A 115,343-nucleotide genomic window follows, 5' to 3' on the forward strand; every position below is an offset into this window, starting at 1 on the left:
TAAACAAGCGCATCCGCGAAGCAAAACCAGCCGCTTAACCTCAAAAAAAAGGACTTCCCCAACATTGGCCTCATGCTTGGCTCCATGACCAAATTAATTATGAAATTGACTTTTTTTGCAGCAATTGTTCCTCAAAAGGGAGACATGAGTGGAAAAGGATGTATTTTTGCAGTTATTGCGGTGCCAGGGAGAGTCGGGTGCGATGCGGAGAGGTTCTGCGATTCTCGAAAAGGAAACAACCGTCAGGGTGAAGTGTGCCTGGCGGTTGTTCGTATGTATTGCGCGCTAAAACAAACAAACGTACTGGGTCGCTCGCTCGATCAAACTTGCCCGCGCATTCGCGCGATTGGATTGTTCCATGTCGCTCAGTTGCCGCAGCGCTGTGCGCGCCAGATGAGCGTAGACGCTGTTTTCGTCGCATCGTCGCTCTAACTCGTACGCGTCGCAAAAATCTTTGGCATTCAGCCACCTGCGAAAGCCGTACGACCAGGTCACCCAATCGGAAGGCGTATCGCACGCTTCTAGCAACCATTCGCTCGTAAGCGGTCCTGCGTTCGTGGATAAAAGTAAATGAATTTGACAGCAAGGACGATCCCTATCGAAGAGGGGTACGATGAAAAATTCCAGCCTTCCGATCCGGACGACTGGCGATGAGCTTGCCGGAGCGGCCGGCGGTTCGATGGCTTGCACGTGCATGTAACGGTATCTCTCCCTTCGAGCCGCGACGGCTTGCCATTTATGATAGGCCGATCCTCGCAATCTGTAAAATGCGGCGAAAGCGGATAGGCTCATCTTAAAGGCAAATTTTTCAGCCGCAGTAAATCAGGGCTCGTAAAAGCAATCATTTTGCGATAAATCTCGTCGTTTCTTGCATTTGCGTTTGTTCGACCAGTCCGGCGTGTCAGTCCCGCGAACGAAACCGATATCCGACGCCCGGCTCCGTCAATATAAACTGCGGCTGCGTCGAATCCGCCTCCAGCTTTTTGCGCAGATGGCCGATGTATACCCGCAGATAGTGGCTGTCGGACTCGCCGTGCTGATCGCCCCATACCTGCTGCAGCAGCTGCCGCTGCGTGACGACTTTGCCGGCGCTCGCGGCCAGCAGCTTCAGCAGGTCGTATTCGGTCGGCGTCAGCTTGACCCGCTCTCCGTTCAATTCGACGACGCGGTGAACCAGATCGATGGTCAGCGCGCCGAACGTCAGGAGCGGCTCGTTAACCGAACGGGCCGCCGCATGCCGCAGCGCCACCCGGATGCGGGCGACGAGCTCGCCCATGCTGAACGGCTTGGTCACATAATCGTCGGCGCCGCCGTCCAGCGCCACGATCTTGTCTTCCTCCCGATCCCTGGCCGTCAGCACGATGATCGGCGCCAGCGACCATTCCCGGATGCGGCTCAGCACCTCAAGGCCGGACAGATCCGGCAGCCCGAGGTCGAGCAGGATTAAATCCGGCCGCACGAGTGCCGCCTGCTGCAGACCCTCCCCGCCAGTCGAAGCTTCGTCGATGATAAACCGATATGCCTGCAGCGTCACGCGCAGCAGCTTGCGGATTTGCGGCTCGTCGTCCACGATCAAGATTCGTGCGCCTTGCTCATTCATCGCCATCGTTCTCCGTTCCCTGTTCCTTTAATCGATCATGTCGATCTTGCCGATCCAGTCGATCTTGCCGATCCAGTCGATCTTGTCGATCTTGCCGATCCGCCCGTTCATCCGGCTTGTTCAGCGGCAGCGCAATCGTCATGACCGTCCCTTGCGGCTCGTTGCGTCTGCCCGAGATCTTACCGCCGTGCAGCTCCGCGATTCCTTTGCAGATGGCGAGCCCCAATCCCGTGCCCGTCACCTGCCGGGTGGCGTCGGCGCGATAAAATTTATCGAAAATCCGGGCGTATTCCTCATCCGTAAGTCCGATTCCCTGATCGGCCACGGCGATGACCAGCGTATCCGAATCCGACGACACCGAGATGTCGATCTCGCTGTAGTCCGGGCTGTACTTGATCGCATTGCCGACGACATTTGCCAGCAATTGCTCCAGCAGCACTTCATCGCCCGACACCAAGGGGACTTGTTCGGGCAGCCGCACCCGCAGCTTGCGATGCTCCTTGTAGTCTTGAACCTGCGACAGCGTCACCCCGATCAGATCCTCCACGTCGCACCAGTTTTTCCGCAGACGAAGCATGCCGCTCTCCAGTTGAACCATGCTGAGCAGATTTTTTACCAACCGGTTCATCCGCAGCGCGCCGTCGCGAATGTTGATCAAGAGCTCCTTCCGGTCCTCGGACGTAAAAAGATCGTCGTCCGCCGCCAGAACGGTGGCTGAGCCGATAATCGCCGCAAGCGGCGTCCGCAGCTCATGGGAGACGGAGTCCAGGATCGCCGTGCGCAGACGCTCGGATTCCGCCGTCAGATGGGCGATCTTGGCCTCCTCGGCCAGCTTGGCGCGGGCGATGGCGCTGGCGGCCAGTCCGCCCAGCGCCTCGAGCATTTGCCGCTGCCCGGCGGTGAAGTGGCTTTTCCGCTCCTTCAAATTAAGCGCGAGCACGCCGTATACGCGGTCCTCGGTTCGCAGCGGCAAGTAATAGCCGGGCGCATCCCGCAGCGTGTTGGAACCGTAGCCGATCGCTTCGCCGTGATCGAAGGCCAGCTTGGCGGTCGCTTTTTCCGCTTCGCCGCGTCCCCAGTCGCTATCCGCGGCGGAGCGGTTGGTGAGCTTCAGATTGCCCGTCGTGTCCGGCATATAAATGGCGATCTCGCTGCCCATCGATTGCGCCGCTTGAGACGAGACGTTATCGAGCAGCACATGCACGTCGGTAATCGCGTTCATCTGCCTGCTCAGCGTGTATAGCGCTGCCGTCTGCGCTTCCCTCTGCTCGGAGTAAAGCAGCTGCTGCTTAAGCCTCGAAGCGAGGCTGGCGGTGAGCGCGGCGACGGCCACATATACGACGAACGAAATCACGTAACGCAAGTCCGCGACCGAGAAGCTGAGCGTCGGCGGAACAAAAAAGAAATCCAACGCGACAATCGCGAGCACGGCCGCGTAGACCGCGGGGCGAAGGCCCCACCAGACCGCGCTGACGAGGATCGGAAACAAATAGATCAGCGCAATATTGACCAGATCGAACGCAAGGCCGAGCAGATGCATCACGATCGTCATAAGCGCGACCAGCAGGGTGATGCTTGCATAAGGCCGCCAGAGCGCCCATAGAGCTTGCAGGTTACGCACGAATTTACACTTCCCGCCCGTACGAATTTCCGGACTCGTTTTCCTTAAGGTTACTGTAAAAAGCGGAGAAAATAAACCGTAAAGAGGTGTAAAAATACTATAAAAATCACTCATAATCTTAATAATATTCAGTATTCGAGAGGAAACGGGAGTACGGTACTTTTTTTATTTCCATTTTGAATGAATTTTATTGAATATCGACTTAAATCCAATTTGGGCTCCTTTACAGCAATGGAGGCCGGGCGTAAGATACGTGCAGAACGATGCCTTGCAAGCACGGAGGCAGCGGATAGACAGTTCGATGAGGGAAGGGATCCGGAGACTGTTTTAACTCGTAAGACGCTGAATCCTGGAACGAGCAGGAACGGGGGAACCAATCGGGGCCATAGAAGGCTCCATGGGGTGAATCGCCTGGCACATGACTGTGTCCGGCGTAGGGCGACTCTCTCGCCCGAATCCGACAGCTAACCTCGCAAGCGTATCGGAGAGGCAACACTTGTCGCGCGCGATCCAAGACGACGGTCTTGATCAGGAAGCCGCGGTAAAGGTTCCTCCTTTGCCGGGCTTCTTTTTTGTTGCCTTCTTCTTGTATTCGGAGGGGGAGCTTATGGAACAACGTCGTCTTTTGGTGGCTGCGCCCAACGCGGCGGGAAGAGCGTTCATTCGTCAGGCGCTGTACGAGAAGCTGCCGGTAGCCGCGCTCACGAACAACGGCAGGGAAGAAAAGGCGCTAAGAAAGATCGGAGTAAGCGAAGTTGTGCATGTAAATACTTCCTGTATAAAAGAGAACGCTGCCTCTTCCGTATTTCCGATTGGACGGGTGTTCATTTTTGAAAACAGTCTGCCGCTGACTTGCCGGTATTTGCAATGGGCGGCAGAGCGTTCGTGTCTTGCGATTACTGTCGTTACGCACGCCTGGCATCCGGAAGTCATTTACAAAAAGCTGGGCGCAGCATACGTGGTGCGCACACAAACCGGGGAAGTCGGATTTCTGCTCGACCGCCTGCTCGATTGATTTCAAAAAGGAGTGTATGAGCTTGCTGGATATTTGGATGACGTTGACGTTACTGGCCGCGTTTGCGCTTGTCGCCGGATTTGTAATCTGGTGCGACAGATCGATCGACGATGCGGGAGGCGAGCGCGCATGACGATCGTGCTGATTTTCACCGGACTGCTGCTGATCTACCTGGTGTACGCCTTGCTGCATCCGGAGAAATTTTAACGATACGCTGATCTGAGTCGCTTTAGCCCAAGGAGGAAAGGCCATGGATTTCTTGCAAATCGTCATCGTCATCGGCATTCTCGTGCTGATCGCCAAGCCGCTCGGAAATTACGTTTTCCACGTCTTCTCGAATGAGCCCAATCGCACCGATAGGCTGTTCGGCTGGGCCGAGAAGCCGATCTTCGCGGTCATCGGATTAAAAACGCGCATCGGAATGAGCTGGAAACGATATGCGATCAGCTTCGTCGCGACCAACTTCGTGCTCGTGGCAGTCAGCTACATTCTGCTGCGGGTGCAGAGCGGCTTGCCGTTTAATCCGAACGGCATCGGCAATATGGAGCCGACACTCGTCCTGAATACGGTCATCAGCTTCATTACGAATACGAACCTGCAGCACTACAGCGGCGAGACGGGCTTAAGCTACTTTTCGCAGATGGCGGTCATCATGATGATGATGTTCACGTCCGCGGCGACCGGGTTCTCGGTGGCGGTGGCGTTCGTCAGAGGCATTACGAGCAAAGGCAGGACGCTGGGCAACTTCTTCGAGGACTTCGTCAAGGCGCATACGCGGATTTTTTTCCCGCTGGCGATTCTGGTCACGCTGGCGCTGGTGGCGCTGCAGGTGCCGCAGACGCTGGACCCGACGCTGTCGGTGACGACGCTTCAGGGCGCCGCGCAGCAGATCGCGATCGGACCTGTTGCCTCGCTGGAAGCGATCAAGCATCTGGGCACGAACGGCGGCGGCTTTTTCGGCGCGAACTCGGCGCATCCGTTCGAGAATCCAAGCGCGCTGACCAACGTAATCGAGATTTTGTCGATGTGGGCGCTGCCTGCCTCGCTGCCTTTTATGTACGGCAGGTTTGCCAAGAGCCGCAAGCACGGCTGGGTCATTTTCTCGGCCATGATGGCTTTGTTCCTCGTGTTTCTAACGGTCGCCTACACGGCGGAGAAGAGCGGCAATCCCGCGCTTGAAGCGCTCGGCATCGACGCTTCGCAGGGCAGCATGGAAGGCAAGGAAGTACGCTTCGGCATCGCCCAGTCCGCGCTGTTCACCACGGTGACCACTGCGGCGACGACGGGCACGGTCAACAATATGCACGATACGCTCACGCCGCTAGGCGGCCTGGTGCCGCTCTCCGAGATGATGCTGAACGTCGTATTCGGCGGCAAAGGCGTCGGTCTCGTCAACATGCTGATGTACGCGATGCTCGCCGTGTTCATCTGCGGTCTCATGGTCGGCCGGACGCCGGAATTCCTCGGACGCAAGATCGAGCCGCGCGAGATGAAGCTGATTGCGGTCGCGATCCTGGCGCATCCGTTCATTATATTGGCGCCGACGGCGATCGCTTTTCTAACCGACCTGGGCAAAGGATCGATATCGAATCCCGGGTTTCACGGGATCTCGCAGGTCCTGTACGAATATACGTCGTCGGCAGCCAACAACGGCTCAGGCTTCGAGGGGTTGGCGGACAATACGCCGTTCTGGAATATTACGACCGGTCTCGTCATGTTTTTCGGACGCTACGTTTCGATGATCGCGCTGCTGGCCGTCGCCGGATCGATGACGCGCAAGCAATGGGTGCCCGAGACGATCGGTACGTTCCGCACGGATAACGCGCTGTTCACCTTCCTGCTGATCGGGACGGTCATTCTGATCGGCGCGCTGACCTTCCTGCCCGCGATCGTACTCGGACCTGTCGCAGAACATCTGACGATTCGCTAATTATGAGATGGAGTGAAGCTGCCGTGAACGATAAACGCAAAAAAAGCATGTTTTCCGGACCGCTGGTCGCAGACGCCCTGAAGGCGAGCGCGATCAAGCTGAATCCGGCGGTCATGATGAAAAATCCGGTCATGTTCGTCGTCGAGGTCGGCACGGTGATCGTGCTGCTCATGACGCTGTTTCCCGGTTATTTCGATGCGAAGGACCGCATCGGCTTCAATCTGGCGGTATTCCTGATCCTGCTCTTCACGGTGCTGTTCGCCAACTTTGCCGAAGCGCTGGCGGAGGGCAGAGGCAAGGCGCAGGCCGATACGCTGAAGCGGACGAAAAAAGAAATTACGGCCAATAAGGTCGTAAACGGCGGCGGCGTGAAAACCGTGCCTTCGACCGAGCTTCGCAAGGGGGACGTCGTCGTCGTCTCGCAGGGCGAGATGATTCCCGGGGACGGCGAAGTGATCGAGGGGCTTGCCTCCGTCGACGAGTCTGCGATCACCGGCGAGTCCGCTCCGGTCATCAAGGAGGCGGGCGGCGACTTCAACTCCGTCACGGGCGGCACGCGCGTCATCAGCGACCGGATCAAGGTGAGAATCACGAGCGATCCGGGGGAGACATTTATCGACCGTATGATCGCGCTGGTCGAAGGCGCCAAGCGGCAGAAGACCCCCAATGAGATTGCGCTGAATACGCTGCTCATCAGCCTGACGATCATCTTCCTGATCGTCGTCGTCACGCTCGGCCCGATCGCGTCCTATGTGGACGTCAAGCTGGAGGTGCCTGTGCTGATCGCGCTGCTCGTCTGTCTCATTCCGACGACGATCGGCGGGCTGCTGTCTGCGATCGGCATCGCCGGCATGGACCGGGTGACGCAGTTCAACGTGCTCGCGATGTCGGGCAAGGCGGTCGAGGCCGCGGGCGATATCAACACGATGATTCTCGACAAGACCGGCACGATCACCTTCGGCAACCGGATGGCCAGCGATATCGTGCCGGTCGGCGAAGCCCGCATCGAGGAGACGGCCGCCTGGGCGGCGATCGCTTCCATCCAGGACGAGACGCCGGAAGGCCGCTCCGTGCTGGAATGGATGAAGAAAAACGGAAATGCCTACGACGCGCAGTTAGGCGTAGGCGGCAGTTTCGTGGAATTCAAGGCCGAAACGCGGATGAGCGGCATCGATCTGCCGGACGGCCGCCAAGTCCGCAAGGGCGCCGTCGATGCGATCCGCAAATGGGTCGCGGCGCAGGGCGGCGCCGTTCCCGAGGATCTAAGCAAGCAGGCGGACCGGATTGCCTCGGAGGGCGGTACGCCGCTGGCCGTGGCGGTCGACAAGCGGATATTCGGCGTCATCTACCTCAAGGATACGGTGAAGCCGGGGATGAAGGAGCGGTTCGACCAGCTGCGCGCGATGGGCATCAAGACGATCATGTGCACGGGCGACAACCCGCTGACCGCGGCGACGATCGCCAGGGAAGCGGGCGTGGACGACTTTATCGCGGAGAGCAAGCCGGAGGACAAGATCGCGGTGATCCGGCGCGAGCAGGCTGACGGCAAGCTGGTCGCCATGACCGGCGACGGGACGAACGACGCGCCGGCGCTCGCGCAAGCGGACGTGGGGCTGGCGATGAACAGCGGTACGACGGCTGCCAAGGAAGCGGCCAACATGGTCGATCTCGACTCGGATCCGTCCAAGATCATCGAGGTGGTCGCGATCGGCAAGCAGCTGCTCATGACCCGCGGCGCCTTGACGACCTTCAGCATCGCCAACGATATCGCCAAATACTTTGCGATCATCCCGGCCATGTTCATGCTGGCGATTCCGCAGATGGACACGCTGAACGTCATGCAGCTCGGCTCTCCGCTGTCGGCCATCCTGTCGGCGCTCGTGTTCAACGCCATCATCATTCCGCTGCTCATCCCGCTGGCGATGAAGGGCGTCGCGTATCGGCCGATGAGCGCCTCGCGCCTGCTCAGCCGCAATCTGCTCGTCTACGGCTTGGGCGGGATCGCGGCCCCCTTCGTCGGCATCAAGCTGATCGATCTGCTCGTCCATGTCTGGATCTGATCGCGCGACAGCGACCGAGCTTGATTCCAATGAACTTCATTCATGTTCGTAAGCTTATTTATCAGGAACCTATCTGAAAAGAAAGAAGGAACCGGCCATGAGTACGTTTGTGCAGGACCGGCAGGAAGACGAGGGGACGCGCTCCGGAGGCTCGACGCTCTGGATCGCCTTGCGCATCAGTCTGCTATTCATCATATTGTGCGGTATCGTCTATCCGCTCGTCAGTACGGGGCTTGCGCAGCTGCTTTTCCCCCATCAGGCGAACGGCAGCTTGCTCAAGGATAAGGCCGGCAACGTCGTCGGCTCCGAGCTGATCGGGCAGACGTTCACGGATTCGAGCTACTTCCAGGGTCGTGTATCGAGCATCGACAATAAGGCGGAGGCATCGGGCTCCAACAACTACGCGCCCTCCAGCGCGGACCTGCTTGCCCGCGTCAAGGAATCGATGGCGCAGTGGCAGAAGGAAAACCCGGATGTGCCGGTCGACCGATTGCCGATCGCGCTGATCACCAACTCAGGCTCGGGGCTCGATCCGCATATTACGCCGCAGTCGGCGCAAGTGCAAATTCCGAGAATCGCCAAGCTGACCGGCTTGTCCGCGGCCGAGCTGACGTCGCTGGTGGACGCTAATACCGAAGACCGCGATCTTGGCGTCTTCGGCGACAAGCGTGTGAACGTACTGAAGCTCAACCTGGCTTTGAAAGAAAAGCTGGGCAAATAAGCAAGCGAGAAAGCCCTGTCCGAGCGTTTTTGTCGGCCGGGGCGGTTGCCTATATACGATTGGCGCCCTAATCCATTGCAAATAAAAGAGGTGCATTCTTTTGCCTGTCGCCAAGCTCAACGGAACGTCGCTTTACTACGAGACGCAAGGAAGCGGAACCGCCCTGATGTTTATTCACGGGCACGGCTGGACGCATCGCATGTTCAAGCCCCAGCTCGATTATTTTTCCAAGCGATACCGGGTCATCGCCTGCGATCTGCGCGGCAACGGCCGCTCCGGCGAATTGCGGCAGTCGCCGGACGACATTATCGATACGCAGTGCCTCGATCTGATTATGCTGCTGAACGCGCTCCATATCCGCGAGGCGGTGTTCGTCGGCATAGCCTATGGCGGACTGATCGTGCAGCAGATCGCGAAGCAGTACCCGGGGCGGGTCAAGGCGATCGTCATCGCCGACAGCTTCTGCCGCAGCGAGGCTTCGACGCTCATGGGCAAGCTTCAACTGGCGGCGGCGTATCTTAGCTGGGTGGATTACTATGCGCCCGGCGAGCTGTTGCTTCCCTCGCTGCGCCTTGCGTACAGGCGTTGGGGACTCGCTTACAGCGAGCTCAGACGCAATGTGCTGGATCGTAGGCCGCGCGAGCTGTACCGGCAGCGGCTGGCTACCAGGCGCATCGATTATTCGACGCATTTGTCGGACTTTAATCGGCCCGTTTTAGGCGTCGTCGGCGATTACACGGCGTTTGGCGTCGAGCGCATGAAGGAAGTCGTCGCAGGACTGCCGCAAGCGAAGCTGGCGATTATTCCCGATGCGAACGAACCGAGCAGCCTGTGCCAGCCGGAGTCGTTTAACGCCGTTATCGAGCAATTTTTGGAACGGCAGGCACTGCCGCCCCGTCGGGAGGAGGGGAGTGGATGACGGAGTTCAGGCGGAAAACGCCGGAAGAAATATTATATTCGATATCGAAATTGCATCGGGGACGCTTAAAGGTCATCATCGGCGCGGTCAGCGGGTCGGGCAAAACGTATCATATGCTGCGCGAAGGCAATCTCTTGAAGCAGCAGGGAATTGACGTGGTCATCTGCGCGGTATCGACAATGCGGCGTGCGGAAACGGTGCAGCAGACGCTCGAGCTCGAGCGCGTGCCGAGCATTCATTGGCAGAAGGAAGGCATTGAGCAGAAGGATCTGCCGCTCGATGCGCTGCTCGCCCGCAACCCGGAGGTGGTACTCGTCGACGGCCTGGCCCACCGCAACCGCGAGGGAGCGCAGTTTAAGACGCGGCTTGAAGACATTCGCTATCTGATGGATCACGGCATCAGCGTCATTACAACGATCAACGTGTACGAGCTGGAAGGGGAAGACGAGGTCGTCTACAAGCTTACCGGCATACGAGCAGAGGAGACGGTGCCTTCCGACACGCTGGAGCTGGCGGACGAGGTGCGTCTGATCGACGTGTCGCCGGAGACAATCCTGAAGCGGATCGACGAAGGCATCCTGGGCGGCCAGCGGCATCCGGCGATGTGCCGCCGCGGCAACCTCGGCGTGCTGCGGGAAATCTCGCTCCGGCTGATGGCGGAGGGCGTGAACGACTCGCTGGAAAAGCACCGGGAGGCACTGGGGCTCGTCGGCCCGTCCGGCGCCGCGGAACGGATCCTCGTCTCGGCGCAGTACCATTGGAACGGATCGCTTCACGTGCGCAGGGGACAACAGATCGCCAGGCGGCTCAACGGCGATCTGATCGTCGTTACGTTCGTGCGTCCCAAGCGGGCGCTGACCAAGAACCAGCAGGCGTTCAAACGTTCCATTCAGAAGCTGGCCCAGAAGGTGGATGCCAAGTTCGAGGAGCTGCCGCTTCCCCATAGACGCAAGCTTCCGGCGCTGCTCGTGCGCTACGCGACCGAGAACAACGTCACGCGCATCGTCATGGGGCATTCCGATAAAAACCGCTGGCAAGAGAAGTGGCAGGGCTCCATCGCCAACCGGGTGCTGCGGAAAACGAGGAATATCGACGTATTCATTATGGCGGACCGCGCGGAGCAGACGGGCGAGCGCATTCTGCCGGTCAAGCCGAAGCCCAGGGCGGCCGCGGAGCGTTATCGCCGGCTCAGCTCGGGAGAAATCGAGGAAAAAATCGAAACGATCCGACGAGGCACCTTTAAGGTTTATATCGGAGCGGCTCCCGGCGTCGGCAAGACCTTCAAGATGCTGCAGGAGGGCAATGGCTTGCTCGGCAAAGGAATCGATGTCGTCATCGGCCTTCTGGAGACGCACGGGAGAAAGGAAACGGCGGAGCAGGTCGGGGATTTGCCTGTCGTGCCGAGAGCCGTCATTTCCTATCAGTCGGCCAGGCTGGAGGAGATGGATACAGACGCGATTATCGCGCGACGGCCCGAGGTCGTCCTTGTCGACGAGCTGGCGCATACGAATGTGCCGGGGAGCCGGCACTGGAAAAGGTACGAGGACGTCATCCGCCTGCTGGACAGCGGCATTTCCGTCATCTCTACCGTAAACGTGCAGCATCTGGAGAGCCTGAACGACGCGGTAGAGCAGCTGACGGGCGTTCGCGTGCGAGAGACGGTACCGGATGCGATCCTGCGTCTGGCGGACGAGGTGGAGCTGATCGACGTCACGCCGCAAATGCTCCAGCAGCGCATGCGCGAGGGGAAAATCTACGCCGCGGAGAAGGTCGATCAGGCGCTGGGCTCCTTTTTCAAAATCGGCAATCTGATCGCGTTAAGGGAGCTCGCGCTCCGCGAGCTGGCGGACGACGTCGACGAACGCCTGGAAGCGTGGGACCGCAACGCTTCGCTTCGCGGCCAATGGCGGCGGCAGGAGGTGATCTTCGTATGCGTGGATGCAGGACCGCGCGCCGAACGGCTTATTCGCCGCGGGTTCCGCATCGCGCACCGGCTGAAGGCGGAGTGGCACGTCCACTATGTGCAGCGGGGCTCCGCGTCCGGCGGCGAGCCCGGAAAGCGATTGAACACGCTGCGACAGCTATGCGAACGGCTGGGCGGAAGGATGGAAGTCGCTCCCCTTGGCGGCCGCAGGCGGATCGGCGAAGCGCTGCTGCAGCGAATGAATGAATTGGATGCGACGCTGCTGATCGTGGGCCAATCCCGCAGACCGCTGTGGCATTCGCTGCTGCGGGAGACGGTCGTTCATTTTATGCTTCGCCGCGCGCGCGGAACCGATATGTTGATCGTCGCGGATTTGGACCGGAGCGCGGCGGAATAATATGGATGGATATGAAAAGAAGAGAAAGAGGTCGTCTTTCCTTCCAGACTCGGTCGGCGATTAGGGAAAGGTATGCGTGCTGTCGACGTGCCGGAGCTTTTCGGAAGTTTGGCGAGTCGAAATAACTGCGTATGTACATGTATTTTCTATGAACTCGCGACACTCGATGAAATACCTGCAAATTTGCAGGTAAATTCAAAGATCAAGCCGGAAATCCAGCTGATGAGGGATAATAACTGTATTTTGGCAGCTACCCTGTTCAAAAGGGAGAGATTTGGCGAAATTAGATGTATATTTGCAGGAATTGCGGCACGAGAGGACGGTTCGGCAGGCGATAGACCCGCCCATCCGGATGAACATGGCATGCGCAGTGCGGATGGTCTCGTCGTCGCCTTGCAGCATCTTGCTTTTTACTGGCGATCGCAGGTCAAACTTGGTGTGGAAGCTTTGTTTCTTGATGTTCGTGACGAGGACAACGACGATAGGGCTGTCCCGTGCCGGGACAGCCCAATTCGCAATGGTAAACCTTACATTTATTGCTTAGCGGGAGGGCATGGTACGCTCGTTCCGCCGAAACCTAAGGTCGCAGCGGAAACGCCGCAAAAGAGAGCTTGCCTTAGCCCTTGCGGCTAGGCAGCTTCGTCACGGAACCCGTGCCTTGGGACTGCTCGGACGCGAATTCCGTATCGCTTTGCGTCGAAGACGGAATTTTGTTCGCTTGAACGTTTTCGCCCTTGCGGGTCGTGTTGTTTTGCTTGTTGTTCGGCATGTGTCGCACCTCCCGGCTTTAAAATGAGACAGCCTAAATAGGGTTCCGATTGCAAAGACGATCTATGCTAGGAAGTGTCCATGAAAATAAAGGACAGAGGGATTGTCTCGAAAGGATGCTTCGCCTGGACGGGTGCCGCAGTTTCGCAAGAAGCACTGCACAGCGTCACTTCGCCGCGAATATCGCCGATGTCCCCCAAGAAACGCTGTGCAGCGTCTCTTCGCCACGATAAGCGCTGAAGTTCCCCAAAGAAACGCTGTGCAGCTTCACTTCGCCACGACTAGCGCTGAAGTTCCCCAAGTAACGTTGCACAGCGTTTTTTCGCCACGAATTTCGCAGAAGCTCCCCCAAGTAACGCTGCACAGCGTCTCTTCCTCCAAGAGATCGGGATGGCTTTGTCTTCCCCATAATCTGCTCAAGAAAGTGGCTGCCGACCCAAAATGCAAACGGGACGAAGCAGGAAATTCCTCTGCTTCGTCCCAATGTTTTTCTTTTAAAATCAAGTTGGTCTAACCGACAATCAATTTTCCCCCCGGGCTTTGAGCTGCGCGAGCAGCTTGTCGCCTTCGACGTCGAGATTCGGCAGGATGCGGTCGAGCCACTTGGGCAGGCGCCAAGCGGCGTTGCCGAAGATCGCCATGACCGCCGGGACGAGCGCCATGCGCACGATAAAGGCGTCGACCAGGATGCCGACCGCAAGGGCGAAGCCGATCTGCTTGATCATGATGTCGGGCGCGAATATAAAGCCGGCGAATACGGAGACCATGATGACGGCGGCTGCGACGACGACGCGGCTGGCCTGCTCGTAGCCGTGCAACACGCTGGCGATCCCTTTATGACCGTGCACATAGGATTCGCGCATCGAGCTGACGAGGAATACCTGATAGTCCATGGCCAGCCCGTACAGGATGCCGGTTACCAGAATCGGCATGAAGCTGAGCAGCGGCCCGCCGGTGTCGAATCCGAAAATCGAGTGGAGCCAGCCCCATTGGTAGACGGCCGTCGTGATTCCGAACGTCGCGAGTACGCTGAGCAGGAAGCCGACCGTCGCTTTGATCGGCACGATGATCGACCGGAAGACGAGCAGCAGGATGATCAGCGACAAAATCACGATAATGACGATGTAGACGGGGAAAGCCTCCGCCAGCTTGGCGGACATGTCGATATTGATGGCGGTGAAGCCCGTGACGCCGATCTTGACGTCGTTGGTCTGCGCGATCGGCGAATCCGCGGCGCGGAGCGCGGTCACGAGGTCCTTGGTCGCGTCGTCCGTCGGTCCGGTCGTCGGAATCAGGCTGATGATGCCGATGTTGCCGGCTTCGTTCACGCCCATCGGCGAGACGATCGCGACGCCCTCTTGCTTCTGAAGGCCTTGAACGATCGCGCCCAGCGTCTCCATCGTGATCCTGCCCGATTCGGCGCGCGGCTCGGCGACGAGCAGGAGCGGACCGTTGTAGCCTTCGCCGAAGCCGGCGGAGATGGCATCGTAGCTCTGACGTGCGCCTGTGTCCAGGTTCGCCGTCGCGCCGGACGGAATCCCCATCTTCATCTCGGCGACCGGAATGGCGGCGAAGCCGAGCACGACGATAACGATAACCACGACGAGCCAGCGTACCTTGACGATGCCTTTGACCCAGGCATGCGCGAAGCCGTGCTTTTCGGTTGCCGATGTCTTCTTTTTAGCGCGCGCCTTCGCCGAGCAGATGCGTTCGCCGATCAGACCGAGCAGCGCAGGCAGGAGGGTCAGGGCGATCAGCACGTTGACGAGGACGGTCGCCGCGGCGACCAAGGCCATGGCCGACAGGAACGTGATACCGATGACCAGCATGCCGCATAAGGCGATGATGACGGTCAGTCCGGCGAAGAAAACGGCGCTGCCTGCCGTGCCGATCGCCCGGCTGGCGGCTTCGCGCGCGCTGAGGCCCTGGTCGAGAATCATGCGTCGCTGCCGGTTGACGATAAACAGCGCATAGTCGATCCCGACCGCGAGTCCGACCATCAGCGCGAGCACCGGCGTTATGTCGGTCATCGTGATGAACTTGGAGAGCGCGAAGGCTGCGCCGACGCTGATGCCGACCCCGAGGATGGCGATCAGGAGCGGCAAGCCCGCGGCGACGACCGAGCCCAGGGTCATCAGCAGCACGACGGCCGCGACGACGATGCCGACCGCTTCGGTGGAGCCGATCGCGGGCTTGCTCTTCAGCGAGTCGCTCGGCAGCGCGGTGATGCCGGAGCCGTTCTGCTGGACGCTCTCCGCGGCTTCGATGATTTGATCCGGCACTTCCTCGGGCAGCGACGTCTGCTGCACGGTGAACTGGAATTGGAACAGCGCGACGCTGCCGTCGGCGGCAATAAGAACGCCGGGCACCGGCGCGCCGTCGATCATCATCGGCCCGTAAGGCGCTGCGGCGGCTGCGGTTTGGCCGGCCCCGCTATCCTGGGCCGCGCCGGCTGCCGCCGAACCGTCCGCCTGGCCGCTCGCTTGACCGTTCGCCTGGCTCGCATCGGCCGAGGCGCCCGCAGCTGCCTGCTGGGCCAGCTCCGCCGGATTGATGACGTACTTGCTGGTATAGACGTCGTTTATCGCCTTTTGAATCAAGGCGCCGCGCTCGGCGGTATCGAGGCGTTCGCCCTTGGGCGCGGTGAATACGATGCTGGCCTGGCCGCCGGATGCTGCCGGCAGCTCCTCGGCCAGCTGATCCAGCACCTTTTGCGATTCCGTGCCCTCGATCTTCATCTCGGAGCTGACGTGGATGCCGTTCACGCCGAGCATGGCGAGGACGACGGCGAGGATCACGACCCAGCCGGCGATGAACGGCCACGGCTTGCCGTAGGCAGTCTTGCCCACTTTGTACAGGAATGTCGACATAACGGGGGATTCTCTCCTTTATATATACGGATCTGTGCGAAAATCTAAATTAAAAGCCCTTGCGCAGATGGTTGAAAGCCGTATCCAGGTATTGCTCGAACGTCATTGCTTCAGCAAAATCTGCTGCCGGTTCGCCGGGCAGCAGGACGTTAAGACTGCCGTCGATGAGCGGCAGCATGACGCCGTAGGTTGCGCCGGCGAGCAGATGGGAATAACCCTCCGGATAACGTCCGCCCGACAGCTCGCTTAAAATCGACTGCGCTTCGAACTGGAGCTTGCGAAGGAGGATGAGAATGTACGGCTCGAGCGTCGGCGAATGCTTGGACATGGCCACCAGCGTGCGTATTTTGCGGAACAGCTCGGCTGTCAGCCTCATTTTCAGCAAATGATACATCGTATCGAGCGGATGGGCGTCTTCAGGGATGCTGGCCAGCAAGTTTTCCGGCTCGTGTTTTTCCTTGAAGGTGAGCGTCGCCATAACGACGGCCTCTTCCTTGCAAGAAAAATGGTTGGCGAACGTTCTTCTGGAATAGCCTGCGCGCTGCGCGATGTCGTCGACCACGAAGCCGTCCATTCCGCGCTCCAGCGCGAGCTCGTAGGCCGCATCCGCCAGCGCGTGGGCTGTCGCTTCTTTTTTGAGGTCGCGTAGGTTTTGTTTGATCATCATATCGTTCTTTTTGTTACACCTCGTTTCGGGATGAAAAGCAAAGAGCGGGCAAATGGCCTTCTTATGTATATTATTGCCCAAAGTGCAAAGTTGCACAATGGGTAACTTATTACGAATTTGTGAACACGTTTTGCCATCTGTTTTTTTGCGCAGCATCCTTAGCGTTGAATCCGTCATCGGCCCGTTGAATCCGTCATCGACGGGGCGGTCGGCTCGAATTAAAATAAGGTATACTTTTAGTGCGAATGATCGGTTTCCCAAATGGACATCGTTTCGCAGAAAGGGATGAAAGCGCTCTTGTATACCGTACTGGTCGTAGATGACGAAGCCATCGTATGCCGGGGCATCAAGGATTCCCTGGAGGCGTCAGGTCTGAATATCTCTCAGGTGCTTACCGCATGGAACGGCTACGAAGCGCTTGATTACGTGCGCATGGAATCCGTCGACCTCGTGCTGACCGATATTCAGATGGACGGCATGAACGGCATCGAGCTGATGGAGTCGATCTTGTCGGAGAAGCCCGACATCCCGGTTGTCGTCATCTCCGCGCACGACGAGTTCCAATATGCGCAGCACTGCATTCGTTTGGGGGCGCGCGATTATTTGATCAAGCCGGTGCTGCTCTCTCAGCTCACGCAGGTCGTCGAGAAGGCGCTCTCGGATCGTCACGAGAAATACAAGCGGATCGCGGAGGACGCGCTGAAGCAGAAATTTTCGCTCACCGGTATGACCTCGCTCAGAACCTACATTTTAAATGAAGCGATTGCCGGCGCGCTCATGCCGTCCGAGGACGATCCATTTATTTTCGAGCAGCTTGAGGTTCGGTTGGAAGGACCTTATTTCGCGGTATTCGTCATCGAGCTGCTCTGGGAACGCGCGGGGTGGGAGGGCGAAGCGATCCGTTCCTTTCGGGACCAGAATCTGCTCAAGTACGCATCGCTCAACATCGTCGAGGAGACGGTATCGGATTGGGAAGCGATCTCTTTTTTCGGCCAGGGCAACCGGCTCATTACCATTTTGCAATTCCGCGATTTCGGAGAATCTCAGGATCGGACGGAGCAAGTGACGCAGCTGAACCTTGTTGCGGCCGGCGTCGTGAACAACATTCGCAGCTGTCTGCGAATGGAAGCCGTAATCGGCATCAGCCCGCTGCGGCGCGGACTGGCGGAGCTGCCCGAATGCTACCGTCAAGCGGCGGAAGCGGTGAGATGGCGCGGCTTGTACGAGACGCACAACGTGTTCTATGCGGAGGATTTTTTGCGAAGAGAAGCGTCGATCCGAGTCCAGTGGCAGGAGAAGACCGACCGGTTCGTCGAATGGATGAAGACGGGGAGCAAGGGCGAAGAAGTCCATGACGCGGTCCGACGCTTCACCTTGGATATTGCGCCTGCGTTCGATACGGCCGAGGCGACCGCGGGGATCGCGCTTAGCATCGCATACCGCGTGTACGCCATGCTGCTGGATATGAAGGAGACAGTAGGCGAGCGTTACCGGGAGCTGGAGCCGATCGTTTATTTTCAACTGCCGTCCGCGTCGATCGAGATTCAGCACCGTCTGGAAGCCTATCTGACGGAGGCCGCGACGCTTATTCGCACGTCCATGGACGACCGCGATCACGTGATCGTGCAGCAAGCGATCGATTATATTCGCCGTACCTACCGGAACAAAGGCTTAAAAATACAGGATATCGCAGACCATGTCCACTTGAGCCCGAACTACTTGAGTTATTTGTTCAAGCGAATCGCGGGCGATACGGTGTGGGATTTCGTCACCAGTCTGCGGATGGAAGAGTCCCGCCATTTGCTGCTTAGCACGTCCAAGAAACGGTATGAGATCGCGGACGAGGTCGGCTACGAGTCGCCCGAGCATTTCAGCCGGATTTTTAAGCGCTTTTACGGAGAAAGTCCCAATACCGTTCGTCGATGAGGGTGACTACCATTGTTCAGGCAGGCCAATTCATACGGTTTGATGAAAAAAGCGCTGCTGTTTGTCGTCGTGCTGATCCTCGTTCCGATGCTGCTGATCTTCTGGGTCGCCTCCGACCAGGCGTCCCTGTCGATCAAGCAGCAGACGGGCAAGGCTTTTTTTGAGTTGAACAGACAAAATCATGCGACGATGGACCGCGTGCTGGACTCGATCGACCAGACGACGGTGGCGCTGATCGCTTCCGACGCCGTGCAGAAATGGAACGACGTCGAACGGATCGCGGACGACGAGCGCGTGCAGCGTTACGTGGCCACGGAGAAGCTGCTTGCCGACTATTCCACCCAGGTCAAATACTCGCTGTTCGTCATGACGGATCGCGTGTCCGAGTTCGAATTCGCGCCCAACTCGGACGTATCGGACGGCGGCGTTTTTTTTGTACGGGACTTCAAGGACATTCCTTGGCTGAATACGGCCATTCAGGCGAGCGGCCTCGGTACCGTATCGCTCATCGATAAGTTCGGCTTCAAGCAAAAGCCGCAAAAAACGATGGCCTACACGAGAGCGGTGACGGACATCTCCTTGGGGCGGAAGACCACCAGCGTACTCGTTGCCACGGCGATCGAGAACAAGCTCAAGACGGATATGAACGCATTCGCGCTGCCCAAAGGCACCGACGTCTTTCTCGTGAACGCCGACAACGAAGTGCTGGCCGGCACCGCTGCGCTCGGCTCGAAGTCGGAAACCCCGGAGACGGGGAAAGTGCTGTTTCGCGGCGTCCGCATCACGGGCAATGTCATGCATATTTTCCACGACAGCGTGGCATACAATAACCGCCTCATTTACGATATCCCGGTCGAATCGCTCGTCGGCGCCCACAAGAAGGTGCAGGAGATTTTGCAGCTTTCCGCGGTGTGCTATTTTATCGTCGTCATGTTTTTCTTTTTCTATCTTGGCAAGTCCTTTTTCAGGCCGATGGCGAGGCTCGCGAGTCTCACGAGATCGTACGAGCCTGGCCAGGCGTTCGCCAGGTTCGGGGAGGCGGAGCGCAAGGACGAGATCGGGTTCGTCTATCGCACCTTCTATAAAATGACGCAGCGGCTGAACCAGCTCGTCAAAGAGAAATACTTGATGGAGATCAAGCAAAAAGAATCCGAGCTCATGCTCATGCACTCTCAGATCACGCCGCATCTGCTCTACAACACGCTGGACTCGGTCTACTGGTACGGCATCCGGGGCGGTGTCCCCGAGGTGGCGCATATGGTGCGCGACCTGTCGACGATGCTGCGGATCGGACTCAGCCGAGGAAAAGAGATCATCACGATCCGCGAGGAGCTTAATCACGTCGAAGCGTATTTGAACCTGCAGGAGAAACGGTACGAAGGCTCCTTCCTGTACCGGATCAATGTGGAGGAAGGCGCCGACGCCTATTTGCTGCCGAAGGTCGTCATCCAGCCGCTCGTGGAAAACAGCATTCTGCACGGCGTCGGCAAGATGGACGGGGAAGGCGAGGTCGCGATCGATATCCGGGTATCCGGGGGATTGCTGCTGATCGCGGTCGAGGACAACGGATTTCGCCCCGTCGACCTGGCGAAGATCGAAGCCATCCTGTCGGGCACGGCCGACCCGGACAAAGGCTTCGGCATCCGCAATGTCCACAAACGCATCCAGCTGCGGTTCGGCGACGCGTACGGACTCTCTTATGCAGCTCGGGAGGACGGCGGGACAAGGGCGTTGATTCGGCTTCCAGCTATTTTGTCGGAGAGCGAGATCAAGGGAGCGGGATGAGGCGATAACAAGCATGTAACAGCGGAAACGGGATGAAGCGGGATGGTTCCTGCTTTGTCCCGTTTCCGCTGTTTTGATAAGCGGGGTTGTTCGGAGATTGCTGCGTAGGCCGGCGCGCGGGACTGTGGGGCTTAAAGTATCGACGTAGATTGATAGTTGGCCGGCGCGCTACCGCGGATCGGGGCCACAGCAGCGAAGGTGCACCAAATATGTGCATATAGGCGCCTTCTAGCCGCGGCGGCTGCGGGAGAGGGAGAGGGAGAGGCGCGGACGGCGAAGCCACGGGGCGAAGGCGCGAAGGCGTTCCGTGAGAATCCGTCACGCGATGCATAGGTTCGGTCATGGGATTGGCGAGGCCCGCCAATTACAATAGGAGGTATAACTCGAACAGTAGAAAGGATGGTGGCTGGTTTGGCATCGCAATCGACGGTTGCGCGCAAAGGAGAAGCCGGCGGCCGGCTATCGAAGTCGTTCAGAGAATACTTCTGGGGCGTCGCGTTCCTGGTCCCGGCAATCGCCGTATTCGGCTTGTTCTTATGGACGCCGATCGTGAAGGGCGTCGTTTACAGCTTTTACAACATCGACTTCGTCAACGGGAACCATTTCGTCGGCTGGACCAACTACGCCGAAGCGCTGGCGAGCAGCGATCTGGGCATCGCGGTCCGCAACACGCTGTTTTATATGTTCCTCGGCGTCCTCATGGGATTCTGGGTACCGAGCGTCGTCGCAATCGCCATATCGGAGCTCCGGCGATTCCAAAGCGGGATGCGGCTCATCGTTTACTTGCCCAACATCGTGCCGGCGGTGGCGCTGTACGCGATGTGGATGTGGCTGTACGATCCGCTCGGACCGCTTAATCAGCTGTTGTCGTGGTTCGGCATCGACCGCGTCGACTGGCTGACGAACAAGCACTGGGCGACCTTCTCGATCGTCCTGGCCGAGACGTGGCAAGGCTTCGGCGCGACGGCGCTCATCTACCTGGCAGGCATCGTCGGCATTCCGAAGGATCTGTACGAAGCGGCCGAGATCGACGGCGCCGGGGTGTTCAGACGGATTCGGCACATTACGCTGCCCGGCATCAGGCATCTGTATCTGCTCCTGTTCATCATGCAGCTGATCGCGACCTCTCAAGGCTTCCAGACGCAAGTGGCGCTGACCGGCGGCGGTCCTAACAACGCGACGCTGACCTATATGTATCAGATTATTAACCAGGCGTTTACCTATCTGAATTACGGCAGAGCCTCGGCGATGGGCGTTATGATGTTCGTCGTGCTTACGGTGCTGTCCGCCGTACTCTACCGCCTGCAAGGAAGGAGCCCTCAAGCATGAGCAAAGCCATCCGCGAACGAAGCATTATGTCCTCGTTCGACATGAACAAAAAGTCGGTCATGATCGCCTACGGCATCATGCTGTTGCTGCTCCTGGCGCTCGCCGTGACGCTCTTGTACCCGTTCGGAATGACGCTGTTCGGTTCGCTCAAGACCAAGGAGGAAATCTTCGTCTTTCCGCCGAGCTATTTTCCGCACCATCTGGAATGGGGCAACTATTCCCTGGGCTTCAAATACGTCAATCTGACGAGAGCGTTTTTGAATACGCTTTTGCTTTATGCAGGGAACGCCTTTTTCGCGCTGCTTATCCCGGGACTGGCCGCGTTCAGCCTGTCGCAGATGAAGGTCCCCTATCGCAAGACCGCGACGCTGTTTTTCATGAGCACGCTCATGATCCCGAGCGCGACCTATCTGATTCCGAACTTCCTTAATCTGCAGAGCCTTGGCATGCTTAATTCATACTGGGCGTTCTGGCTGCCGGCCGGCGCGAATGCGTTCAACATCCTGCTGCTCAAAAGCTTCATGGACGGCATCAACAAGGAGCTGTTCGAAGCGGCGCGCATAGACGGCGCCTCGGAGCTTCGCTGCTTTGTCAGAATGGCGCTGCCCCTCTCGCTTCCCGTTTTCTCGACGCTGCTCATTTTCACGTTTACGGCGACCTGGAACGATTGGTATTGGCCGTCGCTCGTGCTGTCGGTCAAAGAAAAGTACCCGATCTCGTCGCTTGTGTATTATGATATCGTAACCGCCACGATGCTGACCTGGAACGTCAAGTTCAGCGTACTAACGGCTATCATGATTCCGCCCCTTATCTTCTTTATTATTTTCCAAAAAAATATTATGCACGGTCTGAACCTGTCGGGCGTCAAAGGATAATCGGCGGTGAATCCGTCATCACATTGCTGTGGATCCGTCATCGAATCGGCAAGCCTGCACCGTTATGATGAACTTGTCAAATTAATCAGATATAGGAAGGGGAACTAAAAATGAACAACAAGAAAAAAGGCCTCGCATTTTCCTTGCTCACCATGATGCTGGTCGCCACCGCTTGCGGAGGCAACAACAATGGCAACGCAGGAGCATCCGCTTCGTCGAGCGCCTCCGCCTCGCCAAGCGCATCCGCATCCGCTTCCGATGCGGGCGCCTCCAGCCCGGCTGCTTCCACCGAAGCGCCGAAGATTACGATGACGATCCAGTACCCGAAGCCGGACAACACGGAATCCATCGCGCTCGAAGACAGCAGAATCAAGCGGTTTGAAGAGAAGTATCCGAACGTGACGATCAAGAAAAACGATTGGCAATACGCGCCGAGCGAGATCGGCATCAAGATGGCCGCCCACCAGGCCCAAGCCGCGTTCAACACCTTCGCTACGGAAGGAAAGACGCTATCGGAGCATCAATGGGCGGCAGATCTGACTAGCCTGATGGCCGGCTACGAGCACGCGAACGACTTTAATGAAAAGCTGCTCGGACCGATGACGATCGGCGGCAAACTGTATGCGCTGCCATACGACGGCTACATCATGAACGTCATGATCAACAAAAAGCTGTTCCAGGACAAGAACGTGCCGCTGCCGACCGCGGATTGGACCTGGGACGACTTCTATAACGCGGCAAAAGCGACCGCCGACCCGGCAAAGGGAATCGCGGGCTTCGCGATTATGGCCAAGGGCAACGAAGGCGGCTGGAACTGGACCAACTTCCTGTATCAAGCCGGAGGGACGGCGGAAAACGTGGCGGACGGCAAAGTCACTTCCGCATTTAACTCCGATGCCGGCGTCAAGGCGATGGAATTCCTGAAGAAGCTGAGATGGGAAGCGAATGCGCTGCCGCAAAACTGGGCGCTGAATTACAATGAAACGTACAACTTGTTCAAGCAAGGACGCGCGGCCATGGTCATCGGCCAGAAGATCGAAGACTCGGTCAATCAGGCCGGCATGAAAAAGGAAGACTTGATGGTGCTTCCGATGCCGTCTATGGAGAAGGGCGGCGATCATGTCGGCGTCATGGGCGGCAACTATCGCGTCATCAACCCCCAAGAGTCGCCGGAGGTGCAGCAGGCCGCGTTCAACTACCTGACACTGGATTACTTCAACCAGAGCGGTCTTGACGAGCTGAAGCGCATTCTGGATGAGCGGAAGGCGAACAATCAGGTTTACTTCTGGGATCCGACGAGCGTGTATTACAATATCGACTCCGATTACGGTAGTCAAATGAAGGACGTCCTCGCCCAGTATTCGGATACGGTGTTCACCGTGGACGATCAAGCGGTAACCATGATGAAGGGCGAACCGGAAGCGACTTACAACGCGCAGGATTACTATGGGGCGATCACGACCGCCATGCAGGCCATCCTGTCCGACAAGAACGCCGACCCCAAAGCCGAGCTCGATAAGGCGGCCAAGAAGTTCGACACCGAAGTGCTCTCGAAAATTAAAGTGGAATAGGAAGCGGAGGAAAACCGTATGGCCATCGTGCGCAGGCTGACGAACGAGGAAATGAAATTGGCTGTCCGCTTGTCGGACGATACGTTCCGCGACGCGGAGCAGACGTCGATGGGGACCGCGTTTCCCTTCATTTTTTCGGACGCGGCGGAGCACCTGTCATTCGGCGCTTTCGAAGCGGACGGAAGGCTCGTAGCGTTCATGGGGCTCGTACCCTGGACGATACGGATCGGCCCAGCCGAGCTGAGCGTGCTATCGCTCGGCTCGGTATGCACGGAGCCTTCGGCAAGGGGCAAGGGCTATGCCAGTCAAATGCTGGAGCAGGTCTACGCGTTCGCCCGCGACGCGGGCGCTTCGCTGCTGCTTGTATCGGGCGACCGATCGCTCTATACGCGTTCCGGATGCGCGTCCTTCGGACGGGTGCTTCGGTACCGCGTGAACCCGGCACAGGCGGCGACGCTGCTCGCCGGCGCCCGCGGCGAGGAAGGGATCGTCCGCGAGCTGCGCGCGGACGATCTGTTCGCGCTGCACGCGGCGATGGCTTCCCGGCCCGTGCGGTATCGGCTCGGCGTGAACGAGCTGGCGATGCTGCTCAAGGCCGAGGCATTCGCCAGCATCATGAAGATGTCGCACCGCGTGCTCGTACATGAATCGGGCGGATGGATAAAAGGCGCCGCCGTCATCGGCGTCTCAAGGAAGTCGGACGGATACGGAACCGTGCTGGAGCATGCGGGGGAACCGGTCGCGCTCGCGGCGCTGTTCGGGGAAGCCTTGCGCCGGTTCGGACTCGCGAAGCTCGACGTTCCGGTACCTTGGCACGAACGGGAGCTCCAGGCCAAGCTCGAACCGATTCCGGCAGACACGGAGAACCATCCCGGGACGATGCGCATTATGGACGGCGAAGCGCTGATCGATCAGCTTCGTCCATGGCTTCGGGAGAGGGGGGATATTAGCGAACTTAGCCTAGAGCAAGGGGAAGACGGCCGTTGGCTGCTCGGGAGAGAGGGAGGCCCGCCACCTGCCATTTACACTTCGCAGCAGCTGATTCGGCTCATTTTCGATTGCGCCGGCGCGCAGGACGAGTCGGCTCCGGAAGGCGCAGATGCCTTCCGCGATTTATTTCCGGTCCCTTTTCCCTACACCGCAGGACTGTGCTATATCTGAGCATTTCGATTTTATTTCATTGACGGAGGTATCCCGATGAAAAAAACGATCGGCTTCAGAATTCAAGCATCGCTGACGGTAACCGCTATTGTAGCAGTATCGCTGGGCGTTCCGCTGGGCGAGCCGCTCAAATCCGCGCATGCGGCCAGCGTCACCGCCGTCAGGGCAACGGACTTCCTCGATTCGCTCGGAGTCGCGATCCATCTGGGCCAGGGGCAGAGCGCCGCTACCGTCGGCGCTGCCATGTCCTATGCGGGTCTTCGCAACGCCCGGGATATGATGAACGAGCTCAGCGACGTTAACGGCTTGCTGTACCTGTATAACACCTACGGCATCCGGACAGACGCAGGCGTGAACGGCCCGAACGACGCCAAGCTGACGGATCAGCTGAACAAAGCCCGTACGCTGGCGAATGCCGGCGCGCTCATGGCGGTCGAAGGGCCGAACGAGCCCGGCAACTTTCCCGTAACGTTCCTGGGTCAGACTTCCTCCCTTACCGGCACCTTCATGCCTGTCGCCAAGTACCAGCAGTCCCTGTACAGCCAGGTCAAGGCGGACTCGGTGCTGCTGAACTATCCCGTATACAGCGCGTCCAACCTCGGCGCCGAGCCGGACAATGTCGGCTTGCAGTATATTAAAATTCCGAGCGGAGCGGGGACGCTGATGCCGGACGGCACGACCTATGCGGACTATGCGAACTCCCATAATTACGTGTCGGGCAGTAACGGCCAGCTGTTCGGCCAATCGCTCGGCGACAACGTGACCTGGAACGCTGCCGACCCGACGCTCGAAATTTACAATTCGCTGCATCAGGATTTCGGCGTGACCTGGAACAAAAAATTCAACGGTTATACGAACGCACAATTGCAAGCGCTACCAAGAGTGACGACCGAGACCGGCTGGCCTTCGACCGGCGGCCCGGGCAATGTCATTACGCCTCAGCAGCAGGGCAAGGTGTTCATGAACCTGTATCTCAGCCAGTTCAAGCGCGGCATCAAGAATACTTTTATTTATCAGATCAAGGACGACAGCGAAGCGAACTTCGGCTTCATCGACGTGAACAACAATTACAAGCCTGCGGCCGATTATCTCCACAATCTCACGACGATCCTGAGCGACTACGGCTCCAAGACGCCCGGCCAGCTCGGTTATTCCATCGCGGGCGCGACGGCGACCGTGCACGATCTGCTGCTGCAGAAGCATGACGGCACGTTCGAGCTTGTCGTCTGGAACGATCGTTACAGCGGCACGAACAATATTACGGTCAATCTGGATGCCCCGGCGGCGATCGCGAGAACGTACGATCCGACGGTCGGGACGACGCCGACCGCTACGTATATTAACGCAAGCGCCATCAGCCTGGCGATGACCGATCATCCGATCGTGATCGAGATTCCGGCCGCGTCGGCGGCAACGGGCTCGGGCACGTACGCCTTTGACACCGGTTACTCGTCGACGCAGGGCGGCAATCAATGGTTTTACAAGCAGTGGAACGGCTCGGCCTACTCGGATATGACCTGGAACGGCAGCAGGTGGAAGGGCGCGCAGGCGTGGAGCCAGATCGGACAGAACGTGCTGCACCCGGATACGAATGCCGCCGCGCTCGCCTGGAAGGCGCCGAAGGCAGGCACCGTGAATGTCAGCGGCAACGTCAGGAAGCAGGACATGGGCGGCGGAGACGGCGTCAACGTCAAGATCATGAAAAACGGCACGCAGGTCTGGCCGGCCAGCGGCTGGCAGGCGATCGCCTTTAACGACGGCACGGGCGTGAGCCCCAACTTGAACGTGACCGTCGCGCAAAACGATATGATCTATTTCGTCGTGGACAAAAAGGGCGATAACGCCAGCGACTCGACGTACTGGAATCCGACGATCGCTTACCCGTCATCCTACACCTTAGCGAACGGATTTTCGTCCACGCAAGGGGCCAATCAATGGTCTTACAAGCAGTGGAACGGCTCGGCTTACTCGGACATGACCTGGAACGGCAGCGCATGGAAGGGTGCGCAGACCTGGTGCCAGATCTCCCCGACCGTGCTGCATCCGGATACGAACGCGGCCGCGCTGGCCTGGCGTGCGCCGCAGGCTGGCACCGTTAACGTCAGCGGCAACGTGAGGAAGCAGGACATGGGCGGCGGAGACGGCGTCAACGTCAAGATCATGAAAAACGGCACGCAGGTCTGGCCGGCCAGCGGCTGGCAAGCGATCGCCTTCAACGACGGCACGGGATACAACCCGAACGTGAACGTGACCGTCGCCGCAAACGACGTGATCTACTTCGTCGTGGACAAAAACGGCGACAACGCCAGCGATTCGACGTACTGGAATCCGACCGTCGCCTATTAAAACGAACCGATCGGCAGCGAAACAAGAGCCGTCCCCCGTCATCGCGACGACGGGGGACGGCTCTTTTCGATTTATTCTCTTTCCCGCCCCAACTTCCGAAAAACGGGGACGCGAAACGAAATATCGAGCCTACCCATGTTACAGGAGGGATCGTACAATACAAACAGATGAAAACACTTACATGTAAAAAGTCAGGAGGTCGATCGTATGGATGCCCGGGCGGAGGCGCTGGAAGCGCAGCGAACGCAGGCGCGCGCGCGCAGGGGCGGAGCGGCCGGATGGGCCAGGAAGCTGCTCGCCCAGCGCTACCTCCAAGCGATGGCCTTGCTGGGCGTAGCCTGGATGCTCGTGTTCAACTACATCCCGATGTACGGCCTTATCATCGCGTTCAAGGAGTACAACATCATCAAGTCGGTCGGCGAAGCGCCGTGGGTGGGCCTTACGCATTTCCGGGAATTTTTCTCGGACGACCAGCTGGCGGGCGTCATCCGCAATACGATCGGCATCAGCCTGCTCAAGCTGATCGTCGGCTTCCCGCTGCCGATTCTGTTTGCCCTTTTCTTGAACGAGCTCAGGTCGATCCGGTTCAAGAAGGCCGTGCAGACGATCTCATACCTGCCGCACTTCCTGTCATGGGTCATCCTGGGCGGCATCCTGACGACCTGGCTGTCGGACGTCGGCGTCATCAACAAGTTTCTGCAGGCGCTGGGCCTCATCCGCAATCCGGTCGATTATCTGGCCAGCCCGGGCTACTTCTGGACGATCGTCGTCTCCTCGGACATCTGGAAGGAGCTGGGCTGGTCGGCGATCATCTATCTGGCGGCCATGGCGAGCGTATCCCCGGAAATGTACGAAGCGGCGACGATCGACGGCGCCGGACGCTTCCAGAAAATGCGGTACGTGACGCTGCCGGGCATCGCCGGCACGATCTCGATCCTGTTCATCCTGGCGGTCAGCGGCCTGTTGACCTCCAACTTCGATCAGATCTTCGTCATGCGCAATGCGCTGAACGACAGTACGAGCAACGTCATCGACATCTTCGTATACCAGACAGGCATTTCTCAATCCCGCTATTCGTACGCGACCGCCGTCGGCTTGATCAAATCCGTCATCACGCTCGGACTGCTGCTCGGCGCGAACGGCATCCTGAAGCGCATGAATCAATCCACGTTGTTCTGACCGAGCTCGAGAGAAGGGAGGGCATCCGATGTTCGCATTAAAACGAAAAACGAGAGGCGAGGCCGTCTTCGACGGCGTTAACGTCCTGTTGATGCTCGTCATCTGCTTTTTGACGCTCTACCCCGTCTGGTACGTGCTCGTCAACTCGCTGAACAGCGGGCAGGACGCTATGCGCGGCGGCATCTACTGGCTGCCCCGGGTGTTCACCCTGGACAACTACGCGGCGGTCGTCGACAATCCCGGCATCGTAACGGCGATGGGGATTACGATTGCCAAGACGCTCGTCGGCACCGTCCTGCACGTGTTTTTCACGGCGATGGTCGCTTACGCGTTCTCCCGCCGGGAGCTGATCGGCCGCAATCTTTATATGGTCCTCGGCACGGTTACGATGATCTTCAACGGCGGGCTCATCCCGACCTTCCTGCTCATCCGCGATTTGCAGCTGCTGGACAATTTCTTTGTCTATATCATTCCGGCCATGTTCAGCTTTTTCGACCTGATTATCTTTGTCTCGTTTTTCCGCGAGCTGCCGCAGGGACTCGAGGAAGCTGCCAAGATCGACGGCGCCAACGACCTGGTGCTGTTCCTCCGGGTCGTCATCCCGGTCTCGCTCCCGGTCGTCGCGACGATCGCTCTCTTCCACGGCGTATGGCAATGGAACGACTATTTCGCCGGCGTCATCTACATCACGCAGAATACAGAGCTGCAGCCGATCCAGACGTTCCTCTATCGCGTCGTCGCGCAGAACGATACGAGCCAGATGGTCACGGCGGCGGCCGGCGGCATCACGAAGTCCGTCACGTCCAACTCGGTGAAAATGGCGACGATGGTCGTCACGACGCTGCCGATCGTACTCGCCTATCCGTTTCTGCAGCGTTACTTCGTAAAGGGGCTCATGATCGGATCGATCAAGGGCTGACGCGGATCCGCTGCTTCCTCTCCATACCATACGGGCAACCACGAATTCCCACATAGAAGTCTGCCAATACGATGCAAAGGGGAACAAACATGAACAAACGCGTATCCAACAAAACGATCGCTTCCACGCTGCTGCTCGCGCTGACGTTCTCGCTGTCGGCCTGCGCCGGCGGCAGCAACGAGAGCCAGTCAAGCTCGAGCGCTCCGGCTTCAAGCAGCGCCAGCCCGTCCGCCAGTTCGCCTTCGGCTTCGGGGACAGCCTCCGCTAGCGCGGAGAGCGAAGGCGAAGCGTCATCCGACGCGCCGGGCTGGCAGGCGGACGCCGCCAAGCCGATTACGTTCGACTGGTATCTGAACTTCTCCTGGTTCCCGAACAAATGGGGCGTCGATCCGACCTCCCAGTACGTCACGAAGAAGACGGGCGTCAACATCAACTTCATCGTCCCGGCCGGCAACGAGAACGAGAAGATGAACACGATGATCGCTTCAGGCAAGCTGCCGGACTTCATCACGCTCGGCTGGTACGAGGACGCCGTCAAGAAAATGCAGGAGGGCGGGCTCGTGCTGCCGCTCAACGAGCTGGCCAAGGAATACGACCCGTACTTCTTCAAGGTCGCCGATCCCGCGAAGCTGAGTTGGTATACCCAGCCGGACGGCAACGTCTACGGTTACCCGAATGCGTCGTCCTCGCCCAAGGACTACGAGACGTACGGGACGAATTTTACGTCCAACCAGACGTTCCTCGTCCGCAAGGACATGTACGAGGCGCTGGGCAGGCCGGACATGCGGACGCCGGAAGGCTTCCTCGCCGCCCTCAAGGCCGCGAAGGAAAAGTACAAGGACGTGAACGGCCAGCCGCTCATTCCCCTCGGGCTGCACGAGTTCACGCCGACGGGCAACTATTCGCTCGAGGATTATTTGGCCGACTTCCTGGCGATTCCGCGCGATGTGGACGGCAATTTGAACGACAAATATTCGCTCGTCGACAACGAGGAATACGTGAGCTGGCTCAAGGTATTCCGCCAGGCGAACCAGGACGGCCTGCTTGCGAAGGATATTTTCATCGACAAGCGCACGCAGATGGAGGAGAAGATCGCGCAGGGCCGCTACTTTGCGATGATCTACCAGCGCTCCGACCTGGCCGCCCAGGAGAACGTGCTGTACGCCAAGGACCCGAACTCGGTCTACATCGCCGTCGACGGTCCGGCCAACGCGACCCAGGATCCGCCCAAGCTTGCCGGACCTTCGATCTCGGGATGGACGGTCACGCTCATTTCCAAGGAAGTCAAGGACAAAGCGCGGGCCATCAAATTCCTCAGCTACCTGATCAGCGAGGAAGGGCAGAAGGATCTGTACCTTGGCGAAAAGGGCTTCTCGTATGATACGATCGACGGCAAGGATCAATTCAAGCCGGAAGCGCTGCAGCTGATGCAGTCCGACCGCACTTCTTTCGACAAAAAGTATGGCTCGTCGTACACCTTCTGGATGCTGATGGATACGAACATGAACCTGCAATGGGCGCCGCCGAGCGTCGAACCGACCAAGCAGATGGAGGACTGGACCCGCGGCAAGACGGTCAGCTATTCGCAGTACGATCTGATCGATCCGCCGGCCACGTCTCCCGAAGGCATCGCCAAGACGAAGATCGACACGCTCTGGAGCAAGGCGCTGCCGAAGCTGCTGCTGTCCAAGTCCGACGCGGATTTTGACAAGACGCTGCAGCAATTCAAGTCCGACCGCGCCAAGGCCGGCTACGACGCCATGCAGGCGTTCCGCCAGAAGAAGTTCGAGGAGAACGTCAAGAAGCTGGCGGATTTCATGAAGTAAGGCTCTGACCAAGGACTGTCGTCCCTTCCGGGACGGCATGTCCTTTTGGAGTTTTCGGGCAACGCAACGAATACGACGGCAAACGGAAGTGAAGGCATGCGGATGCGGACATGGTGGAAAAAAAAGATGCGAAAGCTGATCGAACGTCAGGAGCAGTGGTCGCTGCAAAAGCGGCTTATTCTCTCGTACGTGCTCATCCTGCTCATTCCGAGCGTCCTGATCTCGCTGCTGCTGTTCCGGCAGTTCGCAGGAAACGCGGTGAAGGACATGGAGCGGAAAAACGAAAATACGCTCGAGATCGAACGGCTGAACATCGACAACAACATCGAGACGATCAGGCGCGCTGCCGACCTCAGCTTGGCGGACCAGGAAGTGCTCGATTACATTTCCCGGACGACGGACCCGGACACCGCCGAGCTGATCGAGTTCAGCACGACCGTCGTTCCTGCGATCGGCCGGCTTCAATACAACAACCCGAATATTACGCATATTCGCATTTACTTCGACAACAAGCGGATCAACGAGATCTATCCGGCGTTCGCGGACGAGGAGCGGATGGCGTCGGAGCCCTGGTTCGGCCGTCTGACCGCTTCAAAGGATCGGACCGAGTGGAGCCTTGCGCCAAGCGACCCGGATCCGTTCAAGCTGATATTCGATAACGAGTCGAATGCGGGACTGCCGAAGGTCGCCTTTCTGAAAGAGATCATGTACCCGCAGAGCGTTCATGCGGGCATTCTCGAGGTCGACATGTCGATGGCGAGCTTTTTTCCCAAGACGTTCGGCAGCAGCGAGGATGACGTGTCCCAGCTTGTCATCTCCGATGCCCGGGGCAATCTGTACTACAATCGTCAGCAGAAGCTGCTGGCATCGACGGGCATAACGCCGGAAGCGTTAGCTGAAGCCCTGGTTCCGGCGGGCCGGGAGCCGTCCGCGAGCTTCCGCCTGACATTTGGCGGCAAGCCGTTTCTGGCAGTATCCCGCGAGATCGAGCCGCTGGGCGCCCGGATGGTGAACATCGTATCGCTTCAACATGTGCTCGACAGCGCCAGGCAGATGCGCGACCGCATCATCGCGGTCAACGTCATCCTGATCGCCATTCTTAGCGTCGCGACGTACGCGCTCAATTCGTTTATTTTGAAGAAGCTGCATACGTTGACCGATTCGATGAAGCGCGTTCGCCAGGGCGATTTCGGATTCGATCTGACGGTCAGAGGCGGCGGCGAGGTGGGCGAGCTGGCCCATCATTTCCGCAAGATGCTGCGCAAGATCAACGAGCTCATCGCGGACGCGGTGAACAAAAAAGCGGCGTCCAAGGAGACCGAGCTGCGGTCGCTGAAAAACCAGATCGACGCCCACTTTCTCTACAATACGCTGGAAAATATCAAGATGATGGCGGAGGTGGAGGGACAGTACCCGATCTCCGACGCGCTCACCTCGCTCGGCGGACTGATGCGCTACAATCTCAAGTGGACGAGCGAATACGTCAGGCTGCGCGACGAGGCGGCGCACATCACCAACTATATCGCCATCATGAACATCCGGTACGAGAACAAGATCCGCCTCGTCCTGGACATTCCTTCCTCGCTGCTGGACCAGGAGCTGCTGAAGATGTCGCTGCAGCCGATTGTGGAGAACGCGGTCAAGCACGGTCTGCGCGCGTCGTCGATGCGGGAGCTGACGATCCGCATTGAGGCGGAGGCGCGAGAGGGGACGCTCCTGCTCGCCGTCCGCGACGACGGTTGCGGCATGCCGCCGGACCGGGTCGCGCAGCTCAACCGGTCGATCTCCCTCGAGGCGCCGGAGCCCGCCGCTACGGCGGTGCCCGACGCGGCCGCGTCGAGGCCGGATGCCGGGCAGGAAGGCGGAGGCATCGGGCTGCGCAACGTGCATCAGCGCATTCAGCTCTATTACGGCAAGGAATACGGATTGACAGTGGATAGCGAGGAAGGCGTCTATACGCGGGTAATCATACGGATTCCTTATTTTATATTGACGGGAGGCGCCGGCTGATGCGAACGCTGCTGATCGTCGACGACGAGAAAAACATACGCGCAGGCTTGAAGGCGATGATCGAGCGCCAGTACGGAGAGCGCTACGACGTGTCGCTGGCCGCCGACGGGGCGGAGGCGCTGGCCGTCATCGGGAACGGACGGATCGACATCCTGATCACGGACATTCGCATGCCCGAGATGGACGGCTTGACCCTCATCCGGCTTGCGGCGGAGTTGTCGCCGAAAACCGCCGTCATCATTTTGAGCGGCCATGACGACTTCAATTACGCCAAGGAAGCGATCAAATTCCATGTACGGGAATATTTGCTGAAGCCGATCGTCCGGGAGGAGATGTACGGCATTCTGGACCGGGTAGAGGAGGAGATCGGCCGCGCCGAGGACGCGGAGAGCCGGCTTGACGAAGCCGGTCGGGTAAGGGAAGAACTGCGGGCGGCCCAGCTGAATTATATATTCGTGCACCCTGCCGTCGATCCGGACGAAGCGGCGGAGCGCTGCCGGTCCGCGGGGCTGCAGCGTCTCGAGCCGGCCTACCGGGTCGGCGCGCTCAAGTTCGCCGGCGACCGCCGGCAGAACGTGCTTGCGCAGGAGTTTCTCGCGCGGAGTCCCGAAGGGCGCGCATCGTTTCATCTGGAGGATCAGGACGGGTATTTGATCGTATTGACGGACGAGGCGGCGCTGTTCGACCGGCTGATGCTGTACTTAAAGGATAAGAGCGTTTCCTCCGCCTATCATATCGGACTCAGCCGCCAAAAGAAGGCGCTTAAGGACATCCGTGCGGGCTACGCGGAAGCCCGGCGCGCCGCGGGTTATAGCCTGCTTATGCCGCGCTGCAGCTCCTCGATCATCCGCTACGAGAGCGTGATGGACAGGGAGGACGCGCTTGAGGTGCCGGTCGACGACATCCGCAGGCTCTCCAATATGCTGGGAACGGACCGCGAGCAGGAGATGAAGGCGATCCTCGTCCGCCTTTTCGACTTAAAGAAGACGACGGAGGTATCGCTGGATTACCTCGAGCGTCTCAGCAAGCGAATGAACGAAATAGTATTCGACGACGTGTTCCGCACGTACGGCGAGGAATCCCTGGAAATATTGCGTCTGTATAAGCGGGTCGGCAGCATCTATCACTTCTCGGACATACACGAATACTTTCACGAGGCTGAAAACCTGTTGTTCCGGCTCGACGACTACGTCCGGACGGTTCGCTCGGCACTCGGGGACCATCGGGAGATGCGGAAGGCCGTTGCGTATATCGAGGATCATTATGCGGAGGATCTGAACATGGCGACGGTGTCCAATCACGTGTCCCTTAATTACTCGTACTTTAGCGAGCTGTTCAAGGAATTCACGGGCCAGAGCTTCGTATCGTACGTCAAGGCCGTGCGGATCGAGAAGGCGAAGGCGCTGCTTGCGCGGACGGACGATAAAATTTACGATATCGGCCAGCGCGTCGGCTTCGAGAACGCGAAGCAATTCAACCGCGTCTTCCGCGAGCTGGAGGGTGTACCTGCGTCGGAATATCGCGCGCGGAGACTGGCAGCCGGACATGCGGGTCCTGACGCGTGATGCGAAAGGTTAGTTAAAACAAGCTATTTCCCCGCTCGATTTGTCTTATTCCGTTTTTTGTCGATGGAATACGATGTTGTATTCCAAGACAAGGAAGTGATTGAATTGGCCAATCGAAACGTCAGCCTAGCGCTTTGGTCCGGGATCAATTTCACGGGCCGTCGCATTCTGTTGAGACGCGGAGGCGTGGCGGTCCGGGATCTTGGCGCATTCCGGTTTAACGACATGCTGTCGAGCTTCAGGCTTAATAATGTCGTGCAACCAACCCTAGTCACGCTCGTGCTGTTTTCCAATGCGAACTTTCGAGGGTCGTTCCGCGTGTTCCGCGGCAGCCAGAGCATAGCGAATCTGGGGCGGTTCAATTTCAACGACGTAACGTCTTCGTTCATTCTGGTCGGGCGCATATTGACAAACGCGGAGATCTTGCGGATCCAAAGCACGGGTATCCAGCCGCAGGACGTCCTCGTCATTCAACAATAAGCGAATCGTCTGTTTCGCCTGTCCCTGATTCGTTTCCAGCGAACACAGCGTCAGACAGATCGTCATCCGAAAAACCGCCCTCCGCCGGGCTGAGATGCCTGCGGTCCGGGCGGTTTGTTTTTTTCGGAAGGTCAAACGGCCAGGGGATGCAGACTCATCTCCGTGCACATCAGAATAAAGGCGCCGGCGCCGTGCAGGTCGTTCTCGCTTGTCGGACGCGCGATATAGTGGGCATAGTCGCCGATGCCCGTGCCGATGCAGATGCCGCCGATGACGACGTGGCCTCGCTCGTCGAACGTCAGCGTATCGATGACGCCTTGATAGCCTTTCCAGGCGTTGCCCATATACTTCGCATCCAGATAGCCCATACGCACGGCTTTGGCGATCGCATGCACGTACAGAGAGGTGCAGGAATTTTCCAGCCAGTTGTCGGGCCGGTCCGTCTTATCCACGACCTGGTACCAGCGGCCGGTTGCGGGATCCTGGTAGTTCGTCAGCGCGACGAGCAGGTTGTTCAAAATGGCTGTCAGCTTCGGGATGTCCCGGTGGTCCTCGGGCAAGTGCTCGAACATCTCCAGCAGAGCGACAGGGTACCAGCCGATGGCGCGTCCCCAGAACTCCGATGCGAGACCCGTCTTTGGGTCCGCCCACTCGGCGGTCCGAGTCTCGTCCCAGCCGTGGTGCATCAAGCCGGTGACGGGATCCGTCGTATGCTCGGCCATGAGCAGCGCCTGATGCGTCATCAGGCCGAAGTACGTATCGTCGCCGAACGTCCGGCCGTATTGTACGGCGATCGGGCCGCTCATGTACAAGCTGTCGAGCCACATTTGATTCGGGCAGTAGTCCTTGTGCCACAAGCCGCCCGAAGGATTCGTTTTCCACGTTTTAATGAGCGGCACAAGCGCGTGCAGCGCCTTGTTGTAGCGCTCGTCTCCCGTTTGCTCGTAAAGGTTGAACAAGAGCACGCCGGGCTGAATGTCGTCGAGCTCCTCCAGGTTGATCTTCCGGATGCTGCCGTCCTCGCGTACTTGGCTGTCCACCCAACGCTTGATATAGGACAAGTATTCGGGGTTCCCGGTTTCCCGCCAGCACTTTTCCATCCCGGACAGGAAGACGCCCTGATGGTAGTGGAACCGGTCCGGAGGCAGCTGCTCGGGCTCAAACTTGGTCATCAGCGCCTCGCAGGCCAGTTCGGCCCAGCGAATCGGGGAGTAGGTATCCCGGGTCCGGCCCCGTTCTGAGGTTGCCGTTTGCGGCTGTTCCATGTTGCGCATTCCTCCTTTGTGTTATAAACCTATAGTAGCAGCGATAAAAGTTCATATTTTGCGATTTATGCGGAATTCTTCTTATATCTTGCGGTAAAATGGCATGCGAGGAGGGAGGCCGGCAGTGGAGGAGATCCGGTACGACAATGCGGAAGGCACCTTTACGGTTTCCCATCGGAAGGCGCCGCGGCATCATATGCCGGTTCGGCACTTTCACGGCACTTACGAGATTTTTTATTTGATGTCGGGCCGGCGGCGCTTTTTTATCCAGGACCGGACGATCGTCATCGGCGAAGGCGACATCGTCGTCATCGCGCCGAACGTCGTGCACCGGACCACCGACACGGACATGCCCGAGCACGAGCGGCTCGTCGTGAATCTGCGCGGCGAGGACATGATCGCGGTGAACGGCGCCTGCGCGGGTATGCTGAATGCGCTGTCCGGCCGGGAGTATGCGGTTGTCGCGGGGGCTTCGTCGTCCGACCGGCAGGAAGTCGACGTCCTCGCGCGGCGAATCGTGCGGGAGGTGCAGGGGCGCGAGCCCGGGTTCGAGATCTACGCACAGACACTCGCGATGCAGCTGCTCGTGACGTGTTTCAGGTTGGCGGGGCAGTGGAACGAGGCGCGCGTCGACGATCCGAGTCCGATGCATGCGCGGATCTCGGAGGTCGTCCGGCATATCAACGAGCATTACGCGGAGCCGCTGTCCTTGCGGCTGCTGTCCGAGCGGTTTTTCGTAAGCCCCTATTATTTGAGCCGTTCCTTCAAGGAAGCGACGGGCTTTACCTTCGTGGAGTACATGAACAGCGTCCGGGTCAAGGAAGCGAAGAAGCTGCTGGAGCAGACCGCGCTTAAAGTCAACCAGATTGCGAGAAAGGCGGGCTTCAGCTCCGTCGCGCATTTCGGACGCGTATTCAAGCTCGTCACGGGCCGTGCGCCGATGTACTACAGGAAGGGGAGGTAGCGACTCGATCGTCGTGCGCCTCCTTTTTTTCGTGCAGATCTTATCAGATAACAACAATCGTAAGATCTGCCTATTTGTCCGGTCCTCCGCTTCGGCTACAGTGTCTAGTAGGCAAGCTCAACAAGGAATGCAGGAGGCATGGAACGTCATGAGATTCGAAAGGTTCGAGGAGAAGCACGCAGAGGGCGCGTTGGCGTTGTGGAACAAGGAGCTCGGCGCAGCGTTCCCGATGCGGCCGAGGCTGCTGGCGCAGAACACGCTTGAGGACAGCCGGCTGCTGCATAAGGGATCGTGGGTTGTGCGCGATGCCAAGAACGGTGCGGTTATCGGCTTGGCCATCTCGAAAAGGTCGGGCAAGGACGACGGCCGCTTTGGCCTTCGGCGCGACGCCGGATGGATCCAGGCGCTGCTGGTCGATTCGGCGAAGCGAGGGCAAGGCTTGGGAAGCGAGCTGCTCCGCTTGGCCGAAGACTCCTTGCGCGACGCCGGCGCGGATCGCATCGTGCTGGGCAACGATCTGCACCGCCGGCTGTTCCCGGGCATACCCGGCGAGTTGGCCGCGGCGCGGCAATGGTTCGAGCGCAGGGGCTATGTTCACCGGGAAGACGTCTATGACTTGATCAAAAGGTATGATCTGGGGGAGCGCATCGACATGCCCGAATTCGGCGGCGGCGCGGAGGCGAGGGTCGCAGAGCCGGCGGACCGGAATGCGTTGACGGCATTTATGGCGCGGTGCTTCCCGGGAACCTGGGTTCTGCAGCACCGCGACTATTGGGAGAAGGGCGGCACGGGGCGCGAGTACGTGGTGCTTGAGAAGGATGGCGCAATCGTCGGCTTCTGCCGGATGAACGACGCGGCTTCGCCGCTGCTGGCGCAAAATGTGTACTGGGCGCCGCTGTTCGGTGACGAGCTCGGCGGCATCGGCCCGCTCGGGATCGACGAAGCGTGCAGGGGACATCGGTACGGCATCTCGATCGTCCAGGCCGCCATCCACTTCCTTACGGCGCGCGGCGTGCGGCGGATCGTCATCGACACGACGCCGTTCGTCGACTTCTACGGCAAGCTTGGCTATGAGGTTTGGAAAACGTACGCGAAGTACGATAAAGAGCTGGGCGAGGCTTAAGCGGGCGCGATCGGCAACGCCAACGCCATCGTCCGTAAATTGCTCCCGTAACACCGCTGCGGGATCCGGCGGATAGGGGACCCCGGTCCGCGAAAACGGAAAAATGGGCAATTTAGCATAGCAAATTAGCGAATCGTATATCCCGAACTCACCACCCGCGGACAGCCTCTGCAGCACTACTCCGAGTATCTTGCGCGAGTGATCTCGTCAACTCGCTTCGGCACCGTAGGAGCAGCAGATAGACTCGTTTGCTATAGGGGATACGAGCGGCACGCGCGTCAAACACCGTCAGGTCGATAAACCTGACGGTGTTTGACGTGCATCGCGCCTCGAGGCCGTCAACCCGCGATTTACGCTGAATTGGATGGTGCTACGCTGACTTTGAATCGCTAAATGGTCAGACTTGGAATAATAATTTTTAGACTGCTCCAAATATTAAACCAGCGACGGTCAAGAACCTGAAAAATAAAGTCCTGGACCACCGCCGGTTTTATTGAACTGACGTCTCCCGTTAGGAGTTTAACTCCCTCTAAATCAAGTTTTCAAGCGTTTTACATCCTGTCTAGGCGGTAAGCCATACATTCGGGAATACTCGCGGCTAAATTGGGATGGACTTTCATAACCTACCCGAAATGCTACATCTGTGGCATCTGCCCCTTCGGTTAATAGTAAACGCCGTGCCTCCTGAAGTCTTAGTTGCTTTTGAAATTGTATGGGGCTCATCGCAGTAACTTCTTTAAAGTGTCGATGTAGCGTAGAAACACTCATATTAGCAATGTCGGCAAGTTCTTCAATTCGTTGTGATCGTGAAAAGTTGTTTGTCAGGTATAAAATTACATCGTTGATTTGATGAGCGGAACTACCCATAATCGCTATTTGCTGGAGCGCCCTTCCATGCTTACCTTGCAGAACTCGATATAGAATTTCCTTTGTATAGAGTGGCGCGAGCAGCGGTATATCATTTGGATGATCCATTAAACGCGCTAGCCTAAGGGCTGGATCGAGTAAAGGTAGATCTATTTGGCTCACATACATACCACGCTTAGCATTTTCCTTTGAACCTTCCTCGATATTTGAGTCGCGTATAACCTCTAAAATTTGATCTGCAGTAAATTTGAGAATATAGCCTAAATACGGTTCATCGGTTGTGGCTTTAGTGATTTTGGCGATAACGGGTAGATGAACAGAAGAAATAAGATAATCAGATGGGCAGTATCGAAATCGTTCCTCTCCGAGTAAAACCTCTTTCTCTCCCTGAACGACAATACAAAAAGAAGGGGTATACATTCCATGGTTAGGTACAAGCGCATTGGAATCGCGAACAAAACGTAAGGATGGGATATCGGTTTGATAAACGCCGTCCTTTTCCGAATATCGAGTAATAATGCCGGCCAATTCTTGTTGCTGTTTTGCAAGGACTTCAGACATTGGAACAATTCCCTTCTGCCTTTATTGTAGTTGAATTATAGTCGACTTCAGGAGCGTTTATAAGTGTCATGGGACGATTAGGCAAACATTTGACATGATCGGGATAACGGTCGCCTTTCGATTCAGTGCATAATAAGTATGCGGGAAGGGAAGATATTCAAGGATGCTGAGCGTAGGCTTTCTTCAGTAGTGTGGAATAAAGTTCATAAAATTAACGGAGGATTTCATATGCAAAAAGTTGTTTTGAACAATGGTGTAGAGATGCCTGTACTCGGTTTTGGTGTTTTTCAGATAGCGGATCAAAATGAATGTGAACAAAGCGTTTACGACGCCATCGCGGCAGGCTATCGGCTAATTGATACTGCGGCTTCTTATCTGAATGAGGAAGCAGTGGGTAGAGCGATTAAGCGGAGTGGCGTGGCACGAGAAGAACTGTTTATTACGACAAAGCTTTGGGTGCAGGATACTGGCTACGAGAAAACTAAGAAGGCATTCGAGCGATCGCTGGCACGGTTGCAGCTTGACTACCTCGATCTATATTTAATTCATCAGCCTTTTGGTGATGTACATGGTTCTTGGCGAGCGATGGAGGAGTTGTATCACGAGGGAAAAGTCCGTGCGATTGGTGTAAGTAACTTTCATGAGGATCGTTTGATCGATATGATTATTCAAAATGAAGTTACGCCGGCCGTAAACCAGGTTGAAACGCACCCGTTTAACCAACAAATCGACAATGCAAAATTCATGAAGGAAAACAATGTTCAGATCGAGTCCTGGGCACCATTCGCTGAAGGGAAAAACGATCTTTTCCATAATGAGGTATTGGTGTCCATAGCTCAGAAGTATAATAAATCCGTTGCTCAAGTGGTTTTGCGTTGGATGACGCAACGAGAAGTTGTTGTAATACCAAAATCTGTTCGTAAGGAACGAATTATTGAGAACTTCAACATCTTTGATTTTGAATTAACCGAGCAGGACATGGAGTCGATTGCTAAGCTGGATACAAAAGAAAGCCTTTTCTTCTCGCATCGTGACCCTGCGATGGTAAAATGGATCAGTGAACGTAAGCTAGAAATTTAATCTCCATACTTTCCCTTAAGCTGATCTTTAGATTTGCTGCCGCTGTGTATGCTTGTGCTACCGTCTGCCGTCAACTGAAACCTTATCTAAGTGATCTAGATGCAGGTGTTAGCCAGTTCAAATGTTTTATGTATTCAGCTTCAGTTCTGCTTGCTCCTAAAATGCTCTGCTGTTTCATGAATTTCATCATTTTCTGAGAATAATCCTCGATCAATAAATACTTTTAATAATTCTGGGGCTACCTCTCGTGTCACTTCTAGTAATCTAATGTATTGCCATTCGTCCGCCCAATCAATACATCTATTAACAACTTCAGAATAGTATTGTGTCAACCACTTGGGTGGTATTTTCTTCATACTATCTCTTGCTAAAGTAATTACAGTTATGTTCTGACTCTCGCAAGCATAATTAACAAGAACTCCCAGCAAGTTCATTCCAATTTCACTTGGCATTTGGTCGAGGGTTTTTAGACTTTCATAGGCATCCGGTAGTACTTTGTTAAGCGCTTTGCGTAACTGTAACTCGTAGGGATCAACTGATGGGCTGTCCATTATTATTCACCTCCGTAATCCACTGGTAAGACCTTGAACTGACAATTGGCGGTTTCACTGTCGTACTTGTGTTTAACGACATCAAAGCAGCTACCTTTTCCACACTCCCTTTAGGTTAGGTCTTCAACTATCCTGCTCTTTAGCTGAACAGCCTGCCGGATCCTGCCGGCAGGCTGCGTAGCTGAACCATCGATCCTCGTTAGGCATCATTTTCGAATGGTTTCTTAAATAGGTTTGTCAACGGCGCGTACCCCTGTATTTTTTCATCAGGTTAAAAACCAAGTAAGCAACACTTGTACAGAGCAAGAGAATTCGATCAAGTTTGAAATTAAGCTCGGTATTACTTCCCCTGAAAATATATTCATTGTAAAAGAAATGATTTTCGAGCGTAAAAGAACGTCCTGAAGCATCCATCACGATTTTACTGGCGATAACATCGACAAGCCAACACGCCAAGAGATAAGAGAGCAGTAGAACCGCCATTACGAATATTTTTCTATACTTCGTAAATATCTCTCCTCGAAATATGAGCATCGTCTTCCAATCATTTGACGTTAATGAATTTGAATTTGTTGCGTTAAACTGCTCGTAAGACTTAATGCCAGCTGCCGGTCGGCGGCCGTCTCGTAGCCGCCTCTGTCTTTTACTGATTATGACTTCTCCTGAACTCGCTCGGCGTAAGCCCCGTGTACCGCTTGAACACGCGGTTGAACGAGGCGACGGTATAGTAGCCGACGAGCGAAGCGATCTCCTGGATGAGCAGATCGGTATCCCGCAGCATCTGGCTGGCTTTGTTGATGCGCACGGTCAGGATGTAATCGCTGAGATTCGTGCCCGTCTTTTCCTTAAAGTACGTGGACAAATAAGGTCCCGTGATGCCCAGCTTGCCCGCGATCGCGTCGAGCGAGAGATCGTCGCCGAAATGCTCCTCGACGTATTCCATGACGAACTTCGTGATGATATCGGTCTCGGATTTCTTCGCGCGCACGGCTTCGGCTGACCGCGACAGGAATTTCCCGCAGAACGCCTTGTATTGCTCCAGCGTGTAGCAGCTTTTCAATTGATCGTAAGGCGATCCGCCTTCGGCGAAGGTCGTGAACGAGATATTTTGCGCGTACAAAATTTTGATCGTCCGATTGACCACGTCCTTGGCGAAGTCCTGAAATTGATGGGCGAGCGCGCCCGCCCGCGCCAGCTGGTCGAGCAGCTGGTTCACGAGCGGCACCGTCACCTCGTCGCAGCCGGCCTGCAGGTTGGCCGTAAGCTCCTGCTCCTCCGAAGGCGCCGGTATCATAAGCGAAGGCTGCGGGATCCATTCGCCGATGACCTGTACGTCCTCGCCGAGCCTGCGCTGCTTGATCAGGTCGAGGACGTCCTGGTACGTCTCCGCGAAGTCGGCGGAGTGGCTGCGGACCGGGCTGATCGCGATCGTGAAGTTGCAGTACGGGATGTCCGTACCCAGCATGCGGACCAGCTCGTCCATATTTTCGCCTCGCTGGCTCGCGCCGCGATCGCTTTTGACGAACAGGATCGTCAGCACCTGATCCTTCTCCAGCTGGAAGGTCAGGGAATCGTCGTATAGGCTGGTAAAATGCGCGTCGATCAGCTCTTTGTACATGTTGAAGGCGCGTAGGGGCGCGTTCGCGATCTCCTTGGTGAAGCGCTCCTTGAATTCGATCTGCGACAGCACGAGCCGGTAATGCGCGTCCGAGTCGACGGTCACCGGCAGCTGATCGCCGCCTCCGTGAATCTTCTTCAGTTTCTTCATATAAGCGAACTGCTGCAGCAGGCTGTTTTTGGCGAGCAGGTCTTCATGATATTCTCGGTTGGAGCGCGACAGGTCGCTTAACGTGTCGTGCAGCAGGTTGAATTCCTTGATCCGGCTCCCCTCGCCTGCGGGGACGCCGACCGCGCGCAGGGACTGCACGGAGCGGATCATGTTCGCAAGCGGATTGTGGAACCGCTTGGAGAACCAGTACGATACCGCGAGGCCGATCAGCACCGACAGCGCGAGCAGCGCCAGCATAATCAGGTTCAGGCGGCGCAGCTGCGCCGCCAGCCCTTTGTCCGGCACCATCTCGACATAGGTGAAGCCGGTCTCCCCGCCGGTCCGGTAGAAATAGTAGCGGTTGTCGACCTTGACGTAGCCTTTGCCCGTTTTCCCGGCGATCTTCGGCGGGAGGGCGGGGCCGTCATCCGAAGAAAAGAGCACCTGACCGCCGCCGTCGACGATAAAAAACGTGCTGCTCGGCTTGGCCTGATGGAAAGCCGTATAGATCCGGTCGCCGTTCAGAAAAGCGATAAAGGCGAAATCGTGATCGTAGCCGTTTTTGACCAGAATCGGCAGCAGCGTTCCGAGCGGCTTGCGCTCGAAGGGCGTGACGGAGGCGAACGAAGCGGCGGGATACACTTTAAAGCTAACCTCGCGGTCCATCTCATGCCGCCAAAAGTCCGCCGTGTACGCCGGTTCATAATAAAATTTCGAAAACATCGTATTCGCGTCGCGCGTGCCGTCGCGGTCGATGATGAAGTCGTCGCCGCGGAAGTAATAGACGATATTGTCCAAATAAAGGGAGGTGTTGTTCAAATTGTGCGCCAGCGACTTCTGCACGTCGACGACGACGTCGTAACGCCGCATCGGATCGCCGCGCTTCAATATTTCCGTGTCGTTGTCGAACAAATAGCCGAGCATGAAGCTGCGCACGAGCTTGATATGCTTCTCGTAATTGGCGGCGGTCGCGTTCAGGTTGAGGCTGCTGTTCAGGATGATCTCGTCCCGGATGCTTTGCCTGAAAAACGTGAAGGCGACCCAATTGATGGAGACCAGAAGGAGAATGATCGCGATGAAGCTGCCGAACAAGGTGTAGAAAAGAGACATTTGGTTTTTGGCCGTCCCCCGGAATCGCGCCGTCCATTTCATCCGATTACTCCTTTTTTACAAATTCGTCGATCAAGCTTTACATAAATCAGAGTATAGCCCCGTGTCAGCTTTACGCTCAATACTCATCGCTTCGGAAACTTATCCTTTTTTACGATCGCCCTCAAATACGCCTTCCTTTTTAAGATTCGACAAGAACCGTAAGATTCCCTGATGGCGAGCCCCTCGCCGCCCTTGCTATGATGACCGCATTCGAACGGAGGAGGCGGTCTTACAAATGGGATATCGCGTGGCCGTGATCGGGGCCGGCATCATCGCAGGCTCGCATCTGAAGGCGATGCTGGGCAGAGATGACCTCGCGCCCTGCGCGATCGCCGACATTCGCCGGGATCGGGCGGGCGAGCTGGCGGCGGAGCACGGCATCCCGTCCTACGCGGACTACAAAGAAATGATCGAAAAAGAACGGCCGGATATCGCGGTCGTCACCCTGCCTCATTATTTGCACAGGGAAGCCGCGTGCTTCGCCGCCGCCCGAGGCTGCCATATCATGCTCGAGAAGCCGATGGCGATGAGCGTGAGCGAATGCGACGAGATCATCGAAGCCGTGTACGCCGGCGGGGTCAAGCTGATGGTCGGTCATACACAGCATTACGACGCGGCCAATCTCGCGGCCAAAGCCTGGATCGACGGCGGCCGGCTCGGACGATTGACGATGATTAACGACAGGCGCCACCAACGGTACGACATGCCAACCAGGCCGGCGTGGTTTTTCGAGAAAGACAAGGCCGGCGGAGGCATCCTGACGAATCTGGGTTCGCATTCGATCGACAAGATCTTATGGATGACCGGCGAGACAATCGCGAGAGTGACGGCAAGCATCCGCTATGCGGATATGAGAGGGGATATCGAAGGGGGCGGCTCGGCCTTGCTCGTGACCGAATCGGGCATCCCCGCGACGCTATCGCAGTCGGGCTACCCGGGCGCCGTCGTCGACGAGACGGAATTCCGGTTCACGGGCGGCAGCATGAAGCTGCTGACGGGCAGAGGGCTTTGGGTAAGCGACGGAGGCGATTATGAGCAAGTGAACGTGCCGCCGCAGCCGGATCCGTTCGTCCGCCAGTTCGAGGACCTGATCGGCGCGATTTGCGACAACCGCGAGCCCGAATGCTCAATGGCTTACTCCCGCAGCGTCGTGGCAGTCGTGGAGAGTCTGTACCGCTCCCACGAACGGCAGGCGGAAACGGCCGTCGAACGTTAAGAAGCTTCGCAGGCATTTCAAAAACCGAAGAAATGCGAGGTTTCCGCATATCGCATCATTGCGCCGCTGCCGGAACATTCATTAAGCTAGGCGGCATAGACACATCGCTTTAGACTGGAGGGTCGCAAGTGGCGTTATTCCGATTGAAATTCAATAGAAGCAAGTATCTGCTGCTGCTCTTTTTGCCGGCGCTCGTGTATTACATTCTTTTCAAGTACGTGCCGATGTTCGGCATCCTCATCTCGTTCAAGGATTACAACCCGTTCAAGGGGATCTGGGCGAGCGACTGGGTGGGGCTCAAATATTATTCGATGTTTTTTCACAGTCCGGACTTCCCCAAGCTGCTGAGGAACACCGTGCTGCTCGGGCTTTACAAGGTCGTTTTCGGCTTCCCGGCTCCGATCATTCTGGCGCTGCTGCTTAACGAAGTGAGGAAGGGCATCGTCAAGCGGCTCGTGCAGTCGATCAGCTACCTGCCTCACTTTATCTCGAACGTCGTCGTCGTGAGCATGATGTTCCTCTTTCTGTCTCCGACCAGCGGCCTCGTCAACCACGTGATCGAATGGATGGGCTACAGCTCCGTCAACTTCATGCAAAACGAGAACTATTTCCGCACGCTCTACATCTTGTCGGAGATCTGGCAGCATATCGGCTGGGAAACGATCATCTATCTGGCCGCGCTCAGCGCCATCGATCCGCAGCTGTACGAAGCGGCGACCGTGGACGGCGCCAGCCGCTGGCACCAGCTGCGCCACATCACAGTACCCGGCATCATGCCCGCGATCGTCATCCTGTTTATCCTGAACATCGGTCACGTCCTCGACATCGGCTTCGAAAAGGTGCTGCTCATGCTCAATCCGTCGATCTATTCGACTGCGGACGTGCTGAGCACGTACGTGTTCCGGACGGGCATCCAGGCGATGAACTACAGCTACGGCACCGCGATCGACCTGTTCACGAGCGTCGTTAACCTGCTCTTCATCCTCACGGCGAACTGGATCAGCCGCAAGACGAGCGAGACGAGCCTATGGTGAGGAAAGGAGCGAACGCGTCATGAAGCCTAAATTCGGTCTGTTCGATGTCATTTTGTATGTCGTGCTGTTCGCCGTCGCCGCGTCTGCGCTGTATCCGTTCATCTATATGATCGCGGTCTCGCTCAGCGGCACCGTGCCCGTGCTGAAGGGCGAAGTGTTCTTCTGGCCAAAGGAATTCAACCTGAACACGTACACGGCCGTCTTCGACAATCCGGAGATTGGACGCGCCTACGTCAATACGATCATCTATACGGCGATCGGCACGGCCATCTCGCTGATCGTCAGCGCGGCGGGGGCTTACTCGCTCTCCAAGCGTGATATGCTGTTCCGCAACGGTTTTATGGTCATGGTCGTCATTACGCTCTTTTTCAGCGGCGGCATGATCCCGACCTTTCTCGTCGTCAAAAGTTATCATCTGATCGACACCATCTGGGCGATGGTGCTGCCCGGCGCCGTCAGTACGTGGAACCTGATCGTCATGCGCACGTTTTTCTCCGGCATGCCCCAGGAGGTGGAGGAGTCCGGCAAGATCGACGGCTTGACCGACATCGGCATCTTTTTCCGGCTCGTGCTTCCGCTGTCCAAAGCGATACTCGCGACGATCGGCCTGTTCTACGGCGTCGCCATCTGGAACAACTTTTTCTCCGCGCTGCTCTATCTGCGGGATGCCGACCTGTTCCCGCTTCAGGTCATCGTCCGCAATATGGTGCTTCAAGGCTCGGGAGGCGCGGGCGGCGCGGGCAACATCGGCGGCGACAGCATGATCGTCGACGAAGCGCTCAAGTACGCGACCATTATCGTGACCACGGTTCCCATCCTCTTGATCTACCCGTTCCTCCAGAAGTATTTCGCCAAGGGGGCGCTCATCGGGTCGGTCAAAGGTTAACATACAGACATGGGAAAAATTCGTTCGGAAAACAGAAAGCGAGGGGCAACAATGAACAAAAAGACAGCAGTCGTATTGTCCGCGGTCATGGGCGCGAGCGTCGTGCTCGGCGCGTGCTCGAAAAACAACAACGAAGGTGCGAGTCCGTCGCCGTCCGCCTCGGCCACGACTTCCGCAAGCGCAGGGGCCGGCGCGTCCGCCGCGCCGACGACGCTCGCGCCGCAAACGTTCACGTTCCTGGACTACAGCAATCCAAGCTGGCCGTACGACGCGAACTGGAAGATCTGGTCTTATATTAAGGAGAAGACGGGCGTCACGCTGGACATCCAGCTGCCCGCGGGCAATCTGCTCGAGGACGCGATCAGCCTGGCCATCGCCGGCGGCGACATGCCCGACATCATGTGGACGCAGGAGAAGCGCCTCGCCGACAAGTTCGGCCAGCAGGGCGCGCTCGTCAACATCCTCGACTACGTCGACGACATGCCGAACTTCAAGGCCTGGATGGAGAAGTATCCGGCCGAGACGCAGAACATGCTGTCCTCCGACGGCAAGATGTATGAATTCCCGAACCAGGGGCTCGGGGAGTCGAATCGCCGCACGTGGATGTACCGCGAGGACATCTTCAAGAAGCTGAATCTGTCGACGCCGAAGACGTGGGACGAGCTGTACGAGACGCTCAAAAAGCTCAAGGCGGAATATCCGGACAGCTACCCGCTTACGGTGCGCAACGGACTGCGCTACTTCGAGGATTTCGCGGCGGGCTTCGGCGTGTCTGCGCCGGTCGACGCGCAGCGGGCAAGCGCTTATCTGGACGGGACGAGCGGCGAATGGAAGTATGCGCCGGTGCAGCCGGCCTACAAGGACATGCTCGTTTATTTCAACAAGTTTTATAAAGACGGACTTATTCCGAAGGACTTCCTGACGATCGATACGAAAATGTGGCAGGACATCGTGTCCACGAACCGCGCGTTCGTCACGCTTGACTACATCGGGCGGATCGACTTCTACAACAGCGCGCTGCGCAAGGACAATCCGGACTTCTCTATGAACTTTATGGCGCCGCCGGCGGGTCCGACGGGCCTGCAGAAGAACGCGTTCACGGCCGTCACGGAGGAAGGCTTCATGATCTCCTCCAAATCCAAGAAGATCAAGGACATCGTCAAGTTCATCGACTTCTTCTACTCCGAGGAAGGGCACAAGCTGGTGAGCTGGGGCAAGGAAGGCGATACCGTCAGCGGCGACAGCTTCATCGAGAAGTATACGGACATCTCGGACCTGCGCAAGAAGACGGGTCTGTCGACCGACGGCACTTATACCTGGTTCGACTTCAACGCCCACATCTCGGTCTCCTCGCCGGAGCTGAAGTCCGCCTACGAGCAGGCGCCGCAATACGACAACGCCAAGACGTCGACGCCGCCGTTCACGCCGGAGGAGCAGCAGGTGCTGAGCACGAAGGGCGATTCGCTCAACAGCCACCGCGACGAGAACTTCGCGAAGTTCATCATGGGCACGCGCAGCTTCGATACGTGGGACAAGTTCGTCGAAGAGCAGAAGAAGCTCGGCTACGAAGAGATTTTGGAGATTTACAAAAAAGCGGACGAGCGCGCGAAGGCGGCCGTGAAGTAAGCAAGCGAGCAGTTATCGGAACAAGCGGCAAAACGGAACCATCGCAAGCCCCGTTGGACGATTCGGCGGGGCTTTGCCATACCCCCAGGCGCGAAAGGAAGGTTCAGCATGACTCTACTCAGGTTGAAAAAGAAGCTCGCGGCCGCGATGGCCGCGCTCCTGCTCGTCTCGAGCGCGCTCGCGGCACTGCCGCCTCAAGCGGCGGAGGCGGCCGGCGGGAGCGACTCGCCTTTGATCGTCCCCTACGCGCAGCAGCTGAACGCCATGGATTCGGCGACCAACGCCACCGGAGATACGGTCGGCACGGCGGGCGTCGCGCTCGTCCCGAATGTCGACCCGGCCTATATCAAGGAAGGCACGGGCTCCAAGAAGTGGCTGCTTGCGATCAACGTCGATGCCGCGAACCCGACGGCCTACATCGCGGGCGCGGCGCTGATCTATCCGAAGCTCGCGCCGAGCGTCGATCTGAACGGCTACAGCACGCTGAAATTCTGGGCTTACAACTTGAAGGCCCGGACGGGCGACCAAGCGGACAAGCCCATCCAGCTCCGGTTTTTCATGAAGGGGGACAGCGAGTACTACTACTACCGGCTGCCGCTCGATTGGACCGGCTGGAAGGAAGTCGAGATCCCGCTGTCCGTCGTCAAGACGCAGACGAGCTCGGCAAGCGTCAAGGCTTGGGGATCGCTCGACTACGTCCGGCTCGATCAGGCCGGCGTCGGCGGCACGACGCTCGATCCGACCTTAAGCATGTACCTCGACGACTTCCGTCTGACGGGGACCGGCGAAGTCTATCCGGCCGTCGCGGACAAGCCGTCGGGCGAGTACGTCAACAAGACGACGGTGACCTTGTCCAGCGCGACCAAGCCCTCGGCGCTTGCGGGCGTTTACTACAAGCGGGTTGGCGTCGACGGCGATTTTCAGCGCTATTCAGCGCCGCTCGTGCTGACCGAGAATACGACGCTTGTGGTTAAATCGTCTCTCGCCGGGACGGACAGCGCGGAGACGACCTATAACTATACGTTCGTCTACCGCGACTTCGTGGAAAACGTGACGGCAAGCCCGGGTGCCGGAACGTACGCCGAACCGAAAACGGTCGCGTTGAGCTCGGCTACGGAAGGCGCAGCGATCTCATACAAGATCGAGGGCGTGGATGCGGCTTTCAAGCCGTACACGGCGCCGCTGCTCGTCGACCGTTCGCAGACGATCACGACGAAGGCGGCTTTCGAGGGCAAGGTCAGCGAGGAAATGAGCTACGCCTACGATATCGATCTGTCGAGCAGCTCGAGCCTTCAGATCGGCAATACGGAGACGTTCGCGGGGTGGACGAATACGACACCGTCGGCGGTGCCGGCCGTACTCGGGAGCTACTCGGGCCGATGGACGGACCCGACTTCCCCGATCGATATCACGGACGTGACGACCGCGCCGTGGAAGACGAACGACCAGCTGGAGTTCTGGCTGTATTCGGATCGCATTTCCAACAAAAAAATATATGTCATCATCAGCACGCCCGACGACGCGAATCCGGGCAACGAATATTTCATGAGCTCTTTTTTCGTCGACTGGACGGGCTGGAAGAAGATCGAGCTGCCGTTTAACAAATTTCTCAATTCCAACGGCGGCGCGAAGCTCGAGAATATCCGCAAGGTCGTTCTCCATCCGCGCTGGTACGATTCGGACCCGGTATCGAGTCCGGACGACAAGCTGTACTTCGATGCGATGGCGCTCGCTAAAAACGCGATCGAGCCGTCGATCCGGCAGATCGACAAGAGCGCGCTGCCGGCCAGCGACGTTCACTACGCCTTTTCGCTGAAAAACATCGGCGGCGAATCGACCGCGTATGCGCTGTCGCTGAAGACGGCGATGGGCGCGGGCTACGATACTGACTATCCGGCGACGACCGCCGTCGTGGCGAACGGGGCCGAGACGGACGTCGACGTGCAGGTGAAGGTACCGGCTTCCGCGCAGGCGGGCGCTGTGCGCAGGGCGGTGCTGAATGTCCATCCGCTCGCGGGCGGCAAGGATACGACGATCGAGCTGAATCTGAAGGTCGGTGCGCCGCGGACCGCGACGAAGCTGCATCCCTACGTGATGCTGTCCGCCGATCAGCTTGCCGAAGCCAGGACCAAGATTCAGTCGTACGGCTGGGCATCCGATTATTTGTCCGCGATCCGGCTCAAGGCGGATGAATGGGTGAATAAAACCGTCTATTACCCGTCCAAACCCGGCGGCGAGAGCACGCTTTACGTGTGCGGCGATACGCCGCTGGTCTTCGACTACGACAAGCCGCATACGCATCAATGCCCGACCGACGGCACCTGGCATACGGGCGACGACCTGGACGCCGCTTGGCGGTTCACCGCCCATACGGTGAACATCGAGGCCGCGCGCAATCTCGCGCTTGTCTACGCGCTGACCGGCGAGATTAAGTACGCGGCGAAGGCCAAGGAAATTCTGACGCATTATGCGGCGCTGTATCCGAGCTATCCGCTGCAGCCGCTGAACGGCAGAATTTACTATCAATCGCTCGACGAAGCCGTTCAGATCATCGAGCTGGCGCATGCCTACGATCTCATCGAGCCGAGCGGTCTACTGAGCGCGGCGGAGAAGTACGACATCGAGCAGAACCTGTTCGCGCCGTCGGCGAAGACGCTGCAAGGCTACGACGTCGGCAAGTCCAATTGGCAGACGTGGCACAACGCGGCGATCGGCACGATCGGGGCGCTTCTGGAGGACAAGACGCTGATGGACTTCTCGGTCGAGGGCCGAAGCGGCTTCAACTTCCAGATGGCGAACAGCGTGCTGTCCGACGGCTTCTGGTACGAGGGCGCGATCGGGTACCATTTTTACGCGCAGTCCGCGCTGTTCGACCATGCGCAGGCCTTGCTCGGCATGGGCTACGATCTGTTCGCCAATCCGAACTTCAAGAAAACGTACGACGCGACGCTGCAATATGCGTTCCCGGACCTGGGCATCATCAACGGCAACGACTCGGGCAAGTATCCGACGAGTCTCGCGGCGCCGGGACGGGTCGTGCCGATGGACTACGAGGCCGTCTACGCCCATTATCGGGATCCGTCATACGGCGCGCTGCTGAGCAAGCTCTATACGGACAAAGGGCGCGTGCGCGGCGGGTTCGTCGTGCCGGGCGACACGTCCTCGGGCATCGCCGGCGAGCAGGCGGTCTTCTATGGTGCGGAGGTTGTCCCAAGCGGCGGATCGCTGTCCGCGGAGAGCATGAACTTCACCGGACTCGGCCATTCGGTGCTGCGCGCCGGGGAAGGCGAGGATCAGCTGTACGCGCTGGTCGATTACGGCCTGCACGGCGGTTATCACGGCCACCCGGACAAGCTGCATCTAGAGATTTTCGGCCAGGGCGAGCGTCTCGCGCCGGATCTCGGCATTCCGCCTTACAGCAATTCGATGTACGAGACTTATTATAAAAAGTCGTTCGCGCACAATACGGTGCTGGTCGACGGGGATACGCAGCAGATCCCGACGTTGAACGGGACGGAAACCTACGAGCCGACGAAGCTGTTTCTGCAGTCGGGGCCGCTCGGCATCATGACCAATACATCGAGCAAAGCCTACGCGGGCATGGACCGGTACGAACGCACCGTCGCGGTGACGAAGGACTACCTGATCGATCTGTTCAGCGTCGCCTCCGATACGGAGCGCCAGTACGATTGGGTGCTGCACGGCATGGGCGACTTCTCGACGGACCAAGTGATGGCGCCATATGCGGGCCCGCTCGGCACGAAGGATGCGTACTCCTTTTTCCGAAACGGCAAGTCTCAGAACGTATCCGGCGAGTGGGAGGGCGCATGGAAACTGCCGTCCGGCAACGGGTTGAAGCTGTTCAGCTTGACCGGCACGCCGGACGCGCCGATGCAGATGATCGTGGGCGAAGCGCCCGGACCGGGCAATGCGACCGATTTGTATACGCCGACGCTGGTGAACCGCGTCCAGGCGAAGAGCGCGCAATTCGTCAGCGTGCTGGAGCCGTATGCCGGGGAGAGCGCCATCGCTTCCGTCGGCAAGACGGAGGACGGGCGGATCCAAGTGAAGCTGAAGGACGGCCGCGAGCAAGTTTTCTATTATAATGCGGATGCCGAGACAGCCGGCGCCCTGCAATATTACTTCGTCGACGGGAAGGAAGGGACTGCGGATCAGGCGAGACCGGAGACCAGCTTCTCGGGCGGCGTACTGGATCTCACTGACGATGATGAAGGCGCGTTCGAGAGCCTGACAGCCGTCGTATACGCGCCGGGCGCGACCAAGGTCCGCTGGAACGGCGAGGAGATTGCGTTTAAGTCCGACAACGGCTTTGTCATGATGAGCATCCAGTCGGATGTTGAGCCTGAGCCTTCCGCTTCGCCTTCTCCGACGCCAACACCAACGTCAACGCCTAGCTATGTACCGACACCTACGCCGTCTCCGGCCAAGCAGGCGGAGAAGCTCGTGCAGCCCGGCGAGGCCGCCTCGCTGTCGCTTGGCCAGGAAGTAACCGTATCCGTACCGGTTGGCGCGTTAAACCGGTCTGCGACCTACAAAGTCGTCAAGCTGGACGATACGGCCGTCATCGCGCAGCTGTTGAAAGATGGCGATCCTGCGGCCAGTGCAATCTACGAGATCGACAAGAGCGAGCAGGGCAAGTTCGCGGTGCCGATTACGATCCGGTTAACGTTCGATCCGGACAAGATCGGCGAAGGCCGGAAGCCTGCCATCCATTATTACGACGAATCGAAAAAGCAATGGATCGAGATGGGCGGGACGGTAAGCGGCAACGCCGTCGAAGTCGCGTCCGACCATCTCACCAAATTTGCCGTGTTCGCCGTGAGCGCGTCGCCGGCTGCGGCATTCACCGATACGCAAGGGCATTGGGCGAGCGCAGACATTCAGGCGGCAGTGAAAGCGGGCATCGTCAAAGGCTACGAGGACGGCACGTTTAAGCCCGATCAAAGCGTCACTCGCGCGGAATTCAGCGTCATGCTGATGAACGCGCTGCAGCCCGAGGGGCAGGCGGACAACGTGCCGGGCTTCGCCGACCGCGACCAGCTCGGCGACTGGGCGGCGGAGGCCGTCGCGCAGGCGGTAAAAGCCGGCATCCTGCATGGCTACGAGGATCGCACGCTCCGCCCGAACGCCGGGCTGACCCGTGCGCAGCTCGCCGTGATGCTCGCCGCAGCCTTGGGCGATACCGCTGCGGATGTTAACGCTGCCGCCGCCGCACCCGGCTTTGCCGACGATACGCGTATCCCGGCTTGGGCGTCAAGCGCCGTACGCGCGGTTCAGTCGAACGGCCTGATGAAAGGCCGTTCCGGCGGGCGCTTCGAGCCGGACGGTACCGTGACCCGCGCCGAAGCGGCGACGGTCGTCATTCGCTTGATCGAGGCGCTTAACACATATCAGTAAGCATGCTACGCAACACCGCCGGCAACCTTATAGGCTGCCGGCGGTGTTTTTCTATTGATCGTTCGAGGAGTACATGTATTTTCTGCCCAACGGCGACGCTTGATCACATACATGCAAATATGCAGGTAAATGTGAGTAACGTACCGGGAATCCGGTTGCATTGCATGGTGAGATTAGATGCCTTTCGGCAACTATCCGACTGTTAATAGTCCAATATGGCGGAAATAGATGTATTTTTGCAGGAATTACGAGCAAAGCGCATTTCATTTCTTATCGGCGGCATGGCAAGGCGTTAAGCGCATTTTCAGTAGGAATTCAACCAAGCATCAGTTGGCATTCACGCGGCTTTCAGCCTGGCGGGCTATCCTTGTCTTACCGGAACAACCGGTGAGAGAAGGAGGTGAGAACGTGAAACGCGCTTCAATACTTAAGGGAATCGCCATCGGCTCGCTTATCGTCCTGTTCGCGATTCTCGTGGCCAAGCTGCTCGGGATTCCCCATCACGAGGCGGTTGCCCATCAGCAGGCTTGGGGCCACGGGTTCGGTCGTCGCGGATGGCAGCCGTCATCGCCGGTCGAACAAGCTGTCGGCATCTTCCCGATCGTGTTGACCGTCTTGCGTGTGGTCATGCTGACTGTCGGCGCCGTCGTATTTTTCAAAGCGAAGGGATTGCTCAGATGGGCAGGCGCCCTGATCGCGGCCGTCTCTCTGATGAGTCTGCTCACGCCGTTCTGGGGCCTGGTCGTCGTCGCCCTTGTCATCTGGCTGACGCGCAGAATCAACAAAAACAAAGCTTTCGAAGCCTCTGTGCAAGAAGCTGTACCGTCGACGTATACAACCAGCGTGAGCCGCGGCCAATTTTTGGACGAGTGGGAACGCAGCCAATATAAGGAGGAACGATAAAATGGGAATTTTCTCGAGAATGAAGGATATCGCAACCGCGGACGTAAACCGGGTATTGGACCGCATCGAAGATCCGATCAGCATGGCTCGTCATTACATCAGGCAGCTTGAAGAGCAGATCGACCGCGCCCGAAGCGCGCTGGCGACCCAGATCGCGGCCGAGCAGCAGTACGATCTGCTCGTGGCGCAGACGGGACAGATCGCGGACAAGCGCGCAAGGCAAGCCGAGTTGGCTGTTGACCGCGGCCAGGACGATATCGCTGCGCTGGCTTTGCAGGAGAAGCTGCATCACGGAAAGCTGCTGCAGACCTATCTCGAGCAGCGCGACGTCATCCGCAATCAGACGGCGAATTTGCGGCAGGAGATCGAACGGCTGCAGAAGCTGCATCGCGAGCTGAACAACAAGCTTTCCTTCCTGATGGCTCGCGCCAACGCCGCGGCGGCAATCCGGGAGACCGTAAAAGCCGTTCCCTACAGCGATTCCGACAAAATTTCCAGAGAGTTCGGACGCATCGAACAAAAGGTCATGAGATGGGAAGCGGGAGCCGAAGCCCATCTGTCCACGGGCCGTCCGTCGGTCAATCTGGCGGAATGGTCGGAGCGGGACGAGATTCAGTCGGAGCTCGAGAAATTGAAGGCTGCAAGGCAGGCATAATAAAGGGCTGCCCAAAATTGCACGCCGATGCTCGACGGACAAGCTGGTTCCGGCACTTAGCCGGAGTCGGCTTGTTTCGTATGATTTGCGGACGTTATTTGCATGCAGCATGGACGGGATTCAGGAAGAGGCATCGTAAAAAAGAATTTCGTATATGGCCTGGCGTACGGATCCTGGATTATACTCTCACATAAAGGAGAGGACGACATGAGAATCGATGCCCACCAGCACTATTGGTCGATCGAGCGAACGGACTATGGATGGCTGGCGCCGGATAAAGGCATTTTATACCGGGACTATGGGCCCGAGGCGCTTAAGCCGTTATTAACACAGCACGGATTCGATGCGACGATCGCCATTCAAGCCGCTCCTTCGACGGAGGAGACGCGCTATTTGCTTTGCTTGAGCGACGCTGAGCCGACGCTGGCCGGCGTAGTAGGGTGGCTGGACCTGACGGATCCGCAGATGGAACGGGAATTCGTCAAGTTGCGGGCGCACCCGTTATTCGTCGGCATACGTCCGATGATCCAGGATCTCCCCGATGGCTGGATCTTGCAGGATGCGGTCGCGGCGAACATTCGGCTGCTGTCGGATGCCGAATTTCCGATCGACCTTCAAGCGCGCCCGCGTCATCTCCCCGACCTCATCCGCCTGGCCGAGCGCATACCGAAGCTTCGCGCGGTCATCGATCACTTGGCCAAGCCCGAGATCGATGATCGAGGCGCCTGGTCGCCCTGGAGCGAACGAATCGCGGAATTAGCCGGTCACGACGGAATCTATGCCAAAATATCCGGCTTCTCCGCAGAGCCCGGACGCCAGTGGAGGCTGGAAGAGGCCCGGCCGTACGTCCGCCATGTGCTGGAGACGTTCGGTCCGAATCGGGTCATGTATGGAAGCGATTGGCCGGTTTGCCTGGAGTCGTCCTCTTATCAGGACATATTGGGGGCAGCCTTCGATTTCGTTCCGGAAGACTGGACGCAGGAAGATCGCGATGCCTTATTCGGCACGAATGCCGAGACATTTTATAAAATAGCTTGCAACGTAAAGTAGGCTTCGTATATTCTGGCGATCTGCCTGCGAGGGGCATGCTAACAAAAGGAGACGGCGATTCGCCGTCTCCTCTTGCCCACTTCAGAACGGTCAATACAGCTGCGTGATCTTCCACCAGTTGATATCGAAGCCGCCCGTGACCGCATAGAGGCCGAACTGGTAGGTGCCGGCCGTGATCTGGACGACGTGCGAAACGGTCCGGTAGCTTGCGAAGCTGCCGGTATTCGGCACGTTAATCTCGCCCAGCACGGTTGCGCCCGAGTTGATATCGAGCGAGATCTTGCCGTTGTTGTTAGGGGACGCGACCCGGTATTCCACGAGATAGGTGCCGGTCTTCGGAATTTGCACGTTGCTGAACGCGATCCAGTCCTGGCTGTCGATGCCGCCGACATTTTGTCCGCCGCCCGTATCCGGCGTCGTCTCCTTCATGACGCCGCTCATCGACGTATAGTCCTCCGCCTGGAACGTGCGCGTGAAGCAACCGCCCGTGCTGAGTTCGCATATTTCCGACCGGTTCGTGGACACCTTCAAGTCGTCGTACCATACGTACGAATCGTTCGCGGGCGCGAACGAAGACGTCGCGCCGCCGAAGAACGAGGAGAAGTACGCTTTATCCACCAGATCCGCGTTCCGCACGAAGCGCAACCCCGTGATATTCGCCGCCGATACGCCGTTGTACCAGATCTGGATCTCGCCGTCCGGATTGGCGTTGCCGTTCGTCACCGTATTGACCTTGAGGCGCTGGACGATGTTTACCCAGGTGCCCTTCGGATAGTAGATGTCCGAGCCGTTGGCGTTTTTAAGCACCGCGTAGTCTCCGTACTGCCCCGCATCGTCCATATGATAGTAATATATGGCCGCTTGCCCGCCGCTGCGCCAGATCATGCGCGAGGTGAAGCCGTTGTAGCCCGTGCATGGAATTCCGCCCGAACACGCACCGCCCCCAGCTAACCCAAGCCCTAGCTTACCCGCGAACTCGGTCGTTCCCCAGCTGTAATCGCTGCTGAAGCGAACCCAATAAGACAAGTAATACTCTCTTCCCGGCGTCACCTCAAACGGCGCCTGAGCGCCTGAGTTGGGCGGATCGATCTGGCCTTGCGGATAAAAGACGCGCAGCGACTGGCCGCCGGAGTGGTTGAAGTTGTAGCCGTCGATCCACGTTCGTGTGCTCATGCCGTTGTCCCACGGCGCGCTCCAGCCGTCGAGCGCCCACTGGCTTAGCGTGTAGGCGCTGCCTCTGGCCGGCCGCTCGAACGTATTGATCTTGGGCGCGGCGAAGGCGGCGCCTGCATCCGTCAGCAGAAGCAAGAGCAAGATCAGCGATACTACCTTTTTCATCGTATCCCTCCTCGATTTGTTGACGCTTTGATAACGCTTCCAAATTTGCCGTCACATCCGATCCGTTCGGGTTTGCCGGGTCTCCATCCGCCACCCCCTTGTTCGCGCAAGTCGCCAGCCGTTATCGCTTCTCCGAGCTCGTCGTCCCGTTTGGCGCAAAACTAACTTATCATTAGGCATAGTCGGACGAAATTGGCATGTTTGCTGATTATTCGCAACGCGTAAGCAAGCAAGCATTAACACGCACATAAATGGTTTCGATTCTTTGCAATCGACCTGAAGCGGGGGCGTTCGAAACCGGAATGCGTTATAGTTAAGCCTGAAAATGTAAATGGCAGGTGTTCGCTCATGATCGGCTCTTATCTGTTTCCGATTTCCAATGCATTCTTAAGCTTTCCGATTGCAGCCGCGATTTTTACCGTCCCATTCCTGGTCGTGCAGTACCGGCGCCATGGCTACGTCCACAAGTTGCGGGCGTTGGTCCTGTATCTGCTGCTGCTCTACCTGCTGAACGCGGTGTTTTTAATCCTGCTGCCGCTGCCGCCTACGATCCACAATGTGTCGCCGGATGCGGGCTCGTATTTCCAATGGATCCCGTTCCACTTCCTGACCGACATCGTCCGGGAGACCGGCGTCTCGATCGAACGTCCGTCGACGTACCTGCATCTGCTTGGCGAACGGGCAGTGCTCCAGGTGGCGTTTAACGTGCTGCTGACCGTTCCGTTCGGGCTGTTCCTCCGCTATTACTTCAGCGCGCATTGGATTCGCTGCCTGCTGCTGTCCTTCGGCTTGTCCTTATTGTTCGAGACGACGCAGGTGACGGGGATCTTCGGCATCTTCGATTATCCGTATCGGCTGTTCGATGTCGACGATCTGATCACGAATACGGTCGGGGGGATGGTGGGATATGTATTGGCGCAATGGTTTGCAAACCGTTTGCCCCGAATCGACCGGCTGGATGCAGAGGTTGACCTATCGCTGAAAAGGGTGAGCTATACCCGAAGAGCGATTGCCGCCGGGATCGACTGGTGCTTGCTGCTGCCGGTCTGCGCCGTTTTGGGGATGCTGCGTTTGCCGATTCTTTACGTCTTCGGCTTCGTCGTCATCGTTTATTTTATCGTCATTCCCTATGCGACGAACGGCCGGACGGCCGGCAAATGGGTCGTTCGTATCCGCGTGCGCGGGAAGGGGGAGCGTGTATCGCTGCGGGAGCTTATCGTACGGTATGGCTTGCTCTATCTGCTCGCCGGCGGCATCAACCTGACCTATCCGATCGTTGCCGTCCGCGATTTTCCGCCGCTCGTCCTCATCCCGTATGCCGTCGGATTGTTCGCGATGAACGTCTGGCTCGGCATCCACGTGATCCGCTGCGTCCTGGGCCGCCGGCGCGTGCCTTTTCACGACAAGTGGAGCGGCACGCGGCATGTGGTTAGCTAGGGGAACGGGGCTTCGCATTGAAGAGGCTATTTCTCAGAATAAAGTTGTGATCGACGACATGCTCGTGCACCGTTTCCGGATAATAGTGAGCGATGACGGTCTCGATAGGGACATCTTGGGGTACGCGCAAAGATCGCGAATACAACTCCGTGCCCGATTGCAGATTTTCATCAAATAAGATGAAACAATCTAAAGCCCGGACGAATTTCCAGTCGACCGTTTCGCCGTATGGATTTTGGTAATCCATTTCATTTTGCTTGGCTTTCTTTTCGGAGATTGTATACGCTTGGTCCGGCGATTGCGCTTTAACCAAGAGAAGGCATTCTTCGAATGTCTTATGTGTATTGGCGTAATTTTCGTCTATCGTTTCAGGATCGGGATTGCCGGTTATGACGGCTTCGTACAATACTTTTACCGCGTACCATCCCCAGGTTGATTTTCCGGTTTTATGATTTTTCATGGGATCGACTCCTTACCGATTGTTATATAACGAAGATCCGTATACAAGTTTCTACCCGCTTTAACCGTTCGAAAAAGGAAAGATTCAGGCTGACTTCTGTATAAAAAACCAGCGGCCTCCGAGGACTGGAATTAAAGTCCCGGACTGCCGCTGGTTTATGGGATTGCCGGTTATCGTTCGTTAACGAGCCGGCGTGTAGCGGAGCGCCACGACGCCGGAGCCGAAAAGCTTGGTCTCGGTCAGCTTCAGGTTCAGCCGATCGTGAATTCCCCCCAATAATCGGGGGCCGTCTCCGGCAACGATGGGCTGCACCAGGAAGTGATACTCGTCCACCAAGCCCAGCTGGGCCAATGTAGAACCGAGGCCGGGACCGCCGTTGACGAGCAGGGTCTTCCCTTCCGCCAGAAGCTTCGGCACTTCCTCGGAAACGGGGCCCTTCAGCAAAAATGAGTTCTGCCACGGCAGGTGATCCAGCGTTCTCGAGAAGACGTACTTGGGTTTCCGATCGAGCTTGCGTGCGAAGTCGACCAGAAATGGAGGTCCTTTGCCGCTGCTGGCAATGGCCGGCCAGGCGCTTTCCATCAGCTGGTAAGTTTCGCGTCCGAAAAGCCCGCCATCGGCCTGGTCCATCAGATCCTCCGAATACTGGTGGAGCTCCTGGTCCGCAATCGCCTGTCTGTGGTCACAGCAACCGTCCAGCGTCACATTCATTTGCAGGATTACGCGTCCCATAGGCTTGCAGCCTCCTTTATGTCTGCATTTTATCATTCAATAGGAGGGACGGTTTCTCATAGATTGCTATTATGCAAAAAGCCGGCCCCGCATGTGCGGGGCCGGCTTTTTGCATAATAGCAATCGTGGCCGTCTATCAAGCTTCCTGTACTTTGACATCCGCCCGAGCCGACAGATCCTTGACCTCGTGCGGGTGATCCTTGCGCTTGATAAAGAAGGAGAGCAGCAGTCCGACGACGCCGATCGCGACGATGACCAGGTATGCGTCGTTGATGCCTTGAATCATCGCTTCCATCGACATATGCGCCTGATCGGTGCCGCCGGCGGCAGCCATCTCCGTGTAATGCGTCTTGGTCCGGTCCGTCATGACGGTGACCAGCAGCGAGGTGCCGATGGCGCCGGCGACTTGCTTGATCGTATTCGAGATCGCCGTGCCGTGGGCGCCGAGCTTCGGCGGCAGCTGGTTGAGACCCGCCGTCGTGATCGGCATCAGGAACATCGCCATGCCGATTCGGCGGCCCGTCGACATCAGCACCAGATAGGTATAGCTGGTCGAGTCGGTCAAGTTCATGAAGCCGATCGTCGTACCGATCGTGATGGCCATGCCGATGACGGACAGCCACTTCGCGCCGAAGCGGTCGAACAGCTTGCCGGTGATCGGCATCATGAAGCCCATCAGGAGCGAGCCGGGGAGCATCAGAAGGCCGGACTCGAGCGCCGTATAGCCCCGCGCGTTCTGCAGATACAGCGGCAGCAGCATCATGTCCGCGTACATCATCATCGTGACGGCGATGTTGATGATCGTCGTCAGCGTGAACATATCGTACTTGAAGGCGCGAAGTTCGAGCAGCGGGTTTTTGGACGCCAGCTGACGCCATGTAAAGAGGCCCAGGGCGACGATGCCCGCGATCAGATACGTAATGACTTCCGAGCTCGACCATCCGAGGCTGCCTGCCCGGCTAAAGCCGAACAGTACGGCGCCGAAGCCGACCGTGGACAGCAGAACGCTGAGCAAATCGATTTTTGGGAATGCCCGCTCCGACACATTGCGAAGATAAATAAAGCCCAGAATGATGACGAGCACGACGAACGGCAGCATGCCGTAGAACATCGTTTCCCAAGGGAAGTTCTCCAGGACGTATCCGGCGAGCGTAGGTCCGATCGCCGGCGCGAATATGATGGCGAAGCCGACCATGCCCATCGCGGCGCCGCGCTTGTTCGGCGGGAATAGCGTGAGAATGACGTTCATCAACAGCGGCATAATAATGCCGGCGCCTGCCGCCTGTATGAGGCGTCCCGCCAGCAGCACGGGAAAGCCGGTGGCGACGGCCGATACGATCGTGCCCGCCAGGAAAATCATCATGGAAGCCTGGAACAGCTCCCGCGTCGTAAAGCGCTGCATTAAAAAGGCCGTGATCGGAATCAAAACGCCGTTGACCAGCATGTACCCGGTCGTCAGCCACTGGGCCGTAGTCGCCGAAATATCGAAGTCCTTCATCAGCTCCGGCGTGGCCACGCTCATGATCGTCTGGTTCAGCGTAGCGAGAAAAGCCCCCAGAATCATGATGAACAAAATCGGCCCTTTTTTAAGCGAGCCGCTCTCTACAGCCAAGGTTTTACTCAACTGCCCCATCCCTTTCAAGTCCAAGGTGGACTAAATTTACACTGTGTAATATACTTAACACGGCATAAATTAGATTTTAACCGGATCTGCGAGGTTTGCAATCGACAGTAATCGATGGAATGTAAATTAACTCGCATGAAAACGGACGCTCGTCGTTTAGATTCTTTAAAATAGACAGAACGAGGAGAAACTGTCGTCCAACCGGCGGATCTTGAAAGGAAGGTTAACATGACTCATGCCACGCCGCGCACCGACCCGCGCATCGTTCGCACGCGCCGCATGCTGCGGGACGCGTTCGTCGAAATGCTGGAGGAGATGGACGTCGAGAAAATTTCGGTGAACCGACTGGCCGAACGCGCCACGATCAACCGGGTGACGTTCTACCTGCATTACCGGGACATTCCGGACATGATGGAGAAAATGGCGGACGAAATGATCGAGGACATTCGCGCGATTTTGCAATCGCCGAACTCGCTCCAGACGCCCGCACGAAACGAAGAGTGGCCGCTGATGGTGAACCTCCTCGAACATATCGCCGAGCACTTTCGGTTCTATAAGGTCATTCTCGCTACGAGAAGGGCGACGGTTTTTACGGAGCGAATGTTAAAGCTGCTGACGGATGTGGTCGTGGAGCGGATCGACAGCCCGCAAGCGGAGGCGGACCTCGCCGCCTTGGGCGTCCAGCGGGATATCGTCGTTTGGTACGGTTCTTCCGCATTGATCGGCACCATCGTCTCTTGGCTCCGCAACGACATGCCCTACACGCCGAGCTATATGGCCAAGCAGTTCATGCTGATGCGGCGCCATCACGAGAGAAAGTCTGACCGCGCCGCCGACGGCGGCAGCGTTTAGTATACGTATCTCCGCTGCCACCAATAGCTGAACAAGAACAGCGAGGCTTCGGTCAGCAGCTTGGCGGCGAACAGCGGCATGCCGATCGTCTCGTGGAACGAATGCAGCAGCACGTAATTAAAGAGCAGAATCGTGGCCGCCAGCGCATAATAACGGGGGAGAGAGCGGCGGACGCCTTTTCGCTGGCCGCCGAAAACGTATTTGCGGTTCATCGCATAGTTGAAGGCGGAGCTGACAACGCGGGCGCCGACGACTGCGACGAGCAGGTTCGCCGTCATCCACTGCAGCAGGAACAGCAGGACGAAGTCGAGCACGGCCGACAGGACGGACGATGCGCCGAATTTGAGAAACGGAAAGTAGATGCGTGCGGAGTCGGCGAGCGGGCGGAAATGAGAGGATTTGTTGTCGTCCAAGTAGACGGTGTCGATCGGCACCTCGACCGTCGCGTATCCCGCCGGTTTGGAGGCGAGAAGCATGTTCATTTCGTACTCGAACCGGTCGCCGGGCACCCGGCAGAGCCAGTCGAGCATGTCGGTCGAATAGCCGCGCAGCCCGGTCTGCGTGTCCCGGATCGGCACGCCCGTCGCGTAAGCGTACACCATTCGCGTGGCCGAATTGCCGAAACGGCTGCGCAGCGGCACTTTGCCGGTGAACCGCCGGCTGCCGAGCACGATATGGCGCCGATGCGTGCGAACCGTCTGCGCGATCCGCATAATATCGTGGGGCAGATGCTGTCCGTCGCTGTCCGCGCATACGACGCCGTCCGTATCATCGCCCGTGCGCTTGATATAATTGAAGCCTGTTTTTAACGCGGTACCCTTGCCTTTGTTGTCATCGTGCCTCAGAACGGTGCATCCGGCCTCCCTGGCCGATTGAAAAATACCGTTGTACTTGTCCCCGCTGCCGTCGTCCACGATCAGGATCGGCGTATCCGTGACCTCTCTCAGATCATGAATCAGCCCCAGCAGCCGCTCGTCGGGTTCGTAGGAAGGAATTAAAATCGTCATAGTCGTGCCTCCTCGGCGAGATTGTCGTGAGCCCTTATTCGGGCAGATAGATGATGTCGCTTACGCCTCTTTCTTTTTCCTTGCCCTGCGGATTGTTCACGACCTTGCCGTTAAAATACATCGTAGAGGAGCCGCCGCCGTCCAGGTTGTAAGCCTCGGTGGCGCCGAGCTCGGCGAACAGGTCCGCGAATTCATTCAGCGTCATGCCTCTGCTGTCCGACGAGCGGCCGTCCACGACGACGAATACATAGTGGTTCGGGGCGATCATGCCGATGCCCGTCCGCGGGTTGGCGCTGTCGATCGTGCGGTTGCCGAAGTTGGTGTCGATCTTGACGTTGTCGAAGTCGTCTACGGCCACGCCGTTCTGAACGAGCGTCGGACCGAACGAGAAGGTGTTGGTCACGCCCTCGGCCAGCAGGGAAGCCGAAGTTTCCCCTTCCTCGTCGTAGGACTTCATCGATCCGTCCGAGAGCAAGGCCAGCCCTTCGCGCGCCGGCTCGTCCCGGTAGAGCGTGCCGTTCCGGATGACGACGCCGTCATTGCGGAAGCCGTAGTAATCGCCGTTGATGGCGAATACGGCGCCGTGGTTGCCAGCGATGGTGGACGTGTTCTGCGTGATATTCGTGCCGAAGGCGTCTTTGGCGAACGCCGTCTGGATGCTCGTGCCGTTTTTGAGGATTACGTCCGCGACATAGTAGGTGATCAGGTCGTCGCCCGAGCCCTTCTGCACCTTTTGGATGCTAATCTTTTCGTTATCGCTCTCGTAGTTCCAGTCGTCGGACTGAACGGCGCCGTTCGAAGCCGTCGACGAGCCGGACGTTGAGCCGGGCGTCGAAGCAGACGAGTCTGTCGCGGAGCCGCCGGTCGAGCCGTTCGAAGTCGTCGCCGTGCCGGACCCGGCCGACAAGTTCGATATGTTCGACGAAGTCTGCGCACTTGCTACCCGAACCTCCACGTGCTCGATCAAATATCGGTCGGCGAGCTTATACGTGACGGTTCCGAGCGTCGCGAGGACCAGGACGACGGATACAATGATTTTGGTTTTTCGCTTCAGGCGTTTAATGGCAATCACTCCCTGTCGATATGAAGACGCTGTTTGCTGTACGGGATTCATTATCGCGGAGGGAACTGAATCGATCTTGAACGCGGGCTGAAGGAAAGGTGAGCCGAAGCTGATCGATTGCTGAAAGTGTGCGAAACGTGATGGCAAATGCAAAAAAGCCCCTTCTCGGCCGAATGCCGAGAAAGGGCGCGCATGAATGCTTAAGTCGGGAAGCTCGCGCGCTTCTGCTGCTCCTCCCGGTATCGGCGGGGGGACAGCCCGTAGCGCATGCGGAATTGTCGATGGAAGTAGGTGTAGCTGTTGAAGCCGCAGGACGCCGCGACGGCATCGAGCGACATGGATGTGTGCCGGATGCGCTCGCAGGCGGTCGCGAGCCTCACTTCGATCGCGTAGCTCATGATCGATTGGTTGAAGCAGCGCTTGAACAGCGATACGGTGCGGGATACGCTGACCCCGGCGTGTCTCGCGATCTGCTCAAGCGTCAGCGCCTCGGCCGCGTGCAGATCGATGAAACGTTTGATGCTGTAAGCGACATAAGCGGGCGTAGGGGCCTTTTCCGTACCGGCCGTCTCGTACAGCCGCTGCAGCGACAGGCAGAAGGCACGCAGCAGGTAGTCCGTCAGCTCGCCTGGCGCGTTGCCCGACCGCAGCGTCTCCCGCTCAAGCCGGCTCCATAAGTTCAGCAGGTCGTCGTCGAGCGGAACGGCCGTTTTTTGCGGCGGTCTGAAGCGCTGCCACCACCAATCCATCCATGAACCCGAGCAGATCGCGTAATAATCGATGCTGTTGTCGCTCAGGATCAGCTCGTACGGATCACCGGGCTTGAACACGAGCAGGTCGCCCGGCACAATCTTGTTGAATGCGCCGTCGATCAGCGCCTCGCAGGTGCCGCTCGTCTGAAGCCGGATCACGTACGTGTCCAGCTGCTGGACAGGCTGACGAGAGCGTCTCTTGTGATGCGCCATGCCGACGTACAGCGGAACAGCGCGAAGCTGCTGATCGTTCGACATGGCGGATCTCCTCTCCCGAATGGTGCATCGTGGCGTTAAAATGTGCGCGGTCAGCGGCCTTTCTATGTTAATATCCGCGTTCGCGAAGCCACTCTCTGCTGATGCGTACGCTCTCGAGCGCCGAACCGGCGCAATCGTCCTGCTCCACGAGGAGCCATTCGGTACCGGCTGTCTCGGCAGCTGCGAGCACGGCCGGCAGATCCATGTCGCCGCGTCCGAGCTCGACCGTCTCAATATCGCCATCGGGGGCTTTGCGCATGTCCTTGAAATGAATCAGGGGTACGCGACCCGCGTATTTCCGAATATATTCGACCGGATCGCAGCCGCCGTGCGCGACCCAGCATACGTCGAGCTCGCTCTTCAAGAAGTCGGCGGAAGTGCGGCCGAATAACGCGTCGAACCAGCGCTCGTCCTCGTAGGCGTCCGTAAATTCGATCCAATGGTTGTGGAAGCCGAACGAGATTCCTTGTTCCGCGAAGCGCCCGCCGCAAGCCTCGAAAAAGGCGGCAGCCTCCGGCAAGGGCATGCGCTCCGATTCGGCGATCCCCGGACAGACGGCGAATCGGTTGCCGAGGACCTCGCTCATGACAAGCTCCTCGTCCAGATGATGGCGCAGCCGGTTTACGTTCACGTGCGTGCTGACCGCTTTCAGCGACAGCCGGTCGAGCAGCTCGCGCAGCTGTTCGGGGCCGTAGCCGTAATAGCCAGCGAATTCGACGCCCTCGTAGCCGATCTCTGCCACCCGCCGCATCGTTTGCTCGAAATCCCGCTCCAGCTCGTCCCTTAGCGTATACAATTGCAATCCGACCTTCAATTTCGTCATCGTCCGCATCCTCCGATTCGCTGCTCGCTCAAGCTTTGTTTCAATTATAAGAGAGGCAGGCCGGCGCGAATATAAAGGATGTCATTAAAACATGAACGATCTGATTGCCGAAGGCGGCCGGAATCAGGCTTGATGCTTGCGGTAGTCGCCCGGCGTGAGCCCGGTATGCTTTTTAAAGGTACGGTTGAAATGGCTGATATGATTGTAGCCCGCCCGCGTCGCAATCTCGGTCACGCTGAGGTCCGTGCCCAGCAAGAGCTCCATGGCCGCCGAGATGCGCAGCGCGGACAGCAGCTCGATGTACGATTTGCCTTTGACAAGCTTGAGCAGATTGCTGAAGTACGACGGTGCCATGAGCGCCCTGGCCGCCATGTCCTCCAGATGAAGATCCTCGTCGTAATGCGACTCCATATAGGCAATCGTCTCGAAAAAAGCTTTGCGGTGGTAAACGACCTGCTGCCGTTCGCGCGAGCCGTCGGCGCTCGAATAGCGTTTGTACTGCCGGCAGGTCAACACGAGCAGCTTCAGCAGCTCGGCACGGATCGCCAGCCGGTAGCCTTCCTCTTTTTCTTCCCACTCGGCCGCAATGACATCGAGCAAGCTCTCGACGACGGCCTGCGCGGGCAGCGTGAGCGTCATCTTGGGCAGCAGGTCGGCCTCCGCGAGGAGCGGTCGGATAAAGGCGAAATCGACGAACGTCTCGATGCTCGACAAGTCCCGCAGGCTCTCGTGGATCGCGTGGGGCATAAAGTCGACCTGGAACATGACGAAGTCCATTCCTTCGCGCCGCTCCAGCCGGTGCTCCTGAAAGGGAGGGATCGAGAAAAGGTCGCCTTTGGCGAGCACGTGACACTGTCCGCCCGCCCAGTGGAGACAGCTGCCGGAGCGCATATAGCACAGCTGCAGGTGCTCGTGGGCATGCAAAACGTCGTTCATCGTCTGCGGCCGCCGGATCTCGATCTTGAAGGGAAACGCGTCGTCCAGCATTTCTTTGGAGCCGTATATCGGATACTCGGGCATAAGACCTCCGCTGCGTCTCGTTCTCTTCTTTTTATCGTACACGGATTCTCGGAAATGTTCAAAAGAAGCGCGGAAAATGGAAGGCGTGCACCCTTCTGGCCCTGCCATAATCTACATGACCGATCGCAAGCGACGGAAATGAAAGAGAGGTGCGGCATGAATCGATTGGCATTCAGCACGCTCCCCTGCGAAGGCCGGACATTGGACGAAATGCTTGAGCTTGCCGTCCGCTGGGGCTTCGGCGGTTTGGAGCTAAGGGAAGGCGCGTCCTGGGGAATATCCACGGAAATGACGGCGGAGGCGCGCAGGTCGGCGCTTCGCAGTTTCGAGCGGGCAGGCGTGCGGGCGACCGACATCGCCTCGGGCGTCTGTCTCGCCGGTCTTGCGGATGACGCGGCCCAGCTCGAAAACTTGCGGCGATCCGTGCGGCTCGCGCACGACCTGGAGGCCGGGGGCGTACGCGTTTTCCTCGGTTATTTCACCGAACGCAGGGACCAGGACATGCCGGCCATCCCATACGAGGCGCTGGTCGCGCATATTGCGTCCGCTTGCGACGACGCGGCTCCGCTTGGCGTGCCGATCTGGATCGAGACGCACAATGAGTTCGCCACCGGCCGCTCACTCCGCAAGCTGCTGGACGACGTCCGGCGCGACAACTGCGCCGTTATCTACGATATCATCCATCCGCTAGAAGAAGGCGAGCAGCCGGAAGAGACGGTGGCGCTGCTCGGGGCGCAGTGCGTTCATGTCCATGTCAAGGACGGCGTCCCGTTCGAAGATCCGCTGCGCAGCAGCTGGAAGTATACGCGGATCGGAGAAGGACAGGTTCCGATCGCCTCCGTCGTGGAAACGCTGGAGCGCGCGGGCTACGCGGGCAGCTACTCGCTGGAGTGGGAAACCAAGTGGCGTCCGGAGCTGCAGGTGCCCGGCATGGCGCCTGAGACGGTCTTTCCCGATTATGTGGCGAAGATGCGCGATTTATTAGAACGATTGAAGAAATGAGGGGCGCGAAATGAAAACATTAGTTACGATTGCGGATCCGGGGTTGCTCGATTTGTTCTGGCGTCCGGAGGTGCGAGATAAGCTGGCGAGCTTCTCGGAGGCCGACTTCGTCGCGACGGGCCAGACGTTCGACGGCGCTGCGCTCGCCGAGCGGATCGGCGATTACGATGCCTGCATCACGTCGTGGGGATCGCCGTTTTTCTCGTCGGACGTGCTTGCGCGCGCCGGCAAGTTGAAGTTCATCGGCCACGGCGCCGGCAGCGTCGCTTCGATCGTCGGCGAGGACGTATTCGACACGCCGATCGTCGTGACCAGCGCTAACACGGTGCTCGGACGCTCGACCGCCGAGCTTGCCGTGTCGCTTATTTTAGCCGGAGCTTGGAATCATGCCGGCTATGCTGCCAGACTGAAGCGGGGACAGTGGAGCAACAACAACCGCGAATCGGTGCTCGGCGTGACCCGCAGAACCGTCGGCATCGTCGGCTACGGCGAGATCTCGAAGCAGGTCATCGCCATGCTGAAGCCGTTCGGCGTCCGGCTGCTCATCCATTCCGGCTACTGCCCGCCACAGGAGGCGGCCGCGCTGGGCGCGGAGCTCGTGGGCTTAAACGAGCTGTTCGAGCGCAGCGATATCGTCTCGCTGCACAATACGTGGACGCCGCGAACCGAAGGCATGATCGGCGCGGAGCAGCTCTCGCGTCTGCGCGACGGGGCCTTGTTCGTCAACACGGCGCGCGGGCCGATCGTGCAGGAGCAAGCGCTTGCGGACGAGCTGCAAAGCGGGCGCATATTCGCGGCGCTCGACGTGTACGCGACGGAGCCGCTGCCGCGGGAACATGCGTGGCTGTCCATGGACAACGTGTTGTGCCTGCCGCATATCGGCGGCTTCCACGGCCTTCTGAAGCGCGACCTGTGCGACTTTATCGTCGACGAGCTGCACAGGTTTACGACGGGCGAGGCGCCGATCGGCACCGTGACCCGCGCGCATTTCCGAAGGCTCACGCCAAGATGAGTCGGAACGCCCATCGCTTCCCCGATGCCCAGGAGGGCATTGGCGGAGGCGATTTTTTTGTGGTCGAAGTTTAATTCCGGCCTTGAATCGGCGGACAGATCGCAACCGCTTGCTGCCTCCTGCGGTCGAAAAAACGCATAGCGCCTTCTCCCGTTGGTCATTCTAAAGATTGGCGCAACACCGTCTGTACCAGCATTTCAACCATATCGAATACAAAGGGGAGTCGGGCTTATGTGGCAAAAAGCAACCGCGGCCGCGCTCGTATTGACGGCGTCGCTGACGATGGCGGGATGCGGGAGCAAGCAAGGCGAGGTCGGCAATTCCAACATCAGATCCCAGAGCATAGGCGACCGGTTCGCCGACGACGGACGCAATGAAATGAACCGCATGCACGGCACGCAGCGCATGAACAACAACGTGGTCGGTCTCCACGGCAACAGCCACCTGGAGATGGACCAGAAGATTGCGGATAAACTGGCCGCAAGGTCCGACGTGCAGTCGGCCTACGTCGTCCGCTCCGACCGCAATGCCTACGTTGCGATCATGTCCGAGGGCCATGGCGATCACGAACTCTCAAGCAAGCTCAAGGGCGAGATCGCCGACGAAGTCAAAACGATCTCGCCGGCTACGGATCACGTATACGTGTCGTCGAATCCCGAGTGGGGCGACCGGATGCAGGGTTACGCGGAGCAAGTGCGGCAGGGGCATCCGATCCAGGGGCTCCTCACGGAGTTCAACGCCGTCGTAAACCGGATCTTCCCGACGGCCGAAGACGGCCACCGGGCTGTCGACAACGGCGGAGCGGCCGGCAATATGGAAGGCTATGGCGTCCACGGCAGCGGTACGATGGGCGGCGTCAACGGCGGCCCTTCATTCAGCACGAACGCCCGTCACCCGCATATGAACAACGTTTCCCACCCGTAGCCATTAACAGACAAGTAAACGCTGAACAGCCTGTCGCAATTGATGCGACAGGCTGTTTGCATTGACTTGAATCGATCTCATTGTTTTTGCGCCCAATTTGCGCACTGACCGCACCAGCCAATGACGCTCCTCATATGATAGATCGACTGTACCCTTCACCCTGCAAGCATCTGAATCCCGGGCAAGGAGGGGTGACATACGTTGAGAAACAGCGACCACAAGAACAAATTCCTTCTTACCAATCGGGAACGCGAAGTGTTCGAGCTATTGGTACAGGACAAGACGACCCGCGACATTGCCCAACAGCTGTTCATTAGCGAGAAGACAGTTCGAAATCACATTTCGAACGTCATGCAAAAGCTGAACGTCAAGGGTCGTTCACAAGCGGTCGTTGAGCTGATTAAGCTCGGGGAATTGAAAATCTGATCCGGAGCGATCCGGACGCGGACCGGCCTTCTTTTCACCGCTTTCAGGCGGAGGAAAAGAAGGTTTTTGGTTTGCCGAGGGCATCGTAATGTATCGCGCTGCGATCAATCGGGAACGCAAAGCGTTCGTACTATTGGTACAGGACAAGACGACCCGCAACATGGCCCAATAGCTGATTATTAGCGAGGAGACTGCTCTGCTCTGCGGGAATACGCTAGTCACCGATGATTAAGTAATTCCGCTGCCTTCTGATATCGCCTTATTCTGTTCTCGTCTTGATCCGATATTTTCTGCAAACGAGACAGATCGCTATTGTCCTCGATGTCAAGCAGTTAACCCGTGTAGCCAGTTCGTTTTCTTTAACCCGCAAGAACATCATGAAGCACTGCGACGATTTTTTCCTCCTCGCATTGGGCCTTTTGCATGACCCTCAACGGATGAAGAATATACGGACTTCCGCCTTTATCGAATTGTCCTCGATGTTTGTCATCAGCCAGTATAATGGCGTCGTTCAATGTTGCATTCATATGTCACCTCTGATCCGTATTTTACTGATAAGTAAAAGCGAATGGGGCCTCTCAATAAAGCTTTCTGCGGGCACTACTTTATCTAATATGGCATTTTATAACCTGAGCAAATGTTTTACCTTATCGAAGCTTCCCCGCACCGGTCCATACAATTCTTTCGCGCCTTGAATACGCTAAGCGAGAGTGGACATTCGCGATCGACGGGGAGGCCGATGCGCTTGAGGCTTCTATTCGCCTATTATTTGCCGAGCGGCGGCATGGAGACGTTAAATCGTTTGCGGGCCGAGTATCTCCGCCGCCATGGCGTCGATTGCCACCTATTGTATTTCTGGAGAGGCGAAGGGCTTGGCAACAACACGACGGGCATTCCTACGATCGTTACGAACGATGATTACGAAATCAAGCATCTGCTGGTGAACGGCGGATTCGACGCGGTATTCGTTTCCACCGACGCGCTGACGTTGGGACGCTTCCGCAGCTTGGGGTTCGTGAAGCCGCTCGTATACGAAACGCAGGGCCTCGGCTCCAAGGAACAGGCACGCGAGACGCTGCTTGGCGCCGCGCCGTTTCTTCGCAGCTACGCGAGCGCCGTCCTGTATCCGCGAACCTCGCATCTGCACGAACTGTTCCAGGGCATGTTCAGCGACCTTGCGCAGTTTTCCTTCGACAACTTGCTCGACGTCGAGCGGTTCGGATACCATCCGGTCCCGATTCATTCGAATCCGATCATCGGCTGGATCGGACGGATCGAGCCGAATAAAAACTGGCGGGCGTATTTGCAAATCGGTGCCGAGCTGATCAGGCGGGGACACGACGTGCATCTGTGGATGTTCGAGGATCCGACGCTGAACCAGCCGGACGAGGAAGCGGCGTTCGCAGATCAACTGAGCGCGCTTGGACTTGCGGATCGCGTCGTTCGCCATTACAACGTCCCGAATCTCGTCATGTCCGATTATTTGTCTATCATCGGCGATTCGGGCGGTTTTCTCGCGTCGACCTCCATCGCGGAGGGTTTCGGCTATGCGGTCGGCGAGGCGATGCTGTGCCGCTGTCCCGTCGTTGCGGCGGACTCGGACGGCGTGAGGGCGTTCATCGAGCACAGCCTGACCGGCTTGCTGTATCCGCAGCACGGCATCGGCATCGCCGCCGACCTGGGCGAAGCACTGCTCCGCGATGCGCCGTTCCGGGAGCAGATGAGAACGATCGGCAGGCACTACGTGACGCAGCGGTTCGCGCCTTCCTTGTACGTCAACAATTTGCTTCTCATGCTGCGGGCGCTCGGCATCGGCTGAGCGCTCTTCTTGTCAATTTTCGAGAGAAATCGCTTCAATTCCGCTTAATCGAATGCAATCGTGAACTTACAAGGGCTTCAAGGCGTATGAGGCGTCCAATTGCTCGCGTAGAGCTTGTTTTTATCGGTTTGTCCAGGTTTACATATCGATCCCAATGCTTGAAAATGAGGAAGTTAATAAATCTGTGAACACGCGTTAACAGCTTGTTCAAAGGAGTGTTCGCGATGAATACCGCCGCCGTCCCGAAGTCGGAGCCGACCTCGTACGGACTGGAGCATCTTTTCGAAAACGAAGCGTTGACGGATCGCCGTCCTTCGAGAATCTTGTATCTACTATATAAAGACCACTGGATCAAGCTGCTATGGTCGGCATTTTATTTCCTGATCAAGCACTCTCCGGTCTACGTGCTCCCGATCATCACCGCGAACTTGATCAACATGGCGACCAAGCCGGACAAATACAGCACAAGCTCGCTTTGGTGGAATATCGGCATTCTGTTCGTCGTTATCGTACAAAACGTACCTACTCAGGTGCTTCATATCAGCTATATGAGCAAGGCGATCCGCTACGTCGAAGCCAGCCTGCGGAGCACGCTCGTCCGCAAGCTGCAGCGGTTGTCGATGTCCGCGCACGGCGAGCTGGCCGCGGGCAGGCTGCAGTCGAAGGTGCTTCGGGACGTCGAAGCGATCGAATTTTTGTCGCGGCAGATGATGCTATCAGTGCTGCCGGCGATCGTCAGCGTCGTCGTCGCGGTCGCCATCACGGCGGGGAAGAGCTGGACGGTCATGCTGTTTTTCCTGCTGACGATTCCGGCGGGCGTTGCGATGGTGACTTTTTTCCGCAAAAAAATACAGCGCACGAACAGCGACTTCCGCAAGCAGATCGAATCGATGTCGGGCCAGGTGTCGGAAATGGTCGGGATGATGCCGGTCACCCGGGCGCACGGCTTGCAGGAGACGGAGATCAACAAGATCGACAACACGCTGAGCAAGCTGCGTTCCAAAGGGTACAGGCTCGACATCGTGGAAGCTTACTTCGGCTCGGCCGCCTGGGTGACGTTCCAGACGTTCCAGGTGCTGTGTCTCGCCTTTACAGTGCTGCTCGCGTTTCGCGGGGAGATCCAGGTCGGCGACATCGTGCTGTACCAGTCGTACTTTGCCATGATTCTCGGCGCGATCACGCAGCTGATCAACATCTATCCGAACATCGCCAAGGGCTTCGAATCGATCTATTCGGTCACGGAGATTTTGCTCTCGCAGGATACGGAGGAGTATCGCGGCCACCGCAAGCTGGAAGAGGTCAAAGGCGACTTCGACTTCAGAAACGTGAACTTCGGCTATCCGGGCTCGGATCGGCACGTGCTGAACGGCTTTGATCTGCAGGTAAAGGCCGGCGAATGCATCGCGCTCGTCGGCGCCTCGGGCGCCGGCAAGTCGACCGTGCTCAACCTGGCGATCGGCTTCAGCAAGCCAACTTTCGGAGAGGTCGCGATTGACGGGGTACCGATGGACGAGCTTGATATGACGTCCTACCGGTCCCGCATCGCGGTCGTCCATCAGAGCACGGTGCTGTTCTCCGGGTCGATCCGCGAGAACATTACGTACGGGCTTCCTTCGGTCAGCGAGGATCGGCTCGAGGAGGTCATCCGGATGACCTACCTGCAGGATGTTATCGCGCAGCTGCCGGAGGGTCTCGACACGGCGGTCGGCGAGCATGGCGGCAAGCTGTCGGGCGGCCAGCGCCAGCGGATCGCTATCGCGCGCGCGCTCGTACGCGATCCGAAGATCATCCTTTTGGACGAAGCGACCTCGGCGCTCGACAACGAATCCGAGTACTACGTCCAGCAGGCGATGCAAAAGCTAATCCAGAACCGCACGACGTTTATCGTGGCGCACCGGTTGTCCACGATCCGCGACGCCGACCGCATCGTCGTCATGAAGCGCGGACAGGTAGCCGAGATCGGCACCTACGACGAGCTGATGGCGAAAGGCGGCGAGTTCTACCAGCTGAAGCAGCTGCAGGCATGATGCGAGCAGATGCTGGTCCGATCAGCAGCGGCCGCAGGACGAAGTCGGGCAAAAGCGTACGAAGAGGCTGACCTATATTAGATTCCTCCCGGCTGTGGCGAGGTTAAATGGAGAGGCTCTGCAGAGAGCCTCTTTTTTCGGTGGATGGCCGCCATCGGCCAAGAGACGCTGCACAGCGCTTCTTTTTGCAGGACGGTGGGCCGTCCTTGCCATTCCGCAGGCGCGTTGCAAACTTATGAATGGGAAGGAATCTGGCGATCGGCGTCGAAAGAGGGGAATAGTACGTTTTTGGAGCGTCAAATGTCGGGGGGGTTGTCGAAATGAGCCGGGAGCGTTTTTCCGCGAACCCGCGGCTGTTGCTGGCCTTGCTGCGCAATCCGTCGGCTGCGCTCGCGCTGCGCGGCGCCGAGGATTTGCCGCTCGGCTTGATCGGAGCAGCGGTGTCCGTCGCGGGATTTTTTGTCTGGGTGCTGGCGGTTCAGAACCGGATCGAGCATGCGATGTCGTTTTTCTCCGTCCTCTTCGTGAGCCGTCTCTTCAGCTCGGGGCTGGCGTTTAAGCTGCTGCTGCTCGGCTTGCTGTCCTTGATTGCGGTGACGGCATCCCTATCCGCCGTAGGGAACCGACTGGGACGGCGCAAGCGTTCCTGGATCGAGATCGTCACGTATCAAGGAAGCTCGCAGCTGATGTTCGGGGCGGGCTACTTCGTCTCGGCGCTGGCGGCGTTCCTGTCGGTCAAGCTGTCGCTGGCGCTGACGGGCGGGCTGCTGCTGCTCAGCCTGCTGACCTTGGTCATTCATGCGCTGGAGCTGCACGAGGTGGATCGCAAGGACAACTTCGCCGCGGTGCTCATGTCCGTCGCAAGCTATGTCGTCTTGTTCTCCATTTGCTGGCTGCTGCTATTCTAAGATACGTGAGCCATGCATGCGCGACCGCATATCGCAAGGATCGAGCCGCTCAGGATAGCTGGGCGGCTTTTTGCGGCAGCCGGACCTGGAACACGGTGCCCCGCTTCTCGTCGGAATGAACCGTCAGCGTGCCGGCATAGTGGGCGACGCGCTCCCGGACGATCGGCAGCCCCAGTCCCCGATTGCCCCCAGGTTTGGTCGAAAAGCCCGGCTCGAACAACCGCGCGCGCGCCGCTTCGCTGATCGGCGGGCCCGGGTTGGAGACGGTCAGCTCGAGATAACCGTCATACAGCCTGAAGCCCGCTCGTACGCGACGCTCGCTTGGCGGCATTTTTACGACCTCGTCAAAGGCATTGTCGATCAGATTGCCCGCGATCTTTACGATGTCGATGACCTTGACAGGCGATTGCGGGTTCCATCGGCCGGCGAATTCGCTGGTAAAGTCGATCCCGAGGCCGAGCGCGACCGCCGTCTTCGCTTTGAGCAGCGCGGCGACGGCAGGGATATCGTGATGGACGATGTCGCCAACCTCATGCGTCTCCTTCACGATATCCGACATAAAGGCTTTCAGCTCGTGGATCTTGCCAAGTTTCAGCATCGTATACATGACCTGAATGTGATTAAGATAGTCGTGACGCTGCCCCCGGATGGACGTGAACATGCCGCTGATCTGTTCGATATAGTGCTCCTGCGTGGACAGCACGGTATCCTTCTGCGTGCGGTCGATCAGACGAACGACATAATAGATGGTCGGCAAGGTCAGCAGTACGGTTGCGTAAAACAGATAATCGAAAACGGCATAATGCGCGTAAGCGCCGGGCGCCACGCGGAACAGCAGCGAGGTGGCGCCGGCGAGCAACTGGAGCAGGAGGCAGACGAGCACGCGGACCAGCCCGTTGCGTCGAATATAGCCGCCTGCGGCGCGCAGGCCGGCGTACCAACGGATGGCCAGCGGACCTACGGCAGCGGCGATCGTCCATTGAACGAGCAGCGCCGGATACAGGCAGACGATGAACTCCCAGAAGTTTTCCGCCGCGGAAAACCCTTCTGCGTCGCTGTAAATCATGCCGTGAAGGTAGAGCACGGTCAGATCGCCCAGCGCGCTGATGACGTAGGAAAGCAGCAGGAGCATCAGCTTTTTTTTGACGCCGATATTTCTGAACAGCATGAAAAGCAGCAGGGTCGTAGCGGCTATGGAATTCAGCATATGGACAGGCGTCGGCAGGACAGGGAACAATAGATCCGTATAGATGGATTGAACCGACGCGAGGGCGAGGACGCGCCGCCAGCGGCCGGCAGGCCGCAGTCCAAGCACCGCAAAGGAGAGCCACAGAAGCGTGAACGATTGCGGAATGGAGATAAGCAGGTCTTGCCGGGCAAACGATGCCAGAGCTTGCATGAATGACGTTCTCCTTTTTAAGCGCGGCTCGACTAGGCTGCATTCGCTATGCTACATTGAGGGCGAGGGCAGTGTATGTTTATACTTTAAATCGTTTTGCTGATTTTGCCCACTGCGTTCGATACGAATCGATAAAGAGAGGCGTCGAAAATGGCGGGCAACGATAATGCCGGAGAAGAGTTAACGAAGCACGAGCAGCTGCTCGAATACATAAGAGACCTGCCGATCGGCACGCGCATTTCCGTGCGGCAGATGGCCAAGGACAGGGAAGTATCGGAGGGAACGGCTTACCGGGCGCTCAAGGAAGCGGGACTGGCAGGGTATGTAAGCACGAAGGAGCGGATCGGGACGGTCCGTGTCGGCCGGAAGCGGCGCAGCCACCCCGAGCAGCTTACGTTCGCCGAGGTGCTGGAGATCGTGCAGGGCAGCTTGCTCGGCGGCGGCGAGGGTCTCGACAAGACGCTGCACAAGCTGGTCATCGGCGCGATGGAGCTGGACGAGATGACAGGCTATATCGACGCGGGAAGCCTGCTCATCGTCGGCAACCGCGAAGGCGCGCACCGCATCGCACTGGCGCACGGGGCGGGCGTGCTCGTCACAGGGGGCTTCGGAACGAGCGAAGACGTGAAGGAGCTGGCGGACGACCGCCAGCTCCCGATTCTGACCTGCAAGCACGATACGTTCACGGTCGCGTCGATGATCAACCGGGCGATGTACGACCGACTCATCAAACGCAAGATCATGATGATCGCGGATCTGGTCGAGCCGACGGCCAAGGTCGGCTCGCTCAAGCAATCCGCGACGGTGGCCGACTTCCTCAAGACGAGTGCGGAGACGGGCTACTCGCGCTTCCCGGTCGTCGACGAGTGGAACCGCGTCGTCGGCATGGTGACGTCCAAGGACGTCGTCGGCCGGCCGGCGGATCAGTCGGTGGACAAGCTCATGACGCGCAGGCCGATGACGGTCACGATGAATACGCCGATCGCGTCGGCTGCACACCGGATGGTGTCAGAGGGCATCGAGCTGCTGCCCGTCGTCGACCGCCAGCGCAAGCTCGCGGGAGCCGTCAGCCGGGCGGAGCTGCTGCGGGCGATGCAGTTCGCCAACCGGCCCGAGCAGCTCGGCGAGACGTTCGACGCGCTCGTTTGGGCGGGCTTCGCCGAGGTGCGCGACACCGAGGGCCGCCAGGCATTCACGGGCCTCGTGACGCCCCAGATGTCGGGGGCGCTCGGCACGCTGTCCGAGGGCGTGCTGACGATGCTCATGCAGCAAGCCGTCGCCAGAACGGCGGCGGAGCTCGGCCGGCACGAGCATATCGTCGAGAATATGACGGTGTATTATCTGAGGACGATCCCGATCGACGCGCAGCTCCTGATCCGGCCGCATCTGATCGAAGCGAGCCGGCGCCATCTCAAGCTGGAGGTCACCGCCGCGCTCGCGGACGGGGAAGTCATGGCCAAGGCGATGATCACTGCGCAGACGATCGACGCTTCATGAAGAAGGCGTGATTGCGCATGCCGGCAAACAGGTTGAAAATACCGAGCACGAGGAATACGGCGCCGACGATGACGCGGAGCGTCGAGCCGCTGTAAATGAACATCTGCAGCAGCGCCAGCGCAATCAGCATGATGCCGAGGCAGATGTTCATGCGGGCGGCCATCAGGCCGCGCTGCGTCGGATCGGCGCTGCGCCGCGAGCGGAAGCTGAAGCTGACGGACAGAACCAGCGAGACGAGGATGGCGATGCCGAAGATCCAGGACATGAGCGCTTCGAGATTGGACAAAAGGGGCAGCTCCTTCAAATTGGCGAATTGTCCCCCATTGTACCATATTCCCTATTCCCTATGCCGAATGAATGGCGCCGACGTTCAACGTCTTAGCAGCGGCGCGGCTTCCGCCCATATCGTCAGCCGTCCGTCGGCCGCCAGCGCCGTGCGGATGTGCACGGTATAATCCTTCTTCTCGATATCCGGGTATACGGCGCCGTCCAGCAGGCTGCGGGCAAGCGCGGCATCGGAGCCGATATCGTAGATTTTCCTTCCCATGAAGCTCCGCTTCAGGCTCGTCATGAGCCGCTCCTTGAGCGCGCTCTCCGTGACGGCGTCGAGGGGCTCCCGGCCGGGCGCCTCGTTTACGTACAAGACGATGCTCGAGATGATCGTTTCGCCGGCTTCCGGCTTTTCCTTTTGCCGCGCCTGCTGCTCGGCCAGCTCCGCCTGCTCCTTGAGCTCGTAATTGTTCAAGACGATCCTGTTCGTCTGATCGAGCACGATCGCGCTGTAAACCGCCGCCCCCACGATCATGCCGCACAGAAAAAAGGCCGCGGCCTGCATCCCTCGCCCGTATTTCGCAAAAATGGGTACTCTCAAACGTCTCACCCCGGATTCCTGCACATCCATTGCACCAGCTCCGTCGCCAGATGGGCGCCGAGAAAAGCGCAGACGATATAGCCGATCTGCTGGACGGCCGGAGACAGGTACCCTTCCATCACATTTGCTTCGATGACGCGGATCGGATCGATCGACCCCCCTACGGCGACGACGACCGCCCAGATCTTGATTCGGCTCGCGATCTCGAGCACCGTCTCGGCCGGCGGACGCCAGAGGAACAGCGCCGCCATGCCTGCCAGCATCGCTCCGCCGAGCACCACGCCGAAGGCGATACAGAAATCGAGCACCGCATGCGCGTATACGCGGTTCATGTCCATCCCCTCCTATGCTTATATGTATGGGACGTGCCCGCGCCGATATGATACAATTCGATTAATGGGAACAAAAACGGGAACACGGGGAGGCATGGCGATGTGCGGATTCGTCCATCTTCATAACCATAGCGAATATAGTCTGCTGGACGGGGCTTCGCGCATCAAGGATATGACGGCGCGGGCGGCGGAGCTCGGCATGAAGGCGCTGGCGCTCACCGACCACGGAGTCATGTACGGAGCAATTCCTTTTTATAAAGCTTGCCGCGAGCGGGGGATCAAGCCGATCATCGGCATGGAAGCGTACGTCGCCGCAGGATCCCGGCTGGAGAAGGCTTCGCGCCGCGACCAGCCGATCTATCATCTGACGCTGCTCGCCAAAAATGCGGCCGGCTACCGCAATCTCATGAAGCTCAGCTCGATCGGCCACCTCGAAGGCTTTCACTACCGCCCGCGCATCGACTTCGAAGCGCTGTCGCGGCATGCCGAGGGGCTCGTCTGCCTGAGTGGATGCATGAGCAGCGAGCTGTCCCAGCATCTGCTTCAGGGACGGGACGCCGAGGCGCGCGATACGGCACTGCGCTACCGGGAGCTGTTCGGCGAGGACTACTTCCTCGAGATCCAGGATCACGGCCTGACCGACCAAAAGCGTATTACGGCAGGCGTGCTCAAGCTGGCGGACGAGCTCGGTATCCCGCTCGCCGCGACCAACGACTCGCATTATTTGAACGAGGAAGATCACGTTCTGCAGGATGTGCTCATCTGCATCGGCACCGGCAAGACGGTGGACGACCAGGACCGGTTCCGGATCGGAACGTCGCAGCTTTACATGAAGACCGGGGAGGAGATGTCCGCCCTGTTCCGCCATCGGCCCGAGGCGGTGGCCAATACGGCGCTCATCGCTGAGCGTTGCGAGCTGGAGATTGATCTCGGTGCGCATATACTGCCGAGGTTCTCGCCGATCCCCGAAGGGATGACGGCGGAGACCTGCCTGGCGGAGCTGTGCCTGGCCGGGCTGCGGGAGCGGTACGGTAGCGGTGAGGCGCCGGTTGGAGCGGACGGCGGGGGCGCCGCTGCGGAGCGCGCCGCCGAGGCCGAGTCGCGGCTGCGGTACGAGCTTGACGTCATCGCGCGGATGGGCTTTAGCGATTATTTCCTGATCGTCTGGGACTTCATTCGCTACGCGCGCGAGCAGGGCATCGCCGTTGGCCCCGGACGCGGCTCGTCCGCCGGCAGCATCGTTGCCTACAGCCTCCGCATCACGGACGTCGATCCGCTTAAACACAAGCTGCTGTTCGAGCGCTTCCTGAATCCGGAGCGCGTGAGCATGCCCGATATCGATATCGACTTCAGCGACGAGCGGCGGGACGAGGTCATCCGCTACGTCGCGGCCAAGTACGGCAGCGGCCACGTCGCGCAGATCATCACGTTCGGCACGCTCGCCGCCCGCGCGGCGGTGCGCGACGTAGGCCGCGTCCTCAACCTGCCGTACGGCGACGTGGATCGGGCCGCCAAGCTCATTCCCGGCGTGCCCGGCATGTCCATCGACCGTGCCGCCAGGGACAACCCCGACTTCCGCGCCCTGACGGAGAAGAGCGGACCGATCGCGGACCTGATCGCGATGGCGCGGCGCGCGGAGGGCATGCCCCGCCACGCGTCGACGCACGCGGCCGGCGTCGTGATCTCCTCCGAGCCGCTCACGGATTACGTTCCCCTGCAGGAGGGGGCGGAGGGCGTGCCGCTGACGCAGTATTCCATGGAGCATCTTGAGGCGGTCGGCTTGCTCAAGATGGATTTTCTCGGCCTGCGCAATTTGTCGATCATCGAACGCGCAATGCAGAGCGTGCTCGAGTCGACGGGCAAGGCGCTGCGCTGGGAGGACATTCCTTACGACGACCCGGCGACGTACGAGCTGCTCGGACGCGGCGATACGACAGGCGTCTTCCAAATGGAGTCCGCCGGCGTTCGGCGGGTGCTGCGAGACATGAAGCCCAAATCGTTCGAGGACATCGTGTCCGTCGTGGCGCTTTACCGGCCTGGCCCGATGGACTTCATCCCGCAGTTCATCAAGACGATGCATGGCGAGATCGCAGCCGAATATCCGCATCCGGATCTCGAGCCGATCCTGCGGGACACGTACGGCATCATCGTCTACCAGGAGCAGATCATGCAGATCGCGTCCCGGATGGCCGGGTTCTCGTTGGGCGAGGCGGACCTGCTCCGACGGGCGGTCGGCAAAAAGAAACGGGAGATTCTCGACGAACAGCGCGCGCACTTCGTGACGGGGAGCCTGGGGCAGGGATATACCGACGAAGAAGCGAACCGGGTCTACGACATGATCCTGCGGTTTGCGGACTACGGCTTCCCGCGTGCTCACGCCGCCGCTTACGGCGTGCTAGCCTTTCAGACGGCGTACCTCAAAGCCCACTATCCGGTCCCGTTCATGGCTTCCATGCTCACCTCGATCATCGGCAACCAGCGCAAAACGGCGGAATACGTCGACGAATGCCGGCGCATGGGCATTCCCGTGCTGCCGCCGGACGTGAACGAGAGCCGGGTGCTGTTCACGCCCGTACGCACGGCTGCTGCGACTGAGCTAGACGCTGCGCGGCATGCAAGCGCCTCGTCCGACGATCCCGCGCGCGCGTTCAATGCAATCCGCTTCGGGCTCGCCGCCGTCAAGAATGTCGGCACCCAGGCGATCGAGAGCATCATGAAGGAGCGGACCGACAGGTCGTTCGAGAGCCTGTCCGATCTGTGCAGGCGCGTCGATCCGCGCGCCTGCAACAAGCGCGTGCTCGAGTCGCTCCTGCTGTGCGGCGCGCTCGACGCGCTGCCCGGCCATCGGGCGCAACTGCTTGCGGCGCTCGACGAATCCGTCGAGGCCGCGGCGATCTGGCGCAAGGAAAAGGAAGAGCTGCAGCTCGAGCTGTTCGATCTCGGCGACGCGCCGAACTGGGAGGTGGACCTGCCGGAGGTCGCTCCGTATACGCAGAGTCAGACGCTGGAGCTCGAGCGGGAACTGCTCGGACTGTATTTGTCCGGACATCCGCTCGATGCATTCGACGGGCTGTGGGAGGAAGCGGGCTTGGACCGGCTCGCCGATCTGGCTGAGGCCGAGGACGGTTCGCAGATCGTTACGGCAGGCATGGTCGTCTCGCTCAAGCCGATCGTGGCCAAGAGCGGTCAGGCGATGGCCTTCCTGGAGCTGGAGGACCGGATCATGGGTGCGGAGCTCGTCGTGTTCCCGTCCGTCTGGAAGTCGGCGTCCGCCTTCGCGGGAAAAGGCGCCCTCCTGCTGGTGCGGGCCAAGCTCCAGCAGGGCGACGAGGACTTCAAGCTGCTGGCGGACGAGATCGTACCGCTGGCGGCGGACACGCTGAAGCGCGAGGCGGCCCGCATGCGCAGAGGCGGCTCCGGCGGCTATCGCGGCGGCAGGCTAGGCCCAGGCGCTGACGTCGGTCGCCGCCCGGAGCGGGCCGAAGCCAAGCCTGCCGCCGCGGAGGGCATGCGCCGGTCGACGTCCGTCGTCAAGCCGGCGTCGCCCCCGGACAAGGCACGAGCCGGCGGAGCGGGTCGATCGGATAGCGGTGAAGCGGTAGCTGCAGCTCAGCGCTTCTACGTCCGGATCGACGCCGGACACGAGGCGCCGTCCGTGCTCAAGGATCTGCAGGCACTGCTCGCCAAGCACAAGGGGCCGCTGCAGACCGTACTGTTCTACGAACGAGAGCGCAAATCGCTGGCGCTGAACGATTCTTACCGCGTCCTTCCGTCGGTCGCACTGACGGCCGCCGTCGAGCGCCTGCTCGGCGCGGGAGCGGCGAAGGTCAAATAATTAGTGTGTTGCCGATGTTCCGCGGCATGCTTTGCTAATAATGTGAGCCTGGGAGCGCCGTTGCACGGAAAAACCGTGTAACTCTCGCAGAAACCGCACCTGGGAGCGGAGTTACACGGAAAACCCGCATGATTCTGTGCCGATAAGCGCAAAACGGCGTTAACGCCAGCTTTGATGTGTCATTATTTTTGCAAACATTGGACTAATTCGTTTGCTTCAGAGTCCTGTCGTGCGTTTTTACTCAATCCTACGGCGTCGCATCGCCTCCAGGGTCTCACGGCACCGCGCCCGGAGTCTCACGATCGCAAGGCGCGGCACCAGTCTTGCGACGTCTTCGGCGCACGCGACGCCCGCGCGCGAAATAAATTCGGCGCCGCGAACGCGCGAATTCGCGGCCTCCCGGATATGCGCCAAAGCCGCGCCGCAAGCGGAGATGGCCGCCGTTTTCATCCGCCGGCGCGCATCGCTTTGCCCAGCGCTGCGCCCCGCCGGCCCCGTCACCAAGGCGTGTCACGGTTGCTAGTCCCGATCTTTGTATGCTATCATTTCCTTATTGTAGAATCGATCACCTATGGAGGTACCGCGTCATGTGGACGGTCATTTATATCGCGCCGACCGCCAAGATTGCGGAGCGGATTCAGAGTCGTCTGGAGGGCGAGGGGTTTCTCGTCCGGGTCCGGTCGATTAACCTGGTCAAGCCGCAATACGAGATATTGGTGCCCTCCGGTGAAGTGCAAGAAGTTCAAGAAGTGCTCGGCAGTATATTGCATATGTGACTCATGCGGCAGATTGCCGTCCTTCGCGGGTCGGATCGTCCTATGCATGTCGCGCCTGATAGCTGCGGATTTCGTCCGCGCGGGCCGCGTTTTCTCCGTACGGGGCATACCCGTGCGGAGCACCGCCCGCCGCCGGCGGGACCGCCATTTTTGCGCCTTGTGAGGTGTCGCTGTGTTTAAGGATTTATTCCAGAAGAAGAAATATGCTACCGTTCCTTCCGTCTCCCAGGCCCCTGCGGCCGGCGAGCGGCCCAAGCGCGAGATTCCCGAAGGTCTGATGAATCGCTGCCCCAAGTGCGGCAACATTCAGTTCAGCAAGGAATGGGAGAAGAACCTCAAGGTGTGCTCCACCTGCGGTCATCATTCGCGTCTCAACGCCCTGGAGCGCATTGCGATGACGCTCGACGACGGGCGTTTTTTTGAGATCGATGCGGACCTGACCTCTGAGGATCCGCTTGAATTCCCCGGCTATAAGGCCAAGCTGGAGCAGCAGAAGGCGAGCTCCGGTCTTAAGGACGCGGTCGTCACCGGCGAAGGCGAGCTCGGAGGCATCAAGGTCGTCGTCGGCGTCATGAGCTTCGACTTTTTCAGCGGCAGCATGGGCTCCGTCGTCGGGGAAAAAGTGACGCGCGCCATCGAGCTTGCCGCCGCGAAGAAGCTGCCGCTGCTGCTCTTCTCGACGTCGGGCGGCGCCCGGATGCAGGAGAGCATCCTGAGCCTGATGCAGATGGCTAAGACAAGCGCCGCGCTCGCGAAGTTCCAGGAAGAAGGCGGATTGTTTATCTCCGTGTTCACCGATCCGACGCTCGGCGGCGTATCCGCCAGCTTCGCAAGCCTCGGCGATTATATTTTGGCCGAACCGGGCGCGATCGTCGGCTTCGCAGGACGCATCGTCATTGAGCAGACGATCCGGCAGAAGCTGCCCGACAACTTCCAGACGGCCGAGTTCAATCTCAAACACGGCCAGCTGGACAAGGTCGTGCACCGCAAGGACATGAAGGCGTTCTTGACGAATCTGCTCGAGATGCATGTCGCAGGAGGTGCTTCAGATGGACAATAAGCTCCCCTTCGAAGGCCCGTTGTCCGAGCAGCGCCGCAAGATCGACCATCTCAAAAAAGTCGGCGTCGAGCAAAGCATCGACTTCAGCGAGGAGATCGCCCGGCTCGAAGAAGCTTACAAGAAGCTCGAAGACGAGATATACAGCAATTTGTCCGGCGCCCAGATCATGCATCTGGCCCGCGTGCATTCGAGGCCGACGACGCTCGATTACATCAATGAGATTTTCGAGGATTTCATCGAACTGCACGGCGACCGGCTGTATGGGGACGATCTGGCGATCGTCGGCGGCATCGCCAGGCTTAACGGCGTGCCCGTCACGGTAGTCGGCCACCAGCGGGGTAAAGATACGAAGGACAACATTCAGCGGTTTTTCGGCAGTCCGCATCCGGAGGGCTTCCGCAAGGCGCTTCGCTTCATGCAGCAGGCGAACAAGTTCGGGCGGCCGATCATCACCTTCATCGACACCAAGGGCGCCTATCCCGGCGATTCCGCAGAGGCGAGAGGGCAGTCCGATGCGATCGCCCGCAACCTCAAGGAAATGGCGCTGCTCCGGGTTCCCGTGATCTGCGTCGTGATCGGCGAGGGCGGGAGCGGCGGCGCGCTGGCGCTCGGCGTCGGCAATCGCGTCCTGATGCTGGAGAATTCCATATACTCCGTCATCTCGCCGAACGGCGCGGCCTCGATCCTTTGGAAGGACGCCTCCAAAGCCGACCAGGCGGCGGAGGCGATGAAGATCACAGCCAAGGATCTGCTCGAGTTCGGCATCATCGAGGAGATCGTTCCCGAGCCCAAAGGCGGCGCGCATCTGGATCCCGTACAGACGGCCTCGGCCGTCAAGACGGCGATCTGGCGTCACCTGGAGGAGCTGTCCGGCCTGTCGCCGGCGGCGCTCGTCGAGGACCGATATCGCAAGTTCCGCAGTGTGGGCAAGTTCGCCGCGCCGGAGCTGGTATGAGCATGACCGTGCGCCCTTCCGATCCTCGGACGGGCGTTCGGTATGAGTTTTAACATCGGCATTACCGTTCCGGCGTCTGAATCTGCGTCGGGGCGGGTACAATCGGTGGTATACGGTATGATCCGTCTGCTTGACATCCAATGGAGGTAACATTAATCATGCGCAAAACGAAAATCGTCTGTACGATCGGTCCATCCAGCGAATCGCTCGAAAACACGAAAAAACTGATCAACGCAGGCATGAATGTGGCTCGCTTGAACTTCTCCCACGGCGACTACGAGGAGCACGGCAATCGGATCAAAAATATCCGCCAAGCCTGCGAGGAACTCGGCAAGACCGTCGCGATCCTGCTCGACACCAAGGGCCCCGAGATTCGCCTCGGCAAGCTGAAGGAAGAGCCGATCGAGCTGGTGGCGGGCGAGCACATCACGCTGACGACCGAAGAGATTCTCGGCGACCGCGACCGTATCCCGGTTACCTACAAGGATCTGCCGGGCGACGTGCACGTCGGCTCGACGATCCTCATCGACGACGGCCTGATCGGCCTGACGGTGACCAAGATCGAAGGCACCGAGATCGCATGCCAGATCGTCAACAGCGGCCCGATCAAGAGCAAGAAGGGCGTCAACGTGCCGGGCGTCGCGATTTCCATGCCGGGCATCACCGAGAAGGATGCCAACGACATCCGCTTCGGCATCGAACAAGGCGTAGACTTCATTGCCGCTTCGTTCGTCCGACGCGCGAGCGACGTGCTCGAGATCCGCGAACTGCTGGAAAAGCATGACGCGCGTTACATCCAGATCATCTCCAAGATCGAGAACCAGCAGGGTGTGGACAACCTCGACGAGATTCTCGAAGTATCCGACGGCCTGATGGTCGCGCGCGGCGACCTCGGCGTCGAGATTCCGGCCGAAGAAGTGCCGCTCGTCCAAAAGCAAATGATCGAGAAGTGCAACCGCGTGGGCAAGCCGGTCATTACGGCGACCCAGATGCTCGACTCGATGCAGCGCAATCCGCGTCCGACGCGCGCCGAAGCGTCCGACGTCGCCAACGCCATTTTCGACGGCACTGACGCCATCATGCTCTCCGGCGAGACGGCCGCGGGCAAGTACCCGGTCGAGTCGGTTCAGACGATGTCCCGCATCGCCGAGCGTGCCGAGTCCGCGCTCCGCTATCGAGAGATCTTCACCAAGCAGGCCGAAGCCCAGCAGACGACCGTCACCGAAGCGATCAGCCAAGCGGTCGCCAACTCGTCGCTCGACCTGAACGCCAAGGCGATCGTCACGTCCACGGAGAGCGGCTATACGGCACGGATGGTGTCCAAGTACCGTCCGAAGTCCCCGATCATCGCCGTAACGCCGGTCGAGCAAGTTCGCCGCCGTCTGCAGCTCGTCTGGGGCGTCATCACGGTGGACGGCAAGTCCGCCGCTACGATCGACGAGATGGTCGACATCGCCGTACAAGGCGCGATCCACTCCGGCATCGTGCGCCTGGGAGACACCGTCATCATCACCGCGGGCGTACCGGTCGGCCGCTCGGGCACGACGAACCTGATCAAGATCCACAACATCGGCGAACTCATTGCCAAGGGCCAAGGTATCGGATCGCAGAGCGCGACCGGCCGCGTAGTCGTCGCGACTTCGCCGGACGAAGCCATCAGCAAGATGACCGAGGGCGCGATCCTTGTCACCCCGGCGACGGACAGAGAGTACATGCCGGCGATTCAGCAAGCGGCAGCCGTCATTACCGAGACGGGCGGCATCACGTCGCATACGGCGGTCGTCGGTCTGAACCTCGGCATTCCGGTCATCATCGGTGTCGAGAACGCGACGCAGCTGCTGCACGACGGCATGGAGATCACGCTTTACGCGGAGCACGGCGTCATCTACACCGGACAAGCCAAGGTACTGTAATAAATCAACTAACGGGACGACAGACGGAGCAAGCTCCGCTTGCGTCCCGTTTCTTTTGAGCGAACGAGGGAGGATTAAGCAATGGCAAGCGCATGGCTCCTGCACCCGCTAAGAGTGAGGTATCAGGAATGCGACCAGATGGGGGTCGTCTATCACGCCAATTACGTGAACTGGTTCGAGATCGGGCGTACCGAATGGGTGAGGCGAATCGGCTGCGACTACCGGGAGATCGAGACGAGGGGGCTGCTGCTGCCGCTCGTCAAGCTCGACGTCAACTTCGTGCAGCCGGCCCGTTACGACGATTGGATCACGGTCTGCACGCGAGTCGCCGACAAGACGGCGCTGCGCATCGAGTTTGAATCGCGAATTATGAAGGGCGACCTGACCGCGAGCGTCGGACGCGTGGCCAAGGACGATCCTGCGGGAGAATTGCTCGTATCGGGCGGCACCAAGCACGTGTGGGTGAACAAGGAATGGAAGCCGGTGCGGCTCGATCGGGAATTGCCGGAGGTTTGGGCCGCATTCAAGTCATTGGCAGAGGCGTAACGAGCCTTCGTTTTCGACAAAATAAGTCCCGACTTCGAACGCAAAATTGCCGCTCTTGCGCACTTTCTAACGTTATCCCCTTCGTTCAGGGACCAAGCTTCCGCTGCAACGCCGATTCGTGCGCTGCCGTATAAGAGAAGACGGAGAGGAGAGTTTGCCATGTTAAAACGCTTGATGTGGATCGTTTTCGTCGTCGTCCTGCTCGAGGCGTGCGGTATTTATATGATGCAGCGGTGGATCGGCGGTTGGCCGACCTTCCTGCTGCTGCTCGCCGGCGCCGTCGCCGGCGCGCTGCTGATGCAATCCGAGGGCCGCAAAGTATGGGTCGAAGCGCGCCTCCAGTTATCTTCCGGCCAAATGCCGGGGCATGCGATCCTCGACGGCATCTGCGTGCTCACGGGCGGACTGCTGCTGATCGTCCCGGGATTTCTGTCAGACCTCGTCGGGCTCGCGATGCTGCTCCCGTGGACGCGCTCGTTGTTCAGGATGGGTCTTTACGGCTGGCTCGCAGGAAAAGTGCAGTCGGGGGCGTTTCGGATTTCAGGCGGCGGGTTTCGCAGATTCTGACGAAAAGGATCATAACCGCTCGATTTTACATTCCCTTCACGTTTGTTTGACGCTGCGATAACATCCCACTAACATAATGGTCATAAGACTGTAGCTTCAAATATTGCAGCGCAATGGTTCGAATTGAAAAGGGGAGAGCGACAAGCATGCACGGATCCCAAAAATACATTAACCGTGATCTCAGCTGGACTGAATTCAACCGGCGCGTTTTAGAGGAAGCCGAAGACCCGGGCACCCCGCTGCTCGAGAGATTTCAATTTCTATCGATCGTGTCGAGCAATCTTGACGAATTTATGAGCGTACGCGTAGCCGGACTGCGAGAGCAGCTCAAGGCCGGGTTCAACAAGCCGGACTTTACCGGATATACCCAGGGCGGCTTGCTCAAGCGGCTGTCCAAGCGGGTCGGACGCATGGTGAGGCTCCAGTACAAAACGTACAGAGAGCTGCTGCGCCTGCTTTCCAAAGAAAATATTGCGCTGGCTTCCTGGGAAGATTTGAACGAGGAGCAGCAACAGGCGATGACGGTCTATTTTCAGGAGATCGTCTTTCCGGTATTGACGCCGATGGCGGTCGACACGAGCCGCCCGTTTCCGCTGCTGCACAACAAAGAGCTGTACCTGGCGGTCGTGCTGAGACCCGAGGAGATGGTAGGATCGGACCAGGAAAACGGGATTTATTTTGCCATCGTGCAGGTGCCGTCCATTCTTACAAGAACGGTAGAGGTCACCAAGCGCAAAGGAAGCCGGAAAAACGCTTATTTGCTCCTTGAAGAGCTCATCCGGGTACAGATCGGACAGTTGTTCAGCGGTTACGTGACCGAGTCCGTGCACGCGTTTCGCGTGACGCGCAATGCCGACCTGGCGCTTAACGAGGAAGGCGCGGAGGATCTGCTCAAGGAAATGGAAAAGGAGCTGCGCCGTAGGCGGAGAGGCTTCCCGATAAGGCTCGAGATTGAGAAGGGGATGTCGATTCAGGCCAGGGAGCTGCTCATGGAGGAGCTCGAGGTCGGCGAAGAGGAACTCTTCGAGATCGACGGACCGCTCGACCTGACGTTCCTCTCGAAGTTTACGGGCTCGCTTCCGAATATGGAGCAGCTGCGATATCCGCCGATCGAACCCGTCTATCCGGCAGCCTTCGACGTAGCGGACGATATTCTCTCCGTGCTGCGCGAACGCGGGGATGCGCTCGTCTATCATCCTTACGAATCTTTTGAAGTCGTCAACGACTTTATCAGCGAAGCCGCGGAGGATCCGGACGTGCTCGCGATCAAGATCACGCTCTACCGGGTCAGCGTCAACTCGGTACTCGTCCAGGCGCTTGCGAGGGCCGCAGAATCGGGCAAACAGGTGACGGTTGTCGTCGAGATCAAAGCACGGTTCGACGAAGCGCGCAACATTGCATGGGCCAAGCAGTTAGAACGCGCGGGCTGCCACGTCGTCTACGGCCTGGTCGGCCTGAAAACGCATGCCAAGATCACGCTCGTCGTGCGTCGCGAAGCCGGGTCGCTGCGCCGGTACGTGCATGTGGGAACGGGCAACTACAATGAAAATACGGCCAAGCTGTACACGGATGCCGGACTGTTCACCTGTCACCCGTGGATCGGCGCGGACGCTTCCGCGCTCTTTAATGAAATGACGGGTTATTCTACGCCGCACGATTGGCGCGCGTTCGCGGTGGCGCCTGCGGGTCTTCGGCCTCGGCTGTACGAGCTGATCGATCGCGAGATCGAGAGCGCCAAGCAGGGCAAGCCCGCGCGTATCGTCGCGAAAATTAATTCCTTGTCCAGCCAGCCTATGGTGGACAAGCTGTACGAAGCGTCGCAAGCCGGCGTCAAGGTGGATCTGATCGTGCGCGGCGTATGCTGTCTACGTCCGGGCGTGCCGGGCTTAAGCGACAACGTGCGCGTCGTCAGCATCGTGGATCGTTTCCTCGAGCATTCCCGTATCCTGTACGTATCTGCGGACGGGGAGGACGAAGTGTTCATCTCGAGCGCGGACTGGATGAGCCGCAACCTGAGCCGGCGCGTCGAGCTGCTGTGCCCGGTATACGACCGCGGCCTCCGGCTTGCGCTTCGGAACATGCTGGAGCTGAACTTGCAGGATAACGTCAAGGCCAGGGAGCTTCTGCCTTCCGGCGGCTATGTTCGCGTCCAGAACGACCAGCCGCCGCTGCGCAGCCAGTTCGCTTCCAGCGATATTCCAATTTGGAAGACCATTGCCGACGCCAAAGATTTCACATGAATAACTAATTCGCCTAATCTGCCATTTACATTCCCGGCATAAGATAAGATTGCGGGATGGAAATGGAGAGGAGGGACGAGGATGATCGAGTTCGATGTCATCGTCGGCGGCGAAGTCAAGGAGACGCTTAGGCCGAACACGTCGAGGCTGAAGGAAGTTTACGACTACATTAACGAGCAGATGAAGCTGATGCGTGGCAAATACGGCTACGAAGTCAGAGTGATGCGCAGAATTTTATATTAAAAAAAAGGAAGCCCATAGGCGTCCTTTTTTTTATGAAGAGATATAAAGCGATAATTCGCATGATGGCTAGACGAGGCGAAGCGATGGCGTCAGTCCCCAGCATTTCTTGAAGTCTTTGCCAAGCGCCAGAACCTCGGTCGTCTCGACGGGCAGCGCATGGCTGGCTGCGGCATCCAGCAGCAGTCGGCCGCCGACGCCGCCGGTGACATGCAGCGACGTAATGGCTTGGGACTCGCTGCGGTCCAGCGCGGCTGCGAGCTGCAGCAGCATGCCAAGCTTGGCGCAGAGCTCTTCGTCGCCGGGGCGGACGAGCGCCCGGTAGGCGGTCAAGCTGCGCTTCAGCGCATTGGCGTTTCGATAGGAGGCGATTGCCGCGACGAGCAGCTTTTCGCGGTGGGACATGCCGTTCCAGTGCGCATGCATGAGAATGTAGAACGTATGCTGCGCGCAATCGTTGTAATCGAGCACGGCCCCGATTCGGAAGAGCCGGGAAGCTGCGCTCAGCAGGCGGCGCCATTCGGCAGGCATCTCGATGCCAGGCGCGAGCTGGTCGTACAGGGCGAGCGAGAGCCGGTTCACCTGATCCAGATGGCTAAGGGGAGCTCCGGGGTACAGGGCGCATAGATTGCGGATGCTTTCTTCCGCGACGGCGTCCTCGCCCTCCATCTGAAGTTCCGGCAAGCAGGTATCGTAGAACAAGCCGTCGCGAAGGCCTGCGCCGCACACGACGATGCCGGAAGAACGGCACGAGCGGAGTACGGCTTGAAGGATAATGAGTCCGGGCACGATGACATCCGCGCGGTCCTTCGACAAGCCGGGGAGCTTCCGGCGCTTTTCCACCGTCAACGGTGCGAGCAGCTCGATGGAGGAAGCCAGTTGATCCGACTGAATCTCGTACCCGTGCAGGTTGGCGAAGGGATATTCGTCCAGGCGCTGGCGCAGCTTGCCGAGCGCGCGGACCGTGCCGCCCAGCCCGATGATCGGGAGTCCGGGATGCTGGGAGATCCACGCTTGCACGCCGAGCTTGTCCAAGATGTCCGCCTCCATTGCATCCAGCGTCGACTTGGCGACGGGCGCTTCGCCCAGACCGAAGCGGGTTGACGTATTGACGCAGCCGATGGGAAACGAGACGGAAGAAACGATCTGCCTGTTCCGAAGCAGGGTGATCTCCGTGCTGCCGCCGCCGATGTCGACGACGAAGCCGTCTTCCACGTTCATCGTGCGCAGCATGGCGAGACTGCCAAGCCGGGCTTCTTCTTCGCCGGGCAGCAGCTCGATGACAAGGCCGGTCTCCTCGAACAGCGCGGACAGTACCTGGTCCCGGTTCGAAGCCTGGCGCACCGCGGCCGTAGCCACCGTACGGATACGCTCGGCGCCGTGAATGCGGCAGATGCGTTTGTAATGGCGCAGCACCTCACCGAGCTCGGACACGGCTTCGGCAGGCAGCCTGCCGTCCGCCGTCAAGCGCTGGCTGAGCCTGGCCGGCCAGCGGCCTTGATCGATGACGCGGTAGGCGCCCTCTTCCGTCACGCGATAGACTGACAGACGAACCGTATTGGAACCGATATCGATCATAGCCGTCGTTTGGGCTGTAAATGACATAGAATCCTCCTCCGGCAGCGTTCGCGCTGAAGCGAGCGTCCGCCCTTTACGCTATATCGCTCTATTCTAACATCACGGGCTCCCGCGCAAAAGCATCGGGCCTGCCGACGATGCGCGAAAGGGCATAAATGCGCGGAACGCTTGGACACAATACGTGTAACATCAGCCAGCGCGGGGAGGATCTTTATGGAAAAAAACAAATATTACGTGTCGGTTCAGGCCAGGACGATCAATTCGCATCGCGGCGACGCCGCCTACGAGTTCGAGATCGAAGCTGGCGAAGAAGAGCTTGTTCAGCTCCAGGAGCTGTTCGACTCGATGGACGAATTCGACCAGGCCGGCTATTGGCGGGCGCATCAGCCTTATTTGGAGTACAGCAACGATCCGGAAAACGACGGCTACGATTATTATCTCAAGGAAATCTATCGCCGCCTGAGCGATTGGGGGACCGAAGAGACCAAACGCCATATCGCGACCATGGACGTCGGCTCGATGTGAGAAGCGGAGCTTGCAAACAGCGGCATGATCGCGGCGATCCGGGCTTCCGGGATCGCCGCGCCGACGCGTCAGCGCGCGAATGTGAGAGTATTCGTCTATACATGCGATAAAGCATTTTTATGTTTCGTTCGGTTCCATTCCCAATTGAAATCGTTTATCATTGAATAAGGCTTTAAAAACCGAAAGTAATTAGGGTTTACGCGGACTAAGCGGACGGCTGGCTTGAGGGCGCGTCCGAACCGCCGGTCCCGATTATCCGAATAGCGCGCCGTGCGCTTATTTGATTCGTTATCTTGGAATTGAAGGAGAGAGAACCATGACAGCTACCAAAGGCCTTGAAGGAATCGTCGCCGCATCCTCGTCCATCAGTTCCATTATCGACGGCGTGCTGACGTACCGCGGGTACAACATCGACGAGCTGGCCGAGAAGGCGAGCTTTGAAGAAGTCGCATATCTGCTCTGGAACGGCAAGCTCCCGACGCAAAGCGAGCTGGACGCGCTGAAGTCGCAGCTTAGCGAAGCAGCGGCGGTACCGAGCGAAGTCATCGACGGACTTCGTATCTATCCGAAGGACGCGAACTCGATGGCGGCGCTCCGCACGGCGATCTCGAGCCTGGCGCTCTACGATGCCGAAGCGAACGATCCGGGCAAAGAGGCCAACTATCGCAAGGCGATCAAGCTGCAAGCCCAGATGGGCACCGTGATCGCCGCCTTCGCGCGCCTGCGCCAAGGCAAAGAGCCCGTCGCGCCGAAGTCGGGTGTCGGCGTTGCTCACAACTTTCTGTACATGCTGACCGGCGAAGAGCCGGCCGAAGTCGCGATTACCGCGCTGGACAAGGCGCTTGTCCTTCACGCGGACCACGAGCTTAACGCTTCGACGTTCGCGGCGCGCGTCACCGTCGCGACGCTGTCGGACATCTATTCCGGCGTCACGTCCGCGATCGGCGCGCTGAAGGGTCCGCTGCACGGCGGCGCCAACGAAGCGGTCATGGTCATGCTGGACGAGATCGGCACGCTGGACAACGTCGAGCCGTACATCCAGAATAAGCTGAACAACAAAGAGAAGATCATGGGCTTCGGCCACCGCGTCTACCGTACGGGCGACCCGCGCGCCAAGCACTTGCAGCAAATGTCCAAAAACCTGAGCGAGCTGAACGGCGACAGCCGCCTGTACGACATGTCGGTTCGCATCGAAGAGCTCGTGACGGGCCAGAAGGGCCTGAAGCCGAACGTCGACTTCTACTCGGCTTCCTGCTACACGCTCCTCGGCATCCCGCGCGATCTGTTCACGCCGATCTTCGCAATCAGCCGCGTATCCGGGTGGACCGCGCACATTCTCGAGCAGCTTGCCGACAACCGCCTCATCCGACCTCGCGCGGAATATGTCGGTCCTGTCGACCAGCACTACGCGCCGATCGACGAGCGTTAATTTTGAAGCCAGGCGGCTTCCGGCGTGCCGTCCGACCGCTCCGGTCGCGCGGCGCGCCGGTTTGCCGCGCGTCTTCGCGCGCTTCGGCATTCGGCTTCGCGCCCATTCATTTACGATCAACCCATCACTTTATATTCCAGGAGGCTACCCATTCATGCAACTCGAAAAATTCGAACTGCCGCAATCCGGCGAACCGATCAAAGTCGACCAAAACGGCGTCCTGAACGTCCCTAACAACCCGATCATTCCGTTCATCGAAGGCGACGGCACGGGCCGCGACATCTGGCGCGCTGCCCAGCGAGTGCTCGACGCAGCCGTTGAAAAAGCATACGGCGGTGAAAAGCAAATCTCCTGGTACGAAGTATTCGCCGGCGAAAAAGCGTTCAACGCTTACGGCGAATGGCTGCCTGCAGACACGCTGACCGCGATCCGCGAATACATCATCGCGATCAAAGGCCCGCTGACCACGCCGATCGGCGGCGGCATCCGCTCCCTGAACGTTGCGCTTCGCCAAGAGCTTGACCTGTACGTGTGCCTGCGTCCGGTTCGTTACTTCGACGGCGTTCCTTCGCCGGTCAAGCGTCCTGAGCTGGTCGACATGGTTATCTTCCGCGAAAACACCGAGGACATCTATGCCGGCATCGAGTATCAAGCCGAAACCGCTGACGCGAAGAAGGTCATCGAGTTCCTGCAGCAGCAAATGGGCGTCAAGAAGATCCGCTTCCCCGAGACTTCGGGCATCGGCATCAAGCCGGTATCCAAGGACGGCTCCGAGCGTCTGATCCGTGCCGCGATCGAATACGCGATCAAGCACAAGCGCAAGTCGGTTACGCTGGTACACAAGGGCAATATCATGAAGTTCACCGAGGGCGCGTTCAAGAACTGGGGCTACGAACTGGCTGAGCGCGAGTTCGGCGACCAAGTTTTCACCTGGAACCAATACGACGCAATCAAGGCGGAGCAAGGCGAAGAAGCGGCTAACGCAGCGCAAAAGTCCGCACTGTCCGAAGGCAAGCTCCTCGTGAAGGACGCGATCGCCGACATCGCGCTGCAGCAAGTGCTGACGCGTCCGACGGACTTCGACGTCATCGCGACGCTGAACCTGAACGGCGACTACCTGTCCGACGCCCTGGCTGCCCAAGTCGGCGGCATCGGCATCGCTCCTGGCGCGAACATCAACTACTTGACCGGCCACGCGATCTTCGAAGCGACGCACGGCACCGCGCCTAAGTACGCTGACAAGGACGTCGTCAACCCGGGCTCCGTTATCCTGTCCGGCGTTATGATGTTCGAGCACCTCGGCTGGCTCGAAGCGGCTGACCTGATCTACAAGGGTCTGGAAAAGTCCATCAACAGCAAGATCGTCACGTACGACTTCGCTCGTCTGATGGAAGGCGCGACCGAGGTTAAGTGCTCGGCGTTCGCTGATGAAATTATTAAAAACATGTAGTTGAATGCACCCCCTAGATCCCCCATTCGGGGATGCACAACCCCCTAGATCCCCCTTCAGGGGATGCACAACCCCCTAGATCCCCCTTCAAAGGGGGACTCCGAGGGCTTTGCCCTCTGGACACCCTGGCGAATAACGGTTGGGGGACAGAGGCGCAGGGATGAGGGATTGGCGGGGGAGAAGAGCTATAGATAACGGTCCTCTTTGTCGGTGCTAACGTGTCGGCGAGGGGGATTGTTGTTTTTTAAGGCAAGGGCAGGGCAAGGGCAGGGCATAGGTAAGGCAATGGCAGAGCTAGGGAAGAGTAAGGCAGGCGAGGTAACGGGTAATCTATTCGTGAGGAACTTCTAGGAGGGAATTCGAATGGCAATGAAACGGGCGAAAATTACGGTCGTGGGTGCCGGATTTACGGGGGCGACTACGGCGCTGATGCTGGCGCAGAAGGAACTGGGAGATGTCGTTCTGGTCGATATCCCGCAACTGGAGAATCCGACGAAGGGCAAGGCGTTGGATATGGCCGAAGCCGCGCCGGTGCAAGGCTTCGACGCCAAAATCGTCGGCACCGCGGACTATGCGGACACGGCCGATTCGGACGTCGTCATCATCACGGCCGGCATCGCGCGCAAGCCGGGCATGAGCCGCGACGATCTGGTGAGCACGAACGCGGGCATCGTCAGGTCCGTCTGCGAAAACGTGAAGGCAACCAGTCCGAACGCTTATGTCATCATTCTATCGAACCCGGTCGACGCGATGACTTATGTCGCCAACCAGGCGCTCGGATTTCCTAAAAACCGCGTCATCGGCCAATCCGGCGTTCTGGATACCGCCCGCTACAACACGTTTCTGGCCCAGGCGCTGAATGTCTCCGTCGAGGACGTGCGCGGCGTCGTGCTCGGCGGGCACGGCGACGACATGGTTCCGCTCGTGCGCTACACGACGGTCGGCGGCATCCCGGTCGAGCACTTGCTGCCGAAGGACGAGATCGAAGCGATCGTCGCGCGCACGCGCGTCGGCGGCGGCGAGATCGTCAGCCTGCTCGGCAACGGCAGCGCCTACTATGCGCCGGCCGCCTCGCTCGTCCAAATGACCGAAGCGATCCTGAAGGACAAGAAGCGGATCCTCCCGGTCATCGCCCTTCTGCAAGGCGAGTACGGCTACGACAATCTGTTCATGGGCGTGTTGGCCGTGCTCGGTGGCGACGGCATCGAGAAGGTGTTCGAGCTCGACTTGACCGAAGACGAGAAGGCTGCGCTCGCCAAGTCCGCGGAGTCGGTCCGCAGCGTCATCCAGATCGTCGAAAACGCCTGATTGGCCCTAACGGCTGCTTGCGCATTACCCGACTCCAAGGTCAGACGGCCTTGGAGTTGTTTATGCTTAACGAGAAAGGGAGAGGGTCCGATTGTCATCGGAAGTATTCAAAGCGCGAAGAGATCGGCTTATTTCTTATATGCAAAAGGAAGGAATGCGGATCGGGCTGGTGACCTCACCTACGAACGTCGCCTATCTGACGGGCTTCGCATGCAATCCGCACGAGCGTTTTCTTGCGCTTGCACTGGACAGCGCCAATCGCGCCGAGAAGCTGTTCGTGCCGCTGCTAGACGCTACCGCCGCCGAAGAGTCCGCGCCGGGCCTCGCGATCGTGCCGATCTCGGACGTCGACGACGCTTATGCGCTGCTCGGCGAGCACATGCCTGCACAAGGCGCGCCGTCGATCGGCGTGGAAAAAGGCGCCGTGTCGCTGGCCAAAGCGGAACGAATTCAGGCGGTGTATCCCGGTGCCGGCTTTGCCGATCTGGAGCAGCCGATTCTGGATATGCGGATCATCAAAAGCGCGGACGAGATCGCCCGGATTCAGCGGGCTGTCGATATCGTCGAGGCGGTTATGGCTCACGCGATCTCGCAGGTTCGCATCGGGATGACCGAGCTTGCGCTGGCCGCGGAGATCGAGCGCAAGATGAGAGAGCTCGGCGCGGATCGTCCTGCCTTCGAGACGATCGTGCTCACGGGACCGCGTTCGGCGCTGCCGCACGGCGTGCCGGGCCAGCATGCGATTCGCAGAGGCGACTTTTTGCTTATCGACATCGGCGTGCAGGCGGACGGTTATTGCTCCGACATCACGCGAACCTTTGTCGTCGGCGAGCCTTCGGGGGCCCAGCGTGCCATTTATGAGGCGGTGCTGGCCGCCAACGAAGCGGGGATTGCCGCATCCGCGGCAGGCGTTCCCGTGTCCGCGGTAGATGCGGCGGCGCGCGAGACAATCGAGAAGGCGGGCTTCGGACCGCTGTTCACGCACCGGGTCGGGCATGGGTTCGGCATGGACATTCACGAGCAGCCGTCCATGTCCGGTGCGAACGGGACGCCATTGGCGCCAGGAATGGTGTTTACGATCGAACCGGGTATATACGATCCGGTCGTGGGCGGCGTACGGATCGAAGACGACGTCTTCATCCAAGATGACGGCACGCCGGGCGTGCTCACGCGTTATCCGAAGCAATTGACCGTCATCCCGGCAGCAGATCGATAAGGAGGGTTTTACATGAGCGATTTTACGAAAAAGCTGGACCGTTACGCCGAGCTTATCGTCAAGATTGGCGCCAATGTGCAGCCGGGACAGACGGTCGCCGTCAACGCTTCCTTGGACAGCGCGGACCTGGCAAGGCTGGTCGTGCGAAAGGCATATGAGGCCGGGGCGCGAAATGTGAAGGTATTTTGGACGGACGAGGTCGTCACGAGACTGAAATACGATCTGGCCCCGGACGAGGCTTTTCTGGAGGAGCCCAAGTGGTCAGCGGCTGAAAAGCTGGATCTGGCCCGCGCGGGCGCGGCTTCGATTAATCTGATGTCGGACGATCCGGATCTGCTGAGCGGCGTGCCTGGCGAGCGGATCGCCAACGCGCAGAAGGCTGCGAGCCGTGTCATGAAGGACTATCGCGTGCTGTCGCGGGGCTTCAAGTTCAGCTGGACGATCGCGACTTCCCCGTCGAAAGGGTGGGCGGACAAAGTGTTTCCTGACGCGCCCGAGTCGGAGCGGATTGGATTGCTGTGGGACGCGATCTTCAAGCTCGTGCGGGCGGACCGCGAGGATACGCTGGGGGCTTGGGAGACGCATCTATCCGAGCTGAAGCGCAGGGCGGACATTTTGAATGCCAAGCAGTACCGCGCGCTGCGGTACGCGGCTCCCGGCACGAACCTGACGATCGCGCTTCCGGACGATCACGTCTGGCTCGGCGGGCGCAAGCAAAATGCCGACGGCGTCTGGTTCGTGCCGAATCTGCCGACCGAAGAGGTGTATACCGCGCCGAAACGCGACGGCGTCCGGGGCACTGTATCGAGCACCAAGCCGCTCAGTTACGCCGGGCAAATCATCGACGGCTTTTCCTTCGAATTTGAAGAAGGCCGGGCGATTCGGACCTCGGCAGCGAAAGGCGCCGAAGCGCTCGCGACGCTGGTGCAAATGGACGAAAACGCCGCCTATCTCGGCGAAGTCGCGCTCGTGCCGCACCGGTCGCCGATCTCGGACAGCGGACTGCTGTTTTACAAGACGCTTTTCGACGAAAATGCGTCCTGTCACCTCGCCGTTGGCGGCGCCTACTCCTCTTGCGTCGCAGGCGGGGCGGATATGAGCCAGGAGGAGCTGTCGGCCCGCGGCTTGAACAACAGCACCGTTCATACCGACTTCATGGTGGGCTCGGGCGAGCTGGACATCTTCGGGGTATGCGCGGACGGCAGCGAGGAACAAGTATTCGTCAAAGGCGCATGGGCGTTTTAAATAAGAATTGCAAGTAAGACCGGCATCCCTAACGTGATGCCGGTCTTTTGGCGCTTTAAGAAGAATTTTTGCCCGTATTCGTTGCTCTACCGTCGGAGGAAGTCTGGATAAGGGCTTTTGCCGCCAGATCCAAGGTAAAGGTCCGATCCTGCGGGCCGGCTGCCGTCTCACCGCCCGGGCCTTCGGACGAGGGGAGGACCAGTTGGCCGCCGCGAACCGAAGGAATCCGGTCCGGCGGATAATAAGAGCTGTCAGCGATCGTCCCGTCTTCAGTTCGGAAAGTCAGCGGAAACGCTTGACCGCTTTCGTCGACGGCATACGCATAGAATGAGATCGCCCGGCAATCGGTATACTGCGGGGCCAATACAAATACCGTAGCTTCAGCGAAGGTTAATTTCATCATCTGAAACTTTTTTGCGGATGGCTGAACGAATGTCAATGCGGGCAGCTCGGCCACGATGCGTTCACTGCCGTCCGCGCCGACGTAAACGACGCGATAGTCACCTTCGAACCGTGTGTCCGTTTCTGTGCCGATACAGCTCGACGCGCCCAAATGCTCTTGCATCTCCTCGCCGACCGGCACGACCAGCAGCCGTCCCGACTTTGATACGCCTTCCGCCCGCACCACGACTGCCGAAGCTGTTTCAGGAGGGCTGCTTGTCACAGGATTGTCGATGGTCGGAACGTTTACTTCGGAAGGGGCGAACCAGTGACTCTGATAACGTGTCAGCAGCAGGACAGCGAGCAGCGTCGCCGCCGTGCCGGCTAAAGCAAAGGCCGCCATTCCGCGTTTCGCCCGCTCGCGCTTGCCGGCAACGCGCCGTTCGATCGTTTCTCGCATTTTTTCGTCAAATGCTTCGCGGACGAACGGGCCTTTGCCTGCGCGTTCGTACCAAGCCGGTTTGTCTTCTCTCATGACTGCGACTCCTCCTTCATCATCCGCTGTACTTTTTCACGGGCGCGATGCAGCCGCGATTTGACCGTGCCCGATGCGACGTTCAGCAGCTTCGCCATAGCCTCTGTCGACAAGTCGTAGCGAATATCCAGCACGAGCACCTCGCGGTATTTGTCGGGCAGCGCCATAATCGTCTTCCAGATATCGTCGGCATACGTTTCCTCCATGAATTCAATCTCCGCCGATTTGCCGGAACCTGCAGATCCGATTGAGGGGAGCAAGTGAACGCGGCGCAAAAAGGAAGAGCGTTTATATCGGAACGCCGTGTTTCTGGCAATCGTGAGCAGCCAGGTTTTAAGGGAGGATCGACCATGGAACGTTTCGATGCGGTAGTAAGCTTTAATGAAAACGTCCTGCGCTATTTCGTCCGCCATCTCTCTGTTTTTTGTCAGGAAATAAGCATAGTTCCATACATCGTTCCCGTACCGGTCCATGACGTCGCGAAGCGTCGCAGCGTCCATCGTCGTCGATACATGCTTAAGAAAATCGTATTCCACTGCTTTCACCTCAATAAATGAGACGCCATGAAAAGGCCGCCGGTTCCCAAAAATAAAAAGATTCGTAAACCTTCTTTTTTACTTGTCAGCCCGGTTTGTGTATACTAGGTGTGACTTGTCTTATTATGGTTGTGGAGGTACATATCGCGATGTATAACGTTATGATTTTTCTGCACATCGTCGGAGCGATCGGAATGGGGATCTATGCCATTTTGCCGTTTCTGGCCAAGCGCTTCCGGCAGCTGTCCACGCCGGCCCAGGAAGGCCTTGCCAGCGGACTGGTATCGGCGGGGCGATTCGGCCAATATTCGTTGGTCCTGCAACTGCTGACGGGCGGTTACCTGATCTCCCAAGCGGACTACAAAGTTTCGTGGATGGTCACGATTATCGTGCTGTTCCTGGCGCTCGGCGCGCTGTCGGGCATCGTACAAGCGCCCCTTAAGCGGATCGTTGCCTCAGCCTCCGGCGGACAGGACGCATCGAGCAACATCTCGCGCGTACAGACGCTGAGCTTTGTCATTCTGATTATTTTTCTGGTTGTCGTCTGGCTGATGAAAAATCCTTGGCTCGCTTAATGTTTCTGTACCTTTGAGATCGAAAAGGCTCCGCCCGGCGCGACATGCGCAGGCGGAGCCTTTTGCTTATGAATAAAAAATATGAAGTCTGCAAGATGGTGCGCAGAAAGAGGCCGCCATGCTTTCCTTCCTGATTCGTGGGCAGGTGGGCGCGCTACCGGCGTGCCAAAGCTTTCGGAAGTTTGGCGGGGCAGGCCCAAAACCTGCATTTCTACAAGTATTTTCTATCGGCTCGCGCCACTTGAGGAAATACCTGCAAATGTTGCAGGTAAATGCAAAGCGCCAGCACCGACAAAGGCAAAAAAAGATGTATATTTGCAGGCATTGGGGGGAAGGAATGGCGCAGGCTGAGATACGCAGGCTCCTTGGAACGGATGTCGGATGAGTCGTCGCTAGGCGTTCCGCGCGAATCGAGTTTTTGATATTCGCTAACCTAAATGAACCGTCAGGGCGATCTGCGATCTACCCTGGCGGTTTTTTTAATAAAAGAAAAGGCCAGCTTGACGGACTGTGCATCCGTCGGCGACAGGGGGGCTGCGGTCTGTTGGCACTGGAGGCCATGCGTCTACTTTTGGCCTCAATCGCTGAATTTACGATCGATCGCCAGCGCTTCGCCTAGCGTGTTCGCCGAGGCGATGAGCGTGAGACCGCTCGACTGCTTCTGGGTTGCTCCCTGCGGCTCGAAAACGGCGATCAGCAGCGGAATCACGATCCACAGCGCGTCTTTTGCGATGGACAGCACGCTTCTGAAGCCCGTCTGCTTAATCGGCATCGGCATCGGCATCGGGGTCAACATCCCGCTCCCGTTCGGACAGCTCGTCGATCGTCTTTTCAAAGCTCGGGGCGAGCCGGTTCAGGAACCAATCGATCTCCGGCATTCCGAGCGCTGCGAGCCGGTCCTCGAACTGTCTGCGTGCGGTAGCGAATTCGCGGTTGCCGGCAGACATCTCCGAGACGCATTTGAGATAGCCGTCGAGGATGTCGGCGGCCTTCACGTACCGGTTCAGCTCGTCGTCCTGGTTCTGCCGCATCAGCAGGGGCTCGTAGGCTTGGATAAGCTCCGGAGGCACGGTACCGAGCAGCCTTTCGGCGGCCAGTCGCTCCAGATCCCGAAAGTTGGACAGCAGCGCCGGATTATGATGTTTGACGGGCGTCGGTATATCCCCCGTGATCACTTCGGTCGCGTCATGAAACAACGCGCGGCTCGCCGCTTTGTCGGGGTCGACGTCGCGGCCGAATACGTCTCGGGCGATCGTGCACAGTAAATGGGAGAGCAGCGCGGTATGGTACGAATGCTCGGCGACGTTTTCCTTGGTCGAATTGCGCATGAGGCTCCAGCGTTCGATGTACCGCAGACGGTATAAATAAGCCAAAAAATGATGCTGCTGCATATCGCGGCGCTCCTCCTTATCTATTCCTCTCTTCACTATAACTTACATGAGACGACAGGGGCATCCCCTCCGGTCTGTTAAGTTCGTCTGAATTTACACTGCGCTAATACTCCTGTGTTAAGATAAAGAAAAGTCGGCATTTGGAGGATTGGCTATACGCATGGCAAGCCGCACGGGAGCGCAAATGAGCAAGTTCCGCTTGAAGCTGACCGCATTATTTATGCTGCTCATCGGATTGTCCGTTTTGGCGGCGGGCATTTTCACAGGTCAGTTTTACAAGCATAACCATCTCGAAGCGCTCGGCAGTCACATGGAGACGCAGCTTCGCGTGCTCTCTGCCGCGGCGCCCTGGCCGAAGGACGCGTCCAAGGAAACGCAGACCGAATATTTGCAGGCGCAGGCGGTACGCTTCAAGGAGCTCGCTGATATGCGGGTGACATACATCGCAACGGATGGAGAAGTGATCGGGGATTCGGACCACGCGCCAGGCACGATGGACAACCATGCCGGACGCGAAGAGGTACGGGAAGCGCTGGCGGACGGCCTGGGCCGGAGCATCCGGCACAGCGACACGTTAAATGAAAATATGCTTTATGTCGCTTATGCGGTCAAGGACGGCGCGACAGGGCAGACGCTTGGCATTATCCGCCTGGCCATGTCCCTATCGGCTGTTGAGCACAGCCTCGATCGCATGTGGATGGCGCTTGCGCTCGGACTGCTCGCGGTATTCGCGCTGGCAGCGCTCGTCAGCTACAGGGTGGCGCTCAGCGTCACGCGTCCGCTGGAGCGCATGACGTCCGCAGCCAAACGGATGGCGGGCATGGACTACAAGGTGCGCATCCCCGACGCAGGCAAGGACGAGGTCGGGGAGCTGGGTCGGGCGCTCAACGCGATGGCGGCGAACCTGCAGGACCATATGGGCGAGATCCGCAGGAACGAGCTTCATCTGCAATCGGTGCTCGACCATATGATCAGCGGCGTCGTCATGATCGGACCGGACGGCCGGATCCGCATTTACAACCGGAGTGCCGAGCTTCTGCTCGGCAGCCTGGCAAGGGAGCGGGTCGGCCGCAGTTATACCGAGGCCAAGCAGCAATACGAGCTGCTGCAGCTGATTCGCACCGGCTTCGAGACCGGCGAATCGATTCACGAGGAGCTGACGGTCTACTACCCGGAAGAGCGGCTGCTCGAGCTGAATCTGGTACCGATTCCGATGGACGACGATACGGCGCCGGGCTTGCTGCTCGTCCTCCAGGACGTGAGCGCGATCCGCCGTCTCGAACGGATGCGCAGCGAATTTGTCGCCAACGTATCGCACGAGCTCAAGACGCCCGTCGCCGCCGTCAAAGGCTTCGCGGAGACGCTGCTCGCCGGCGCGGTCAACGATCCGGAGACGGCGCGTTCCTTCCTGAAGATCATCCAGGACGAGAGCGACAGGCTTAACCGCCTGATCGGCGACATCCTGGAGCTGTCCAAGATCGAGTCGCGGCGCTCGCCGCTGCAATTTTCCCCGATCGACCTGAGGTCGTTCCTCGAGAGGCAGTTGGAGTTCCTGGGAACGGAGGCCGCCAAGAAGGAGATCACGCTGGAACTCGACGCGCCCGAGGAACTGTTTATCGAGGCGGACGAGGATCGGCTTGGACAGATCACGCTGAATCTGCTGCAAAACGGAATCAGCTATACGCCGGAAGGCGGCCGGGTGCGGGTGAAGGCGGTCATCGTCGAGACCGAGAGAGAAGAGGGCGGAGATATCGAAGAGCACGTCCGGATTACGGTTTCCGATACGGGCATCGGCATTCCGAAGAAAGACCTGCCCCGCATTTTCGAGCGTTTCTACCGGGTCGACAAAGCCCGCTCGCGCAGCTCCGGCGGCACGGGATTGGGGCTGTCGATCGTCAAGCACCTGGTTGAGCTGCATCATGGCACGATTCGAGTGGAGAGTACGGTAGGCGTCGGATCGACGTTTGTAATCGAACTGCCGCTTATTCAAGACTATTAGCATTACGTTATTTTACGTGGCGTTGACATTCGGATGATTCTGGATTTACGGCGGCATGATAAATTGACTGAAGAGGCCGGGACGTCAGACGGACCGATCGGACTGGAGGAGCTTATGTCGGACAAGGTGCTCATTATTGAAGACGAACCTACCATAGCACGTCTGGTCACCTACAATTTGTCGCAAGACGGATATGAGACCGAAGTGATCGGCAACGGCGCTGAGGGATTGCACAAGGCGATTCAAGACGAGTATGCGATTATATTCCTGGATTTGATGCTGCCCGGGATGAATGGCTTCGAGGTGCTGCAAAAACTGCGTCAGCATGGCGTGAAGACGCCGGTCATCATTCTGACCGCCCGCAATGCGGAAGAAGAGGTCGTACAAGGGCTCAAGCTCGGTGCGGACGACTACATCACCAAGCCGTTCGGCGTCGCGGAGCTGCTTGCCCGCACCTCGGCGGTGCTGCGGCGTTCGCGCAACGAGGAGGCTCGGCCCAAGTCCGATCCTACCGGCGAAAAGGTGATCTCGCTCGGTGCGCTGCAGATTTATCCGGACAAATACGAAGTGCAGGTCGGCAGCGAATGGATCACGCTGCGTCCCAAGGAGTTCGAGGTGCTGCTGTACCTGGCCGAACGCCCGGGCATCGTCATTACGCGCGACGACTTGATGAACGTCGTATGGGGCTTCGATTATATCGGCGGGCAGCGGACGGTGGACGTACATGTCAGTTCGCTGCGCAAGAAGCTGGAGTTGAACCAGCAATCGGTGCAGATCGAATCGATCCGCGGCGTCGGCTACAAGCTGACGGTCAGCCGGAAGACGGGAATCGCCGGAAAGGCATAAATAGGCTTGCCAAGCGGGACGGATTCGCCGGTTACGGACGGCGGATTCGTCTTCTTTGTGCTAAAATGGGAGCACGGATTCAAAGGAGTTGACACGAAAATGGACGACTATACTGCGCAGCCGGAAGGCGTATTCCGCTCGGTCTGCTCGCTTGATTGCCCGGACCAATGCGGCTTGCTCGTACACAAGCGGGAGGGGGTTATCGTCAAGGTTGAGGGTGATCCGGATCACCCGGTCACCCGCGGCGCGATCTGCAACAAGGTGCGCAATATGGTGTCGCGCGTTTACGACGACAAGCGCCTGGCCACGCCTCTTCGGCGCGTCGGTCCCAAAGGCGAGGGAAAATTCGTACCGATCGGCTGGGACGAAGCGATCGCGGAAATTACGGATCGGTGGAAAACGCTTATCGCGGAACGAGGTTCCGAAAGTATATTGCCATACAGCTTCTACGGCAACATGGGCCGGATCGGGACGGAAGGGATGGGGAGCAGGTTTTTCAGCCGGATGAACGCGTCTATGCTTGACCGGACGATCTGCGACGCGGCGGGGACGGTCGGCTATCGATATACGATGGGCGGCAGCTTCGGCACCGATCCGGAGCAGACGGTTCATGCCAAGCTGTTCATTTTCTGGGGGATCAACGCGGTCAGCACGAATATGCATCAGGTCACCATAGCGGAGCAAGCGCGGAAGGCCGGCGCAAAGATCGTCACGATCGACGTCCACCGCAACCGGACCGGCAAGTGGGCGGATTGGTTCATCCCGCTGCGGCCCGGCACCGACACGGCGCTCGCACTTGGTATCATGCACGTACTGTTCGCGGAAGGGATGACGGACGAGACTTTTCTGCGCGAGTATACGGTCGGTCACGAGGAGCTTCGCGCGCATGCGGCAGCATACGATCCCGCGACGGTGTCGGGCATCACTGGCGTGCCCGAAGCGGACATCTTGGAGCTGGCCCGGCTTTATGGACAGACGTCCCCTTCGTTCATTCGCATCGGCAACGGCATCCAGCATCACGACAACGGGGGCATGAATGTGCGCGCGATCGCCTGTCTGCCCGCGCTGACGGGGCAATGGCTCGTGCCTGGCGGCGGAGCGATCAAGGGAAACGGCGGTTACGTCAAGCACAATGCCATGGCGCTCGAGCGGCCCGATCTGCGCGGCGGCCGGCAGACGCGACGCGTCAATATGAACCGGATCGGCAGCGCGCTACTTGAGCTTGAGCCTCCGATTTCCTCGCTATACGTGTATAACAGCAATCCCGCCATCGTTGCGCCCGAATCGAACAAAGTCCGTAAGGGTCTGGCTCGGGAAGATCTGTTTACCGTCGTACACGACTTGTTCCTGACCGAGACAGCCAAGTACGCAGACATCGTGCTTCCGGCGACCTCCGCCTTCGAAAACACGGATCTGTACCATTCGTATTGGCATCACTACGTACAAATCCAACAACCGGTCGTGGCGCCATACGGGGAGAGCAAGTCGAACAACGAGGTGTTCCGCCTGCTCGCCGCGGCAATGGGTTATTCGGATGACGCGTTCAAGGATGACGACGCGGAAATGATTCGACAGGCTGTCGATTTCCCGGGCAATTCTGCCTACGATCCGGTCACATACGAGGCGTTGTTGGAGCACAAATTCGTGCGCGCGGACGTAAAGCCGCTGTTCCCGGGCCGATTGCCGACGCCAAGCGGCAAGATTGAGTTGTATTCGCAGGCAATGGAGCGTCATGGCTTGCCGCCGCTGCCGACGTACGTGCCGTTGGCGGAGGAAGGGAAAGAGGCTTTCCCATTCGCCTTCATCCCTGCGCCGAACCATAACTTTTTGAACTCGACATTTTCCAATAATGAGAAGCATGCCCGAATGGAAAAGGTGCCGAAGCTGCATATGAATGCAGCGGATGCGGAATCCCTCGGCATCGTCGAGGGGGATGAAGTGCGCATTTGGAACGAACGAGGCGAGGCTTGGCTGACCGCTTCGGTGGGCGAGGACGTTCTGTCCGGCATCGTTGTCAGCCAGGGGCTCTGGGCGGACAATAGCGAGGGGCGCAACGCGACGGTCAACGCGCTTACGCCGGACCGGCTGTCCGATATGGGCGGCGGCGCGGTGTTTTTCTCGGGCCGGGTCGCAGTTGAGAAGGCGTCCGTGCCTGTGGATGCGGTCGGCAGCTCGACCTGAGGCGCGATTGCATGAATTAGGAAGCAGGAGATGGTGCCTGCTTCTTTTTTGCGTTTTGAACGTCGAAGCGCGCGTGCTGATCCCTGCACTACAGAGTAGAGGAAGGTTCGTTGTTGTTACCGCATAAGCTTGACAAAGTCAAAATATAAATTTAAACTAAATCTAAATTTAAATAACTTAGGGATGAAAATCTAGGTTGGAATAGCGATGCGACACATCCTTATTTCGACGGAAACAGGTACTTGGGCTGGCCAGTTTTTTTATACACCAATTTTAAATAAAGAGGGGATTCCCATGACCAAACGCAATCTGACGGCCCCCCGCAAGCTTGTTTATGACATCGTAATGCAGGCCGACGATCACCCGACCGCCGCCGATATTATCGATCGCCTCAAGTCGCAGGGACAGTCCGTCGCCTACGCCACCGTTTACAACTCGCTCCGGTATTTGACCGACGAAGGCTTGATTCATGAGCTCAAGCTCGAGGGCAAGACGAGCCGGTACGACGGGCGCGGCGAGGACCATGCGCATATCGTGTGCATCTCCTGCGGCAAAGTCGACGAGGTGATGACGCCGCCGCCTGCGGAATGGCTCGCAAAAGTGGCTGAGGAGAGCGGATACGCGCTGACGGACGAGCAATTTATTTTCAAAGGAGAGTGCCCCGCATGCCGGACATCCAAGCTGAAGAATTAATGGGCGCATACTGCGACACGACGCGCCGGATCGTCGTCGTCAGCGCGTACCCCGCGCGATTGCAGCCACTGCTGGCGGAGCTGACGACACGCTGCTATGACGTGCTCGTGTTCCGCCATGGGCAGGAGGCGCTGCTCTCCAGCCTGCAGATCGATCTGCTGATCGCGGACCGTTCGGTCTCAGGTCAGGATCCGCTCAGCGGAATGGCAGAGCTTAAGACACCTGCGCTTTACCTGGTAGAGCCCGCCGCGCCGCAGAATAACGCCACGGCTGCGGGTTTGGGAGGCACCCCAAGCGAGGCATGGCCAGGCGACGTCGGCGCACTGCTTGCCCGGATCGAAGACCTGGCCGGCAAGAGCACTCCTTTGGCCGGGCCCGACGAAGCCGCGTTCAAGGACATCCGCATGGATCTCCGGCGGGTGACCGTGCAGCGGGACGGACGGCGCGTCGAGCTGACCAAGACGGAGTTCGATATTTTGCGGGCACTGATCATGGCCGGCGGCGGCGTTTTGTCCCGCCAGGACCTGATGGAAAAGCTGTGGGGCGAAGGATACTTCGGCGGCAGCAACTCCATTGACGTCCATATCAAGAGCTTGCGCAAAAAGCTCGGCGACGACCCGAAAAATCCGCTGTATATCGTAACCGTTCGCGGCGTGGGCTACCGGACGGCCGACTAGCCCGATCACGGCCACTTGAGACAAATAGGATCGACCGGAACAGCTCCGCATTTTCTTCATCAAACGTTCATGACGCCTTCATTCGGCCTTCATGCCCGTACGGTTGTCCGGTGATAAGATGAATACATCGAACGTCAAGCGCTTGAGAGGAGAGAGTCAAATGAGACATACGATTATCGTCGGCACGGGCCCTGCGGGATTGACCGCAGCCATTTATCTTGCTCGCGCGGGGCTCGCTCCCCTCGTCATCGAAGGTCCCGAACCAGGCGGCCAACTGACAACGACGACCGAAGTCGAGAATTTCCCGGGATTCCCCGAAGGTATCATGGGCCCGGAATTGATGGATAATATGCGCAAGCAAGCGCAGCGATTCGGAGCGGAGTTCCGCAGCGGCTGGGTGACGAAGGCCGATCTGTCCAAGCGTCCGTTCACGCTGACCGTAGACGGCAAAGAAGAGTTACAGGCGCAGTCCGTTATCGTCTCCACGGGCGCGTCGGCCAAGTACCTGGGCATTCCAGGGGAAAAGGACAACGTCGGACGCGGCGTCAGCACCTGCGCGACCTGCGACGGCTTCTTTTTCAGAGGAAAGAAGATCATCGTCATCGGCGGCGGCGACTCCGCGATGGAGGAAGCGAACTTCCTGACCCGCTTCGCGTCGGAAGTCGTTCTGGTCAACCGCCGCACCGAGCTTCGCGCTTCAAAGATCATGCAGGAGCGCGCCCGGAAGAATGCCAAGGTCAGCTGGAGCCTGAACCGCACGCCGCTCGAAGTCGTCGCGGGACCGCTCGGCGTGAAGGGCCTGAAGGTGCTGAACAACGAGACCGGCGAAGAGGAACTGATTGAAGCGGAGGGTGTATTCGTCGCGATCGGCCACACGCCTAACACGAAGTTCTTGGAAGGTCAGCTCAAGACGGACGAGACCGGCTACATCCTCGTCACGCCGGGCACGACCGAGACGAACATCCCGGGCGTGTTCGCTTGCGGCGACGTCCAGGACAGCAAGTACCGCCAAGCGATCAGCGCCGCGGGTACCGGTTGTATGGCCGCACTGGACGCTGAGCGGTTCCTCGAGGCGAACGAATCGCCGGCATCCATCGCTGCCGTTTTTTAAGGGAATACGCACACGTAACCATCACACCACACCTAGGAGGATTCTTCCCATATGACGACAATCGCCAATCCGTATCCATTCGCAAAAGTCGGCCTTCCCGCCCCTTCCTTTAATCTGCTGTCCACGAAAAACCTCGATTCGCTCGAGGAGAAAGTGTCGCTCGAAGATTATCGCGGCAAATGGCTCGTGTTCTTTTTCTGGCCATTCGACTTCACCTTCGTGTGCCCGACGGAGATTCGCGGCTTCAGCGACAGCTACGAAGAATTCAAAGCGCTGAACTGCGAGGTGCTGGGCGCGTCGGTCGACAGCATCTACACGCACAAGGCTTGGATCGATACGCCGGTCGACCAGAACGGCATCGGCGCGATCAAGTTCCCGATCGTATCCGACTTCACTAAGGAAACCGCGCATGCGTATGGCATTCTCGACGACGCGACCGGCGCGGCCCACCGCGGCCTCTTCATCGTCGATCCCGAAGGCGTGCTGCGTTATCAGGTCGTGACCGACATGAACGTCGGCCGCAGCGTGGACGAGACGCTCCGCATTTTGCAGGCGCTCCAATCCGGCGGCCTGTGCCCCGTGAACTGGAAACCGGGGCAAAAAACGCTGGGCTAATGCTTGATAACAGAAATAAGATGGACCGGAAGCGCGACTTCCGGTCCATTTCCCCGTTCGCTGCCCGTTCGTTTCACGATCGCTTCGCTTCAGGGATGGACGAAAAGGGGAAAAACGGGAAGAGGCTGACGGCTTGGCCGAGAGAAGCAGGCAGCAGCCGAGAGGAGGAAACGTAATGAACGAGGTTGTCGTTAAGCTTATGCAGCACCGCTCCGTACGATCGTTCGATCCGACGCCGATTCCGGAGGCGCATCTGCGGGAGATCGTAGCGGCAGGCCAAATGGCATCGACGTCGAGCAATGTGCAGGCTTATAGTGTTATCGCGGTCACGGATCCTGCGCTTAAGCGAGAATTGTCCGTCTTGACGGGCAACCAGGCCTATGTCGATACTTGTCCGGCGTTTCTCGTCTGGTGCGCGGATTTGAACCGGCTCTCCGCCGCTGCCGCGGCGCATATCGAGCCGGGCGGCGAGACTTATGCGGATTCCGCGGAGAGCTTTATCGTCGCGACGGTGGACGCGTCGCTCGCCGCGCAGAACGCAGCGACCGCAGCTGAGTCGATGGGGTACGGCATTTGTTATATCGGAGGCATCCGCAACCGGATCGAGGAGGTATCGTCACTCCTCGGCATTCCAAGCCTGGCGTATCCGGTGTTCGGCATGTGCGTGGGACTGCCGGACCAACCGAGCGGACAACGGCCGCGTCTGCCGGTCGAGGCGGTGCTTCATTGGAATCGTTATGAAGACGAACGGGGACAAGGCCCGGTTGAACAATATGACGAGACGATGACCCGCTATTTGCAAATGCGAACCGAAGGCCGAAAAAGCACGCCGTGGACGAAGATCATGGCGGAATGGGTAACGAGGCCTAATCGCCTGCATATGTTGGCATACTTAAAGAAACGCGGCTTCCTGCAACGGTGAATCCGGTCTTTTTTGTGACAGGGGGGGATCGCGCTTGTGATCGCATCGTTCGCTGTCCTATACTACTATCTATTGCGATACACTGGCGTAAGACGAGCCGCTTGAAGGAGGATGGACACGATTTTGAGTCCGACATGGAAAGGGGCCGCAGCGGCCTTGCTGGCGATGGCGCTGCTCGCCGGATGCGGGACGGGGAAGTCGGATTCGAACGGCGAATCGGCACCGAGCGGATCGTCCGCGACCGCTTCGGCATCGGCTTCGTCCTCGGCTGGGCAGGCGCTGCCGGCCGACGGAGAGGCGAAGACGTACCACTTCGACCTGAAGTCTACGTCGGTCGAGCCGCTGCCCAAGTGGGCCGGCCAGGTCGACATGACCAATAAGGATCCGTTGTACGTATCGGGAACCGATCTCGAAGGCGCGCTCACGATCGATCTGAAGCTGACGCGCAAAGGCAATTACTTGATCGCCGGCGGCGAAGGCGTGCTGTGGAACGGACAGCGTTCCGTCAAATTCGCCATGCCGGACAACTCCACGCTGATCGAGAAGCCATTAAGCGCGGATGGCACCCTCGTATTCGGGGGACTCCAGGCGCACTCGGACGAGATCGAACGGGACTTCTCCTTCGACCTGCGTCTCGTTCCGGAAGCGGGCGAGCTCGAGCTGCGCTTGCCTAACAAGGACGGACTCATCCGATTCGGCCGGAGCGCGGTGCTCGAACGGCACAAGGAAGAGGTCGCCCAGGTCGTCTCGGCTTCCTGAGGCTTGAAGCCCCGTCTCGCGTTAAGACGGGGCTTTTCGCAATGAACGAAGCTTGACGCCCGGAGAAGGATTC

94 protein-coding genes and 1 riboswitch are annotated in these 115,343 nt (G+C 58.6%); of the genes, 67 read left to right on the forward strand and 27 right to left on the reverse strand.

What is annotated here, in order from left to right:
- Window positions 1–901: 901 nt before the first annotated feature.
- Complete coding sequence (locus tag ACFSR7_RS33210; RefSeq protein ID WP_378168941.1) at window positions 902–1,606, reverse strand: response regulator; 705 nt, start codon at window positions 1,604–1,606, stop codon at window positions 902–904.
- Window positions 1,593–3,221: an ATP-binding protein gene (locus ACFSR7_RS33215; protein ID WP_378168942.1), complete on the reverse strand. Its 1,629-nt coding sequence runs from the start codon at window positions 3,219–3,221 to the stop codon at window positions 1,593–1,595. Before ACFSR7_RS33215 ends, ACFSR7_RS33210 begins: the two co-directional genes overlap by 14 nt.
- 330 nt (window positions 3,222–3,551) lie before the next feature.
- A riboswitch (cyclic di-AMP (ydaO/yuaA leader) is annotated at window positions 3,552–3,715 on the forward strand.
- 2 nt (window positions 3,716–3,717) lie between these two features.
- Between ACFSR7_RS33215 and ACFSR7_RS33220 the strand changes: the two genes are divergently transcribed.
- The 8 genes from ACFSR7_RS33220 to ACFSR7_RS33255 all read left to right on the forward strand — a co-directional run bounded on the left by ACFSR7_RS33220 (window position 3,718) and on the right by ACFSR7_RS33255 (window position 12,820).
- Window positions 3,718–4,236, forward strand: a complete 519-nt coding sequence (locus ACFSR7_RS33220; RefSeq protein WP_378168943.1) for a hypothetical protein — start codon at window positions 3,718–3,720, stop codon at window positions 4,234–4,236.
- A 129-nt stretch (window positions 4,237–4,365) separates the two neighbouring features.
- On the forward strand, window positions 4,366–4,443 hold the full coding sequence (gene kdpF / locus ACFSR7_RS33225; RefSeq protein WP_110468956.1) for a K(+)-transporting ATPase subunit F: 78 nt from the start codon (window positions 4,366–4,368) through the stop codon (window positions 4,441–4,443).
- 43 nt (window positions 4,444–4,486) lie between these two features.
- Entirely contained in the window at window positions 4,487–6,166 is a 1,680-nt protein-coding gene (gene kdpA, locus ACFSR7_RS33230) for a potassium-transporting ATPase subunit KdpA (RefSeq protein WP_378168944.1), read from the forward strand.
- Between the two features lie 23 nt (window positions 6,167–6,189).
- Window positions 6,190–8,226, forward strand: a complete 2,037-nt coding sequence (kdpB, locus tag ACFSR7_RS33235; RefSeq protein WP_378168945.1) for a potassium-transporting ATPase subunit KdpB — start codon at window positions 6,190–6,192, stop codon at window positions 8,224–8,226.
- Window positions 8,227–8,323: 97 nt separating this feature from the next.
- Entirely contained in the window at window positions 8,324–8,947 is a 624-nt protein-coding gene (gene kdpC / locus ACFSR7_RS33240; RefSeq protein ID WP_378168946.1) for a potassium-transporting ATPase subunit KdpC, read from the forward strand.
- Between the two features lie 100 nt (window positions 8,948–9,047).
- Window positions 9,048–9,866 carry an alpha/beta fold hydrolase gene (locus ACFSR7_RS33245; RefSeq protein WP_378168947.1) on the forward strand — a complete coding sequence of 273 codons (819 nt, stop codon included), beginning with the start codon at window positions 9,048–9,050 and terminating at the stop codon, window positions 9,864–9,866.
- A complete protein-coding gene (locus ACFSR7_RS33250) occupies window positions 9,863–12,187 on the forward strand; it encodes a histidine kinase (protein ID WP_378168948.1) in 2,325 nt (774 codons plus the stop codon). The genes ACFSR7_RS33245 and ACFSR7_RS33250 overlap by 4 nt, the downstream gene beginning before the upstream one ends.
- 72 nt (window positions 12,188–12,259) lie before the next feature.
- The gene (locus ACFSR7_RS33255; RefSeq protein WP_378168949.1) at window positions 12,260–12,820 is read left to right on the forward strand and encodes a hypothetical protein; all 561 of its coding nucleotides are present in this window, start codon (window positions 12,260–12,262) and stop codon (window positions 12,818–12,820) included.
- On the opposite strand, the gene ACFSR7_RS33260 is transcribed toward ACFSR7_RS33255, so the two are convergent.
- The 3 genes from ACFSR7_RS33260 to ACFSR7_RS33270 all read right to left on the reverse strand — a co-directional run bounded on the left by ACFSR7_RS33260 (window position 12,804) and on the right by ACFSR7_RS33270 (window position 16,489).
- The gene (locus ACFSR7_RS33260) at window positions 12,804–12,956 is read right to left on the reverse strand and encodes a hypothetical protein (protein WP_378168950.1); all 153 of its coding nucleotides are present in this window, start codon (window positions 12,954–12,956) and stop codon (window positions 12,804–12,806) included. The two genes, ACFSR7_RS33255 and ACFSR7_RS33260, sit on opposite strands and share 17 nt — an antisense overlap.
- Window positions 12,957–13,476: 520 nt before the next feature.
- The gene (locus tag ACFSR7_RS33265; RefSeq protein ID WP_378168951.1) at window positions 13,477–15,825 is read right to left on the reverse strand and encodes an MMPL family transporter; all 2,349 of its coding nucleotides are present in this window, start codon (window positions 15,823–15,825) and stop codon (window positions 13,477–13,479) included.
- Between the two features lie 49 nt (window positions 15,826–15,874).
- The gene (locus ACFSR7_RS33270; RefSeq protein WP_378168952.1) at window positions 15,875–16,489 is read right to left on the reverse strand and encodes a TetR/AcrR family transcriptional regulator; all 615 of its coding nucleotides are present in this window, start codon (window positions 16,487–16,489) and stop codon (window positions 15,875–15,877) included.
- A 300-nt stretch (window positions 16,490–16,789) separates the two neighbouring features.
- Between ACFSR7_RS33270 and ACFSR7_RS33275 the strand changes: the two genes are divergently transcribed.
- The 13 genes from ACFSR7_RS33275 (at window position 16,790) to ACFSR7_RS33335 (ending at window position 35,464) form a co-directional block, all read left to right on the forward strand.
- Window positions 16,790–18,418, forward strand: a complete 1,629-nt coding sequence (locus ACFSR7_RS33275; protein ID WP_378168953.1) for a response regulator — start codon at window positions 16,790–16,792, stop codon at window positions 18,416–18,418.
- A gap of 12 nt (window positions 18,419–18,430) precedes the next feature.
- Complete coding sequence (locus ACFSR7_RS33280; protein ID WP_378168954.1) at window positions 18,431–20,203, forward strand: cache domain-containing sensor histidine kinase; 1,773 nt, start codon at window positions 18,431–18,433, stop codon at window positions 20,201–20,203.
- 402 nt (window positions 20,204–20,605) lie between these two features.
- A complete protein-coding gene (locus ACFSR7_RS33285) occupies window positions 20,606–21,532 on the forward strand; it encodes a carbohydrate ABC transporter permease (protein WP_378169034.1) in 927 nt (308 codons plus the stop codon).
- On the forward strand, window positions 21,529–22,407 hold the full coding sequence (locus ACFSR7_RS33290) for a carbohydrate ABC transporter permease (RefSeq protein ID WP_378168955.1): 879 nt from the start codon (window positions 21,529–21,531) through the stop codon (window positions 22,405–22,407). The genes ACFSR7_RS33285 and ACFSR7_RS33290 overlap by 4 nt, the downstream gene beginning before the upstream one ends.
- 110 nt (window positions 22,408–22,517) lie before the next feature.
- Window positions 22,518–23,978 carry an ABC transporter substrate-binding protein gene (locus ACFSR7_RS33295; RefSeq protein WP_378168956.1) on the forward strand — a complete coding sequence of 487 codons (1,461 nt, stop codon included), beginning with the start codon at window positions 22,518–22,520 and terminating at the stop codon, window positions 23,976–23,978.
- Window positions 23,979–23,996: 18 nt separating this feature from the next.
- Window positions 23,997–25,139, forward strand: coding sequence for a GNAT family N-acetyltransferase (locus tag ACFSR7_RS33300; RefSeq protein ID WP_378168957.1), 1,143 nt, complete (start codon window positions 23,997–23,999; stop codon window positions 25,137–25,139).
- 36 nt (window positions 25,140–25,175) lie between these two features.
- A complete protein-coding gene (locus ACFSR7_RS33305; RefSeq protein ID WP_378168958.1) occupies window positions 25,176–27,485 on the forward strand; it encodes a hypothetical protein in 2,310 nt (769 codons plus the stop codon).
- Window positions 27,486–27,692: 207 nt separating this feature from the next.
- Complete coding sequence (locus ACFSR7_RS33310) at window positions 27,693–28,664, forward strand: ABC transporter permease (RefSeq protein WP_378168959.1); 972 nt, start codon at window positions 27,693–27,695, stop codon at window positions 28,662–28,664.
- A 28-nt stretch (window positions 28,665–28,692) separates the two neighbouring features.
- Window positions 28,693–29,583, forward strand: a complete 891-nt coding sequence (locus tag ACFSR7_RS33315) for a carbohydrate ABC transporter permease (protein WP_378168960.1) — start codon at window positions 28,693–28,695, stop codon at window positions 29,581–29,583.
- Between the two features lie 89 nt (window positions 29,584–29,672).
- Window positions 29,673–31,409, forward strand: a complete 1,737-nt coding sequence (locus tag ACFSR7_RS33320; RefSeq protein WP_378168961.1) for a type 2 periplasmic-binding domain-containing protein — start codon at window positions 29,673–29,675, stop codon at window positions 31,407–31,409.
- A 126-nt stretch (window positions 31,410–31,535) separates the two neighbouring features.
- Window positions 31,536–33,419, forward strand: a complete 1,884-nt coding sequence (locus ACFSR7_RS33325) for a sensor histidine kinase (RefSeq protein ID WP_378168962.1) — start codon at window positions 31,536–31,538, stop codon at window positions 33,417–33,419.
- Entirely contained in the window at window positions 33,419–34,984 is a 1,566-nt protein-coding gene (locus ACFSR7_RS33330; protein ID WP_378168963.1) for a response regulator, read from the forward strand. The genes ACFSR7_RS33325 and ACFSR7_RS33330 overlap by 1 nt, the downstream gene beginning before the upstream one ends.
- A 105-nt stretch (window positions 34,985–35,089) precedes the next feature.
- Window positions 35,090–35,464 (forward strand): hypothetical protein, encoded by a 375-nt coding sequence (locus ACFSR7_RS33335; protein ID WP_378168964.1) that lies wholly within the window; start codon window positions 35,090–35,092, stop codon window positions 35,462–35,464.
- Between the two features lie 131 nt (window positions 35,465–35,595).
- Here the strand turns inward: ACFSR7_RS33335 and ACFSR7_RS33340 are convergent, their stop codons facing one another.
- Window positions 35,596–36,729: a glycoside hydrolase family 88/105 protein gene (locus ACFSR7_RS33340; protein WP_378168965.1), complete on the reverse strand. Its 1,134-nt coding sequence runs from the start codon at window positions 36,727–36,729 to the stop codon at window positions 35,596–35,598.
- A gap of 124 nt (window positions 36,730–36,853) precedes the next feature.
- Between ACFSR7_RS33340 and ACFSR7_RS33345 the strand changes: the two genes are divergently transcribed.
- Both ACFSR7_RS33345 and ACFSR7_RS33350 read left to right on the forward strand, forming a co-directional pair.
- Window positions 36,854–37,693 (forward strand): AraC family transcriptional regulator, encoded by an 840-nt coding sequence (locus tag ACFSR7_RS33345; protein WP_378168966.1) that lies wholly within the window; start codon window positions 36,854–36,856, stop codon window positions 37,691–37,693.
- Between the two features lie 148 nt (window positions 37,694–37,841).
- Window positions 37,842–38,816, forward strand: coding sequence for a GNAT family N-acetyltransferase (locus tag ACFSR7_RS33350; RefSeq protein ID WP_378168967.1), 975 nt, complete (start codon window positions 37,842–37,844; stop codon window positions 38,814–38,816).
- A gap of 534 nt (window positions 38,817–39,350) precedes the next feature.
- Here ACFSR7_RS33350 and ACFSR7_RS33355 read toward each other — a convergent pair.
- Window positions 39,351–40,244: an AraC family transcriptional regulator gene (locus ACFSR7_RS33355; RefSeq protein WP_378168968.1), complete on the reverse strand. Its 894-nt coding sequence runs from the start codon at window positions 40,242–40,244 to the stop codon at window positions 39,351–39,353.
- 228 nt (window positions 40,245–40,472) lie between these two features.
- Here ACFSR7_RS33355 and ACFSR7_RS33360 point away from each other — a divergent pair, with 228 nt between their 5' ends.
- The gene (locus ACFSR7_RS33360; protein WP_378168969.1) at window positions 40,473–41,324 is read left to right on the forward strand and encodes an aldo/keto reductase; all 852 of its coding nucleotides are present in this window, start codon (window positions 40,473–40,475) and stop codon (window positions 41,322–41,324) included.
- A gap of 140 nt (window positions 41,325–41,464) precedes the next feature.
- Here ACFSR7_RS33360 and ACFSR7_RS33365 read toward each other — a convergent pair whose 3' ends face one another.
- Both ACFSR7_RS33365 and ACFSR7_RS33370 read right to left on the reverse strand, forming a co-directional pair.
- Complete coding sequence (locus tag ACFSR7_RS33365; RefSeq protein WP_378168970.1) at window positions 41,465–41,875, reverse strand: hypothetical protein; 411 nt, start codon at window positions 41,873–41,875, stop codon at window positions 41,465–41,467.
- Window positions 41,876–42,518: 643 nt separating this feature from the next.
- Window positions 42,519–44,795 carry a helix-turn-helix domain-containing protein gene (locus ACFSR7_RS33370; RefSeq protein WP_378168971.1) on the reverse strand — a complete coding sequence of 759 codons (2,277 nt, stop codon included), beginning with the start codon at window positions 44,793–44,795 and terminating at the stop codon, window positions 42,519–42,521.
- 235 nt (window positions 44,796–45,030) lie between these two features.
- On the opposite strand from ACFSR7_RS33370, the gene ACFSR7_RS33375 reads away from it, so the two are divergent.
- The 8 genes from ACFSR7_RS33375 (at window position 45,031) to ACFSR7_RS33410 (ending at window position 57,583) form a co-directional block, all read left to right on the forward strand.
- Complete coding sequence (locus ACFSR7_RS33375; RefSeq protein ID WP_378168972.1) at window positions 45,031–46,011, forward strand: Gfo/Idh/MocA family protein; 981 nt, start codon at window positions 45,031–45,033, stop codon at window positions 46,009–46,011.
- Between the two features lie 128 nt (window positions 46,012–46,139).
- A complete protein-coding gene (locus ACFSR7_RS33380; RefSeq protein ID WP_378168973.1) occupies window positions 46,140–47,045 on the forward strand; it encodes an ABC transporter permease in 906 nt (301 codons plus the stop codon).
- A 19-nt stretch (window positions 47,046–47,064) separates the two neighbouring features.
- A complete protein-coding gene (locus ACFSR7_RS33385) occupies window positions 47,065–47,931 on the forward strand; it encodes a carbohydrate ABC transporter permease (RefSeq protein WP_378168974.1) in 867 nt (288 codons plus the stop codon).
- Between the two features lie 51 nt (window positions 47,932–47,982).
- A complete protein-coding gene (locus ACFSR7_RS33390; RefSeq protein ID WP_378168975.1) occupies window positions 47,983–49,557 on the forward strand; it encodes an extracellular solute-binding protein in 1,575 nt (524 codons plus the stop codon).
- 108 nt (window positions 49,558–49,665) lie between these two features.
- Window positions 49,666–54,975: an S-layer homology domain-containing protein gene (locus tag ACFSR7_RS33395; protein ID WP_378168976.1), complete on the forward strand. Its 5,310-nt coding sequence runs from the start codon at window positions 49,666–49,668 to the stop codon at window positions 54,973–54,975.
- Window positions 54,976–55,383: 408 nt separating this feature from the next.
- The gene (locus ACFSR7_RS33400) at window positions 55,384–55,878 is read left to right on the forward strand and encodes a hypothetical protein (protein WP_378168977.1); all 495 of its coding nucleotides are present in this window, start codon (window positions 55,384–55,386) and stop codon (window positions 55,876–55,878) included.
- Between the two features lies 1 nt (window position 55,879).
- Entirely contained in the window at window positions 55,880–56,533 is a 654-nt protein-coding gene (locus ACFSR7_RS33405) for a PspA/IM30 family protein (protein WP_378168978.1), read from the forward strand.
- A gap of 207 nt (window positions 56,534–56,740) precedes the next feature.
- Window positions 56,741–57,583 (forward strand): amidohydrolase family protein, encoded by an 843-nt coding sequence (locus ACFSR7_RS33410; protein WP_378168979.1) that lies wholly within the window; start codon window positions 56,741–56,743, stop codon window positions 57,581–57,583.
- A 90-nt stretch (window positions 57,584–57,673) separates the two neighbouring features.
- Here the strand turns inward: ACFSR7_RS33410 and ACFSR7_RS33415 are convergent, their stop codons facing one another.
- Entirely contained in the window at window positions 57,674–58,921 is a 1,248-nt protein-coding gene (locus ACFSR7_RS33415; RefSeq protein WP_378168980.1) for a carbohydrate-binding protein, read from the reverse strand.
- Between the two features lie 348 nt (window positions 58,922–59,269).
- On the opposite strand from ACFSR7_RS33415, the gene ACFSR7_RS33420 reads away from it, so the two are divergent.
- Entirely contained in the window at window positions 59,270–60,358 is a 1,089-nt protein-coding gene (locus tag ACFSR7_RS33420; protein ID WP_378168981.1) for a VanZ family protein, read from the forward strand.
- Here ACFSR7_RS33420 and ACFSR7_RS33425 read toward each other — a convergent pair.
- The 3 genes from ACFSR7_RS33425 to ACFSR7_RS33435 form a co-directional block, all read right to left on the reverse strand.
- Entirely contained in the window at window positions 60,351–60,818 is a 468-nt protein-coding gene (locus ACFSR7_RS33425; protein ID WP_378168982.1) for a DUF4288 domain-containing protein, read from the reverse strand. The two genes, ACFSR7_RS33420 and ACFSR7_RS33425, sit on opposite strands and share 8 nt — an antisense overlap.
- Before the next feature lie 180 nt (window positions 60,819–60,998).
- On the reverse strand, window positions 60,999–61,550 hold the full coding sequence (locus ACFSR7_RS33430; protein ID WP_378168983.1) for a dihydrofolate reductase family protein: 552 nt from the start codon (window positions 61,548–61,550) through the stop codon (window positions 60,999–61,001).
- 136 nt (window positions 61,551–61,686) lie between these two features.
- Entirely contained in the window at window positions 61,687–63,114 is a 1,428-nt protein-coding gene (locus ACFSR7_RS33435; protein WP_378169035.1) for a DHA2 family efflux MFS transporter permease subunit, read from the reverse strand.
- A 288-nt stretch (window positions 63,115–63,402) separates the two neighbouring features.
- Here ACFSR7_RS33435 and ACFSR7_RS33440 point away from each other — a divergent pair, with 288 nt between their 5' ends.
- Complete coding sequence (locus ACFSR7_RS33440) at window positions 63,403–64,026, forward strand: TetR/AcrR family transcriptional regulator (RefSeq protein WP_378168984.1); 624 nt, start codon at window positions 63,403–63,405, stop codon at window positions 64,024–64,026.
- On the opposite strand, the gene ACFSR7_RS33445 is transcribed toward ACFSR7_RS33440, so the two are convergent.
- The 5 genes from ACFSR7_RS33445 to ACFSR7_RS33465 all read right to left on the reverse strand — a co-directional run bounded on the left by ACFSR7_RS33445 (window position 64,023) and on the right by ACFSR7_RS33465 (window position 68,949).
- Window positions 64,023–65,033, reverse strand: coding sequence for a GtrA family protein (locus ACFSR7_RS33445; protein WP_378168985.1), 1,011 nt, complete (start codon window positions 65,031–65,033; stop codon window positions 64,023–64,025). The genes ACFSR7_RS33440 and ACFSR7_RS33445 overlap by 4 nt on opposite strands.
- A gap of 34 nt (window positions 65,034–65,067) precedes the next feature.
- Window positions 65,068–66,105 carry a phosphodiester glycosidase family protein gene (locus ACFSR7_RS33450; protein ID WP_378168986.1) on the reverse strand — a complete coding sequence of 346 codons (1,038 nt, stop codon included), beginning with the start codon at window positions 66,103–66,105 and terminating at the stop codon, window positions 65,068–65,070.
- 191 nt (window positions 66,106–66,296) lie between these two features.
- The gene (locus tag ACFSR7_RS33455) at window positions 66,297–67,106 is read right to left on the reverse strand and encodes an AraC family transcriptional regulator (RefSeq protein WP_378168987.1); all 810 of its coding nucleotides are present in this window, start codon (window positions 67,104–67,106) and stop codon (window positions 66,297–66,299) included.
- Between the two features lie 67 nt (window positions 67,107–67,173).
- Window positions 67,174–67,929: a sugar phosphate isomerase/epimerase family protein gene (locus ACFSR7_RS33460; protein WP_378168988.1), complete on the reverse strand. Its 756-nt coding sequence runs from the start codon at window positions 67,927–67,929 to the stop codon at window positions 67,174–67,176.
- A 123-nt stretch (window positions 67,930–68,052) separates the two neighbouring features.
- Complete coding sequence (locus ACFSR7_RS33465; RefSeq protein WP_378168989.1) at window positions 68,053–68,949, reverse strand: AraC family transcriptional regulator; 897 nt, start codon at window positions 68,947–68,949, stop codon at window positions 68,053–68,055.
- Window positions 68,950–69,105: 156 nt separating this feature from the next.
- Between ACFSR7_RS33465 and ACFSR7_RS33470 the strand changes: the two genes are divergently transcribed.
- The 7 genes from ACFSR7_RS33470 (at window position 69,106) to ACFSR7_RS33500 (ending at window position 77,067) form a co-directional block, all read left to right on the forward strand.
- Window positions 69,106–69,951, forward strand: a complete 846-nt coding sequence (locus ACFSR7_RS33470) for a sugar phosphate isomerase/epimerase family protein (RefSeq protein ID WP_378168990.1) — start codon at window positions 69,106–69,108, stop codon at window positions 69,949–69,951.
- 10 nt (window positions 69,952–69,961) lie between these two features.
- Window positions 69,962–70,963, forward strand: a complete 1,002-nt coding sequence (locus tag ACFSR7_RS33475) for a hydroxyacid dehydrogenase (RefSeq protein ID WP_378168991.1) — start codon at window positions 69,962–69,964, stop codon at window positions 70,961–70,963.
- Between the two features lie 231 nt (window positions 70,964–71,194).
- Window positions 71,195–71,887 carry a YhcN/YlaJ family sporulation lipoprotein gene (locus ACFSR7_RS33480; protein ID WP_378168992.1) on the forward strand — a complete coding sequence of 231 codons (693 nt, stop codon included), beginning with the start codon at window positions 71,195–71,197 and terminating at the stop codon, window positions 71,885–71,887.
- A 201-nt stretch (window positions 71,888–72,088) separates the two neighbouring features.
- Complete coding sequence (locus ACFSR7_RS33485; RefSeq protein WP_378168993.1) at window positions 72,089–72,313, forward strand: helix-turn-helix domain-containing protein; 225 nt, start codon at window positions 72,089–72,091, stop codon at window positions 72,311–72,313.
- Between the two features lie 745 nt (window positions 72,314–73,058).
- Window positions 73,059–74,132, forward strand: coding sequence for a glycosyltransferase family 4 protein (locus ACFSR7_RS33490; protein WP_378168994.1), 1,074 nt, complete (start codon window positions 73,059–73,061; stop codon window positions 74,130–74,132).
- 224 nt (window positions 74,133–74,356) lie between these two features.
- A complete protein-coding gene (locus ACFSR7_RS33495) occupies window positions 74,357–76,159 on the forward strand; it encodes an ABC transporter ATP-binding protein (RefSeq protein ID WP_378168995.1) in 1,803 nt (600 codons plus the stop codon).
- 320 nt (window positions 76,160–76,479) lie between these two features.
- On the forward strand, window positions 76,480–77,067 hold the full coding sequence (locus ACFSR7_RS33500; protein ID WP_378168996.1) for a hypothetical protein: 588 nt from the start codon (window positions 76,480–76,482) through the stop codon (window positions 77,065–77,067).
- A 49-nt stretch (window positions 77,068–77,116) separates the two neighbouring features.
- Here ACFSR7_RS33500 and ACFSR7_RS33505 read toward each other — a convergent pair whose 3' ends face one another.
- Window positions 77,117–78,466 carry a sensor histidine kinase gene (locus ACFSR7_RS33505; RefSeq protein ID WP_378168997.1) on the reverse strand — a complete coding sequence of 450 codons (1,350 nt, stop codon included), beginning with the start codon at window positions 78,464–78,466 and terminating at the stop codon, window positions 77,117–77,119.
- A 150-nt stretch (window positions 78,467–78,616) separates the two neighbouring features.
- Here ACFSR7_RS33505 and ACFSR7_RS33510 point away from each other — a divergent pair, with 150 nt between their 5' ends.
- Window positions 78,617–79,963 carry a DRTGG domain-containing protein gene (locus ACFSR7_RS33510; RefSeq protein WP_378168998.1) on the forward strand — a complete coding sequence of 449 codons (1,347 nt, stop codon included), beginning with the start codon at window positions 78,617–78,619 and terminating at the stop codon, window positions 79,961–79,963.
- Here ACFSR7_RS33510 and ACFSR7_RS33515 read toward each other — a convergent pair.
- The 3 genes from ACFSR7_RS33515 to ACFSR7_RS33525 form a co-directional block, all read right to left on the reverse strand.
- Window positions 79,935–80,249: a YtpI family protein gene (locus ACFSR7_RS33515; protein ID WP_378116314.1), complete on the reverse strand. Its 315-nt coding sequence runs from the start codon at window positions 80,247–80,249 to the stop codon at window positions 79,935–79,937. The genes ACFSR7_RS33510 and ACFSR7_RS33515 overlap by 29 nt on opposite strands.
- An 84-nt stretch (window positions 80,250–80,333) precedes the next feature.
- On the reverse strand, window positions 80,334–80,834 hold the full coding sequence (locus tag ACFSR7_RS33520; RefSeq protein WP_378168999.1) for a sporulation membrane protein YtrI: 501 nt from the start codon (window positions 80,832–80,834) through the stop codon (window positions 80,334–80,336).
- A gap of 5 nt (window positions 80,835–80,839) precedes the next feature.
- Window positions 80,840–81,166, reverse strand: coding sequence for a YtrH family sporulation protein (locus ACFSR7_RS33525; RefSeq protein WP_090109936.1), 327 nt, complete (start codon window positions 81,164–81,166; stop codon window positions 80,840–80,842).
- A 100-nt stretch (window positions 81,167–81,266) separates the two neighbouring features.
- On the opposite strand from ACFSR7_RS33525, the gene ACFSR7_RS33530 reads away from it, so the two are divergent.
- The 9 genes from ACFSR7_RS33530 (at window position 81,267) to ACFSR7_RS33570 (ending at window position 93,301) form a co-directional block, all read left to right on the forward strand.
- The gene (locus tag ACFSR7_RS33530) at window positions 81,267–85,001 is read left to right on the forward strand and encodes a DNA polymerase III subunit alpha (RefSeq protein WP_378169000.1); all 3,735 of its coding nucleotides are present in this window, start codon (window positions 81,267–81,269) and stop codon (window positions 84,999–85,001) included.
- A 587-nt stretch (window positions 85,002–85,588) separates the two neighbouring features.
- Window positions 85,589–85,777 (forward strand): glutamate decarboxylase, encoded by a 189-nt coding sequence (locus ACFSR7_RS33535; protein ID WP_282907571.1) that lies wholly within the window; start codon window positions 85,589–85,591, stop codon window positions 85,775–85,777.
- Window positions 85,778–85,949: 172 nt separating this feature from the next.
- Window positions 85,950–86,837 carry an acetyl-CoA carboxylase, carboxyltransferase subunit beta gene (gene accD, locus ACFSR7_RS33540; protein WP_378169001.1) on the forward strand — a complete coding sequence of 296 codons (888 nt, stop codon included), beginning with the start codon at window positions 85,950–85,952 and terminating at the stop codon, window positions 86,835–86,837.
- A complete protein-coding gene (locus ACFSR7_RS33545) occupies window positions 86,827–87,792 on the forward strand; it encodes an acetyl-CoA carboxylase carboxyltransferase subunit alpha (RefSeq protein WP_378169002.1) in 966 nt (321 codons plus the stop codon). Before accD ends, ACFSR7_RS33545 begins: the two co-directional genes overlap by 11 nt.
- A 158-nt stretch (window positions 87,793–87,950) precedes the next feature.
- Window positions 87,951–89,705 carry a pyruvate kinase gene (gene pyk, locus ACFSR7_RS33550; protein WP_378169003.1) on the forward strand — a complete coding sequence of 585 codons (1,755 nt, stop codon included), beginning with the start codon at window positions 87,951–87,953 and terminating at the stop codon, window positions 89,703–89,705.
- Window positions 89,706–89,786: 81 nt separating this feature from the next.
- The gene (locus tag ACFSR7_RS33555; RefSeq protein WP_378169004.1) at window positions 89,787–90,251 is read left to right on the forward strand and encodes an acyl-CoA thioesterase; all 465 of its coding nucleotides are present in this window, start codon (window positions 89,787–89,789) and stop codon (window positions 90,249–90,251) included.
- Between the two features lie 159 nt (window positions 90,252–90,410).
- Window positions 90,411–90,818: an FxsA family protein gene (locus ACFSR7_RS33560; protein WP_378169005.1), complete on the forward strand. Its 408-nt coding sequence runs from the start codon at window positions 90,411–90,413 to the stop codon at window positions 90,816–90,818.
- A 113-nt stretch (window positions 90,819–90,931) separates the two neighbouring features.
- A complete protein-coding gene (ppk1, locus tag ACFSR7_RS33565) occupies window positions 90,932–93,058 on the forward strand; it encodes a polyphosphate kinase 1 (protein WP_378169006.1) in 2,127 nt (708 codons plus the stop codon).
- A gap of 81 nt (window positions 93,059–93,139) precedes the next feature.
- The gene (locus ACFSR7_RS33570) at window positions 93,140–93,301 is read left to right on the forward strand and encodes a mechanosensitive ion channel protein MscL (protein ID WP_090109908.1); all 162 of its coding nucleotides are present in this window, start codon (window positions 93,140–93,142) and stop codon (window positions 93,299–93,301) included.
- 66 nt (window positions 93,302–93,367) lie between these two features.
- On the opposite strand, the gene ACFSR7_RS33575 is transcribed toward ACFSR7_RS33570, so the two are convergent.
- Window positions 93,368–94,903 (reverse strand): Ppx/GppA phosphatase family protein, encoded by a 1,536-nt coding sequence (locus ACFSR7_RS33575; RefSeq protein ID WP_378169007.1) that lies wholly within the window; start codon window positions 94,901–94,903, stop codon window positions 93,368–93,370.
- A gap of 186 nt (window positions 94,904–95,089) precedes the next feature.
- Here ACFSR7_RS33575 and ACFSR7_RS33580 point away from each other — a divergent pair, with 186 nt between their 5' ends.
- The 6 genes from ACFSR7_RS33580 (at window position 95,090) to ACFSR7_RS33605 (ending at window position 102,049) form a co-directional block, all read left to right on the forward strand.
- The gene (locus tag ACFSR7_RS33580; RefSeq protein WP_378169008.1) at window positions 95,090–95,401 is read left to right on the forward strand and encodes a hypothetical protein; all 312 of its coding nucleotides are present in this window, start codon (window positions 95,090–95,092) and stop codon (window positions 95,399–95,401) included.
- Window positions 95,402–95,717: 316 nt separating this feature from the next.
- A complete protein-coding gene (citZ, locus tag ACFSR7_RS33585) occupies window positions 95,718–96,830 on the forward strand; it encodes a citrate synthase (RefSeq protein WP_378169009.1) in 1,113 nt (370 codons plus the stop codon).
- Between the two features lie 154 nt (window positions 96,831–96,984).
- Entirely contained in the window at window positions 96,985–98,280 is a 1,296-nt protein-coding gene (icd, locus tag ACFSR7_RS33590) for an NADP-dependent isocitrate dehydrogenase (RefSeq protein ID WP_378169010.1), read from the forward strand.
- 363 nt (window positions 98,281–98,643) lie between these two features.
- Window positions 98,644–99,588, forward strand: coding sequence for a malate dehydrogenase (gene mdh, locus ACFSR7_RS33595; RefSeq protein WP_378169011.1), 945 nt, complete (start codon window positions 98,644–98,646; stop codon window positions 99,586–99,588).
- Between the two features lie 91 nt (window positions 99,589–99,679).
- Window positions 99,680–100,804: a M24 family metallopeptidase gene (locus tag ACFSR7_RS33600; protein ID WP_378169012.1), complete on the forward strand. Its 1,125-nt coding sequence runs from the start codon at window positions 99,680–99,682 to the stop codon at window positions 100,802–100,804.
- 12 nt (window positions 100,805–100,816) lie between these two features.
- A complete protein-coding gene (locus tag ACFSR7_RS33605; RefSeq protein ID WP_378169013.1) occupies window positions 100,817–102,049 on the forward strand; it encodes an aminopeptidase in 1,233 nt (410 codons plus the stop codon).
- A gap of 55 nt (window positions 102,050–102,104) precedes the next feature.
- On the opposite strand, the gene ACFSR7_RS33610 is transcribed toward ACFSR7_RS33605, so the two are convergent.
- Window positions 102,105–102,965, reverse strand: coding sequence for a hypothetical protein (locus tag ACFSR7_RS33610; protein ID WP_378169014.1), 861 nt, complete (start codon window positions 102,963–102,965; stop codon window positions 102,105–102,107).
- A complete protein-coding gene (locus ACFSR7_RS33615; RefSeq protein WP_378169015.1) occupies window positions 102,962–103,501 on the reverse strand; it encodes an RNA polymerase sigma factor in 540 nt (179 codons plus the stop codon). The genes ACFSR7_RS33610 and ACFSR7_RS33615 overlap by 4 nt, the downstream gene beginning before the upstream one ends.
- 149 nt (window positions 103,502–103,650) lie before the next feature.
- Here ACFSR7_RS33615 and ACFSR7_RS33620 point away from each other — a divergent pair, with 149 nt between their 5' ends.
- The gene (locus ACFSR7_RS33620; RefSeq protein ID WP_378169016.1) at window positions 103,651–104,076 is read left to right on the forward strand and encodes a DUF2269 family protein; all 426 of its coding nucleotides are present in this window, start codon (window positions 103,651–103,653) and stop codon (window positions 104,074–104,076) included.
- Between the two features lie 577 nt (window positions 104,077–104,653).
- Here ACFSR7_RS33620 and ACFSR7_RS33625 read toward each other — a convergent pair.
- Entirely contained in the window at window positions 104,654–104,860 is a 207-nt protein-coding gene (locus ACFSR7_RS33625; protein WP_378169017.1) for a hypothetical protein, read from the reverse strand.
- Entirely contained in the window at window positions 104,838–105,467 is a 630-nt protein-coding gene (gene yfbR, locus ACFSR7_RS33630) for a 5'-deoxynucleotidase (RefSeq protein WP_378169018.1), read from the reverse strand. Before yfbR ends, ACFSR7_RS33625 begins: the two co-directional genes overlap by 23 nt.
- Window positions 105,468–105,651: 184 nt before the next feature.
- Between yfbR and pnpS the strand changes: the two genes are divergently transcribed.
- The 9 genes from pnpS to ACFSR7_RS33675 all read left to right on the forward strand — a co-directional run bounded on the left by pnpS (window position 105,652) and on the right by ACFSR7_RS33675 (window position 115,270).
- Window positions 105,652–107,466, forward strand: a complete 1,815-nt coding sequence (pnpS, locus tag ACFSR7_RS33635) for a two-component system histidine kinase PnpS (RefSeq protein WP_378169036.1) — start codon at window positions 105,652–105,654, stop codon at window positions 107,464–107,466.
- Between the two features lie 114 nt (window positions 107,467–107,580).
- Complete coding sequence (locus tag ACFSR7_RS33640; RefSeq protein WP_378116496.1) at window positions 107,581–108,312, forward strand: response regulator transcription factor; 732 nt, start codon at window positions 107,581–107,583, stop codon at window positions 108,310–108,312.
- 99 nt (window positions 108,313–108,411) lie between these two features.
- Window positions 108,412–110,493, forward strand: a complete 2,082-nt coding sequence (locus ACFSR7_RS33645) for a molybdopterin-containing oxidoreductase family protein (RefSeq protein ID WP_378169019.1) — start codon at window positions 108,412–108,414, stop codon at window positions 110,491–110,493.
- 294 nt (window positions 110,494–110,787) lie between these two features.
- A complete protein-coding gene (locus ACFSR7_RS33650) occupies window positions 110,788–111,186 on the forward strand; it encodes a Fur family transcriptional regulator (protein WP_378169020.1) in 399 nt (132 codons plus the stop codon).
- Window positions 111,159–111,863 carry a winged helix-turn-helix transcriptional regulator gene (locus ACFSR7_RS33655; protein WP_378169021.1) on the forward strand — a complete coding sequence of 235 codons (705 nt, stop codon included), beginning with the start codon at window positions 111,159–111,161 and terminating at the stop codon, window positions 111,861–111,863. Before ACFSR7_RS33650 ends, ACFSR7_RS33655 begins: the two co-directional genes overlap by 28 nt.
- Before the next feature lie 160 nt (window positions 111,864–112,023).
- Window positions 112,024–112,974: a thioredoxin-disulfide reductase gene (gene trxB, locus ACFSR7_RS33660; RefSeq protein ID WP_378169022.1), complete on the forward strand. Its 951-nt coding sequence runs from the start codon at window positions 112,024–112,026 to the stop codon at window positions 112,972–112,974.
- A gap of 51 nt (window positions 112,975–113,025) precedes the next feature.
- Window positions 113,026–113,589, forward strand: coding sequence for a peroxiredoxin (locus ACFSR7_RS33665; RefSeq protein WP_378169023.1), 564 nt, complete (start codon window positions 113,026–113,028; stop codon window positions 113,587–113,589).
- Between the two features lie 175 nt (window positions 113,590–113,764).
- On the forward strand, window positions 113,765–114,511 hold the full coding sequence (gene nfsA / locus ACFSR7_RS33670) for an oxygen-insensitive NADPH nitroreductase (RefSeq protein WP_378169024.1): 747 nt from the start codon (window positions 113,765–113,767) through the stop codon (window positions 114,509–114,511).
- Window positions 114,512–114,634: 123 nt separating this feature from the next.
- Complete coding sequence (locus tag ACFSR7_RS33675; protein ID WP_378169025.1) at window positions 114,635–115,270, forward strand: hypothetical protein; 636 nt, start codon at window positions 114,635–114,637, stop codon at window positions 115,268–115,270.
- Window positions 115,271–115,343 lie beyond the last annotated feature (73 nt).

The organism is Cohnella sp. GCM10020058, assembly GCF_042683485.1.
Classification (GTDB): Bacteria; Bacillota; Bacilli; order Paenibacillales; family Paenibacillaceae; genus Cohnella.

Bases quoted from the DNA above. Each gene is read 5' to 3' on its own strand.
- ACFSR7_RS33420 (WP_378168981.1), top strand. From the start codon at position 59,270: ATGATCGGCTCTTATCTGTTTCCGATTTCCAATGCATTCTTAAGCTTT.
- ACFSR7_RS33310 (WP_378168959.1), top strand. From the start codon at position 27,693: ATGGATGCCCGGGCGGAGGCGCTGGAAGCGCAGCGAACGCAGGCGCGC.
- ACFSR7_RS33645 (WP_378169019.1), top strand. From the start codon at position 108,412: ATGGACGACTATACTGCGCAGCCGGAAGGCGTATTCCGCTCGGTCTGC.
- ACFSR7_RS33455 (WP_378168987.1), bottom strand. From the start codon at position 67,106: ATGTCGAACGATCAGCAGCTTCGCGCTGTTCCGCTGTACGTCGGCATG.
- ACFSR7_RS33470 (WP_378168990.1), top strand. From the start codon at position 69,106: ATGAATCGATTGGCATTCAGCACGCTCCCCTGCGAAGGCCGGACATTG.
- ACFSR7_RS33495 (WP_378168995.1), top strand. From the start codon at position 74,357: ATGAATACCGCCGCCGTCCCGAAGTCGGAGCCGACCTCGTACGGACTG.
- ACFSR7_RS33575 (WP_378169007.1), bottom strand. From the start codon at position 94,903: ATGTCATTTACAGCCCAAACGACGGCTATGATCGATATCGGTTCCAAT.
- ACFSR7_RS33270 (WP_378168952.1), bottom strand. From the start codon at position 16,489: ATGATCAAACAAAACCTACGCGACCTCAAAAAAGAAGCGACAGCCCAC.
- pyk (WP_378169003.1), top strand. From the start codon at position 87,951: ATGCGCAAAACGAAAATCGTCTGTACGATCGGTCCATCCAGCGAATCG.
- ACFSR7_RS33500 (WP_378168996.1), top strand. From the start codon at position 76,480: ATGAGCCGGGAGCGTTTTTCCGCGAACCCGCGGCTGTTGCTGGCCTTG.
- ACFSR7_RS33460 (WP_378168988.1), bottom strand. From the start codon at position 67,929: ATGACGAAATTGAAGGTCGGATTGCAATTGTATACGCTAAGGGACGAG.
- ACFSR7_RS33505 (WP_378168997.1), bottom strand. From the start codon at position 78,466: ATGCAAGCTCTGGCATCGTTTGCCCGGCAAGACCTGCTTATCTCCATT.
- ACFSR7_RS33290 (WP_378168955.1), top strand. From the start codon at position 21,529: ATGAGCAAAGCCATCCGCGAACGAAGCATTATGTCCTCGTTCGACATG.
- ACFSR7_RS33320 (WP_378168961.1), top strand. From the start codon at position 29,673: ATGAACAAACGCGTATCCAACAAAACGATCGCTTCCACGCTGCTGCTC.
- ACFSR7_RS33415 (WP_378168980.1), bottom strand. From the start codon at position 58,921: ATGAAAAAGGTAGTATCGCTGATCTTGCTCTTGCTTCTGCTGACGGAT.
- ACFSR7_RS33410 (WP_378168979.1), top strand. From the start codon at position 56,741: ATGAGAATCGATGCCCACCAGCACTATTGGTCGATCGAGCGAACGGAC.
- nfsA (WP_378169024.1), top strand. From the start codon at position 113,765: ATGAACGAGGTTGTCGTTAAGCTTATGCAGCACCGCTCCGTACGATCG.
- ACFSR7_RS33355 (WP_378168968.1), bottom strand. From the start codon at position 40,244: ATGTCTGAAGTCCTTGCAAAACAGCAACAAGAATTGGCCGGCATTATT.
- ACFSR7_RS33340 (WP_378168965.1), bottom strand. From the start codon at position 36,729: ATGGAACAGCCGCAAACGGCAACCTCAGAACGGGGCCGGACCCGGGAT.
- trxB (WP_378169022.1), top strand. From the start codon at position 112,024: ATGAGACATACGATTATCGTCGGCACGGGCCCTGCGGGATTGACCGCA.
- ACFSR7_RS33435 (WP_378169035.1), bottom strand. From the start codon at position 63,114: ATGATTCTGGGGGCTTTTCTCGCTACGCTGAACCAGACGATCATGAGC.
- pnpS (WP_378169036.1), top strand. From the start codon at position 105,652: ATGAGCAAGTTCCGCTTGAAGCTGACCGCATTATTTATGCTGCTCATC.
- citZ (WP_378169009.1), top strand. From the start codon at position 95,718: ATGACAGCTACCAAAGGCCTTGAAGGAATCGTCGCCGCATCCTCGTCC.
- ACFSR7_RS33480 (WP_378168992.1), top strand. From the start codon at position 71,195: ATGTGGCAAAAAGCAACCGCGGCCGCGCTCGTATTGACGGCGTCGCTG.
- ACFSR7_RS33610 (WP_378169014.1), bottom strand. From the start codon at position 102,965: ATGAGAGAAGACAAACCGGCTTGGTACGAACGCGCAGGCAAAGGCCCG.
- yfbR (WP_378169018.1), bottom strand. From the start codon at position 105,467: ATGCAGCAGCATCATTTTTTGGCTTATTTATACCGTCTGCGGTACATC.
- mdh (WP_378169011.1), top strand. From the start codon at position 98,644: ATGGCAATGAAACGGGCGAAAATTACGGTCGTGGGTGCCGGATTTACG.
- ACFSR7_RS33620 (WP_378169016.1), top strand. From the start codon at position 103,651: ATGTATAACGTTATGATTTTTCTGCACATCGTCGGAGCGATCGGAATG.
- ACFSR7_RS33395 (WP_378168976.1), top strand. From the start codon at position 49,666: ATGACTCTACTCAGGTTGAAAAAGAAGCTCGCGGCCGCGATGGCCGCG.
- ACFSR7_RS33580 (WP_378169008.1), top strand. From the start codon at position 95,090: ATGGAAAAAAACAAATATTACGTGTCGGTTCAGGCCAGGACGATCAAT.
- ACFSR7_RS33250 (WP_378168948.1), top strand. From the start codon at position 9,863: ATGACGGAGTTCAGGCGGAAAACGCCGGAAGAAATATTATATTCGATA.
- ACFSR7_RS33640 (WP_378116496.1), top strand. From the start codon at position 107,581: ATGTCGGACAAGGTGCTCATTATTGAAGACGAACCTACCATAGCACGT.
- ACFSR7_RS33210 (WP_378168941.1), bottom strand. From the start codon at position 1,606: ATGGCGATGAATGAGCAAGGCGCACGAATCTTGATCGTGGACGACGAG.
- ACFSR7_RS33325 (WP_378168962.1), top strand. From the start codon at position 31,536: ATGCGAAAGCTGATCGAACGTCAGGAGCAGTGGTCGCTGCAAAAGCGG.
- ACFSR7_RS33425 (WP_378168982.1), bottom strand. From the start codon at position 60,818: ATGAAAAATCATAAAACCGGAAAATCAACCTGGGGATGGTACGCGGTA.
- ACFSR7_RS33535 (WP_282907571.1), top strand. From the start codon at position 85,589: ATGTGGACGGTCATTTATATCGCGCCGACCGCCAAGATTGCGGAGCGG.
- ACFSR7_RS33305 (WP_378168958.1), top strand. From the start codon at position 25,176: ATGAAAAAAACGATCGGCTTCAGAATTCAAGCATCGCTGACGGTAACC.
- ACFSR7_RS33430 (WP_378168983.1), bottom strand. From the start codon at position 61,550: ATGGGACGCGTAATCCTGCAAATGAATGTGACGCTGGACGGTTGCTGT.
- ACFSR7_RS33370 (WP_378168971.1), bottom strand. From the start codon at position 44,795: ATGAAATGGACGGCGCGATTCCGGGGGACGGCCAAAAACCAAATGTCT.
- ACFSR7_RS33315 (WP_378168960.1), top strand. From the start codon at position 28,693: ATGTTCGCATTAAAACGAAAAACGAGAGGCGAGGCCGTCTTCGACGGC.
- kdpA (WP_378168944.1), top strand. From the start codon at position 4,487: ATGGATTTCTTGCAAATCGTCATCGTCATCGGCATTCTCGTGCTGATC.
- ACFSR7_RS33330 (WP_378168963.1), top strand. From the start codon at position 33,419: ATGCGAACGCTGCTGATCGTCGACGACGAGAAAAACATACGCGCAGGC.
- ACFSR7_RS33655 (WP_378169021.1), top strand. From the start codon at position 111,159: ATGCCGGACATCCAAGCTGAAGAATTAATGGGCGCATACTGCGACACG.
- ACFSR7_RS33360 (WP_378168969.1), top strand. From the start codon at position 40,473: ATGCAAAAAGTTGTTTTGAACAATGGTGTAGAGATGCCTGTACTCGGT.
- ppk1 (WP_378169006.1), top strand. From the start codon at position 90,932: ATGGTTCGAATTGAAAAGGGGAGAGCGACAAGCATGCACGGATCCCAA.
- ACFSR7_RS33265 (WP_378168951.1), bottom strand. From the start codon at position 15,825: ATGTCGACATTCCTGTACAAAGTGGGCAAGACTGCCTACGGCAAGCCG.
- ACFSR7_RS33525 (WP_090109936.1), bottom strand. From the start codon at position 81,166: ATGAACCGCGTATACGCGCATGCGGTGCTCGATTTCTGTATCGCCTTC.
- ACFSR7_RS33510 (WP_378168998.1), top strand. From the start codon at position 78,617: ATGGCGGGCAACGATAATGCCGGAGAAGAGTTAACGAAGCACGAGCAG.
- ACFSR7_RS33475 (WP_378168991.1), top strand. From the start codon at position 69,962: ATGAAAACATTAGTTACGATTGCGGATCCGGGGTTGCTCGATTTGTTC.
- ACFSR7_RS33255 (WP_378168949.1), top strand. From the start codon at position 12,260: ATGCGTGCTGTCGACGTGCCGGAGCTTTTCGGAAGTTTGGCGAGTCGA.
- ACFSR7_RS33445 (WP_378168985.1), bottom strand. From the start codon at position 65,033: ATGACGATTTTAATTCCTTCCTACGAACCCGACGAGCGGCTGCTGGGG.
- ACFSR7_RS33545 (WP_378169002.1), top strand. From the start codon at position 86,827: ATGGACAATAAGCTCCCCTTCGAAGGCCCGTTGTCCGAGCAGCGCCGC.
- ACFSR7_RS33440 (WP_378168984.1), top strand. From the start codon at position 63,403: ATGACTCATGCCACGCCGCGCACCGACCCGCGCATCGTTCGCACGCGC.
- ACFSR7_RS33295 (WP_378168956.1), top strand. From the start codon at position 22,518: ATGAACAACAAGAAAAAAGGCCTCGCATTTTCCTTGCTCACCATGATG.
- ACFSR7_RS33665 (WP_378169023.1), top strand. From the start codon at position 113,026: ATGACGACAATCGCCAATCCGTATCCATTCGCAAAAGTCGGCCTTCCC.
- ACFSR7_RS33260 (WP_378168950.1), bottom strand. From the start codon at position 12,956: ATGCCGAACAACAAGCAAAACAACACGACCCGCAAGGGCGAAAACGTT.
- ACFSR7_RS33530 (WP_378169000.1), top strand. From the start codon at position 81,267: ATGTGCGGATTCGTCCATCTTCATAACCATAGCGAATATAGTCTGCTG.
- ACFSR7_RS33365 (WP_378168970.1), bottom strand. From the start codon at position 41,875: ATGGACAGCCCATCAGTTGATCCCTACGAGTTACAGTTACGCAAAGCG.
- ACFSR7_RS33385 (WP_378168974.1), top strand. From the start codon at position 47,065: ATGAAGCCTAAATTCGGTCTGTTCGATGTCATTTTGTATGTCGTGCTG.
- ACFSR7_RS33650 (WP_378169020.1), top strand. From the start codon at position 110,788: ATGACCAAACGCAATCTGACGGCCCCCCGCAAGCTTGTTTATGACATC.
- ACFSR7_RS33625 (WP_378169017.1), bottom strand. From the start codon at position 104,860: ATGCCGATGCCGATGCCGATTAAGCAGACGGGCTTCAGAAGCGTGCTG.
- ACFSR7_RS33300 (WP_378168957.1), top strand. From the start codon at position 23,997: ATGGCCATCGTGCGCAGGCTGACGAACGAGGAAATGAAATTGGCTGTC.
- ACFSR7_RS33570 (WP_090109908.1), top strand. From the start codon at position 93,140: ATGATCGAGTTCGATGTCATCGTCGGCGGCGAAGTCAAGGAGACGCTT.
- kdpC (WP_378168946.1), top strand. From the start codon at position 8,324: ATGAGTACGTTTGTGCAGGACCGGCAGGAAGACGAGGGGACGCGCTCC.
- ACFSR7_RS33375 (WP_378168972.1), top strand. From the start codon at position 45,031: ATGGGATATCGCGTGGCCGTGATCGGGGCCGGCATCATCGCAGGCTCG.
- ACFSR7_RS33560 (WP_378169005.1), top strand. From the start codon at position 90,411: ATGTTAAAACGCTTGATGTGGATCGTTTTCGTCGTCGTCCTGCTCGAG.
- ACFSR7_RS33465 (WP_378168989.1), bottom strand. From the start codon at position 68,949: ATGCCCGAGTATCCGATATACGGCTCCAAAGAAATGCTGGACGACGCG.
- icd (WP_378169010.1), top strand. From the start codon at position 96,985: ATGCAACTCGAAAAATTCGAACTGCCGCAATCCGGCGAACCGATCAAA.
- ACFSR7_RS33405 (WP_378168978.1), top strand. From the start codon at position 55,880: ATGGGAATTTTCTCGAGAATGAAGGATATCGCAACCGCGGACGTAAAC.
- ACFSR7_RS33350 (WP_378168967.1), top strand. From the start codon at position 37,842: ATGAGATTCGAAAGGTTCGAGGAGAAGCACGCAGAGGGCGCGTTGGCG.
- ACFSR7_RS33605 (WP_378169013.1), top strand. From the start codon at position 100,817: ATGAGCGATTTTACGAAAAAGCTGGACCGTTACGCCGAGCTTATCGTC.
- ACFSR7_RS33555 (WP_378169004.1), top strand. From the start codon at position 89,787: ATGGCAAGCGCATGGCTCCTGCACCCGCTAAGAGTGAGGTATCAGGAA.
- kdpF (WP_110468956.1), top strand. From the start codon at position 4,366: ATGACGATCGTGCTGATTTTCACCGGACTGCTGCTGATCTACCTGGTG.
- ACFSR7_RS33390 (WP_378168975.1), top strand. From the start codon at position 47,983: ATGAACAAAAAGACAGCAGTCGTATTGTCCGCGGTCATGGGCGCGAGC.